We start from the raw sequence: 115,343 nt of genomic DNA, 5'->3' as shown, positions 1-115,343 counted from the left end.
GAAGCTCTGCTTTGTTACTTCCATAAGCTGTCTTGCTTCCGGTGAAACTTCACCTACCGCATAAGTACGTGCGGCATCTGAATGATAACCTTTGTAGATCAGTCCGGCATCGATCTTGACAAGATCGCCTTCCTGGATGATCTTATGTCTGGACGGAATCCCGTGTACTACTTCATCATTGAGGCTGATGCAGAATGATGCGGGAAAGCCCTCATAATTTAAAAAGTTTGGAGTGCAGCCCATAGAGCGGATCATATCCTCACCGATACGGTCCAGTTCTTTTGTGCTGATTCCCGGCCTGATATGAGAAGCCAGTTCATCATGAACCTTTTCCAGTAAATGACCGGCATGTCTCATAAGCTCGATTTCATGTTCTGACTTAATAGAAACTGACATTTTCTTATTCTCCCAAGATCTCGACGATTGCCTGGAACACTTCGTCCAGGGAACGAGTTCCGTCTACTGTCTTTAATACGCCCTGCTCTGTATAGTAGTCGATCAATGGCTGTGTCTGTTCGTGGTAAACCTTCAGACGCTTGGAAACTGTTTCCGGTTTGTCATCGTCACGCAGTACCAGTGTCTCACCACAGGTATCGCATACATTCTCTGTCTTCGGTGCTGCATACACGATATGATAAGTAGCTCCGCATTTCAGGCAGGCTCTTCTGCCTGACATACGATTAACGATGTTTTCATCCGGAACATCAACATCGATTGCATAATCAATGCCGCTTCCGAGTTTCTTAAGAGCTTCTGTCAGGCACTCTGCCTGAGGAATCGTTCTCGGGAAACCATCCAGTACATAACCATTTTTGGCATCATCCTGCTGGATTCTGTCTACTACGAGGTCGCAGGTTAATTCATCTGGTACCAAAAGCCCCTGATCCATATATGTTTTTGCTTTTTTGCCTAATTCAGTACCATTCTTGATGTTTGCACGGAAAATATCTCCTGTGGAAATGTGCGGAATCCCGTATTTCGCTGCAATTTTCTTTGCCTGAGTTCCTTTTCCGGCACCTGGTGCACCCAACATAATAATTCGCATAACAAATACCCTCCTTTTCTTTATGAAGCATATAGGGTCAGTCACCCTTTCGGTGCTGCCCGGACAGGAAAAACAAATGCCACTGTTACCGTAACAAATAAATTTCGCCTGTACCAAATCAAGGCTGTGACGCTTACGCACCACAACCTTCATTTTTAGTTGTTCAGGAAGCCTTTGTAATTGCGGACAAGTAACTGGGACTCAATCTGTTTCACAGTCTCAAGTACAACACCAACCACGATGATGATAGATGTTCCACCGAAGGAAACGTTTGCCCCGAAGACTCCGTTGAAGAAGAACGGAATAACTGCCACAATGATCAGACCTACCGCACCTATAAATATAATATAATTTAGCATTTTAGTCAAATAATCTGATGTAGGTTTTCCTGGACGGATGCCCGGGATAAATCCCCCCTGCTTTTTGATATTATCTGCAACTTCCAGTGGATTGAATGTAATGGAAGTGTAGAAATATGCAAAGAATACGCAGAGTACCACGTATACCAGCAGACCCCAGGTATATTTGATCTGGGATGGATTACACCAGTTACTTGAGGAAAGTCCTCTCAGAATCTCACTTCCAATGCCAGTTCCGTTTGTTTTACCGGCAAACTGCGCGATAACGCCCGGGAAGGACATAATGGAAGAAGCAAAGATGATCGGGATAACGCCGGCAGTGTTGACTTTCAGCGGAATATTGGTGGACTGACCACCCATCATTTTTCTTCCTACCATCTTTCTGGAATACTGAACAGGAATTCTTCTCTCTGCTCCATTAAGAATAAGGACAAATACTACTACAACAAGGATAATTGCGAAGATGATAACACCTGCAAGTGTTCCTTTTGCAATTGTTTTCCCCTTAATAAAATTCTCATAAAGAGTTGTCATATCACTCGGGATACGGGAAATGATGTTTACCGCAAGTACGATAGAAATACCATTTCCAACACCTTTTTCAGTGATACGTTCGCCGATCCACATTAACATTGCAGATCCTGCTGTCAGACTGGCGATCACGACGATTGCCTTAAGAATGTTCATATCCTGTACGATATTTCCGCGGGCAAATCCGATTGTCATTGCAATAGACTCAAACAGTGCGAGTCCAATTGTGACATAACGGGTAATCGCTGTCATCTTTTTTCTTCCCTCTTCACCATCTCTGTGCATTTCCTCCAGAGCAGGAATTGCAATTGTAAGAAGCTGAATGATAATGGAAGAAGTAATGTACGGTGTAATGTTCAATGCGAATACGGACATGCTCTCAAAAGAGCCACCGGTGAATGCATCAAAGAAATTGAATGCATCACCGGTATTACTCCGAAACCACTGTTTGAATACATCACTGTCCACACCCGGAATCGGGAGCTGTGAACCGATACGGATGACTAAGATCATCCATAAGACGTAGAGAAGTTTTCTCCGCATCTCTTTTACTCTAAAAACACTTTTAAGAGTTTCAAACATTAAATCACCTCTACTGTACCACCTGCAGCTTCGATTTTTGCTTTTGCGGTCTCGCTGACTGCATTAACTTTAACTGTAAGTTTTTTAGTCAGTTCACCGTTTCCAAGAATCTTAACTCCGTCTCCTGCTTTGGAGATTGCGCTGGTAGCAAGTAAAGATTCAACTGTAACTTCTGCTCCGTCCTCAAAACGATTCAGAACGTCAACATTGATTGCGATGATCTCTTTAGAATTTCTGTTCTTGAAGCCCCTCTTAGGAAGACGTCTGTATAAAGGCATCTGTCCACCTTCAAATCCCGGTTTCTTGTGTCCGGAACGAGCTAACTGTCCTTTATGTCCTTTTCCGGCTGTTTTACCGTTTCCAGAACCATGTCCACGGCCTCTTCTGAAGTTATCGCTGTGTTTAGAACCATCTGCTGGTCTTAAGTTTGATAATTCCATCTTTGGCACCTCCTTTTATTTTTTGAAAATACTCTCTGGATATCTTATGCTTCTTCTACCTTTACAAGATGCTGAACCTGCTGGATCATTCCTCTGGTTGCTGCATTGTCAGGCATTTCAACTGTTTTGTGCATTTTTGTAAGTCCCATAGCAACTACAGTCTTTTTGTGTTTCGGAACTGCACCGATTGGAGACTTAACAAGTGTAACCTTTAATGTGTTTGCCATTATTTTGTCCTCCTTATGCCAGAATCTCTTCTACAGATTTTCCGCGAAGTTTTGCAACTTCTTCCGGAGTTTTCAGTTTGCTTAATCCATCGATTGTAGCCAGAACTACGTTCTGTTTATTTCTGGATCCCATACATTTTGTACGGATGTTTTTGATTCCTGCAAGCTCGATGACTGCACGGGCTGGACCACCAGCGATAACTCCAGTACCTTCCGGAGCACGTTTCAGAAGCATCTCAGCACTTCCGAATTTACCTACATAGTCATGAGTGATGGAATTGTTCTCATCTCTTGCAACTGTAACCAGTTTTTTCATGGCATCTTCTTTTCCTTTGCGGATAGCTTCCGGAATTTCAGCTGCCTTTCCTAAACCTGCACCAACATGTCCGTTGCCGTCACCTACTACAACTAAAGCTGTGAAACGGAAGTTACGGCCACCTTTAACAACCTTGGTAACACGTTTGATTGACACTACTTTATCTTCTAATTCTAACTGACTAGCATCAATAAGATTATGTTTCATGTGTCTTGTTCCTCCCTTTTAGAATTTCAGCCCAGCTTCTCTTGCTGCGTCTGCCAGTGCCTTTACTTTACCGTGATAGATATAGCCTCCTCTGTCGAAGACAACGCTCTCGATACCTGCTTCAACTGCTTTCTTTCCGATTACAGTTCCAAGGTATGCTGCAGCTTTTACATCATCAGTATTTTCCAGTTCAGCTTTTACATCTTTCTGAAGAGTAGAAGCAGATACTAAAGTTTTTCCTACAGTGTCATCAATGATCTGTGCATACATATGCTTGTTGGAACGGAATACTGCCAGTCTAGGAGTAGTAGCTGTTCCATTGAGATGATGACGGATTCTTCTATGTTTTTTCTCGCGAATTTCCGCTCTGGATGCTTTATTAATCATATTCTCACTCTCCTTATTTATTTCTTACCAGTCTTACCGACTTTACGTCTGATAACTTCATCAGCATACTTGATACCTTTGCCCTTATATGGCTCCGGTCTTCTCTTATCTCTGATCTCTGCTGCGTACTGGCCAACTTTTTCTTTGCTGATACCGGAAACGATGATCTTGTTTCCATCAACTTTGGATTCCAGACCTTCTGGATCTTCCATCTCTACCGGGTGAGAATATCCCAGAGAAAGAACAAGTTTCTTGCCCTGTTTCTGTGCTCTATAACCTACACCGTTGACTTCAAGCTCTTTTGTGTAGCCTTCGCTTACACCAACAACCATGTTGTGGATAAGGCTTCTTGTCAGACCGTGTAATGCTTTCATTTTCTTAAGATCGTTCGGTCTTGTAACTACTACATGACCATCTTCTACTTTGATTTCCATTTCGGTTGGAAGTGCTCTTTCGAGTGTTCCTTTAGGACCTTTAACGGTTACTACGTTACCTGCAGCTACGCTTACTTCAACGCCTGCCGGAATAGCTACCGGAAGTCTTCCGATTCGTGACATAATATTGTCCTCCTTACTTAAATTGTCGGAGAGAAAAGTTTTCATTTCTCTCTGTTTTCAGTTTGTATCTATCCTTAAATTCGCCCGTGCGCTTACGCGCTGGGCTCATTAAGTTTCGTAGGTCAAATGCTTTCGGTCTGATTACCAAACGAAAGCAAGAACTTCTCCACCAACCTGAAGTTTACGAGCTTCTTTGTCAGTGATTACACCTTTGTTTGTGGAAAGGATTGCGATTCCAAGTCCGCCAAGTACTCTCGGGAGCTCATCTTTACCAGCGTAGATACGAAGACCTGGTTTGGAGATTCTCTTAAGTCCTGTGATGATCTTGTCATTCTTTGTCTCACCGTATTTCAGTGTGATATGGATGGTTTTGAATACGCCATCTTCGATCAGATCGTATTTTGCAATGTATCCTTCATCTACAAGGATGTTTGCGATTGCGATTTTCATTTTGGATGCCGGAACATCTACTGTATCATGTTTTGCAGTGTTAGCGTTACGGATTCTTGTAAGCATATCTGCGATTGGATCACTCATTGTCATGTTAGTTTCCTCCTAAATTTTCAGACTTTACATGTCGATTATAAATTTTATAGTTAATAAATTCTACCAAGAAGCTTTTTTAACACCCGGGATCTGACCTTTGTATGCCAGTTCACGGAAGCAGATACGGCAGATACCGTATTTTCTCAGGTATGCGTGTGGACGTCCACAGATTCTGCAGCGGCTGTATTCTCTTGTGGAGAATTTCTGTTTGCGCTGCTGTTTGATTTTCATTGCTGTTTTAGCCATTAGAATTCTCCTCCTTATTTAGCAAAAGGCATATTGAACTGAGTTAACAGCTCACGAGCCTCTTCGTCTGTCTTAGCAGTTGTAACGAAGATGATGTCCATACCTCTTACTTTGTCTACCTTATCGTACTCAACTTCTGGGAAGATAAGCTGTTCTTTGATTCCCAGTGCGTAGTTTCCTCTGCCATCGAAAGCGTTCGGGTTAACACCACGGAAGTCACGTACACGAGGAAGAGCAAGGTTGATAAGACGATCAGCGAATTCATACATCTTCTCGCCTCTTAAGGTAACCTTACAACCGATCGGCATACCCTCTCTGATTTTGAAGTTAGCTACTGATTTTTTAGCTTTTGTAGCGATTGCTTTCTGACCTGTGATCAGTTCCATATCAGCGATTGCTGCATCAAGAAGCTTAGCGTTTTCTTTAGCTTCACCAACACCCATGTTGATAACGATCTTATCGAGTTTTGGCACTTCCATAACGTTTTTATATCCAAATTTTTTGGTCATGGCATCCATGATCTCATTTTTGTAAAGTTCTTTTAATCTACTCACTTGTCATGCCTCCTCTCTTAATTAATCGATTACTTTACCTGTTGCTTTAGCAACACGTACTTTTTTGTCTCCATCCATCTGGAATCCAACTCTTGTTGCTTTTCCGTCTACAACGAGCATTACGTTGGAAACATGAAGAGCAGCTTCTTTTGTTGTGATTCCGCCAGCCTGGTTTGCTGCTGATGGTTTGTTGTGCTTTGTAACCATGTTGATACCTTCAACGATTACGGTGTTGTCTTTTACGTTAACGGCAAGAACTTTGCCTTCTTTGCCTTTATCTTTACCAGCGATTACTTTAACAGTGTCGCCTTTTTTAATTTTCATAGCTGACATTAGGCACCCTCCTATAATACTTCCGGAGCTAAGGAAACGATCTTCATGAATTTCTTCTCACGAAGCTCTCTGGCAACTGGTCCAAAGATACGTGTTCCTTTCGGAGTTAAATCGTCTTTAATGATTACGGCTGCGTTTTCATCGAAACGGATGTAAGATCCGTCTTTACGACGAGCGCCTTTTTTGGTACGAACAACAACAGCTTTAACTACGTCACCTTTTTTAACAACGCCGCCTGGTGTTGCATCTTTAACAGTAGCAACGATAGTATCACCGATGTTTGCATATCTTCTTGTAGAGCCACCCATAACACGGATACAAAGGATTTCTTTTGCACCAGTGTTGTCGGCAACTTTCAGTCTAGTTTCCTGCTGAATCATACTGGTTTCCTCCTTATTTCACTTTCTCTACGATCTCAACCAGTCTCCATCTCTTGTCTTTGGACAGCGGTCTGGTTTCCATTACTTTAACGGTATCACCGATATTGCACTCATTGTTCTCATCATGAGCTTTGAGCTTATATGTTCTCTTTACGATTTTTTTGTAAAGAGGATGTTTTACATGGTCTTCGATAGCAACAACAATGGTCTTGTCCATCTTATTGCTGACAACCTTACCCACACGGGTCTTTCTCAGATTTCTTTCCACGATTATTTCCTCCTACTATTCACTATTTAGCAGCGTTTGCCTGCTCAGTGATTACTGTCTGGATTCTGGCAATATTTTTGCGAACCTCTTTGATTCTGCTTGTATTGTCTAACTGATTGGTTGCATTCTGAAATCTCAGATTGAAAAGTTCTTTCTTAGCAGCTACTAATTCTTCATTTAATTCTGCAGCTGATTTTGCCTTTAAATCTTCTACGAATTTATTAATTTTCACTGTTATCACCGCCTTCTAAGTCTGCACGAGAAACGATTTTACATTTACATGGTAACTTGTGCATTGCAAGACGTAATGCTTCACGAGCGATCTCTTCAGAAACGCCTGCGATTTCGAACATTACACGTCCTGGCTTAACAACTGCTACCCAGTATTCAAGGGTACCTTTTCCGGAACCCATACGTGTTTCTGCTGGTTTCGCTGTTACTGGTTTATCCGGGAAAATCTTAATCCAAACCTGACCACCACGTTTGATGTAACGTGTCATGGCAACACGGGCTGCTTCGATCTGGTTAGATCTGATCCAGCAAGGTTCGGTAGCAACAAGTCCGAATTCACCATAGTTGATCTTATTACCTCTAAGGGCTTTACCTCTCATGGAGCCACGGAACTGTTTACGACGTTTTACTCTTTTTGGCATTAACATTATTTATCGCTCCCTTCCTTATTTCCTTTAGTAGGAAGTACTTCACCGTTGTATACCCAAGCTTTTACACCAACTTTTCCGTAAGTTGTGTCAGCTTCTGCAAATCCATAATCAATGTCAGCACGAAGTGTCTGAAGCGGGATTGTTCCCTCGCTGTAGAACTCTGTACGAGCCATATCAGCTCCACCAAGACGTCCGGATACGGATGTTTTGATTCCCTTTGCTCCTGCTTTCATTGTTCTCTGCATTGTAGACTTCATAGCACGTCTGAAGGAGATACGGTTCTCAAGCTGAAGTGCAATGTTCTCAGCAACAAGCTGTGCATCTCTGTCAGGTCTCTTAACTTCTTTGATGTCTACGATGAGTTTCTTATCTGTGTATTTCTGTAATTCAGCTTTAACTTTTTCGATCTCAGATCCGCCCTTACCGATTACGATACCCGGTTTAGCAGTGTAGATGATGATCTTAACTCTGTCAGATGCTCTCTCGATCTCAATCTTGGAAACACCTGCACTGTAAAGTTTTTTCTTTAAAAATGTTCTGATATTATAGTCTTCAACCAGGTAATCTGCAAAATCTGCTTCTGCATACCATCTGGAATCCCAATCCTTGATAACACCGACTCTAAGGCCATGTGGGTTAACTTTCTGTCCCATGCTTTTCCTCCTTATCTTTCATCCAGCACGATGGTGATATGGCTTGTTCTCTTTTCGATTCTGTAAGCTCTACCCTGTGCTCTTGGCTGAATACGTTTCATTGTAGGTCCTTTGTTTGCATAGCACGCTGCAACGTAGAGGTTATCTGCGCTCATTCCGTTATTGTTTTCTGCGTTTGCGACTGCTGACTCAAGCAGTTTCTTCAGAACGCTGGATGCGTATCTCGGATTATATGTGAGGATACCAAGTGCTGTCTGCACGTCTTTACCACGGATTGCATCTAATACATAGCAGGCTTTCTGAACAGAAATTCTTGCATAAGATAATTTTGCAGACGGTCTTGTCTCTCTATTACTCTCATTTCTGGCTCTCTTAATCTGGCTTCTATGTCCCTTTGCCATTTTAAAGTGCCTCCTTTCCAATTAATCGATATCTGGTAACACCGCCTTGCTGCCCCCTTGCGGGACAACAGGCAGATTATTTATTTTAAATTAATTCTAGCGAACGCCGGATTTCTTTTCGTCTTTTCCGTGTCCTCTGTAAGTTCTTGTAGCTACAAACTCACCAAGTTTGTGTCCTACCATATCTTCTGTTACATATACCGGAACGTGTTTTCTTCCGTCATGTACTGCAATTGTGTGTCCTACGAAGGACGGGAAGATAGTGGAACGACGTGACCATGTTTTGATCACAGATTTATCATTTGCAGCATTCAGAGCGTCAACCTTTTTAAGCAGGCTTGCGTCTGCGAAAGGTCCTTTTTTCAATGAACGAGACATTCTGTACCCTCCTTATTATTTTGATAAAGCTTTTCCATCGCGTCTTCTTACGATGAGCTTGTTGGACTGTTTGTTTTTCTTTCTGGTCTTCAGACCAAGAGCAGGTTTGCCCCATGGTGTGCACGGACCTGGACGACCGATTCCGGTCTTTCCTTCACCACCACCATGCGGATGGTCATTCGGGTTCATTACGGAACCACGAACTGTAGGTCTGATTCCCATGTGACGTTTACGTCCAGCTTTACCAACATTGATAAGGTTGTGGTCGCCGTTACCAACAACTCCGATAGAAGCGCGGCATACAAGCGGAACCATTCTCATTTCACCTGACGGTAATCTTAATGTTGCGTATTTGCCTTCTTTAGCCATAAGCTGAGCACCGTTTCCAGCGGAACGAACCATCTGTCCGCCCTTTCCAGGATGAAGCTCAATGTTATGAACCATAGTACCAACCGGGATAAGCTCCAGTGGCAGGCAGTTTCCTACACGGATTTCTGCTTCCGGACCATTCATAACTTTCTGTCCGACTTTCAGTCCTTCCGGTGCAAGGATATATGCTTTCTCGCCATCAGCGTAGCTGATCAGAGCGATGTTAGCTGTTCTGTTTGGATCGTACTCAATTGTTTTAACTGTAGCAGCAATACCATCTTTTCTTCTCTTGAAGTCGATGATTCTGTATTTTCTTCTGCTTCCGCCTCCGCGGTGTCTAACAGTGATTTTACCCTGGTTGTTACGACCAGCGTTTTTCTTCAGAGATACGACTAAGGATTTCTCAGGGGTGCTTGCTGTAATCTCAGAGAAATCAGATCCAGTCATATGTCTTCTGGAAGGTGTATATGGGTTATAGGTTTTGATTCCCATGATGTTTCTCCTTTCGAATTTCTTATCGTGCTTTCGTGCACATAGTCATTTGAGAAAGCTGGGATTAAAGTCCCTCGAAGATCTCGATATCTTTGCTTTCTTCTGTAAGAGCTACGATCGCTTTTTTGGTTTTAGCTGTTTTTCCAACAACTGCTCCACGGCGTTTTTTCTTACCATCCATATTCATGGTATTTACGCTCTTAACTTTTGTTCCTTCGAACATTTTCTCAACAGCCTCTTTGATCTGAGACTTGTTTGCTTCCGGATGTACCAGGAATGTGTATTTCTTTTCTCCCATGGCGTTCATGGATTTTTCTGTGATAACCGGTTTCAGGATCACATCATAATACTTAATATCTGCCATTATGCGTACACCTCCTCGATGGATGCTACTGCATCTTTGGTAACTACTACTGTATTGTGTTTCATAACATCATATACGTTCATAGTATTTACTGTTGCAGTCTGTACATCTGCGATGTTTCTTGCAGAGATTGCTACGTTCTGGTCATCAGCTGCTGTGATAACAAGAGCTTTGTCTGCTTTGAGGTTTGTAAGAACCTTCTGCATTTCTTTTGTCTTAGCTTCTACAAGTGTAAGGCTGTCTACAACAACCAGTTTATTGTCCTGAACTTTAGAAGTCAGAGCTGATTTCAGAGCTGCTCTTCTTTCTTTTTTGTTCATTTTTACTTCATAGTCTCTCGGTACCGGAGCGAATACTACACCGCCGCCAGTCCACTGTGGTGCACGGATGGAACCCTGTCTTGCATGACCTGTTCCTTTCTGTCTCCACGGTTTTCTTCCGCCGCCGCTTACTTCAGAACGTGTTTTAGCTTTCTGAGTACCCTGGCGTTTATTTGCAAGCTGACGAACAACTGCGAGATGAACAAGATGCTCGTTGATCTCAACACCGAACACTGCATCGTTCAGTTCCATTGTTCCAACTTCATTGCCTTCCATATTAAAAACTGTTACGTTTGCCATTCTGATGCTCCTCCTTTCTCAATTATAAAGACTTTACTGTCTCTTTGATGGTAACCATGGATTTCTTAGGTCCTGGAACAGCACCTTTCACTAACAGTAAGTTGTTTTCTGTATCTACACGAACGATTTCAAGGTTCTGAACAGTTACCTGTACATTTCCCATATGTCCTGGCATGTGTTTTCCTTTGAATACTTTGCTCGGATCAGAGCAAGCACCGTTGGAACCTGCATGACGATGATATTTGGAACCGTGAGCCATAGGTCCTCTGGACTGTCCATGTCTCTTGATAGCTCCCTGGAAGCCTTTACCTTTGGAGATTGCAGTAGCATCGATGTGATCTCCTGCTGCAAAGATGTCAGCTTTGATTTCCTGTCCTACTGTATATTCAGCAGCGTTTTCGAATCTGAATTCTTTAACGAATCTCTTAACAGCAACTCCAGCTTTGTCGAAGTGACCTTTTTCCGGTTTGTTCACCAGTTTTTCTCTGATGTCGCCGTATCCTACCTGAACTGATGCGTATCCGTCGTTTTCCTCTGTCTTAACCTGAGTTACAACGCATGGACCAGCCTGTAAAACGGTTACCGGAATTAACTGTCCGTCTTCATTGAAGATCTGAGTCATTCCGACTTTAGTAGCTAAAATAGCTTTCTTCATTTCTTTCTTCCTCCTTATAGCGGATTACCATAAAGGCAATCATATAGTTTTTTGAAATGCCCGATGGACATTTAAAAACGAGTTAAATTATTTGGTTTTCATCTTGATATCGATATGAACACCTGCAGGCATTTCCAGTCTGGAAAGTGCATCTACTGTTTTCTGGGTTGGTGTCATGATATCGATGAGTCTCTTATGAGTTCTCTGCTCGAACTGCTCTCTGGAATCTTTGTATTTGTGAACAGCTCTTAAGATTGTAACAACTTCCTTCTTTGTCGGAAGCGGAACCGGTCCGCTAACAGTTGCTCCATTCTTTTTAACAGTATCGATGATTTTTGCTGCGGATGCATCTACTAACTGATGATCGTAAGCTTTTAAAGTGATTCTCATTACCTGATTTGCCATAAAAAAAGTCTCCTCCTATTCGTACTCAATTATGCAGTACGACAAGCGGCGACTGTACACATCTCCGTGTGTGTCATGCGACATTTATCCACACGTCCATCCCGATGATGGTTTCTGAACTTGTACAGTGACTTGTCGTCAGTTTCCTAACTTGACATTCGCTCCACGGAAAACCTGCCGGTAACTGGCAGCAACCTCGCGCTTCATAGCTATCATGTCACAGCAGATATTAGTATATACGATGATTCCGAATTATGCAAGTCTTTTTTTTATTTTTTTGAAGAAATTTGTGCACAATAATTTATGGTACTTTCTTTTTATTATAGTGCAAAATGCAGTGAAAGGATTCTGTATCCCCTCACTGCATCTCATTTAACATTTTTCTTCCTATATATAATAGGATATTATTCAGTTATTCTTCGGATTCCTCATCACCACCGATGATATCGGAATAGTCAAACAAAGTGACCTTGGTAATGGAATCTCTTACGATATCCGGAGCATCGCCGGCCTTTCTTGCTTTGTCAGCGAGCTGGGAAGCAGAGTAACTCGGGATCGCCATTTTCCTGATCTCTACTGGTTTCTCTTCTTCCGGTTCTTCCTCAGGCTCCTGGATCTCCGGGAGATCCTCTGTATAGTTCCCTGTGGTCTCATATACATTCTGGTCATTATCGGAATCCTCTGCGGTAGCAGCAGCAATTTCCTTCTTCAGAAGTTCATGCGCCTCGCTTGTTGCCACCTGGACATTTCTTACCGGGCGCTGTGGTTTCTGTGTCGGTTCTTCCTCCAGGTCATCCTCATAGATTTCATCTACAAATCCGCCTGTGCGGATCTTTTTGCGTTTCTTTTCTTCTTTCTTGGCCTGCTTACGGCGGGCTTTCTCGCCATAAAGAAGTTCTCTGTCCTCTTCGTCCATACGTTTCGCACGGGCTTTTTCTTCCATACGAAGTTCCTTGGCAGTCTTAACATGTCTGCGTTCTCCGCCAAGATCTTCGTACTCGTCTTCCGGTTCTTTCTTGAGAAGTTCTGCCACAACATAGAGAATGATGAGGAAAAGGACTACCAGACCAAGAATGATCAGTCCTTCTGTGCTCTCTGTCGCAGTCAGGATATATCCCACGAAAGGAATTGTAACTACAACCTTCTGCACCCAATTCTTGACAGAAACTGTGATATTGCTCTGTGCAGACGCACTTGAATCAATCACTGTACCTGTGTTATTCTCTCTGTTTACATTTACAAGATTATAACGGTATGTCATGGAATCCTTCTTTACCAGAATCGGAGTCCCTGCTGTTACCTCTTCTGTCTTTACCGGTATCGCATACGTTATGGATCCCATCGGCAGATTAGTGGCCTTATCTGTGCTGTCTACAATCACCGTTGTAACTCCGAAAAATGGCGGCAGTGCCATACCGAGTATCAGGGCGATCGTACATATAATTACGAAATGTACAATAAACTTCAAAAATTTAGACATTGGTATCTCCCTCGCTTTTGGTTTACATTCATTAACATTTTAATATTATACCTTGTTTTTGTTTTATGGTCAATTATAATCTTGTATTTCCGGCAATGTCTGAAATATAAAAAAGCATTACACCGGACTGGTCTTCTTCCGGGCAATGCTTCTTATTATTCTGCTATGATTCTTTTATTACTGATTGTTGCTTAAATACTTCTCTATGCTTGTCATGGCTGCTTCTTCGTCATCGCCATTTGCAGAAAGTGTGATCTCTTCACCTGCGTCCAGCCCTAATGTCATCATTCCCATAATACTCTTGGCATTTACTTTCTTTCTTCCAATCTCAACATAGATCTCACTGTTAAACTGGCTTGCAACCTGTACCAGTTGTGCAACCGGACGTGCTTCAAGTCCTGTAGACAGTTGAATAGTGATTGGTTTTTTAATCATAATAACTCCTCCTCGTTCACCCGCAGTCCGTCAGCGATCTGGCTGAGCTTTCTTAAGCGGTGATTTACCCCCGACTTCCCAACCTGCGGATTTAACATCATACCTAATTCTTTTAGTGTAGCTTCCGGATACTGCAGTCTCAGCTCCGCGATCTCAGCAAGACCTTCGTTCAGATTGTGAAACCCCATCTTTTCCTGAATCAATCTGATGTCCTCTGTCTGCTTCACTGCTGCATTCACCGTTTTGTTGATATTCGCTGTTTCACAGTTTACTTTCCTGTTGACAGTATTTCGCATTTCCTTGACGATCCTGATATTCTCAAGGTTCATCAAAGCTACATTTGCCTCCATAACTGCCAGCATATCTACGATCTGCGCGCCCTCTTTCACATAGACCACATATGACTTCTTGCGCATGACAATTTTGGCATCGATCTCAAAGCTGCGGATAAGTTCCCGAAGCCGCTCTGCTTTCTGCTCGTCTGAACAGACGATTTCAAAATGATACCCTTTCTCCGGATCACTGATCGAACCGGATGCCAGAAACGCCCCGCGGATAAAAGCCCGCTTACAGCAGCTCTGCTGTATAACGAGCCCATTGCCTGCATATAACGTTTCTCCGCTACATTTATCTACAGAAAGTTTCGTTCCCTGAAGTACAGTCTCTATCTGTGCCGGGTCTGCAATTTCGACAAAATATACTTTTCCTTTTTTCATCTGACAGCTTTCCCGAATAGCTATTGCTGTATCTATATTAAAGGTTTTTGTCAACAATGTAAAGTACTTTCTTACAACAGCATAATTTTCAGTCTGAAAATGCAGGATCCCGTCTGCTGTCATTCTGCCACAGGCGCTCAAAAGTGCAGCTATTTCTGCGATCCTGCAGTGTCTTGCTGTGCTGACCTGCCTGGAAAGTTCTTCTTTCACCATCCCTGAAAAAGACAATTCCCGTTCTCTCCTGTTCTTATATTACTTATTTTTTGCGAAGCGCATCCTTACCGATGTCCCTGTGTTCCAGGCGGATCCCATATCCCCTTTCTGCATGAAGGCGGTCATAAAGGACACGCGCCAGTGTAACAGACCGATGCTTACCGCCTGTGCATCCGACTGCGATCACGAGATTGGTCTTGCCTTCCTTTGCATAATTCGGAATCAGAAATTTCATCATATCTTCCAGTTTGTCGGCAAAATCCTGTGCCACCTGGTTCTGCATCACATAATTGTAGACGCCATCATCCATCCCTGTCTGCGGCCGCAGTTCATCCACATAATAAGGATTTGGAAGGAATCGCACATCAAACACAAGATCCGCATCCTCCGGGATTCCATACTTGAATCCAAATGACAATACAGAGATCATCATATTGTCGAATTTGCCATTTTCTACAAAGATCTTGTCCAGTTCTTTTTTGAGTTCTCTGGTGAGAAGATGTGTCGTATCTATGATATAGTCGGCATGTTCTTTGAGAAAACTTAAACATTCCCGCTCCTTCTGTATTCCTTCATCCACGCGCCCTGTCATGGCAAGCGGATGTGTTCTCCTTGTTTCCTTGTATCGTTTGACCAGTGTGCGGTCATCTGCATCAAGAAAAAGGATCTCGAACTTATATCCCTCTGCTTTAAGCTGGTCAAGTACTTCTTCCAGCCCCTCCAGATATCTGCCGCTGCGGACATCCAGTCCAATTGCTGCATTCTGAACATCCTCTCCCTTGTTTGCCGACACCAGAGAGACAAATTTCCCCACCAGCTGGATCGGCAGATTATCCACACAGAAATACTGTGCGTCTTCCAGCATCTTCATCGCCGTAGATTTGCCCGCGCCGGACATTCCTGTAACAATTACCAGTCGCATCTCTTATCTCCCGTTTCTCAACTGCTTTGCAGTTTAGTTAAAATCCCCCAAAAATTTCACTTCTGGTTCCAGAGTCACTCCGTATTTCTCACGGACTACCTCTGTCACATGATCCATCAGTGCCACAACATCCTGCGCTGTTGCATCTCCTGCGTTGATTACAAAACCACAATGCTTGTCAGATACTCTCGCTCCTCCGATCTGATATCCGCGAAGACCGCTGTCCATGATCAGCTTGCCTGCAAAATATCCTTCCGGACGTTTGAATGTACTTCCTGCGCTTGGAAATTCAAGCGGCTGTTTCGAAGTACGCTTCTCACTGAGTTCTCTGGTAAGCGCTTTGATCTCTTCCAGATTACCTTCCTTAAGTGAGATCGTTGCGCCGAGCACAAGATAACCTGCTTTTTTGATGATGCTTGTTCTGTAGCCCATCTCAAGCTCTGATGCCGGGATCACACGAATTTCGCCGTCTCCTGTCATCACAGTGACTTCTTTGAGTACATCCTTCATTTCTCCGCCATATGCACCCGCATTCATCACAACAGCTCCTCCAAGTGTACCCGGGATCCCTCCTGCGAACTCAAAACCTGCAAGAGAAGCTCTTCTGGCCGCCACAGCGATGGAAGAAAGAAGCGCTCCCGCTGCTGCACGGATCTCTGTACCATCTACTGTGATCTCCTCCATATTGCGGTCCAGCTGGATAATCACGCCTCTGTACCCCTGGTCGCTGACCAGAAGATTGCTTCCGTTTCCAAGTATGAAATATGGCAGCTGTTCCTGTCTGCATATCTCAAGCGCCTTACTCACTTCTTCTATTGTTCTCGGCATCACAAAAACATCTGCCGGACCGCCGATACGAAAAGTTGTATGTTTCTTCATCGGCTCATCAAAGAGCACCTGCTCTGTTCCTAATTCCTGGCAAAATTTCTGTCTGATCTGCTCATTCACAAATGCTATCCTCTATCTTTCTATTTATTTTAAACCTCAGGCTTATTTTCCTGATCTTCATATTATTTTTTGTGTTTTTCTGACAAAATATCCCGTACTACTTCTCCTGCTGCCATAAGTCCTGCAACCCCCGGCACAAAAGAAATGCTTCCATGGATATTTCTCTCGATATTTTCTTTATTTCTTCTGAATTCAAAACCTCTGCGTGAATGTTCTCTGGAGCACAGTACCTTCAGCCTGCGTACTCCCTTCCTGCGAAGTTCCGCACGCATTTTCTTTACTGCCGGATCTGCCGCAACACGTGAGATATCCATGATCTCCAGGCTTGACGGATTCAGCTTATTCCCCATATCCAGGCATGAGATAACCGGAACCTGATATTTCTGAGCCTGCTCTATCAGAAGGATCTTGGATGAAACAGTATCCATTGCATCCACAATATAATCATAGGCTTTCAGATCGAATAACCCCATAGTGTCTTCATTATAATATGTTTCATAGGTGTGAACCAGAATATCCTCGTCTATATTATGGACCCGTTCTTTGGCTATCTGAACTTTCTTATGGCCGATCGTAGGCTGCAGCGCATAAAGCTGCCTGTTGATATCTGTGACCGTTATTGCCTCATGATCCACAAGTGTAAGACTGCCAACCCCGCATCGTGCCAGTGCTTCCACTGTATAGGAGCCTGCACCTCCCAGACCGAAAACAGCAATCTTAGCTGTACTCAGACGGTTAACTCCCTTCTGACCTAGCAGGATCTCCATTCGGGAATATGCGTCGTACATGCAAAACCTCCTCGTAACATCCTTATAAATAATATTGAAAATGCCGTGCATTCCTTTTAATTATACTATCCAATCAAATAAAAGTACAGGTTTTCATATTTTTTTAAGAATTAATGTATGATTCTCTCAGATTTTCACATACTACTCATCAAAATCAATAAAAAAGGAGTTCTTTTGTATGTGGCAGCAGATTTTTCTTGGCTTTGCAGGAATATGTTCAGGAGTTATCATTGCCGGCGGTGCTGTCGGACTGATGATCGGACTTTCCATTCTTCCAAGATATGCCGGGATCACACATACTGCAGATTCTATCCTGCTTTACGAGGATATGACCCTGCTTGGATTCGTACTCGGAAATCTTTTCTGGGTCTTTGAGATCTCTCTGCCGCTTGGAGTCCCGTTTCTGATACTGTATGGTGTCTTTTCCGGGATATTCCTCGGAAGCTGGATCCTCGCGCTGGCGGAAGTCGCTGACGTCTTCCCTGTTTTTTCCAGAAGAATCCGTCTGACGGAAGGTTTTCCTGCCATTATCATAGCGATCGCTGCCGGGAAATGTACCGGCACACTTCTTTTTTATTTCCTTGGCTGGCAATAAGCCTCATTATTATATGCATAAACCAGACAAAAGTCAAACAGAAAGGAGATTTCATGCCTTCAGAACAGCAAATAAAAAAGCAGAAAAAATATGAGCAGTATGTCAAATCCATCACCCCCTCTCACAGTCTCCCTGTAAATATGCTAAAAGCCTTTGTCACAGGAGGCCTGATCTGTCTTTTCGGACAGTGGATCTTAAACACCGCTCAGACCATGGGCGCAGACAGAGAGACTGCCGGAAACTGGTGCTCGCTTATTTTGATCTTTCTGAGTGTACTTCTTACCGGATTGAATCTGTATTCCAAGATTGGAAAGTTCGGAGGCGCCGGGGGACTTGTTCCGATCACCGGTTTTGCAAACTCGGTTGCCTCTTCCGCGATCGAATTCCAGGCAGAAGGACAGATCTTCGGCATCGGCTGCAAGATCTTTACAATCGCTGGTCCTGTGATCCTGTACGGGATCTTAAGTTCCTGGCTTCTTGGCATTGTCTATTATATTCTCAAACTTATGGAGGTGATCGGATGAAACCAGCAGCTCAGACCGGAAAAGTAAGCCTCGCTTTTCAGGAACCGGTCTATATTCAAAGTGCAGCTTCGATCGTCGGCAAAAAAGAAGGCGAAGGACCGCTCAGAGACTGTTTTGATATGGTGAGCGAAGATCCACGCTTCGGGACAGATACCTGGGAAAACGCAGAAAGCACTCTCCAGAAAGAAACTGCTGTACTTGCGATCGGAAAAGCCGGTCTTAAGCCTTCTGATATCCGAATGGCATTTGCCGGGGATCTTCTTGCACAGACGATCGCATCTTCTTTTGGCATTGCTGATATGGGGATTCCGTTTTATGGGCTGTATGGTGCCTGCTCCACGATCGGTGAGTCCCTTTCTCTCGGAGCCATGTCCGTCGCAGCCGGTTACGGTGCACATATCCTCTGCGCCACATCCAGTCATTTTGCTACTGCCGAAAAGGAATTTCGTTTTCCGCTCGGCTATGGAAGCCAGCGCCCGCTCTCTGCAACCTGGACAGTGACGGGAAGCGGAGCCTGTGTCCTTGGAAACAATCCGCCAGTTCCGGAAAACACAGAAAATGCCTCTCCCCTCCGGCACGAAAACGGCTGTGTGGCAGTCACTGCGCTTACTACCGGAACGGTTGTCGATTTTGGTTTTCGTGATTCCATGAATATGGGCGGCTGCATGGCTCCTGCTGCCTGCGATACGATCTGCCGCCATCTGACCGATTTTGACCGGAAGCCTTCCGATTACGATGCCATTATCACCGGAGATCTCGGCGTGGTCGGACAGAGGATCTTATTTGATCTGCTCCGGGAAAAGGGTCTTTCCATCAGTTCCATCCATCATGACTGCGGACTTCTGATCTTTGATAACAAATCACAGGATACGCATTCCGGCGGAAGCGGCTGCGGCTGCGCCGCCTCCGTGCTGGCTGCGTTTATCCTGCCGCGCATCGTTACCGGCCAGTGGAAACGTGTCCTGTTCGTGCCTACCGGGGCAATGCTCTCCAAAGTAAGCTTTAATGAAGGAGAATCCGTTCCGGGAATCGCCCACGGAATCGTTCTTGAACACATTCAATTATCCTGAAAGGAGTTTTTTATGGATTATTTTAATGCATTCTGGGTCGGCGGTGTGATCTGTGCCCTGGTCCAGATCCTTCTTGATAAGACCAAGCTGATGCCCGGGCGGGTCATGGTCATTCTGGTCTGCTCGGGTGCTCTTTTGAGCGCGATCGGAATCTATCAGCCATTTGCCGACTATGCAGGTGCCGGCGCTTCTGTTCCGCTTCTCGGCTTCGGGCAGGTTCTCTGGAAAGGTATGAAAAAAGCCATCGACCAGGACGGTTTCCTCGGACTTTTTACCGGGGGATTCACAGCCTGTGCGACTGGAGTTTCTGCTGCGCTGATTTTTTCCTATCTCGCCAGCCTGATCTTCAAACCCAAAATGAAAGACTGACCTGCGGTCTTTCAGAAGGAGATTTTTATGAGTGATACTTTATATTTGCAGCTTGACATGAACATACAGGTACAGCATCCCCATGTGTATCTCCAGGATATCGCACGGCTTTCCTGTACCAATCCCAAAATTTTGAACAGGCTCCGTGTCCTGCCTGTTGCGAACCTGGATTCAGAAAAGCCGGGAAGGTATGTCATGTCTGTCATGGATCTTGTCGACATGATCCAGAAAAAAGAACCGGAACTTACGATCACACCTGTCGGCGAACCTGACTTCATTCTTACCTATAAAAAAGAATCCACTCCCGGCACGCTTTTCCGCTGGCTCAAAGTGATCCTTGTCTGCCTTGCCACGTTTTTTGGCGCGGCATTTTCCATCATGACCTTTAATACGGATGTGGATGTCGGCACACTTTTCCAAAAGATCTATTTTCAGGTAACAGGAAAAATCTCCAGCGGTTTTACCATACTGGAGATTTCTTATTCCATTGGGCTCGCCATCGGAGTCCTGTTCTTCTTTAATCATTTCAGTCATCTGAAGTTTTCTGCTGACCCCACACCTATGCAGGTTCAGATGCGTAAATACGAAGATGATGTCAACACCACGATCCTGGAAGATCTTAACCGTAAAAAATAACTGTTTATGGCAAAAAACACAGGGCAGAGAACGCCATTCCGTCTCTGCCCTGTATTTGCCAAACACTTTACTTTCCCTGACTTAACGATCAGTCCTCGAAGCAACTGATCACATAGCCTTCATTTTCGATGACTACATCTGAAACATTGTCTCTGTCCCAGATTGCATCACTGATGATAGATCGTAAGCTCTCATCCATCTGAATATTAAACGTTTCCTCAATAACCTGAAACGGAACGTTTTCGTTCTCCTGTGCGTACTCCATGATGAAATCAAGAATCTTCTCTTCCATATCTGTAAATCTGCCTTTCTGTAATTACTGATATTGACATCAGCCTGTATCGTTACTGTTCACAGCAACCTTGTATCATCTTACCGCAACTTCCAAAATATGTCTACGAAAATTTATGATTTTGTTGCACTATAAGCATTTTTCGTTTATAATATGCTTTATTAGTGTTTTACCATATTAAAGAGGTAAAAGGAAAGGGAGTAAACAAATGAAAAAACTTTGGACCAAATGGACTGAGATCGCACTGGTCAAGCGAATCCTCGTAGGACTGATCCTGGGAGCCATCCTGGGAATCGCTGTACCGGGAGCTTCTGCAGTCTCTATTCTGGGTGACGTATTCGTCGGAGCCCTCAAAGCGATCGCACCGCTTCTTGTATTTTTCCTGGTTATCAGTTCTCTGTGCAATGCCGGAAAATCTCACGGCGGTGTTATCAAAACCGTAATCATACTTTACATGTTCAGTACCGTTCTTGCCGCTGTGATCGCAGTATTTGCAAGCATGATCTTCCCGGTTGAACTGACACTGACAACTGCTGCTACTGATACTGCTGCACCACAGGGTATCGCAGAAGTCCTCAACAACCTTCTGCTGAACGTCGTTGCAAACCCTGTTTCTTCTCTCGTAAATGCAAACTATGTTGGAATCCTGATGTGGGCTGTCCTGATTGGACTTGCTTTACGTGCTGCCAACAACATGACCAAGAACGTTCTTGCTGATGTTGCAAACGGACTTTCCACAGTTGTTACCTGGATCATCAACATGGCACCATTTGGTATCTTCGGTCTCGTGTTCAACACAGTATCTACAAACGGACTGGATATCTTTACTACTTACGGTAAACTGCTTCTTCTGCTGGTTGGCTGTATGCTGTTTATCTATTTTGTTACCAACCCGATGCTCGTTTACTGGTGCATCCGCAAGAATCCTTATCCGCTGATCTTCCAGTGCCTGAAGAGAAGCGCGCTGACTGCATTTTTCACCAGAAGTTCTGCCGCCAACATTCCTGTAAACATGAAAGTCTGCGAGGAAATGGGACTTGACAGAGATACTTACTCTGTAACTATCCCGCTCGGTGCAACGATCAATATGGATGGTGCAGCGATCACGATCACGGTTATGACAATGGCCACTGCCTTTACACTTGGTATCCATGTAGATATCCCGACTGCGATCATCCTGAGTCTCCTGGCTGCACTTTCAGCCTGCGGTGCTTCCGGTGTTGCCGGTGGATCTCTTCTTCTGATCCCGATGGCATGCTCTCTGTTTGGTATCTCTGATGATATCTCCATGCAGGTTGTTGCAGTTGGTTTCATCATCGGTGTTATCCAGGACTCCGTAGAGACAGCCCTGAACTCTTCTTCCGACCTTCTGCTCTCTGCTTCTGCTGAGTTCAGACAGTGGCGTCGGGAAGGAAAAGAAATTAAATTCTGATTTTAAAACTGATATTTTTATGTATCTGATATTTCTAAAGAATATCGCTTCTCTGATTGTATTTCAGGAATGCGGTATTCTTTTTTTCTTGCATTTCCTGTGTTGTTATGCTATACTCATTACCGCTATGAAGCCCGCAAAATCAGCGGATGCGCCGCTGGCGTTTCCCCGATATGCAATACACCAAGGTCTTACAGGGCTTCCCGCCGATTCCCGGCGTAAAATGAATCATGTGTTCGTGACCTTCCACATGTAAAACAAAACTAAAGGAGAACTGAATAATGAAAAGCAAAAACACAATGTTCCTTGTGCAGGCAGCCACTATCGGTGCTATCTACGTAGTTCTGACTCTGCTGTTTGCCCCATTAAGCTACGGCGAAGTACAGGTTCGCTTCTCTGAGGCACTGACGATCCTTCCATACTTCACACCTGCTGCAATTCCGGGATTATTTGTAGGATGTATCCTCTCCAACCTGCTTGGCGGTGCAATCCCTGTAGATATCATCTTCGGAAGTATCGCAACACTGATCGGTGCAGTCTTTACTTACAAACTGCGCGGTTCCAGCAAATGGCTTGCTCCATTGCCGCCGATCGTAGCTAATACGGTTATCGTACCTTTCGTTCTTTACTACGGATACGGTGTGAACCTTCCAATCCCGCTTATGATGTTGACCGTCGGTGCCGGCGAAGTCATCTCCTGCGGAATCTTCGGAATGATCGTCCTCACCGCACTTTCCAAGGTGAAAGGGTCTGTTTTTGGGAAAGCAAGTTATTCTAAATAAAAGTCAAAGCGGCTGCCGGGCGATTTCCTGGCAGCCGTTTTTTATATAAGACTTATTCCGTCTTTCCTCTCATTGACTTTCCTTCTGAAAATCTTTATAATAAACTCAGAAACAAAGAAACCAAGCGCAAAGAGAATATAATATTCTGTTTTTACATATAAATCGATGCTGGCGACTTAATGTAATCAGCATATCGGGCATCGAGAAATAAAGTAATCATCCATCTCGATACAAACTCCTCAGCTTCTTCAATATCCTCTTCTCCATCCGCGACACCTGCACCTGGGAAACGCCTAGCTGTTCTGCGATCTGGGTCTGGGTCTGGTCCTGGAAGTAACGCATGTAGAGAAGTTTGCGGTCGGAAGATTCCAGTTTTCCGAGGATTTCCTCGAGGAAGATCCGGTTCAGGAGATGCTCTTCGGCGTTTTCTTTTTCCGGGATCTTGTCTATGAGGGAGATGTCTGTTCCCTCGCTCTGATAGACGGTTCTGTACAGGGATTCTACTTCTGCCGCTGAGTCCATCGTCATCGCGACTTCTTCGGGCGGCATTTCGAGCATTTCTGCGATTTCTTTGAGGCTCGGTTCCCTGCCCAGTTCTTTCTCTATCTTTTCTCTCGCCAGATAGACTCTGTGCTGGTTTTCTTTGATGGACCGGCTCACCTTGATCATTCCATCATCCCTGAAAAAGCGTTTCAGTTCTCCTAAGATCATCGGGATAATGTATTATAGTGGAAATTTTGAAATTTCCTTTATCCAATAGGGTAATTATCTTGAATAAGATATATGAAATTTTACACGCAAGAAGATATATCCCCTTGCGATGTATTAACTATAGAAATGTAATTTACTGTAGTGTCAAAAGATCATTATACTCAATTTCAACATAATCATTCGATATTTTAATCTTTTTGATATATTCACGTACAGTCTTCTGTCTTTCATTGAAAGACATGAACTCCCAGCTGTCAGCAACACTTTTGAATGCTTTGGCTCTTGCTGTCATATCTTTAGCTCTGGTGTTCTTTAATGTGTACTGTTCTATCTGTGTATTCAGATTTTCCAGTTCTTTATTGATCTCACCAATTGTCTCCAACAGGACACTATTATTGGTATCGGATGCATATAAATTATACAGGGATTTCAGCTTACCTTCAAGAACTGATTTTCTCTGGTTCATAGCTTCAAATCCTTTTTGATTTTGCTGTTCTGATTTTTCCTCGATTACCTCATACTCCTTTGATAATTTCAGCATATCACTAACAACAACTTCTTCAACTTCAGCTGCATCCAATTTTCCGTTCTGGCAATTTGGATTCTTAACCAAGTGCGGTTTACTATGGTCTAATGAGTAACAGTAAATCATCACTCTTCCACCGCTCCATTTTTGATAACGCATCTTTGCCCCACATAATCCACAATATATTAACCCAGTAAGTAAATACTGTGATTTATGAGAAGTTGCTCTCGTTCTTGTTTTTCGCAATTCCTGAACTTCATCAAACAGTTTTTTATCAACTATCGGCTCGTGAAGACCATCAACGATTTCCTTATTATATTTGAGCTTTCCAATGTATGTCACTCTGGATAACATATCGGACACTTGTTTGTCTCCTTTTAAATCGAACATCTTTGCCAGTGCATACGTGGAATAGCCTTCCTTATATAATTCAAAAATCTTTCTGACTGTTTCAGCATCTTTATTTGGCACAAGAACGTCATCACCGTTATTATAGTCATAACCAAATGGTGGTTTCGTCCCTCTCCATTTTCCGGTTTTGATTCTCTCTGTAATTCCCATCTGTGTACGTTCACGAATATTTTCACGTTCATACTGAGCAAATACAGATAAGATACCTACCATTGCTTTTCCATATGGTGTTGTTGTATCAAAGTTCTCATTTAAAGAAATAAATCCAACATCATTTGCTTCAAACACATCTTCCAGAAGATAAATCGTATCTTTCTGACTTCTGGACAAACGATCAAGTTTAACAACTACAACTGATTCCACTTTGCCCTCTTGAATTTCTTTAATAAGACGTTTCATCTCCGGTCGATTCAGATTGCTTCCTGAATAGCCACCATCAATATACAGATCATAATTATCAATCTCCTGATAATTACAATACTTTTCAAGCTTCTCTGTCTGAGCACCTACTGAATATCCTTCTTCAAACTGAAAATTTGTAGAAACTCTGATATACAATCCTGTTTTTTTATTATTTGAGGTATTCTTTCCAATTCTTATGTTTCTCACCTCGCTCTTTCCTCCTCTCACGTATACTATACCATCCTTCCAGAAAAATTTCAACTTATTTTATTTCTCTAAGTATGTTATACGAAATTTCTTCTTTCAGCTGCATCGACTTTAATATTATCAACTGCTCCCATCTCTTTATTCATCTGATATAAGATCTGACGAACTACCGGGGAATCCAATTTGAATCTTTCTAAATCTTTATCTTCGATCACATTACCATTTGCATCATATCTTCTTACAATTTTTAATGCCATCGCAATCCCTCCCTTTATAAATCATATTCAATCGTCTCTAAAAAATCACCAGAACCGCTCGTCCTGTATTGTCATTCTTTTGTGTTATCTACATTTTATAACGTCGTTTTCTGTTGAATTGTCGAAAGCAGGAATATCATTGCTCGCTTTCGTTCATTCCCATTTGAATCCGTACCGCTTTCAGCACCCGATCCAGGCTCCACTTATTTACTCTTCCGCATTTCTCAATAATGCATTTTGTAGAAATGCTCATAACCTGTTCAGCCAATGCCAGGCTTCCTTTTCGGATCCCTGTCATATCGTATTTACTGATAAATACATGTGTTGGTAAATATCGCTTCTTATATATTCTTGATGTCAGCGGAACTACTGTAATGACTGAACTGTATGTATTAGCTTTGTTGTTACTTACTACGATCACCGGTCTTACTCCTCCCTGAACCGAGGTTGTCGGGAACATACCGAGATCCGCCCATAAGATATCTCCTCTTCGAATCGTCACTTATCATCTCTCCAATCTTTTTAATTTGTAAAGCATTCATAGCGCTATATTGGCTCCACAGGGATACGGCAGAGTTCCTTTCCAAGACGGAAAGCTCTGCCGCATAACCTCTATAGCCAATTTGATTATTAAACAGTGCTCGCTCGATTCTATTTATCCTCGATACCCCGAATCGTTACTCCTGCATCTGCAGGAAGGGAATAATAACCTGTCCGAATGCTACACTCCGGACCACAACCCAAAAACTCTCGTTTCCAGGCTCTGGCAGTTCATAGGTTTACCAGTTACAGACTTCTCAGGGTCTGCAAGTGTATCGCATCTCACACATGTCATCGCATCACCAGCCTGCCGACTGGCTTTGGTCAGTGCTTTTTCGCAGTATTATTAGCTCAAAAAAGTTTCTTACGTCTTATAATCCTATAGCGGCATCTTCCTCGTGCTCACTGTATGAAATGTCACGTCAGTTATTATTGGATATTCAGTTTTCATGGTGCATTTTAGGGAGTCCTTAAAGCTCCTCTAATTACTAAAGTCAAATGACTTCGGCAGATGCAAAAAAATTTCCGAATTTTTTTAAAAATTTTTTTTCATATACATTTCACGCATTTTATTAAGGATCGTTTTCAGCTTGTAAGCTAATACCTGTCTGGAAATCCCCATAATCTCTGCCATCTGTGTCTGTGTCTTGTTTTCAAAGAAAATGCCGTAAATAATCATGCGTTCCTCGGTATTCAGCTGATCGATCACTTTATGAATATCCTGCTGTTCCATTTTCGTCAGTACACTGTGCTCCACGTCGCAATTCAGATCTGGGAAATCCTCAATCATGAATCCTTCTCCATCAATGGACTGTCCACTGTAAGGTACCTCCCGCAGCATCTTATCCACGACTTTCCCCTGTTCGTTCTTAATCTCAACTTTTTTTGCCTTGCTGCTTCTGTAAAAATTGTTCATCACATACGCAACTTCTTTTGTAATCTCAATCATTTCTCCATCAATATTTGCGTAGTACTTTCCTTCATAAAAATATGGGTGTTCAATATACATATCCGTTCCTCCTGAATTTGAAATCTTGTTGCTTGTTTCAAATTCAGAAGGCGGACCTCTGTTTAAACTCATGCCTGCTCCGCCTTTATCCTGCCAGGACACACCCGCAGTTATTGGCTGAGAAATTAAGGCACGAAAAAAAGCCCCAGTAGTTTTTTCTTAACTACTGAGGCTTTCGTCTCTTTTTTGTATTCAGTTATCTATGCCTTCTTTCATCAGCATAATCATTGTATCAGGATAAAGTTCACAAAGTATCCACAATACGTTCCCATAAGTTCATGTCATTATTAGAATCGTACATATTTCAGTGCAAAAAGTTCACCGTGTTATTCTTCTACTTCTTTTCCATCTATATATAGTTGAAATTTATCAGGATTATTGACAACATCATAGTCCTTTCCATATTCTACAGGTCTGTATTCGGCTGTCATTACCGATTCACCATCTTCAATACCCTCTTTCCATAAATAGATGTTCATATCAAGGCTCGTCGCATATCCCCTGTCTGTGGAGAATTTCGTCGAATGAAAAGAATCATTCTTGTACATCTGCAAAAGTTCTCTTGCAAACGCTTCTCTATCCTCGATATTTTCTCGGTTAGCGACCACAGTTAAATTTTCATCCCGATTTATGGAAAACGTTCCTACTACATCCGGTTCACCTCTCTTATGACCGGATTCAGGTTTCCAATAAATACGTCCTGCAGCAATTATCAAGATCACTGCTCCTGTTATCACTGCAATTATCTTTTTCTTCATATTTTCATTAATTTCCTTTTAATTGTTTTACTGCGTAATTGATCACTTCTTCCGGTGTGGGTCTGTCTCCTTTAAGTGTCATTTTCTTCCATTCTTCCTGCACAGCCGGATTAGGATTATCAAAGCCTGCATCTATGGCTATCTGCATTTCTCTGCGTACTTCTTCTGGTGTTGTGTTGTACTTTTCTGCAATCTTCTCATAAATAGTTTTCTCTCTCATTCATTTTCCTCCAATGTATAAACGGAATTACGCTTTGTTCTACAGAACTAATTTAGCATATTTCTATTGTCATGAAAAGACACTTTCCAACTTAAAGCTGGATAAATAGGAAAAAAAAGAAGAGCTACTTGCTCTTCCCAGTTTGTCATATTACTCTTCCAATAATGTATGGATTACTTTGATGATTTTTTTCTGCTCTTTGATTGGAAGTTTTTCTATTTTCTCTGTTAGCTCATTGGTAACACCTGTAACTGAATGTGCCACAACATCAATTAAAAGAGTATCTGCTGAAACATCTAGTGCATTCGCAATTGCAACAAAGGTATCCAATTTTGTAACTTTCAAGCCTCTCTCAATTACACTCACATGCGTCGGACTTAAATTTACTAATGCAGCCAGTTCCTCTTGCGTGAGATTTTTTGCTTCTCGTGCTGATTTGATTCGCTGTCCTACTGCTTTCAAATCCATCGTAACACCTCCTCCGGAACGAATAATCGTTCTGAATTTAGTATACTTGTGGATATCTTAAATATACAGAATCGTAAAACCAAGTTCTAATTCTATAGAACTATATTTCAGAATTTTCTTTGCATATTCGTAAAAAAAGCGTTATGATGGAATCAGTTAAATCAAAGGAGGTATCAAATCATGAAATCGCATAAATACTGGTCCCTCGGAGCACTTTTCTGTATGTTGGGATGCATTTATTCTGGAATCAAAAAATCTATGACTGCACATAAATATTTTGCCTATTCTTCATTGCTTTGTATGGGCATGTCCATTTATTCCGGTCACAAACTGGTTTCTCCAAAGAAGAAAAAAATCACTGAATCAAATAATAGTGAGAATAGTTAAACAAAAAACTGACCTTTATTCATCAAAAACGAAGTTGCTGGAGAGTATTTTTTTCTCCAGCAACACTTTCTTCATCTTTAAGCCATTGAAACACAATACTGTCCAATCAGCTTCGTCCAACTATTATATTTATTCTTTTCACACACCTTTCGGCAAATTTCATTTTCCATCAGTACATAGAACATCTTATCATAATCAAATGCCCAAACATCACCATTCACATGGTTTTCCACTGCTTTCTGATCTATGTGCTTTAAGCGTGTGACCATTTTTTCAATTTCTCCATTTCTCAAGTTACCGATATTTTTGCAGATAGACCGAAAGAAATTCAACGTTGCATATTCGTCATGCCAATGGAACTCTTCTGGATTGTTTTTAATTTTACTGGCTCGCTGCTGCTCTTTGATTATCTGAGCAGCTACGCCTTTCATCGAATCTTCGTATCTCATATTATTCACCTACTCTTCCTCAACGCCCAGTGACGGTTTAAATCTTTTATCCTTTGCCTGCGGTACCACGATCTCATAAAAATAAAATCCTAAATATCCAAGTGCCTGCTTCTTCATTTTATAAAAAGAAGTCCTGCCTACTCCTAACTCCTGTTGTACTTCCACGTCTGTCTTATTATAATGACTGCAAAAACAGGAATGAAGAACCTCACTGAGCATCACACCATTCGGTGCATAGAACTTTACCAGTGTCATTCCACGATAGATCATATCTGACAAGCCGTAAATGATCATCAGGTTATTCATTTCCCGGTGCATCTTTGGCACATCCAGCTGATTGTTATAAATGCTCAGATAACTCAACGCATATGCCATATCTTCATTGATTTTCTCCTGGCACTCCATATCCAGTTCTTCTAATACAATCTGATTTTCCAAAATCAATTTCTGATAGCTTGTCATCAGTTCTTTGATATCTGTATAATGTCTCTCCATCGTTACTTCCAGATAATCCTGCGCATGGCTTGCCATCTGGAAGGTAATCTCTTTCATTGATTTAATTGCATAATCTCTGTCTGTCATCAGTTTCAAAATCTCCTTATCATCATCACACTAACTGGCGGTCTTTCAGACCAGTTCGCTTTCCCCATGATTTTGATGGGAAGCAATTACTTACTACAATTTACAGAAGCGGATATCCAAAAGGCATTGTGGGAGCTACCTTTGCTGACCGGAATCCATCTTCTTATGTAAAACCTGCAGGAATATAAAGGGAAAGTGACTATCCCTGCCGGTTAATAATCCAAATAATATCGTCTATACCAATCTCTCCTTATGCTGTTTTTCTCTCCATAAACCATTTATCCACTTCATAAAACAAATGGCTTTCCTGTCCCTGTATCATACAGGTATACATCATTCCTACACCGCCTGCCTTTCTGCTGGCACATCGCTCAATTTTCAAAATTCTGTCAATGTTATATTTTCTTCCATCTTCCCAGGTGAAAAATATAGGAACCAGTTTTCCGTCTTTCCGAAACTCTGCCACTACATCTACATACACTTTATTCATACCGACACCTCACTATAAGATCTCTATTGCTCTTGGCGATGCCGGGATTCTGCGGATATATCCATTTAACTCCAACTGCTTGATTCTGGAAAATGCTGATGATGTTGATTTCACCCCGATCAATTTTCCAAATTCCCGTACTGTCGGCGGATATCCATGCTCCTTCGTATAATCCAAAATACACTGATAACTTTCTTTCTGTTTTCTGGTTAATGCTTTTTTCAAATCTATCCCTCCAATTACCCATGAAAATAACTGTGTGGATGGATCGTGTGCGTACCAGCGTCTAAGTGGGATAAGACTTTATCCTGATACATTGCCGCTCGCTGTATACTGAAATAACCAAACCGTCGTCTGATCTCATCTACAGTACGATCCAGCTTCTCTAACTTTTCCTTTTTCTCCTGATTTCCAAATAAATCCAACTGCACGGGAATATCATCTAACACAAGATCCGCAGCTCGGATTCCCAGGCTTCTAATGGGATATTCCCATTTGTAATTATCTTTAAATAGCTGAAATGCTGCAGTTACAATCTCGTTTGTAATATTCGTTGGCTGTCGTAAATGTATCTGTCTGGAAAAACTATACAATCCATTATCTCGAACTGTAATTTCTACTGATTTGCATTTAAATCCATGTTTCCGCAATCGTGCAGCTACACTTTCTGCCAATGCTATTTGAATGATCCATACATCCAGATCATTTTCCAGATCTCTCGGTGTTGTAGTGCTATTACCTATCGACTTTACTGGTGCTTCATATCCTTCCTTGCAAACCGGATCTTCATCCCAGCCATTTGCGAAAGCCCATAATACATTTCCTATTTTTCCAAAATGACTCTCTAACAACTTTTCGTCCGATTCCGCAAGTTGCCCGATTGTCCGGATTCCAAGTTTTTGCAATTTCTTATTTGTCTGTCTTCCGACATAAAGCAAATCTGACGCTGGAAGCTGCCATATCCTGTCTTTATAATTTTCTCGATTAAACTCTGTGATTGCATCCGGCTTTTTATAATCTGAACCAAGTTTCGCATAAATCTTATTCCAGGAAATTCCAATACTTACCGTTACACCCAGTTCGTATTTAATCCGATGGCTGATTTCTCTTGCAATCGTTATTCCGCTTCCTTTCAGATTTCTACTGTCTGATACATCCAGCCAGGCTTCATCAATCCCATATGGCTCGATCTTGTCCGTATACTCCGAATAGATTTCTCTTGCCATCTGTGAAAATCTCAAATACAAGTCCATCCGTGGTGGCACAAAAATGATTTCCGGACAAATCTGTTTTGCCTGCCATAATGCCATTCCGGTCTTTACACCTTTTCGCTTTGCAATATAATTTGCTGTCAGCACAATTCCATGTCTGGCTTCCGGATCACCGCCAACTGCAAGAGGCATTCCAGCAAATTCCGGGTGATGCAGCATTTCCACACTTGCATAAAATGAATTCATGTCGCTATGAAGAATTGTCCTGTCTCCCATTAACTCCACCACCTTCTCTCTGTTTGGTTTATTGTCTTATCAATTTCTGTATGCTTAGTATATATCTCCGTATTGGAGATAGTCAAGCGACATCTTGGTCGTATTATCTCCTTTTCGGAGATTTTTCTTGATTTTTGATTTTATTCGGGTTATAATGCATATAGAAAAATCAAAAAGAAATGAGGCGAACATATGCGTGCTTTCGGAGAAGTATTAGTAGAAAACAGAAAAAGGAAAGGCTACTCCCAGGCGGATCTGGTGGACTTACTTGCTCAGGAAGGAATTGAAGTTACTACGAAAGCAGTCTCCAAATGGGAGAATCTAACAAGAGAACCCTCCTTACACACAATCCTGACAGTTTGTCAGATTTTAGATATTGAAGATATATACGAAGAATTTTTAGGTGAAAATCCATTTGATCATGTCATGGAAAATTTGAATGAAGACGGCAAAGCTAAGATTATTGAATTTGCCAATCTTCTGCGGGCGTCCAGAAAGTATCTTCCGCATAGAGCCGATATCATTCCATTTGAAAATTATCAGCCGATTGCAGTAGAGCCAGCTTCTGCCGGTACTGGAAATTATATTGAAGACAGTGTAAAAGAAAGTTACAATGTCGGTCATCTCGCACCTGAAAAGACGGATTTTGGAATCCGTATATCTGGTGACAGTATGGAACCAATGTATCATACCGGAGATGTTGCATGGGTTCATAAACAAGACAGTATCTCCAACGGTGAAATCGGTATCTTCTATCTCAATGGCAATACCTATATCAAAGAGCTACATGACGGTCCGGATGGAGTTTATCTGGTTTCATTGAATGAAAAGTATCATCCAATCCAGATTTATGAATCTGATTCTTTTAAAATCTTTGGGAAAGTAATCGGAAAATGCAAAGGAGCAGAAATCCCTGGTTTTCATTAAAAATCAACTGCAGACTTCTAGCTTGCTCTTGCTGAAAATAATAAAGGAAGTGATAAAATGGCAATTAACAACACACTTAAAGATATCCGTGAAGAACGAAATCTCGTTCAGGCAGATCTTGCAAAAGCTGTCGGTTCTTGCAGTGATACCATCGGACGCATTGAGCGTGGTGAGCGAAATGCCTCTCTCGAAATTGCAATCCGTCTGGCACATTATCTGAAAATGCCAGTAGAAGAGATTTTTCAAATTGAAGACTGAACCGCAAATATCAGAAAACCGAGGACCGTTCCCCGGTTTTTCTTTTTCGCTAAACTATTTAGAGTCCTTTTACAAACTCAACTGCATTTTTTATATCTTTTCCATCTGGATGTCCTTTTGCTATACCACCCACCAGTTTAAATGGGCCAAATGTGTCATAGCCCTTGCATCCGAATTTTCCGATTGCTGTAGAATGCTTCTTGCCCAAAATCTGCTCTATGGATTTATAATTCGCACTTCCACCATAAGTACAGATCAGAAATACCCCTTTGTCGTCCGGTAGATTCTTCTCTGCAAATCCCAATATCGACTGATGAAATTTTGAAAAATAGATTCCTGATGCAAACCCAATCGTATCATAACTGCTCAGATCTGCATCTGGCTGTTTTACAGCATCAATCAAATCAACCTGACACTCTTCTGCAATGCTCTTTACTAATTTCTCTGTGTTTCCATGATGCACAGATGAATATACGATTACCTTTCTCATCATTCTTCCTTTCCTCTATTCCCATCAATCATATCATAGCTCATATCCAAAAAATCTAATGTCTTTGCTTCACTTACTGAACCATCCAGTAAAATTGTGATCCAGTGCTGTTTGTTCATATGGTATCCTGGCAAAAATCCAAAGGTCTGAATAATCATACTTGTCATTTCCGGATCACATTTTACATCCATAATATCGACAAATTCATTTCCTTCTAATCCTAGTTTGCATTTTTCAACGCTCATGACCACAGCATACCATTTTCCATTCTTATGTCGCAACACAGCATTATCTGGTGATTGTGCCCATAAATACTCCGGCATCGTACCATACTGTTTCTTCACATATTCAAAAATTTCTTCTTTCTTCACAATCTATTCAACTCCTGATTCTCCTGATATCCTGCCCATAATCATACCATATTTTCACTTCCCGTGCTACCTGCCAAATTCTTTTGCATTTTCCCGGTTCTCCTGACTTTAACTAATAGAGGGGTAAAACAGCAAGGACAGGAAGTGAGGATACACTTCCGGGAAATCCCAATTTAGGGTACCCTGCCCTAAATTGAAAAACGTTGAAAGCAACGATACTACTGTCCTCTCAGAAAGGAGAACCCACCAATGGCTGAAAGAAAGAGAAACAAAGAAATCCATTTTTATGTCACCGAAGAAGAAAGGAAGCTTATACGCAGGAAGATGATAGAATCAAAAACCAAAAACATGGGAGCTTATCTGCGTAAGATGGCAATCGATGGTTACATCGTCAACACCGATACCACCCCACTGAAGAAACAGTATGAGGAAATGCACAAGATTGGTGTAAATATCAACCAGATTGCAAAAAAGGTAAATACCACCGGAGATCTATATCCAGAAGAAATGCAAGAATTGAAAGAGATGGTGAAAGAATTATGGCGTATCTTAAAATCTTCCCCATTAAGGTAACTGACAAGAAAGCTCTGGACTATATTACAAATCCAGATAAGACAGATGAAAAACTGTTAGTTTCCAGTTTTGGCTGTTCCCCGGAAACTGCAGATCTTGAATTTTCTATGACAAGAGAAATGGCAAAAAAGAATGGAATGGATAAAGGCGATAACCTGGCATTTCATCTGATCCAATCATTTAAACCTGGAGAAGTTGATGCCGAAAATGCCCATCGCTTAGGTCAACAATTTGCTGACGAAGTGCTGAAAGGAAAATATGAGTACGTGATCAGCACACACGTTGACAAAAATCATATTCACAATCATATCATCTTCAACGCTGCAAGCTTTGTTGATCATCACAAGTATGTTTCCAATAAGCGGAGCTACCATAAACTCTGCAGAATCAGTAATCGTATCTGCCATGAAAATGGACTTGCCACCAGCATGCCAACCGGAGAAAAAGGTAAAAGCTATAAAGAGAACATGGAATATCATCGTGGCACCAGTTGGAAAGCCAAGCTACGTGTCGCAGTTGATAAATCAATCTGGACTTCCATCAACTATGAGGAATTTCTGCAAAAGATGCAGTTAGCCGGATATGAAGTCCGGCAGGGAAAGCACCTGTCCTTCCGTGCACCGGAGCAGAAGAACTTCACTTATATGAAATCTCTCGGAAGCTATTATTCCGAAGAAAATGTTCGCATCCGTCTGGCTAAAAATCGTAGCAAAGCGAAAGCTCCAAAGCATCTGTCCAGGGAAGCTCGCCTGTATATCAATATTTCCACTTATGTTACGACCGGCAATCGAGAAGGATTTGAACGTTGGGCAAAACTCAATAATCTGAAAGAGGCAGCCCGCACCTTCAACTATCTTTCCGAAAATAATCTGCTGAATTATGAAGATTTCCAACAGCATCTTTCTGATGTCGATGCTTCTGTTAAAGCGGCTGAGCAGAGAATAACGCAAATCAACAATGAGCTGAGCATGCAGAAAGTCATTCAGAAACACTGCGATTCTTACCGGCTTTGTCGTAAAGTAATTGAAGATTGTAAATCTGCTAAAAATCCAAAAGCATACCGCACCAAACATCAGGCAGAATACCAGCTCCACGATTCACTAAAAAAAGAGCTTCAGGATCTCGGCGTTACCAAAATCCCAAGCTCTAATAAAGTTCAAAAGCTGATTGAAAATCTTGAATCTGAACAGGCTACTACTGTCCGGGAAAAGCAAGAATTACAGAAAAAACAAAAGACACTGGATATCATTCAGCAGAATTTTACTGCACTGCTCGATGCTCCTGAAATCAATTCAGACTTACTTCCGGCAAAACGGAAACCTGTTTCCGTCACAAGAGATAAATAAGATTGCACTGACGACTCAATTATTGTCTTCTAAATCTTCCCAGCTTCAGGACAATGGCAGCATTAAAAATGGGGAAGTATCGGCATCTACCATTAACCAACCAGTATATCAACCAGCTGGCAGTCCAGTTTAAAACATCCACAAACCCTGATATGCGCCGTTATGAAAGACCTCACGTCAATGAAGTCTGGTGCGGAGATTCCAGTGTGGGACCTTATTTAAAAACTGTCGATGGTAAGAAACACCAGGTATATATCATTACGCTGATTGATGATGCCAGCCGCTTCATTGTCGGCATTGATGTCTTTTTTCACGATAACTTTGTAAATCTTATGTCGGTCATTAAGTCTGCCGTTGCAAAATACGGCCGCCCACAACTTTTTAACTTTGATAATGGCAGAAGCTATAAAAACAAGCAGATGGAACTGCTTGCAGCCCGGATCGGTTCTGTCATCCATTATGATCAGCCATACTCCCCGACACAGAAGGCAAAAATTGAGCGCTGGTTCCGCACCATGAAAGATCAGTGGATGGCAGGGCTTGATATCAGATAGTTTCATTCACTGGATGAACTCAGAGGAAATCTGTTTTCTTATGTACAGACTTATAATCAATCTCCGCACTCCTCTCTGAAAGGGGGGTCCCAGCAGGACAGATATTTTTCCGAACCCAGCCTGTTCCATAGCATCTACGTCTTGTTTTCGGCATCAACAGCAAGAACTGCTCCATGACCTCTTCTAAAAGAAGATATCTTGGATTCAGGAGAATCATATCGTCCATGATTCCTATTACAAACCAGTAAAATTCCTCCACAAATCCTTCCACGTCCTGATCCGTATCTGAATACCATTGATTCAACTGGCATATCATTCTCACCTGTTCTTCATCCGTCAGTTCCATATCCATGAAGTAAAGTATCCGTCCTCCCGAATTACAAATCCGGAATTTTATTTCTTTCTCATTTTCATTCAGCATTCTTCCCTTTCCCATGTGTCCTCCATTGGTAATTTCTACAATTCATCATAAAAAAGTGTCTTCGACACTTCAGCTCTCCTGCCCCTCATTCATGAGGGGATAAGGGGTTTCTTTTTTATTTAAAATACTTCATAATGGTTCTATGAATATACTACAAAAAATTTTCAAAGAGCATTATGAAGAAATGATCTATCTCCAGCATCCTCGTGACTCCGTTATCGAAAATGTTGATAAAATGATCAATTGCGGGAATCCCTCTTTTGGTGGTGCTATGTACGGTTGTGGACACTGCGGTAATCTTAAATTTGTCCCCTTTCGCTGCAAAAGTCGTTTTTGCCCGACCTGCGGCAATAAATACTCCATTGACCGCACTACTTCTATGTCCTTTAAGATCATAAAAACTCCTCATAGACATTGTATTTTCACCATTGCCGAAGAACTCCGCCCTTTTTTCTTAAAAGACCGTTCCCTTTTAAACTGCCTTTTTTCAGCCGTCAACAGTGTAATCTCCCGTATGTTTTTCAAGATCAATAAATCTCAGCGTTTTACCCCTGGTTTTATCTGTGTCCTTCACACTTTTGGACGTGATCTTAAATGGAATCCCCACATTCACTGTCTTCTCTCTGAAGGCGGTGCTGGAACCTCTATACCCTGGCGCAAGGTCGACCATTTTAACTACCGGCTCCTTCGTGATTCTTTTCAGACCACTCTTTTAAGTGAACTTCTCTCCAGACTTGGAGACTCCTTTAAAAAAGTGAAATCCTCTATCTACGCCAATCATAAAAATGGTTTCTATGTCCGTGCACTTCCGAATAAATGTGAACCATCCAAAGTCATTAAATATATCGGTCGCTATCTTGGCCACCCTGTCATCTCAACTTCTCGTATTGATTCTTACGATGGCGACTTTGTTACTTTTCATTACAACCGTCATGAAGATGAAAAGCTGATTACCGAAACTGTTCCTGTACTTGACTTTATCTCTATGCTCACTCAGCATATCCCGGAAAAACATTTTAAAATGATTCGTTATTACGGACTCTATGCCAGACATCGTAAATCTGATCTGAAACTGCATCGGGCAATTTCAAACGAATACATTACAGAAGCCCAGCTTGCAAAGGAACTTAGAGAAAAATATATGAAAAATCCACCGGAAGGCATGACTTCTGCTGAAGTTCGCTCTATGAGCGACGATGAACTTCTGGATATGGATTACTTCTTTCACGAATTTGATGATATCAATGATGACGATTTTGGCGAAGAGGGTTTTTATATCTTTTAAACCACAACCGTCCTTTTAGTATGCCCGTCTACCGGCGGGCATCTTTCATTCAAGAGTGCTCCGTATGAGCAGTTTCCTATAAAGTAAAAAAAGACACCAAAAAACAATTCTTTGCTTTTTGATGTCATTTCTGTTTTTAGGCTGATGCCTGAACCAATATTCCAGAAGCCCAAACGGACTTCTCCGGTGTGCTTTGCACAATCTGCTTACTAATTCCGGACCGTTCCGGAATGAAATTTCTTATTCAGGGTATTCCCGAATGAAACTATTTACACATTTATCATAGCACTAGATTTTGTTTACGTCAATATTACAAGCACAATATATAGATGATGTTTGTTAGTACTTTATTGTTTAAATATATATTACAAAACCAGAATAATCTATTTGATGCTACTGCACCATTACTCTATTTTTTAACTGAAGCTTTCAATTTTTGAAAAGACTCTTCACTAATCGCATGTTCTATCCGACAGGCATCCTGCTCTGCAGTTTTCTGATCAACCCCGACAGCTACAAGCTGTTCCGTGAAAAACAGGTGGCGTTCATAGATTTTTTCAGCAACATCTTTTCCCATATTGGTCAAATGCAAGCAACCATCTGCATCAACTGTAAGCAATCCTTCTTTCTTTAATAGACCTACCGCATGGCTGATGCTTGGCTTGCTAAAACCCATATGCAGAGCAAGGTCAACAGAACGAACCCTACCTTTTTTCTTTTGCAAAACAAGTATAGCTTCTAAGTAATCTTCTCCAGACGCATGAATATTCATCATCAATTGCCCTCAAAATCAAAGAACCTTTGTAGTCGTTCCCTGCTTATTCTGTTCCAACCGTCACTCCATAGCACTTTTCCATTTTCAATAAATACAAAGTAGTTACAGCATTCCGCAATCAGTTCCGGATCATGAGTAACTATAAATAATGTTTTTCCTAATGCACTCAATTCCCGTAAATTTTTTGCTACTTTCTTCATGTGACGATAATCCAATCCGCTTGTAGGTTCATCAAAGACAATAATCTGTTTATCGGACGCAATCGCACTGGCAATGGCTACCCGCTGTTTCTGTCCTCCAGACAATGACATCGGATGTGCTTCCTTAAACTCTGAAATATGCAGATTTTCCATAATCTGTTCTGCTTCAAGCATTGCCTTTTCTTCATCTGTATTGTCCAGGCTAAGCAAAATTTCATCCATCACACTTTCTGTAAAGAGCTGATGGTTTACATCCTGCATAACCATATAGCAGACTTTAAGTCTCTGATTTGCCATATATGTTTTTCCATCCATGCTCATGCAGCCTTTCCCTGCCTGAAGTAGTCCGCACAGATTATTAGCAAAGGTAGTTTTTCCGGCTCCATTGTTGCCGATTACTCCTACCACCGAACCTTGCGGTATCATCAAATCCGATATATCCAATACCTTATGCTTTTTCTTCTTCCTCCCGGAAGAATCTTTATAAGAGGCTTCAAAGTCCCGAATATACAGTTGTTTTGTTGCACTGACTATACTTTGCGTTTTGCTAAAATCCTCTGATTGTAAAGTTCTAAGTCCCAAAGTATGTAATTCATCTGTAGATTTTTTTCTAAAATCCGAAACGGCATGGTTTTCTTTTATATGCCCATCTTCCATAAGTAAAACCCTATCTGCAATATCCATCAGATAATACAAGCGATGCTCAGCAATCACAATCGTTTTCCCCTGTGATTTCCATTTCCGTAGCACATTTTTTAATTCTCTAATTGACCGAATATCTAGATTTGAAGATGGCTCGTCCAATACAAAAATTGATGGTTCCATTGCCGATACAGATGCGCAGGCAATTTTCTGTTTTTCCCCGCCAGATAGTGCAAATAAGCTCCGATTCAACAAATCTTCAATTTTTAACGCATCTACCGTTTTTTCGATTCGTGAATTGATTTCTTCTGTGTCAATTCCCAAATTTTCACATCCAAACGCAATCTCACTTGTAGTATCTACCGTAAAAAACTGTGTCCTCGGATTCTGAAAGACAGAGCCAACTACACCCGACAGTTCATATAAGGATACATTCTTTACATCTATTCCTTCTACAATCATCTGTCCGGTAAGTGTCCCCTCATAATAATGCGGGATAAGCCCATTTATTAAACGTGTAAGAGTTGTCTTTCCACAACCTGACTCTCCGCAAATCAAAACAATCTCTCCGTCATGGATTGTCAAATTTATATTTTTGATTTTTCCTTTTGAACTACCTTGTTCATATTGAAAAGATACATCTTTAAACTCTATCATTTCAGCCCTCCCGAAAAAAGCAGAAACACCAACAGGGCAACCGTAACAATAAACATAATCACAAAGTCTTTCCAATGGAAACCGATTTTACAAATACTTGTTCGTTTTTTACCGTTTCCTAATCCCCTTGTTAACGCTGCCGCTGACAGGTCATTCCCTATTGTTACTACGGACATCATAAGAGGGACAATTCGATATTCTAATACTGCTTGTGGATTCTTAAAAAAATTTTTTTCCGTAATTCCTCTCATACGCATAGCGTTTCCAATAGATTCCGCTTCTTCGAAAATTGTAGGAAAGAACCGAAACATAACAGAAAACGGAATAATAAATGCTTCTGGTATGTGCATACGCTGCATGGCAAGGACAAATTCACTAACCTTTGTGGTCGAAAGAAGATAGTAGCCCATCATGGCGCTGGGAAACCATCTTGTTCCAAATTGAGCTAGCAGCGATATTATAATTGTCCCTATCAGTCCCATATACGGAACAAGAAACACGTTTACCGTCCATGAAACAATAAAAACAATCAAATAGATGATGGCAACCTTTTTCCTCCTGCCCGAAAGGAGGAGGAAAAAGGGCACTAATGCCAGAACCGGCTTTAACCAGAAACTAATACCGTCCGTTTTTCCGTCAATCATTACAATACTGAATATTACCAGCATATATAGCTTTGTTCTTGGGTCAAGCCAGAAACGCCGCTCCGAATCAACTGACAGTAATAATTCTGGTTTCATTAAACAATGCCCGCCTTTACAAAATGTTTCTTCAAAATTGCCTTGCCTAAATAAGCGCCGATCACTCCGCCGACGATGCCTAAAACAATAACTACCGGTAGCATCCAGTTAGCGGTAAGACCCATAACGGCATTGATGTATTCATCCGTACCTCCCTTGCTTCTATAAGCCTCAAAAAAGGTATCTCTCATAATCCACATAGGCAGCATGGAGCCGATTACCCATTCGGTAAACACGCAATATCCCAGCACAGTATGTTTCCAGCTTTTATATTCGCCAGCCTTAAAGATCAAATCAGCCAGGAAACCTAATACGATTCCAAACGGAATTGAAATCCAGCTTTGTCCCATCAGAAAGCAGAGGACACTGACCAACGTACCCATAATAGTAGCCGCGCCGAATTTCCCTGTCTTTGTCAGAAACAGCATGAACGGGATGCCGCCCAGTATTCCCAACACCAATGGAATGATAACTGCAAAGATAGGGATGTACCCCAGCATACCCGTGATAAAGAACATCACAAAGTAGATGACAGTAAAGATACCAATGTTGATAAAGTCTTTTGCGTTCAATTTTTTCTTGTCCATTGTAGGAACTCCTTTCTTTTATGCAAGGCTGTCTGCCTTGATTTTCCAACCGATAGCTTTTTCTCTCATGCCAACAAAATCCGCATAAATACCTGCTTGCTTGATAAGTTCATCATGCGTACCTTGCTGAGAGATTTTACCACGGTCGATAACGATGATTTGATCCGCATTTTTTACGGTTTTCAACCGATGGGCAATCATAATAATTGTTTTCCCCTGTGTCAGCGCTTCAATCGCTTTCTGAAGCTCTGCTTCATTTTCGGGATCGACATTTGCTGTGGCCTCGTCAAGAATAATGATGGGCGCATCTTTCATAATCGCTCTTGCAATAGAAATCCTCTGCTTTTCGCCGCCGGAAATGGTCGCACCGCTTTCTCCGATTACCGTCTGGTAGCCCTCCGGCAATGCTGAAATGAAGTCATGGCACCTTGCCGCCTTTGCTGCCTTCACCACATCTTCATGGGTAGCGTTAGGGGAACCAAATTTAATATTGTTCTCAATCGTGTCCGGGAACAGATACACATTCTGAAATACCATGCTGATATTTTTCATCAGGCTGTCCAGCTTGTAATCTTTAACATCAATGCCACCGATACGGACACTTCCGCTGTCAACATCCCAAAAGCGCGCGATTAGATTTACCAGTGTTGTTTTTCCAGAACCCGACGGGCCGACAATCGCCGTTGTGGTTCCTTGTGGAATTGTGAGCGATACATGGTCGATCACTTTTTTATCCCCGTAAGAAAAACTCACATCCTGCATTTCAATATCCAGCCGGTCTGGGGTCTGCTCTTTGCCGTCAATGTCAATCTGAGGACTTTGGTTGATTTCCTCCACACGATCAATAGAAGCATCGATCATTGAAAGCATAAAGAACATTTCTCCCGCGCTTTCCAACTGGCTATATACCATGAACGCCGATACTAAGATTATCAGACAATATGTTAATTTCAGCGTACCGTTTACAAAAAGTGCGATAGAGCAGAAAGCAGCGGCGGCACTGGCAATCCGAAGGACAACCTGCTCAGCGGCTATATAGGGAATCCGCTGCCTTTCAATAAGCTGGTTTTTCTTCTGCGTTTCGTCAATGGATTTTTCCAGCGTGGTATTTGACTGCTTTGCCATGTGGAACGCCCGCACAACACCCATTCCCTGTATGTATTCCAGTACGGCGTCCATGAACTCCGTCTGCGCCTCTAATCGTATGGGAGATAATCTCTTGGAGCAGCGCAGGAGCATTGTGTTGATTACCATGAACAAAATCACGCCAACCAAAAAGATCAAACTAATCTTCCAGCTAAAGTAGCACATGGCAATAGAAAAAATACTGGCGTGGATTACTCCCACCAAAGTCCGCACGATGATAGCAAAGGACATACTTTCAAGGTCACTCATGGTCGCTGTTGAAACGGATGTGAGATTGCCCAGACTATGGCTGTTGAAATAGCCCATCGGCATATATTTCATGCGGTTGCCAATTTGAATCCTCTTGTCCTCACACATTCGGTAGCTGCCTTCGCCTTCTTTGCCATGCGCCAAATACCAAAAAATAATGGTGCCGATCACACTGACTAGCATAATACCAAAGGCAAGCAGAGCGGTCTGTGTAGTAATATTGTCACGAACTAATCCATCCAAAACTACCAGAAGAGCAGCAAATTGCAGAGCTTCTAAAATACAGCGTATGATTTCATAAAAGAGTCCCAAATACCAATTCCGGCTCTGGTGGCCCGCAAATTCAAAGAATTTCCGAAATGAACGTATCATATAGTTTTCACCTCCTTTGCATCCATGTGCGCTGTCCACATCGTATGGTAAAGACTGCACTCTTTTAACAATTCCTCGTGCGTTCCCTTTGCCTGAATCGTTCCGTTTTTAACAACAACAATTTGGTCAGAATCTATTATCGTTGATAAACGATGAGCAATAACAATCAAGGTTTTACCCTTTGTCAGTCGGCTGATTGCCTCCTGTATAACTGCTTCATTTTCCGGATCGGTATATGATGTTGCTTCATCAAGAATCACTATAGGAGCATTTTTCAACATGGCTCTAGCAATCGCAATTCTCTGACGCTCTCCGCCGGATAAATGACCGCCAGCACCCCCGACTATAGTTTCGTATCCATGCTCAAGATTCACAATAAACTCGTGACAGCCGGATTTTTTTGCAATCTGTTCTACTTCGTCATCACTTGCCCCCGGTTTTCCCATACGGATATTATTACGCACTGTATCGTTAAACAGATAGTTGTCCTGCGATACATAAGAAATCAAATCGTTCAGTTGGTCAGTGGAAATTTCTTTGATACTTTTATCTCCAATCGTAATCAGTCCTCCGGTTACATCCCAAAAGGACGCAATCAATTTTGCAATCGTTGATTTTCCGCTGCCGGACGGTCCTACAAAGGCTGTAGTTTTCCCTTGTGGAATTATCAAATCAATTCCTTTTAAAACCTCTTTTTCATCATATGCAAAATGCACATTTTCCAGAGATATATCAAGATTTTGTAAATTACACGCTTCCTTTGGTCGAACAAGTTCTGGCTGATTCAATATACTGTCAATCTCTCCCATTACCGTACTTATTTTTGCAATATCATCGGTAAAAAACATAGCCGCAACAAGAGGTCCTGCAATTCCTAATGACAAAACTGTTACTGTAATAAAGGTTGCTGCTGACAGAGTGCCATTCATATAAAACAGACACCCCACCGGAAGTACACTAATCAGTGCAGCAGGCCATACGCTCATCATAATCGCCGAATATTTTTGTGTATCTTTCATCCAGTCTAAGATCAGATCTGCGTTTGCATGGACGGCATCTGTAAATTTCTGATAGGAATTATCTGCCTGATTAAATGCCTTAATGATTTCAATACCGCCGATGTATTCTACCGTTGTTGCGCTCATGTGATTTCCAGCTTTTACAACTTCCCCATACTTCTTGGGATATTCCTTCATCATTCCCATGTAGCACATCATTCCAACAGGAATAGTAATCAGCGATACTAACGCCATTCTCCAGTCCAAGATGAACAGATAAACGATGATTGCGATTGGTACAAGAAGATTTGAAGTCATTTCCGGGATTACATGAGCAAGGGGAACCTCTAACTGTTCAATTCGTTCCACCATGCCATTTTTTAGCTGCCCGGACGGAGTATTGAGAATATAGCCCATAGGCACTCTGGTAAGTTTTGAAGCAATTTTCCGCCTTGCCTCGGACAGCACTTCAAAGGTTGCTTCATGGGACGCCCTCGTGGAAATTCCCATCAATATTGCTTTTAGGACAAAGCAGCCGCCGGAAATCAGACACCATACCATGTAAAATGATAAATCTTGATTCCCGGAGAGTAACTCAATCGTCATTCTAGCTGTTGCAAAATAGGGGACGATACCAAAGGCAACTCCCAACACAGCAAGAACAACAGAAACGATGTAGCCAGTCTTATGCGGTCTGGCAAACTCTACAAGCCTGCCAAACGGATTTCCGCCCTGTGACTGATTCATATAAATCCCTCCTTTGGTTAGATTTCACTAACTCTTATTCAAAAGAATAAGCCGATAATCTGTCATGTAATTTTACACAAACAAATTATCGGCTCTGCGTCTTAGCGTCTGGCACTACTGATAATCGTATTTTCATGTTGTCAACATCTATCAAACATTCCTGTTTGCATTTGGGACAAAATATTGGAAAGTTTTTCAATGAAGTGTCTGCCCGTATCTTTGTCCGCGTTCTGCATTTACAAAAAGGGCAGTGTATCCATCCGCTTTCGTCCACACAAAATTCTTCTGTTTTCTGCATTTCCTTCGCACCTTCTTTCTATTTCCGGTAATATTCTTTCCAGCCATTCCCATAAAAAGCGCGTAACTCATTGATATAATTCTTTGCTTCTTCCATCGGCATATCATGAATCACCACTTCAAATATACCAGAATAAAAAGCACTGGAAACAACGTGCAGGAATCCATCTGTAACTCGCCCTTCCGTCAGAGTTTTACTTCCAACTTGAATCAAGAATTTCTTTGTGCAGTTCGTATCCAGTTCTACTAATCCTTCTAAAAATTCCTGATAGTAATTTCCCGGTGCTCCGGTAATCAGCAGCTTAAATTCAGAAAAATATTCATAGATATATGCAATCACAGCTTCAAAACCACGATCTGAGTATTCCATAAATTTTTCGTTCTGCTCGTGCCCCGTCAAAGAAGAAAAATCACTTAATGATTGCCGCAATAACTCTTTCAGACCTTTAGCTACCGGTTCCACAAGAAAGCGGAACAATCCCTCTTTATCTGAATACCGCGTATATATTGTACTGGTGCTGACACCGGCATTTTGAGCAATCGTCCGTATCGAAGCATCCGTATAGCCTTTTTCTAAAAATTCTTCTTTCGCGCAGGAAAGAATTTTCTCGTCAAATCCTTCAATCCTACTTGCCATCGCTCATCCACCTTTCTTATTAAAACGGTGTTTTCAAAACATCGTATTCAAAACACTGTTTTAATTATAGCAGGAAAATCTCCTTTGTCAAGGGGGATTGACATTTTAATTTTAATTTTTTTACTTAGCTAAAGTAAAAAATCAATTTTCATTGCTGCGGAGGTAAGTTGATTTTAGTTTTGCCCTCAAATTTCACTTGATATTTCTGGTTATTCTCAAAAACAGCAGTAGAAATTACTCTTACACTACAGAATCAATGATTTTCGGTGAGGTTCAAGAATATAAAAAATGCAACTAATTTTTTCTTGTTCATGCTTTTTAACTATCATGACTAAATTCTACCGAAAAATCAATTTTGAAAATGAAAATAATCTTTTTACTTCACCCAATTTTTCCTTATTTTCAGTAAAGCACTTTATTAAATTGTGATATCTCAAAATTTCTTACTTTATAAAAATCATTTATAAAGAATTATTTCTTTTTACATCCGAATAAGTCGATTAATCATTTTAATATTTGCCCGAAAGAAAACTATACTAAAATAAACCCCAGAATATCCTCCGCCACGATTTCCCACGCAGGATCTAACATCATATCATGGCAATGCTCCTGATAAATAATCAATTTTGCCTTGAAAATTTTAGCAGTATCCAGAAGCACTGATATGGGCATACAATTATCATTTAATGACCCCATAACTAATGTCTTATAATTCCACTCATAACCTACAGGTACTTTCTTGCGAATCATTAAAAGTTCAATTTGCCTTGACTCATCAGTAAACTTATCCAGATAAACGCTTTCCACACTTTCATCTAGGCGATTAGAAAAGTAGAAACAACTTTTACTCCTCATTATATTATGAAAATTAACAAGGAAGGCTTTTTGAAGTCTTTTTATTACTGGACTAGGAGCCAAAAAGACAACGGCATCTAATTTAGGCGAAAACTTAGTAATATATTTTTCCACTATTGCAGTTCCTAACGAATGTGAAATAAAATAAACTTTTCCACTAATTTCTCCCACCACTTCATTGAGATGTTCTATATAGTCATTTATTTTCACTTTTGGATTTGGATTACTAAAATTGACCACTATAACACTATATCCTCGTTTTACAAAGAACGGCTTAAAATTATCCTCCCAGCACCATGGACCATGATAAGCGCCATGAACTAACACTATTGTTCCTTTATTAAATTTACTAATTATTTTTTCTGATTCAAATTCCATCTTAATCTCCATTCCGCTGCCTTTCAGTCAACGGCACAAATAGTAACGAAAGATTCCCCCCCTTACTCTGTGCAATAATAGTTTCAAGAAGCTATACTACAAAGCACGGGAGGAGGAGTTGTAAATTCTTTCTCTTTTTAGACAGCTTATTTAAGTGCACTCATTTATATCTGTCCTCTACTTTCTTTCACACTAGTCACTCCTAAAAAATTCTCATGAGCTAGCACAATTAAAAAGATATATTAACGACTGCTCTCAGTAAAGGTTTGAGAGCAGCCATATCAATTGTTTCTTAATTGCAGGATATTATAAACAGCCTTTGTTCTATAAAATGCATATCAGGATATACTTCTACTTTTTCTATCCTATCATTGTTAAATATACGTTTCCATTCTTCAACACTTCTAAATGTCTCACTCTCTGTACTATTATCAATATCCTCCATCATAAATACCTGAGAAACCAGTATTTCTAAAGACTCTGCCACTTGCTCAATGATAAATATTTTTCCTCCAGGTCTTACCAAATTTATCATTTTTTCAAACGTACTATCTATGTGTTTTGCGTTATTCAGCACTCCGTTAGCAATTATTATATCCACCTTGGAATCAAAATTTAAGTCATCTATGTTTAATTGTGAATATAATATATTGTCTATATCTGCATATCTTCGCTGAGCCTCTTTTAAAAAGAATTGTGAAATATCGGTATAAAAATATGTTACCTTATTATTTTCTTTAATTAGCTCAAGTACGGCATCCGTCGTAGAACCTGTTCCTGCTCCTAATTCTAAAATATCTAACTTTCCATTCGATTGTTCAACCATTTTCAACGACTTTAGAACTAAATTATTTAAAAATTTGAACACAAACGTTTCTTTATATAATGCATTTGCATAGTCAAATTTCCCTTCTGGAAACAGTAAATGTGTTGGGTTCACATGTCCCGAAAATAGCTCTGAAAGTTTTTTAATATTGTTAAGTAAATATTCGTTTCCTAACTCACTACACAATTTTCCATTCCAAAGTGCTAACATTTTACTCCATGTTTCTTCAAATTGTTCCTCTGTTATATGTAAACATAACCTATACCGATTATTTGTAGCTTGAATAATTCCATATGCTTTCAAGTTTCTTAACCAACGCAACAATATTTTTTCATTTTTAGGAGCAATATTTAACTTTTCTTTCATTTCATCAAAAGTATACTCAGTATTATCGTCAGCAAAGATATCTTTGCTTTTCATAAAACAAATCATTGCATACAGAATACTTTCTTTCCTCTTATATAATGCAAATTGGATGAATAAATCATTTTCTATCAAAAATTTCTCTGTTATGGCTTCCTCTTTATAATCCGTAACCAGATCATTAACTTGCTCTATCTGTGATACTCCTAATTCATGCATTAAAAGTGTTGCTACTTTTTCAGCATTTTTTTCTGTAATACAATTATAATGATTTCCGTTTATCATTTCCTGTTTTATATTTCCTAATAAAATATCTTCCCATTTGATGGTAATCTCATCAAAACTTTCATAGGCTCCCTCCCTCTCCTTTACACTACAGTATGTTACATCCCCAAAATATATATCCGGAAGTGTTTGTAATGCTTCAAACGATTTTCTATATATACCAAAAAGAGCTTTCAAAGAGTTTTTACTATCGGAAAATTTTTGATACATTTCCCAACGTTCACTTTCTCCCCTTTTTATTAGTTCTACCATTTTCTCTTTATCTATATCATTTTGCAATATAGACAGCAATGTATTATCATCAACACTTGGGAGTCCTTGCTCCTTTACAGCCTCAAATACCGCTTTTAATATTCCTACTTGGCTAATCCCCAAGACAGTCTCTGAGATCCCCATACTATCCAAAAATAACAATTCTATAATAATAGAAGATTTAATATTAATGGGTATGCTCCCACCTTCAATGATTACCACATTATCGACATTTACATTTTGTTCCATTAGCATTCTTGCCATTTCAATTATAATACTTCCACTAAAACTATATCCAATTAACTGAATATTCTTCCATCCTTTTTCGTAAATATATTTTACATATTGACTTGCTAAAGTAGACAGAAGATTCTTTGTGTCAATTTGCATATATTTCGTATAATCGGCAATCCCAAATGCAACAACCCGTCCTATATTTTGTTTGGATAATGCATTTCCTAAATCTGAATAATTTTCAACAGTTCCTAATGCCCCATGTACTAAAATCCTTACTCTATCTACATTAGATGTCTCATTAAACTCTTTAACGAAAAATAACGGCAATTCTTCCTCTTTATCTTTAATATTATGCACTCTATGCTTACTTATATATTCAGCACAACCATGAACTGTAGGTGTATTAATCATCTCCCTCAATAAAGATTCAAATGGAATCTCTATTCTTAATTTTTCCCTAATTTTCGTTACCGCTTGAGCCATAATCAACGAGTCTGCGCCGTGATCATAAAAATTGTCCTCTGCTCCAAGCTGATCAATTTCCAAAATTTCTTTCCACACTTCTTGAATATTTTTTTCCAATTCACTTTGAATACCACTTTTATCGGAAATTCCAATTTTATCATTTACTATTTCTGGTACATATGTAAATAATTTTTTTGAATCGATTTTTCCATTTAGTGATAATGGAAAGTCATTTAAATAAATCATAGAGGATGGCATCATATATTCAGGTATATATCTTAAAATGTTATCCTTTATCTTCTCTCTGTTCACTAAGCATGTATTGGTCTTGAATTGTTTAATAAACAATACTGCCCCTAAATTATACAAAGACGACTCTTCCTCTGGAAATGTATTCGTAGAAGACGTTATATCACAAGTATCCAATACATCAATCCAGCCAGATGGTGGGATGAAAAAAGTGTCTTTCCTAATATCATCTTCCGGCTCCGTCATCATCAGTGCTTGTGAAGCCAATATCCAAGGCTCATTTCTAACTGGTTCAGAAAACAATAGATATCCTTGTGGTGCGACTAACTCCTTAATAATATTTATACTTTTTTTAATATCTTTTACATTTTCAAGTACATACGCACCAATAACTATATCAAAATAATTGGGTTGAAATCCTTGTTTTTTATAATCTTCATCAACATTAAATTGCCGCAAAACAACTCGATGGTTATCTTTAAAAAAATTCTTCGCTGCTGGGAAAAAATATTTTGTAATATCCGTAAAATAATACTCATAATCTGTATCTCCTAATGCTTGTATGATCGGTTTTGCTGTGGCCGCCGTTCCAGCTCCAATCTCTAATATTCTAATTTTTCTATCGGAATTATTTTTAATATATTCCAAAATAAAATGACAATAGTAATTATTAATAATCTTAGCAACAGAACTAGTCACATATAGTGCTTCCGTATATTTTGTTGAACCCTCTGGATATAAAACACCAACTGGATCTATATTTCCTTCCAATATTCCCTGCAATTGTACAGCATTGTCTTTAATATAACTCATCAAGTTGATATCACCATATTCTTCAACCCAGTTCTCAAATACATCATTCATAAGATAAGAATATTCTTCATCTGAATAACATTTCACTATAGAATATTTTTCATCTTCTGTTTTTAAAATATAGCCTTTTTCTTCTAATACTTTTACCCAACGTGACAATAACCAACGATATTTGGGGGCAACTTTTTCGCTATTTATAATCTCTTCTAATGTACATCCATTATAAAGACAACCTACTTTAATCAAGCCATGTAATACCGAAATTAATGCTATCTCATCTCTTTTAGCAAAATCATATTTATAATTAGTCCTGTCTAATATCTGTTCAAATTCAACATTGACACATTCAAGACTTTTTATTAACTTTCTACTCTGCGCCAAAATAGCATCCTTCTCTTGAGAGTTTATTTTAGCAATCTCCACTACTGCTTCAATTGGCAAGTCTTTTTTTTCAGTATTAATTCGTACTACTGCATTACTTATTTCAGGTTGCATTACCAAAGCATTCTCTATTTCCCCTAATTCTATTCGATATCCTCGAACTTTTACTTGAGTGTCCATTCTTCCTAAAAACTCAATTTCACCAGTATCCATATATCTTCCAAGATCCCCCGTTGCATAAACGCGGCAATGATGAACCTTACTATAGAAGAATTTTTTCTCTGTCAATTCTTCATCTCCCAAATATCCATCAGCCAAACCTTCTCCTGCAATATATAATTCTCCCGGACACCCCACTGGACAATCCTCCCCATTATCATCTACTACGAAAAGTTGCTGGTTGGCAAGCGGTTTCCCATATGGAATACTTTTCCATCCATCTTTTATCCCGTCATATTCGTGTGAAATAGACCATATCGCAGCTTCTGTTGCACCTCCTAAACATATGATTTTCTCATATTTGTTGTGCTTTTTAATTTCTTCTGGCATCCCAAGTGGTATCCAGTCTCCCGATAAAAGGCACAATCTTATATTTTCTTTATAGGTCTGATCGTCTTCTTTTAAATATGCTAAATAGAGTTGCTTTAGTGCCGGTACAGAATTCCATATTGTTACACCATGTTCAACAATTTTTTCATGCCAATATTTAGGGTTCATATAGTTTGAATCATTCACATAAACAATTGATCCTCCAACTGATAGCATGCCAAATATATCATATACAGATAGGTCAAAATTTAACTTAGATAAAGCTAATACACAATCAGTTTTTGTAACACCATAAGTCTTATTTATATCACAAATCGTATTCAATGCAGCGTGATGAGACACAATTACACCTTTAGGCACCCCTGTTGTTCCAGAAGTAAAAATGACATATGCCGGCTTTTTCGTATCATAAGTTTTTATGTCAACCTTTTTTTCTTTGTTATAGTCTATTTCATTAACATTAATTTTTTTTGCCAAGCCATCATATTCTACTTCTGTTACTTTTAAAACAACACTACTATTACACTGTGAAATAATATTTTCTGTTCTTTTAACTGGGGACGTAATATCAATAGGAACATACGCTCCACCTAAATATAATACAGCCAACACAGCACCTATCTGATACCTATTTTTAGGTATCATAACTACAACTTTATCATTTTCTTTTACTCCCTCTTCCTGTAATCTAGCCGCAATACTAGCAGATAATTTTAACAATTCACCATATGTGATAGTTCCCAAATCATCATATATTGCCGGATAATTCGGATATATATTTGCAATTTTCAAAAAATCTGTATACAGCAACTTATCATCAAATATATCTTTTTTACAATTAACTTGTTCCCGCTGTTTCCTTTGCGCTTCTGGCAGGGCAATTGATAATTTATTCTCCCACATATCTTGATCGGCAGCCAGCTGATTCAAAATCATTTCAAAAATCTGAAACATATCTCTAATAAGTTGATTTTCAAAAACTCCTTTTCTTACATCCCAATTTATTTGCAGACCAAAATCTCCATCCATTGCCTGGCAGTCAATAAATACCTGTGGTGTTTGAGAAATTCCAATACCCTCATATTTACCCTGTAAAGAATTTTTTATCAAACCAATAGCGCTTGTAAAAACATATGGCATACTTGCATATTCTCTACCTTTTGTTTTAGATATATCACGGATTACATCTACACCAGAATATCCACAATGGTCTAAACTTTCAAATAATGTAGCATTAATATCCTGCGCCATATCTGAAAAAGTATCATGCAGATTCCGTATTTCTAATAATAGGATTTTTGTAAAATCACCAACAACTTTATTAATATTTTTATCTGAAGTCTCTCGATTTAAAACTGTCAAATTAAGGCAAACGTCTTTGTTAAAACTCCATTTTTTCAAAACTGTTCCATAGACGGTTAGAACTGCTGCGGTTGGTGTGATATTATGACTTGCACAATTCTTTTTAAACTTTTTCCATTCTTCAATTCCCATCCGCAGAGAATAACGTTCGAATTCTACAGTCTTAGATTTTCTTGTATTCAAATTAGGTAATGATGGTGCCAAACAAAAATGTGGCAATTTTTTTTGCCAAAATGCTCTGTCCTCCTCATACTTTTGACATTGCTTTTTACGTTCTTCAAATAATACATAATCTCTAAATGTAATATCAGTAGATGATTCCATGATATTATGGAAATATATGTCCTCAAATTCTTCCAAAAGCATCCATATACTTGCCCAATCCGCAACCAAAAAATCCATTGAAAAATGTAATCGTGACTTATCCTCAAATTGTGATACTGCAATTTCAAACATAGGCCATTTTTCTAATGGAAACACTTTTCTCCCAAAATCATCTCTAATTCTCTCAAGTTCCTTTGAACCATCCTCCATATTTTTGTATTCATGCACTTCAAAATATGGCGTCGTTTCTAACACTTTCTGATAACCAGCTTTATAGATAACTGTCCTTAGTGCATCATGTTTCTGGATTAATTTGTTCCATGCCATCTCCACTTTAGCAACGTCCAAACGTTCATATACAAATTCCTGATAAACGTGACACGCAGTATTTCCGTAGTCGTAATAATCTTCTCTTCCTAAAAGATATGCCGACTGAACTTCAGTTAATGGAAAAGCCTCATATCTTTTTACATCATCATGGACAATAATCAAATCCTGATTCTCTTTTTCCAGATACTCTATAATCTGTTCCTTATATTTTTTTAATTCTCGAAGTATATCTTGTGATAAAGTATTTGTACTTGCTTTATACTTTAATTTCCCATTTTCAGTCCATAAATCAATTCCCATATCTGCACATTTCTTCAATACATTTTTATAATCGCTCATATAACTCTCCATTCTATGGCATTTTGCCATTGAAATTTTACTAGTAAGTTGTTCTTATTTTTTTAGTTGGAATATAAATATAGTCTATATCATCAATCAAATTCGCATAACCTGTTGCTCGATATAATTCGGTCCACAACTTAGATACCATTAAATCTTTTTGAGCTCTATTAGTGTCTAATCTGCTGTTCTCAATTTGATTTTTCATCTCCAACAACTGTAAGCCAATAGCCCCAGTCCATTCATTTCTAAATATCTCTTTTAGCTGCTTTTCTCTATATTCGTTTACCAAAGCAAAAGCAGGTTCATTTAGTTTTTCCTCATCCCTTTCTGCCACCCCATATTTTTCAACAAATATTCTTGGTCTCCATGATACCGGTCCAAAAGTATCTTCTAAAGTTAATATTCCACTTTGAAAAAAAACAGAAAATCTATGGAGTACATACATAAGATCATCGGGCATCTTTGGATTAATTTGGTTATTAAATTGAATGGTCATTGGAACTTTTCCAGCCATTCCTGTAATAATATCAAATGGTCCATTATTTTTTATAACAGATAATCCATTCCATTCATGAAATCCTGAAATAGCCTCTGCCAAAATCGCAATTGCTGGAAAAGCCACTTGAGTACAAAAGCATAAACTCATATACTGAACAGAGTTTAAATTATTCAACTTCTTTGAGACATTAATAAAATGTTGAACTTCTGGTAATTTTATATATAAATTTCCAATATTATAAATAACCCTATATTTCCTTGCCACTTTATAACACTCTACGACATTTTCCGGATATACCGGTTGTTCTTGTATAACGTGAATCCCACGCTCCATGAGTTGTATCGCCAATTTACAACCGTCTCCTCCCACACCTTCTGATCTTATCACTACACACGCTAGCGTAATTTCATTTGGAATTCCTTTAATGGATGTAAATAAGGGAATACCATATCTCTTAGCCAGTTCAATAGATCGCTCGCTCCCCCTCGCATAAAGTCCAGCAATTTCAAAGAATTCACTATATTTCATTAGTGCATCGATATAAAACTGTCCAAAAGTAGATCCACATACGATAGTTTTTATCTTTGATGTCATATCTCTCCCTCCTCAATATTAGATAAATCTTCTAGAGAACAATCATATATATTGGCTGATATTCGCGAATTATTTATTATCGCCTCTACTAAATTTCTATTCTGAATTTGGCATTCCCACATTGATAAAACATTATGAGAAAATGTGACTTTTCGTTTTATAAGCAAATCGGCCATCACTGCGATTGTAGTACCCGTCAATATCGCCGCCGTATCAGCTTTTAAAATCAAAGTACGCCATTCCCGCTTTCCATCCCTTTTACCATCAACACATATGGCAAAACCACAAAACGATTTTTTTTCGCTATCAATCACAGACGCATTACATAAATCTTCTATGATTTGTATAGAATTATTTCTATACTTTTCTCTAGCATTTTTTAATAACCGATATGTCAAATTATCCTCCATAGCAGTATAAAATTCAGCGCGTTTAGGCTTTAAAAAAATACATATTTCTTTTGCTTCCTGATCATAATAAGGCAACAGCATATATGTTTTATAAAATATTGGCAGGAATTCACATGTTTTATCAATATTAGGAATTAATTCCCCGTTTTCATAACATACCATCGAATAATTATTGCTATCCTCGATTCCGTTTAAATAATCTTCAGCTGCTCTATGAGTAAATTTTCCTTGCCCTACATAGTATATTTTTATTTTGTTAACTTCTTCAAAACGCTCCGACAAATAAATCGGTAATGCACCCGATAATCCGGGCATTGAGCCAACACCTTGAATAAAAGCAATATTTCTATCAGGTATAATATCCTTTAACAACCTATTAAATTGTGGTTCAATATAACTACATCCATGTTCTTTAATTTTCAATATCAGTACGCGAGTCATATTGCAGCTTAATCCCGAACAATTTATAATAATCTTGCATTTTTTCACAAAGTTTTCTATACCCACTTGTTTGTTTAAGTCTATATACTGATATTTTATTTCTGTCTGTGTATGAAACATATCGTTATTATGCCGCCCACCAACTAATAGGTTACGATACCCCATCATCCATAAACTTTTTACGACCTCACACCCAATATCACCAAAACCTCCGATAATTCCAATCATATTTCTCCCTCAACATACGCATTTTCAGCATCTATTTTCTTATCTAACATTGACGCCATTTGTTCCAAATACGGGTTCTCAAAAATATCTGTTAGAGCCACTTCCACATTATATTCTTTTCGTAATTCCATCATTAATTTAGTTGAAAGCAAACTATCACCACCAGCCTCAAAAAAACTGATCGATTTAGATATATTTTTAGCACCTAAAATATCTTTCCATATCTTTGCAAGCCTGCTTTCTGAATCAGTCAACGCCACATCATTCTGGAAATAATCTTCCTGCATTTCAATACTTCTTAGTATTTTATTTCTATCGATTTTCCCATTTGTACTAAGCGGCAAGTTGACAAAATAATAAAATTCTTCTGGTATCATATATTTAGGCAAATTCTCCTCAAGAATTTTAAAAATACCTTTTTCACAGTCATGAAGAAAGTCATTTCTAGAAAAAGCTTCTATATATTCAATGTTATCAACTTCTGACATTTCAGCCTTAACCATTTCAAATCCTGCATCGCCCAATAATTTGCCCCAGTCTTTTAGTTGTAAATAAAACTTATTTGTTTCTACTTTCTCCGCTTCCAAGACATAAGATGTAATCAACGCCATTGCATCTTCATCTGCACATTCGATCATCATAAGTTTTCCATTAGGTTTTAACAACATATTTGCCAGCTTAAGCCCCTCATTTTTATTTTCAAACTGGTGCATCGTATTGACAGCAACAACAAAATCACAATAACCAACATATTTTCGTTCAATCCCTCCTTGGCGTACCATCGAATACAAACAATTATTTATTTGAGCGTTCTGACCTTGTGCAATATCAAGCATACCTGCTGAACTATCAAATAAAATATACTCCTGTCCTTCAGTTTGCCTAGACAAAACAGTAGCCACTTTTCCCGTTCTCGCCTGTATTATTCCAATCCTGTTATTTTTGCCGGTAGCCTTAATTGTATCTACAATCTTATTTAAAAATAAATTAACCGCAGGACTTTTAAATGTTAAATATTCCGGATTAAACTCAGGGTATTTCAACAATTCATTTGGTTCCGCTTTGCCAGATAAAATATCTAAATACAACGGCAACATATTCTTTAACACTTTCCATAAACATGTATCTACGACCTGCTTTTGAACAGATACTTCCTGCTTTTGTATCAGCCTTTTTTTCCATAGTTCATATAATATCTGCATTTTTCTACAAATTGTAATACTATCATTTTCAACTTGTTTCAAAACTTCTTGAAGAAATAAATTTACCGTAGTTTCCCTTATTCTTGAAGTTTCGTCATCAAATGTCCCATTATCCTCTATACTACAACTCTGCATTTTTATAGCTGGTATATATGGTTTTATAGCACCAACCAATCTGGGATACCCATTCTTCTTAATTATCAAAGCAATGTTCTTATCAACATATTTACTCTGATTTATGTTCTTCTCTATTTCTTTTAACTCAATTCTATAACCATTTAACTTTATCTGGTGATCAATTCTTCCCAAGAATTCTAAATGTCCATCCTTTGTAAATGAAACTAAATCACCAGTGCGATACCAACGTTTTCCGTTATAAAAAACAAACTTCTCTTCTGTTAAATCCGGTTCATTTATGTATCCTTTTGCAACTCCCATGCCTCCAATCCATAATTCGCCTGGTACATCATCAGGACACTCTTGATTTTGAGTATTCATTATTATTACCTTTTGATTAGCCAAAGGATAACCATATGGCACAGAATTCCAATCACTTCTCACTTCATTGACAACATAATACACAGACCAAATAGCTGCTTCGGTTGCGCCTCCTAAAGAAATAAACTCACAATTACTTGTTATTTTTTTATTCCTATCATACAATGTAGGTTGAACCCAATCACCTGATAACAAAACCTTTTTCAAAGGTACAGTTTTAGTGCTATTCTCTGCTACCATTAAGAACATATCGTAGATTGCCGGAACTGAGTTCCATATTGTAATCTGTTCATTTATAACGATATCAAACCATCTATCGGCCATTTTCCGTTCCTTTGGTCTCGGCAATACAATTGTTCCACCTTCCGCTAACATACCAAAAATATCATATACCGATAGATCAAAACTTAGTTCCGATATAGCAAAACATTTATCTTTACTGCTAATTCCAAATCTGTAATTAATATCTTTAATTGTGTTATCAGCCGATTTATGTGAAATCTCTACTCCTTTTGGTTCACCAGTTGTACCCGAAGTAAAGATTACATACGCACTTCTTTCATCCTCATATCGCATAAAATCCTTTATTTTTTCAAAATGCTCCGATTCGTCTGCATATATAATGTCAATTCCTTCTATTACTTCAGGAGAATAAGTAGTGATAGTAATAAAATTTTTTATGTTTGCCTTTTTGCATATTTTCTTTTTTCTTTCTTCCGGCCATTCTATATCTATAGGTACATAAGTACACCCCACCGACAACACCGCTAATACTGATATGATCTGCCATGGTCCTTTCGGTATAGAGACTGCTATATATTCGTTTTCGCTAATTCCATGAATGGTTAACATGTTAGCCATTCTAAGAACTTTATCCGCCAACTGTGCATATGTAATATTTTCACGCATTTCATCATACCAAATAATTGCAGTTTTTTCCGGATAACATTCTGCCGTCTCAAAGAACTCTTCATGTAACCCCTTGTAATGATATTCTTTGCATGTATCATTTAACTTGCAACGCCTATTTTTTTGTTCCTCCGTTAGAAAAGAAATATTTATATCCTCTAAATCCATCTGTGCCATTTGAGTAATTATCTTTGAAATACAATGACCTATATCACCACTCAAATTTGCTTTTCCATTAGTTTCTATTAATATATACGGTTCTGCTTTTTCTTCATCCATTACTTCAATTGAAATCGAACTACTTACTGCTAAACTATCCTTATTGGATATATAGTCAAAAATCTGTTGCCACTCCATGGTGAAAAAACTTTTATATTCATCAGTTCCCCATATATATTTTATTTTCATGAAAACCGCTTTCAACAGTTCACTCCCTTTGAGAGAGTGTTTTTTTGCCTGTTCACATATCTTATTCCAGTTCTCGGTTGATATTGAAATTTTATTAAACACAATTCTACTCCTTTTTCTTAAATCACAATACAATCCCACTCTATCTGTGTCATTGCACTTTTAACACGCTTTACATAAGCCAACAAAATTTTCTCCACATCTTCTTCCCGAAACAAATCCGTTACATAATCGAACGATAATTTTAAGCTCCCCAAATCATCTCTTACATGATGATCCAACATAACCTGAGGAGTTTTGCTTAAAGCATAAACCTCTTTAAATAATGGTTGTTCCGAGCAACTGCATCCATCCAACATACAAGTATATACAATGGGCAATACTGCTTTCCCCACTTTACCTTTTGCCAGATTTTTTAATAGTTTTGTTCCATCATACTCCCTATACTGAACCAGTTTCCAAAATTGACGCTGTATTTTTATAACTTCATCTAAAAAACAGATATTATCTGATTTTTGAAAAGTTACCAAACCCACATTTGTAAATTCGCCAAGAATTTTATCCACTTCCGCATTTAAAGGAAGCCGATTAAAAAGAGTTATATCCAATGTCATACTCTGATTTCCATACTCTTCACAAAGGGTTTTCAAAAATAAAGTACATATAGTTGCTGCAGGAGTCAATTTGTAATACTTAGCCCTTTCATAAAGACACTTCGTTTCCTCAAAAGTAAATATATATTCTACTCTTCCAAATTGGGGGCTAGTCACTTCGTGAATCGGAATTTCTGTTTTAATCGAAGGAATTGAAACTTTTTCAAGTTCTTGTTTCCAATAATCCTCTGCTTTCTTTTCTGTTTTACTCTCATAAATAGCAGCCTTTTCCATATATTCCTTAAAAGAAAACTGTGGAATATCTACTTTTTGTCCATTATATAGTTGAAACAACTCATCAATCAGTTTTTTGGCGCTCCAAGCATCTAAAATCAAACAATCAAAACTAATATGTAGTACATCATTCCTAACATCCGATTTCCCAACTTCAAAATGGAACATAGGCCAATTTTCAATTTTATAAACATGATTTTTCCATATATTTCTTACACGCTTTCTTGATGTACAATCTATATATTGATAAGTTGAGAGAGTATATAAAGGTAAATTATTTAATATATAATTTTCCCCTTCTTTTAGAACAATCATGCGTAATACATCATGTTTGAATATTAACTCATTAATTACTGTTTGCATTTTTTCTACATCTATATCAGAAATTTCGTATTCAATATAATAATGTGCATTAGTATTTCCTAATTCACAATTATTTGCTTCTCCTACCAAGTAAGCTGATTGCAAGGGGGACATCGGAAATTTATTATTCTCACAATCTTGAAGAAAACTTATAATAGCCAACTTCATATCCTTCAATTGCATTAGTATATCTTTCGAAATTTTCCCTTCCTTAGATTTATACTTTAACTTTCCCTGTTCCTGCCAAATGAAAATATCATTTTCATACAAAGTACCTAATAGTTTTAAAATGTCTGTATCAAAAACATCATTCATTATTTTCCTTCCCCTCACAGCTATGTTTTAGTTCTTCAACTGATATGTTAGTCATATATTGTTCTGGTATTATTTGAGAATAGCCAAAATCTTTTGTTATCTGATTCCATTGCTTTGAGCATAATATTTCCCGTTGATTTGTTTGCATATCAACAATACCTTTCTCAATTTGAGCATACACATGATACAAATCCTGCAGTATGGCCTCCGGCCATACTGCAGTCAGAATATGCTCAAAAGTCTTATTCTGATTTCTGTTTGACAAAATATATCCTGTATTTTGATATACATTATCAGGAAACCTAATATTTAGCGTACCAGCAAGTGCTGTTTGAATTGGTATGAACATTCGCGGATGCCAAATCACAGGACCAAATGTGTCCTCTAATGTAAGATGTCCTCCAGTATAGAAAAAAGTTATTTTGTGTAATAGATGCATGTAATTATTAGCATCCCTCGGAACTACTTCATTGTTCATCTGCATACAAATCGGTATACCTCCCAATCTTCCATTCATAACTTGGAAGACTTTACCACCTTCCACATGCTTTTGCGGTTCCCAGCCTTGAATACTAGGCATCGCTAATTGCAAAATTTTAATCAATGGATATGACACTTGAGAAGAAAAGACCGTATCCACATACAAAAGCCTGTCCTCATTATTGAGATATTTTGCACATTTTATAAATCTTTGCACATCACCTAAATGCGGATATAAATTGCCTATATGATAAACTAGTCTTTTTTTTCTAGCGACCCTATAACACATTTCCATATCTTTCGGGTGTGAAGGATGTTCCTGTATGACATTAATTCCTTTTTCTAATAATTGTAAAGCTATTTCCGTACCATTCCCTCCAAATGCAGCGGTTCTAACTGCCACGCAAGCCAAATCAATATCATCAGGCACCTCGTCTATACTTTTATATACTTTGATATTATATTCTTCAGCGCAACGAAGAGTCCTGTCACTTCCCGTTCCTAATATCCCTATCAACTGAAATTTCTCTGGCGAAGATCTTAAAGCCTTTAAATAAAGTTGACCAAATGTACTACCACAAACAATTACTTTTAATTTTTTCATTTTATTCCTTTTTCTCCAATCAATTCAGACATTCTTCTTACAGTAGAATTTTCAAACAACTCACCAATTCCAACTTCCAAATCAAACTTTTCTGATATAAGATTTGTCAATCGTACAGCTTGTAAAGAATTTCCTCCCATATCAAAGAAATCACTATCTAAATTAACTTCTTGTTCTAAAATATCCGTCCAAATATGTAATAGCTTCTCCTGCAATTCATTTTCTGCACGACAAACTGATGTTTCCTTTTTTAATTCACACTCCGCTAAATTAATAAGAATCTTTTTTCGATCAATCTTGCCATTGCTTCCTAATGGAAATCTTTCTATTTCCTGAAAAATAGAAGGAATCATATACTGCGGTAGAACTTTAGATAAATTGCTTTTAATATTGTCATAGCCACTATTTTCATTAACATTGTCACTGTCAGCTATAAAAACAGCAGCCAATACATTCTTATTGCCAACTTTTTTTTCTACAACAACAGCTGCCCTTATTGTGGGAATATTTCTCAAGGCCGCCTCTATCTCTCCTAATTCCACCCTATATCCATCAATCTTAACCTGATTATCCATTCTACCTAAAAATTCTATATTTCCATCTGACCAATACTTTCCCATATCCCCTGTACAATACAACCGTTCTCCAGTTCTATCTAAGACAACAAATTTTTCCTCTGTTTTTTCTTTATCGTTTAAATATCCCTGTGCAATGCCATCTCCGGCAATATAAAGTGTTCCCGGTACCCAGTCAGGGCAATCTTCCATATTCTGATCCAGAACATAATACTTCTGGTTTGCAAGCGGTTTCCCATACGGAATACTCTTCCAATCCTCCGGCACAACCTCTGGAATCTCGAAATGATTTGACCAGATACTACCTTCTGTCGCTCCTCCAAGTGCAACAATCTCAACATTCTGGAACAGATTACGGATTCTCCCCGGAAGTGAAACAGGAACCCAGTCACCGCTCATCATTACTAACCGCAGCGATTGTGAAGTTACCTGCCTTTGATATTCCTCATATTCTGCCAGCATTTCTACAAAAGCTGGCACGCTGTTCCATACGGTAATATTCTCCTGATTCAACCATTGAATCCAATGCGCCGGATCTTTTCCATATTCCGGATCCGAAAGAACCAGTTTCCCACCTGCGCCTAAAATGCCAAAAACATCATAAACAGACAGGTCAAAATGAAGATTGGAGATTCCAAACGCCGTATCCTGTTCTGTAATCTGATAGCGTACATTGATATCCAGTATCGTATTAACTGCATTATGGTGGGTAATCATTACTCCTTTCGGCATCCCGGTTGTTCCCGACGTATAGATCACATACGCAAGGTCTCCCGCCTTATTCTCCTGTGCTTTGTATTCAGAATCGGTTTTTAATCCAGACACAGAAATACAATCCCACTCGTGCAGCCATTCGGTATCCTGCTCATCCGCCTGTTTCTGTACAAGTATAATTCTTGTCCCGCTGTCACGGAGAATCTTTTCTACCCGTTCCTTTGGATTATGGATATCTATCGGAAGATATGCGGCTCCGGCAAACAGGATTCCATAAACAGCAACTACCTGCTCCCAACCTTTTTCCATAAATACAGCTACCGTTTCTTCTTTTTTTATTCCCATGCTCTGTAACTGCCCGGAAATGTAAAACGCTTCTTCTTTTATTTCCCGATATGTCATCCGCCTGCTGCACGTTACCAGCGCCTCCTTATCCGGGAATTTGTCTGCCGCCTCCAAGAATAATCCATCCAACGTTTTCTCTTCAAATTCAGCCGCCGTTTCATTCGCCTGACGCCGTTTTTCTGAAATTTCCGCTGTTACCAGACTTGCCGTTTTTTCCTGCATGATCTCCGGATGAACTGCCAGCGTATGAAGCAGGCCGGTATATGCCCGGAACATCTCATCCAGCATTCCCAGATAAAATAATTCGTCCACGGAATCCCAAAACAGGCATAAACAGCCATCCATTTCAACCACCTGATGATCCAGCCACACCTGCGGCGTCTGTGAAATGTTATAGTTCAGTTTTCCAAGCCACTTTCCTTCATTCCACTGCTCCACGCCAAGGCCACTGGTAAACACTACCGGCATAATAGCGCCCCGCATATTTCCAGTCTTTTTCTTTAATTCGCGCTCCAGTTCAACTGCGCCATAAGCTGTATGCTCCAGATCTTCTGTCAGCTGCTTCTGAATTGCCTTTGTCCTTTCCGCAAAACTATTTCCTGTATTTTTTATCTCCAACAGCGTCAGTGTTGTAAAGTCTCCAACCAGATCGTTCACTTCCGGATGCAATTGTTTCCGGTCAAACTGCGTCAGATTAAGCGTAAAATCCTTATTGCTGCTCCATCGGCGGAGAGTCTCAGCATAAGCGCTCATCAAAAGAACAGAAGGCGTTACCTCCAGTCTTCCCGCCGCGTCTTTTACAGACTGCCATTCTTTCTGTGACAGTTTTGCGCTCCGGCGACAGAAACGCTGCTCTGTAATCTGGCTTTCGTTCTTTGCAAGCGGCAGATCCGGTGCGTCCGCAAAAGTCTCCACCCGGTCTTCCCAATATTTTTTATCTTTCTCATAAGCAGAGGTAGACTTTATCTGCTTCAGTCCCAGCACGTAATCCCGGAAAGACAAAGTAATCGGCATTTCCGCTTTTCCATTTCGATATACTTCTGCCCACTCATCTAAGAGATGGAACATACTCCAGCCATCAAAGATAATATTGTCAAAACTGATATGGATTCTATGCTTCTGGTCCTCTATTTTAGTGATTCGCACATCAAACAGAGGCCATTCATCTGTCTGAATTACCTGATGAGACATCTCTGCCCGTTTTTCATCCAATGCCTTTTCTTTTTCTGTCACTTCCAATTGTCGGATATCCGTCACGTCAATATGATACTGGGGAGTATTCTCCAGTATGCGCTGCATACCATCCGGCTGGATAATAACACGCATCATCCCATGCCTCTGTATCAACAGATTCCATGCCGTCTCTGCGCACTCAGTATCAAGGCCGTCTGCATCCAGTTCAAAATAACAGTGCGTTGCAACATTCCCCAATTCATACAATCCGCTTCTGCCAAGCCAGTAAGCATACTGCACATCGGTTAATGGGAACGGATGATATGCTTCCTCCAGATTCGGTTTGATCTGCAGTGTATCTTCTTCTTTCTGTTCGGACTGTTCAATAGCTTTTGCCAGAGATTTTACGGTCAGATTTTCAAAAATCGTGCTGATCGTTATTTTGCAGCCGAAGGTTTTCTGTACTTCCGAGATCAACCTTGTGGCAATCAGCGAGTCTCCCCCAAGGCTAAAATAATTATCTTCAATTCCGATATTTTCATATCCAAATAATTGTTTCCAGATATCTAAAAGCTTTTCTTCTGTTTCTGTCGTTGCCTTTGAAAATCGGATAACCGCAGTTTCTTCTTTAAAATCTTCCCGCAATTGCTTCCTGTTAATCTTCCCATTGGACAATGTTGGGAGCTGCTCCATGAAATGATAATTCTGTGGAACCATATACTCCGGCAGTTTTTCTGACAGATATTCCCTTAGTGCTCCATTATGATAGGACAGGACAGACGCCTGCTGTCTGCTGCAGCATATACATCTTCCATATCTCTCTGTCACAGCACAGTCTTCGCCCAATCCTGCCTCTGATAAACATTCTCTCCACAGCAGGCAATCCGGGGTAACCAGCCCTGCTTCTTTTCTCTTGTCCCGAATATCCGCAAAACCATTTTCCAAAAAAGCCGCTGTAAGTTCCTGAAGGTATGTCCTGACCACAAGGTCAGTCATCAGCAATATTCCGTTTGGCTTCAGTAATTCCGCTACTTTCTTTACCGCATCCGCAGCATCAATATTTCTATGTAAAGCATTTACCGATATCACAATGTCATAACTATGCAAGGACATCTGCTGCTTATCCATGCCTTCTTCCAGATTCAGCATCTCAAACTCGACTCTCTCATATCCCGCAAGTTCTTTCTCTGCTTCCTGCAGAAAATATTTTGAAGAATCCGCATAAGTATAAGCCACGCTTACATCTTCCAGTGCATTCAAAAACTGTCTTGTAATTGCAGTGTCCCTTGTACCAATTTCTATAATCTGGAGTGGCTCTTTTCTGCGTTCTTCTGCCAGAAGCCTTAATCCCTGCACCAGTCTTTCCACTGTTTCCTCGCAGCCCGGAATCCTCCGAAGCAGCATATTCGGAGCCAAAGCCGGCTCTTTCTGGTAGAATACGTCCAGCGGAACTTCATTCCCAGTAACCATATGCTTCAGATACGGCTTCAGTTTCTTAAAATACGTTTCCGCATCTCCAGCTTTTTCCGGTACAGCCACTTCCTTCCCGGTACGCGATAGTCTGCCGTCCTCTTCTCTCAGGATTCCTTCCTTCTTTAAAATTTCCAACCATCTTGCCACAGTATTCTTCTGTGTTTCCGTAATGCTCCCTTTTTCAAAAATTTCCTTTTGCGAAAGAACTTCCTTCTCTGATACAAAAATGCCTAACTCTATGAGTGTCTCCAGCATAAGCTGTACACATCTCTGGTCTGCATAGGCAAGGAAATTTTTGTATGCTGTCTTCCGTTCCTGCTGCATCTGCCAATTGCTGACATCATCCTTCAGTTCTTTCCAGCCTCCGCCAAAGATATCTGTGCCGTACAAATACGTTGTAACTTTAGAATCTTCCTGTATCGGCGCTCCGATATAAGCAGCCAGCGTTTTATTGCCATGACCATCACTAACTGTATCAACAACTGCATGAGCCACACCCGGAAACTCCTGAATCGCATGTTCAATTTCTCCCAATTCAATCCTGTGTCCACGGATCTTTACCTGATGATCTTTTCTTCCCAAAAATTCAATTATCTCATCATCCCAGATTCTTCCGAGATCACCGGTCCGATACCATCTTCCATACTGATCTGTGATAAATTTCTGCCCCGTAAGCGCAGAATCTCCCCTATATCCTTTTGCTACACCAAAACCGCCAATCCAGAGTTCGCCTTCTGCCCAGTAAGGGCAATCCCTTCCATACTCATCCACAACACGATATGCCTGATATCTGAGTGGCTTTCCATAGGGAATAGATTTCCAGTTTTTCGGCATCGGCAGGGTAACATTCTGATAATTGGACCAGATACTTGCCTCTGTAGCTCCTCCCATAGCGACAAACTGGCAATCCTCTGTCCATGCCGCAACCCTCTGCGGGAGATCCATCCCAATCCAATCTCCGGAAAGCATAACCGCCCTGATCGGCAGTTTCTGTTTCATGGATTCCGCCCGTATCAAAAGCATATCCAGAAGCACCGGCACTGAATTCCAAACGGTAATCTGATATTTCAACACTTGTTCCAGCCAGTAATCCGCATTCCTTCTCTCCTGCTCTGGAAGCAATACCAATGTTCCTCCTGCGCCTAAAATTCCAAAAACATCATATACCGACAGGTCAAAATCCATAGCTGATACAGCCAGCGCCCGATCTGCACTTGTCACATGGTACTTTTCATTAATATCCTGAACCGTATTCCATGCGCTTTCATGCGCAATCTCTACACCCTTCGGAACACCTGTAGAGCCTGACGTCATGATGATATAGGCGCTGTCCTTCGGCGACACCTCTGGCATTCTCACATTTTCCTGTCCCTCTTCCATACCTTCCATCACAAGGATTTCCGTACCTTCCGGCCAGTCCAGTTTTTCGGATAATTCCCGATTCGTGACCACATAGCGGACTCCCGTCTTCTCATGGATTAACGCTCTCCGATCTTTAGGCTGGCTTAAGCTGACCGGAAGGTATGAATTTCCGGAAAGCAAAATTCCTAATGCCGACTCGATCTGTTCTATCCCGCGCGGCAGGGTAAGTGCAACCGGGACGCCCTTAATATCCTTTTCTGAAATTCCTGCCGCCACTGCTGTTGCCCGTGCTTTTAATTCCCCATAGGATACCGTTCTTCCGCTTCCCGCATCAATAAGCGCAATATCTTCCGGGCAAACTTCCGCATGGTTCATAACAGCCCAATGCAGGCATTCCACACGCTCCGGCACTCCTGTACGCGCTGTATCTTCAATTTCTCTTTTTCTTTTTTCAGGAAGCACATCAAATCTCTGATTCCAGTCCTTCTTTCCCAATTCATGCAGAAGAATCTCAAAACTCTCCAACATATCCGGGATCATATTCTCCGGGAATAACTCATCCACGCTGTCCCATGTAAGCTGTACGCCATTTTCATCTTCATAACTCTGAAAATCATTCCACACCTGCGGCGTCTGGGAAATCATATAGGAAAACTGCCCCAGTTCATTCCGGAACGTATCATTTACCAACGGCGTTCCCAGATTGCAGGCAAAAACAACCGGCGCCACTGCCGATGCGTCCCCACACATCTGCGCAATGTCTCTCTGTACTTGCACGCCGGAATATGCCGTATACTTCATATCCTCATGAAGCTGCTTCTGAATCCTGTCCAACAATTCCGCAAAAGTCGGATTTTCTTCGCAGTTAATCTCCAGCAATAACAGAGTAGTAAAATCTGCTATTACTTCCTCTAACCCCTGCTGCTCTGTTTTCCGGTTAAAAAACGGAATGTTAATAAGGAAACAATGATTCCTGCTCCATCGTTCCAGAACCACCGCATATGCAGTAAGAAGAACCATTGCCGGAGTTGTCTGGTATTTTTTTGCCCGCATTTGCAAATGATCCCATTCTTCCTTTTCGATTCTCACAATCCTGCGGTTGAACACCGTTTTTTCCACTTCTTGCGGACGTTTTGCCAATGGAAGGTCAGGGCCTTTTGGCAAATGCTCTAAACGATTCTTCCAGTATTTTTCTGCGTTTTTCCGTTCCTCCCCTTCTTCCTGTTTCTGCCGTTCTAGATAGGAAGCAAAATTCCACCCTTTTGATTCTTTCGGCAGGTTTTCCCCTCGGTAAGCAGATGCCAAATCCCTCAATAATATCTGCAGACTCTGTACATCAGCAACCAAAAGTGCCATGTCCACATGAAGGCGTGCCTTATTTTCAGGAAAAAGCGTAAGCTCTATTCCTGCTACTTCGCCTTCCTCAATCTTTAACTTCCGATGGGATAAACGTTCTCTGACAGATACTGCCATTGCCTCTGCTTCCTCAGATGACATCCGGGAAAAATCATGAACCTTTATTTTTTCACAATACGGCTTATCCAGGATTTTCTGTGTTCCATCATCCAAAAAGCAGGCGCGCAGCATAGGATGATGATACTGCAGTACATTCCATGCTTTTTCCAGACGCTCCGGATCTATATTTCCCCCATCAAACTCTAAATACGCATGACAGTCTATTCCTCCAAGAGCCTGTTCTTCATCCCTGCCAACCCAATATGCATACTGTACGTCTGTTAAAGGAAACGGCTGTTTCATATCCTTTTCCGGCGTTATCTTAGATTCTTGCGCCCGTTTTTTGCTCGCTTTTTTCTTCATGCTGCGCTGGATCAGCGCCCACCAGCCTTCAAGGGTAGGATTTTCCATCAATGAACCGAATGAAACCTTAACCCCCTGTTTTCTCCACTGGTTTACCAGACGCATGATTGTCAGGGATGAAAGCCCAAGCTCCAGCAGATTTTCGGAATCCCCCAAATCTCTGGCTACCGGCAGCTTTTGTTTGATCTGTTCCTTTATCTCTATATATTCCATGATTCTGTCTCCTTCTATTTTTCCTGCGCCATACGTTCTAATGCTTTCTTATCTATTTTTCCTACGCTGGTCAGCGGCCATGTCTCTACCCGTTCTATCTGATCCGGCATTTTATACGCCGCAACGCCTATTTCCCGCAGGAACCTGTGTATTTCCTGCAAATCGATCCCGGCTTCATCATCGGTCACAAGGAATGCACATATCCGGTTTCCAAGGGTTTCATCCGTAACGCCGACAACGGCTGCCTCTTTGATTTTCGAATGCCTGCAAAGATAAGCTTCAATCTCTGAAGGCATGATCTTTTCTCCGGCGCGGTTAATCTGCTCTTTGATCCTCCCGCCCAAACGTAACCTTCCGTCTTTCGTCCACATAGCTTTATCGCCCGTCCGGTAAAATCCGTCCGACGTAAAGCTCTTTTTATTCGCTTCCTCCGCCATATAATAACCATCAATCGTATACGGGCCTCTGGATAATAATTCCCCAAAAACTCCTTCCGGTACGGCCTTATCTTCTTCATCCACAATCTTCACTTCATCCGCAGGAGACACCGGAGTTCCCTGGCATCTTGCGATCAGGGAACCTTCATCCTCCGGGCTAGTAAAGGACAGTAGCCCCTCCGCCGTACCAAATACCTGCATCAGTTTACACGGCCATTCTTCAATGATCTTATCCGCAAGGGAATCTTCCAGCATTGCGCCGCCCACCTGCAAAATCCGCAGGCTGGATATATCATAATCTTCATCCCATTCCAGCATTTCCATGCACACAGTAACCATAGCAGGAACCAATGCCGTTATCGTGACACCTTCCTCTGTAATTGCGTCAAGGATATCATCCGGGCTGGTCGCAGACGCAAGCACAACTTTTCCTCCCACGTCCAGCGTGCCTAAAAGCCCCGGGCAGCATAACGGGAAATTATGAGCTACCGGAAGAGACGCCAGATAAACGTCACTGCTATCCAGACGGCATCTCTTCGCGGACATGCGGGCATTATACATATAATCCGTATGGGTGCGCGGAATCAGTTTCGGAACCCCTGTCGTCCCGCCGGACAGCAAAAGCACCGCCGTTTCATACCCATCCACAGCCGGAAATGCTCCATTTTCTCCATACGTTTCCGCAATCATTCCACTGATATCCCCGGATTCGCTATCTACAAATATATGCCGGATACATGAATATTTCTCTTTCATCGCATTTGCCATCGGCACATATGAAAATCCCAGATATTTCTCCACCACAATATAAGCGGCCGGCTTTGCCAGTTCAATAATTCCTTCCAGTTCCGCCTCCCTGTGGGCCGGCAGCATCATGATTGGCACCGCCCCAATCTTGGAAAGCGCAAAAAACACGATCACAAAAGAAATCCTGTTCGGAAGCTGCACAAGCACTTTGTCTCCCTTTAAAATCCCTTTACGCAGAAAAGCTGCCGCAAGACAATCTGCTTTTTGCTTTAATTCCATATAACTGATCTCGTCTTCACTGTCCGTGACCGCAATTCTTTCTCCATATTTTTCCGCCCACCTATCAAGCTGTTCTCCAAATCCACATCTCTCCCAGCCTTCCAGATTCTCATATTTGCTCATATCTTTCTTATAACCCATTTTATCTGTCTCCTTTCTCATGCGCCGCCACATACGCAGCATATCCTTTGATCCTGACCGGATACAGAAACCAGTCCTGATCTTTCTTATCTTTTTCTGCAATTTTCTCGTTTCTGACAGAGAAGAAATCCATTCCTCTTCCTAATCCAATTCCAAGCGCCTTTACATATGCCTCTTTCGCCGCCCAGTACTGGAAAAACAGATCCGGTCCTTCATTTTTTACATCTTCCGCTTCTTCTGCAGTATAAAAATTTTCCGCTATCTCCCTATAGTCCGGGCACTCTGCCATCTCCTGCACATCTACTCCGATATCCATTCCGACAGCGAATACCGCCAGTATGAATTCACCCGAGTGCGAAATGTTAAAATCCACTGTCCGCTTTCCCGCAATCTTTTTATGATAAGGCTTACCCAGTTCATCGACGGAAAAATCAATTGTTTCCATATCTAAGTATCTTTTTAAGAGGATCCGCACGACAACCTTCCCGGCTATATAACGCATCCTGTCTTCAGGAAAACGGAATCTTCCGGCTTGCTCCAATTCCTGCCCACTCAGGATATATTCATGGTTCTTCCAGAAATCTGTCATTTCAGGCCAGCGGATACACCATATATGTATCTCATTTTCACGGATATAAAGTTTGTCTGCTGACAGAAATTCCTTTTCTCCGTATCGTTTAATCTCCATTTTTCATTCTCTAAAGCAGTCTCATGACCTCACTTATTACTTCGTCTTCACAATCCCTCAGATAAAAATGTCCTCCCGGAAATATCCGGTAGTTAAAATCATTGTCCGTATACTTTCCCCATTCCAAGATCGCACTCTCATCCGCTTCGTCGTCCTTTTCTCCGCCAAATGCAGAGATAGGTGTATGCAGCACTACTCCCGCTTTATCATAATACGTTTCATCCATGGTAAAATCCGCCCGCAGCATAGGCAGAAAGAAATCCAACAATTCCTGATTCTCTAGTATCTCTTTTGGCGTCCCTTCAAATCTTCCCAGTTCCCTCTTAAACGCTTCATCCGGAAGATGATAGATTGGATTTGGCTCCGGAATACTAGGAACCCGGCTGCCGGAAATAAACAGACATTTTGCAGTATATCCCGCTGCCTCCAACCGTTTTTCCAGCTCATAAGAGATCTTCCCACCCATACTGTGTCCCCATAAGGCATACGGTCCGTACACAACCTTTCTTACAGCCTCTTCCAGGTCATCTAACATAACCGACATATCTATATACGGTTTCTCCATGATCTGTTCTTCCCTTCCCGGAAGCTGAACTGGACATACCGTTACTTTCCCCTGCATCTTTTTCGCCCACTGGTTATAAGCAGAAGCACCGCCTCCCGCAAATGGCAGACAAAACAAGGTTATTTTCTCTTTACTAATATTTTCCGTATTTTTTATCAATTTCATATTCACTTTTATATTCCTCTGGCATAATATTCTTTTTCTCTCTGTTTACCATCATTTTGTAATATGTTTTTCTCAATCACTTCTTATTTCTACCTGTAATTAGTTACATCTAACTCTTTGTCAAAAAAATTTTTGATCCATCCCAATATCAAACCGGACACCAAAACAATATGCGCTACCATAATCCCGTTTACGATCAGGGAATATCCAATCACAGAAAAAACACCTGCTATCGCGCATTCAATAACTAAAATTACCCTCGCGCGCATCCCATAAACTTTTTTCTCTTTCGCATCCAACTTCTTGCTGCTGGCATCTACCGGCGCCATGATAAATATAACGCCAACCGCGACAAACCATATGATCCGCATTTGCCATATTACAGCCGGAGCAGACGCCAGATACAGACTGCATAGAAGGACAAGGATACCGGAAACAGCCATGCAGCCCCCTGCCTTTTCCAAATGAATCCCTCCGGCATACTGCCTTAAAACAGTAAAGGGCAATAAAAAGACTATCATCTCCATCCAATTCCCCGTTATGATGCCAAGTATGACGATGATAAGGTATATTACCACCCTGCCCAGCAGTACGCCGTAAGCATATTCATACAGCCTGCGGTCTTTCTCTTCAAGAATCCCATTCCTGCTTTGTAGTTCAAAAAGCCGACCAGCCATTTTTTTCCACACTAGAATTTCCTCATTTTCTTAACTTCTTCCGGCTCATCTTCCTGATAGTACAGCCAGTTGCACGCCAGATTTGCCGTATACGCCGTCAAGCAGAGTGCAAGACAGTTTACAGCTCCAAGCAGTTTGATTCCCAGGTTTTTTCTGATTATTTTTTTCATAGTTACAAAGCCTCCTTTTTTCCGAAAGTTTACACAAAAATCGCCCTCTTTTCAATTACCGTGGCAAAAACGGTAACTTTTTGGGCGATTTTTGCACGTCCTTATTTGATTGTAAAGATCAGCTTAACAGAGAACTCCCGTTCTCCTGCCTCCACTCGCATAATTCCCGCATACTTTTTAACCAGTTTTCCAACCGTGTGCAGTCCGATCCCGTGACTGTCCGCGTCTCTTTTGGTGCTTATGTACCTGTCCTTGTCCTTTAACAGAGGGACGACATACCCATTGCAAAATTCCATGACAAGGAAATGCCCCGCATTTCCCATATACATCCTGCATTCCACATATCTGCCATCTTCTGTCTTTTCTGCCGCTTCCAGTGCGTTATCCAAAAGATTCCCTACGATCGAGATCAAATCCAACTCTTCCAGAAAATCCAGTCTGAGATCATTACCCAGAGTAATCCTATAGGATATATCCTTAGATTCTGCAAGAAATTTTCTTTCACATAGGATGCTGTTCAAGATCGGATGCTCACAATATACACTTTTTTGAAGATTCTGAATCCGGACGCCTAAATGTTCCATGATGTCCTTAACCTCTTGATTCTCTCCTTCTTCTATCAAGCCGGCTACTGTACAGATAAATTTATTTATATCGTGTAAGAATGCTCTGTTATCCTCATTAACCTTATTCATATACTGCAGATTGGCAATCTCCGCCCTGCTTTTCTGGTATAGCCGGTCCATCTTCTTCACTTCTTCTGATTTTTCTACAAACCTGTCAAATACTGTGAAAATGAAGATATTCGTCATTAACAGAAGCGAAGCTCCTACCGGAACCATAACCCTGTTCATTCCTTCAAAAGAAATATTTGAATAAAACACACATCCTAATATAATGATCGTAGCGGTTGGCAGCATGAGCAGCACAGTAAAAGTTTTATTCTCAATCGTCAGATAATCCCTTTTCCTTGTTACCTGATTAATGCATTTAATAAACAGAAATGTCATGGTACTCATCAGCAGGAGTGCTAATGTCTTTTCTGTTTCAGTCCTGAAGCCCTCGGACGCACCAGTCACGCCATATGCATTCGTAAGTGCCGCAAAGAGAAATTCGGGAATAATTGCCAGCACATAATAGCAGCATACCGTAACCAGCTTCTTCCATATATTTCCCCGGAACACAACCATAGACGCAATCATATAGATTACCGGAATCATTACCATATTAAGTATTGAGGATTCCAGGCGGTTGGTTCCGAACATTGCCAGTGCTGCGATACAATATACGAGAAATTTTTCCCAGAATCTTTCTCTTCTGTATGGGAGTATGTTCTTTTCCAAGTCCTCCAACAGATACATCTGAAGAAGACAAATCAAATAATCTCTTATTATCATACCATGCCGTTCCTTTCCTCAAGAAATGTTATCAGTGCGTCGGCAAACTGTCCTTTTCTCGACCTCGAAACATTCAACTGGATTCCAAACGGCAGCAACGCAACGTTCTTTTCCAATCCTTCCACTTTTGCCAAATTCACAATATAGCTGTTGTGTGCATACTCAAATCCCCTTCCGGCCAGACACTCATACAGATCACTTAAAGATTCCTTGCAATGCATCTCTTCTATCTTTCCCTGTCTGGCAATGTATATCGTACAGCCCCTTTTCGCCAGACAGATATATAAAATGTCTTCCGTATGGATGCGCATTATCCTTCCCGCCGATGTAACTGTCACGGAAGAATCTCCACAGCACAATTTCACTTTTAATAAAATCATAGGTATTTCCTTTTTCAGACTTCTGTCATGCAGATCCTTCATGATGTACCGGAACGGTTGTCCAACATTAATGCTGTCAGGAGTCGGTTCAAAACAGCCGGAGCAGAACACCAATATCGCTGCTTCATTATATTCCCTCAGCTTCAGTACTGTTTTATTTCCATCCAATCCAGGCATACGCATATCCATAAAAATCAGATCATGCAAAATATCCGCATCTTCCAATAATTCTTTTCCTGATTCATATTCATAAAACCGTATCTCATTCGAAGACAGAATCCCTTCCGTTTCTATGACCGTCTTTATTTTCTCCCTGTATTCTTTATCATCGTCGCAAATTGCTATTTTACACATATTCATCCTCCAGTGTTAGTTTCTTCTAACCCTTTCCCATAAAAAAACCATCTTGCAGAATCTGAATCCTAAGATTATTTGCCTGTTCCTATAACTCCGGTTCCAAATCTGCAAAGATGGGATCTTCAAAAAATTCCTGTATTGTAATATCCAATCCATCGCATATCTTTTTAATTGTAACTACGCCAGCATTCCTGCTTTGTCCATACAAAATATTTTTCAGTGTTGAAGGCGGGACGCCTGAGCGCACCGCCGCTTCATTCACTGTGATATCTTTCTGCTTAATCAGATCGTTTAACCGATATATGACCGCTGTTTTTATATCCACGGTATCGACCACCTTTTTTTCTTCTATTTTATATAAATCGGCTTTAAAAGGTCGCCCATATATAGTCTTTTTGATCTATGCACGATATTTTTTTAACAGTTTTTCTTATTCTAGCAGAAATCCGCTAAATTTCTATATTTTATTAGATACATGAAACCCTGTGAGAACATTTCTGATCCTACGCAGGGTTTTCCACTTTGTTATAAAATTTTTATATTTTGCAGTATGCTGGATCGGAGTTATCATTCAACTTTCCTTCTGCTGCCGATTGTAAAAACATATTTTTACGAATAAATATTCAGCAGTTCTTCCGGAGAAAGCAGTGTAATCCAAAAGGAAAGAAAATCCTTTTTATTCCTTGTCACAATCGCATCACACTGATTCTCCTTCGTACAAGTTGCAAGTAGGCAGTCTTCAAAATCAGATACTCTCTGCAAATAAGCAGGCAGCACATCTTCGTTCGTCACTGTCAGCACTTTTGCTATGTCCAAAACGGAGCCAAGTGCCTTTCTATAAATTTATACCGTTCTTACATCCCGATCAGCTCCTCTCTCCAGCTCATCTTTTCCCTGCTTTTCTTGGATTTTTCTCTTATTGATTTCCAGTCGTTCATGAATAGATGGCTTCTTTGCCTTCGTAGTTGCTTTATTCTTTTCTGTTTGCATACTCGAAACTACCTTTTTCACAGCTTTGTCATTATCCCCTTTTGTCACATTCGCTGCTCTTGACGCTTCTACTCTGCTGTCCTGCTTTTCTGCAACCTGCCGTTCCTGCTTTTCCTGCACACTTTTTTCTTCCAGACTGCAAAAGCTCTGCAAATATGGCAGCACATGGTTCTGCATATCGGTCAGATCTTCCATACACTTCTGAAACTCTTCATTTCCCTTGTTTTTCAGATAACCAATCCAGCTTTCATCCGTAAGTTTCAGTTCATTTTGGAGTTTCAGCTGACTTAAAATACCGCCATTTCCTGTTCCAATATCTATTTTCCCTTTGAAATGTTGCATCATTTTATCGCCTTTTTCCGCATAATATATAGTAAAAAACATCTGGGCTGTTACCATCGGCTCATCCGTCCTCGGATTACGGTCTGCGTACCATTCCTTATCCTTCTGTGCAGTACGGGAATCCAGATCTGAGAGCTTCTGACAGCGTGGTTCCATCAGCTCTCGCTTTTCACAGTAATTCACATACACCATCGGCTCTGTTTCTTTGGATATATCTGGTTCGTAGGATTTCAGCCGTTCCAGCAAAACACCTGCCCACACGGACTGCTCACAGTCTTCTTCAATCACATCCTTCAGAAAGGAAATATAAGAACCAACATTTCCACTTTGCAGATCCAGCATGACTTCCTGTATGGTATCCTGCCCTGGCTCTACATGGTCCCGATAGTCATACGGATCGAAGTCTTCCGCAATCTCATCCAATGCTGCTGCCAGTTCTTCTGTTGTCATTTTTTTCGGATACATTGCCTCACGCACATCCTGAATCGGGATATATTTATAATCAGGCAATGCTTTATGAATCTTCTCCAAACCTTCACGCACCACCGGCTGATCTTTTAAAAACCGCACATTATCCAAGAAGTCGCCGTGTATCGTTGTTCCCATTACAATTAACAGTTCTGTTTCATCAAACAAGCTATCCTCCGGATCACGATAAATAATCCCCATTCCACTGCCTTTATAAGCGTTTTCCGGATCTTCTCTGTACTTCTCATAGATTGCTGCGATTTCTTTCACATCTGTGCTTTTCTCATAAGCTCCCATATCATGAATTTCATCACATTCTGCAGCATAATATTCCAGATAAGCTTCTTTCTTAGGCGGCATATTATTGAGTACATTATCAATCATGTTATAATTGGCCTCTTCCAGTTCCTCCACCTTTGCCAATGGCTTATATTCGCCCTGGCTTTTCTGAATCTCTGCCATTACAACTTCATCCATTTCTTCTACTTTCTCCATCAACCGATCATAATCTCCACGGATGCGTTCTCCAGTCCAGCCTTCGTCTTCCAAAAGTTCCTCCGCCGCTTCTTCAATAGAAATTTCATCATTCTCATAAACGCCACCATCCATCAAGCGGAAATCTTCATCGTAAAAGGAATAATCATATCCTTCTTCTGTTCTCTGAATAGCAAAGTAACGTTCTCCTACCTCATATGCCAGTTCACTAAGGACCTGTTCTTCCAGATTCAGGAAAGAATCTAGCTGTTCAAAACTGATACTGTCTACAAAATGAGCAGTTACTTTTTCCCCGTCATTCAGAACTACGATATCACTGACAGACAGGGAATGCCCACGGAAATCTTCCGGTCTATCAATGTTGAACCTTTCAAAAATATCATCCAGTGACATATTTCCTGATAATTCACCAACATAGACCAGCTTGTAATCTTCTTTTTTTATCTTCATACCATGACTTTCAATAAAACTCATATTCATAAAAGCATAGTTTTCGCCCGGTGAATCATCCCGGATCTGATAAATACCAAATACCCTTCTTGTTCCTAACAACAGGTTTGCTTCTTTCAATGACTGAATCTGTGGATATTTCTGCATTTCCCATTCCAGGTTACGGAAACGCTCCAGTTCTGTCATAGACATCTGATAATGCTCTGGTCCTCGTTCAATTTCCATACGTTCTGTGACATACATCGGTGATGAAAAATTAGTGATCAGATAGATATCTGCTCCTGCATCGTATAATTTCAGTGCTTCTTCCTGCTCAATGACACTCATAGGCTCCTGAAATGCTCCTAAATTTTCTTCTGCATAATCTAGGTTGTTATCCTTTATCCGTTCCCACATCTGCAATTCCATTCCAAACAAACCGTCGTGTGCCTGTATCATTTCTTTACTCGCATATTCACCTTTACTGCCATCACTTCCAAGGCAATAAATCTTAGAACCCATTCTGTGATAATCCAAGGCTGCTTCTTTTCTAAGTGGCACCATATCTTCTGCTGTATATCCATAGTCACGTAATTCCAGCTTACCTATGGTTGGATCCAGCAGTTCTTGAATATCCATTCTTGCGTCATCCAGCAAATCCTCTACACCTTCTTGATCTGCCTGACTCACTGCATCTGCCAGATTTCTTACCAAATTCCTAACTTTCTCTTCCTCGCCGATCAGATTCGCATATTCAAAAATCTGTTCTTTTACATCTGTTGAAAATTCTATATCTCTACGCTCTGCCTGAGCAATCCGTTCCTGCGTATATTCCTGCATTTTCTGCGTTTCTTTTCCTGTTATCATACTTCTCGCCATTCAAATTCCTCCTGTGTTCTAAAAAATGGCATAACAGGCAGAACCTTCTTCTACCAAATTATGCCATCTTTCCTGTTTATTTATTCCAGACCGAAGTCCCGTTTTCTGTTTTCCTTGCCAGTTTCACTTTCCCGCTGACTCTTTTCTTTATAAATCTGCAGTTTTTCATGGATAGAACCACGTGTCGGTCTTTCTTCTTTCTCATCTGATTCAGACACCTCTGTTTCTGCATCTTCCCGTTCATCCATATTGAGCAATGCATTTAATTCTGACAGTCGCTCCAGTTTCTGGTTCAACTCCTCTTCTTTTGGAAATGGCTTTCCAACCTCTTCTTTTGCATTTGCAAGCTGTTCATATACTGTTTCCAGTCTTTGTTGTGCTTCTGAAAGCTTCTCTGGATAACTGTCCAACAGATTGTTGATACGAGTAATATTTCCAAGTGCATCTGCTCCAAGATGAACTTTCGAGACAGCCTCATGTTTGACAGATAGAATAAATTCTTTACTCCATCCATCAAACTGAATCCTCATATTGAATCCCTGATAGTTTCCGATATCCATCGCAGCATCTACAGCTTTAATATCTTTACATACCGCCAGAAGTGCTGCTCCTGCCTCTTTCTTTTCTGTGAACTCTTTGCCGCCAATCTCCATAGTAAACTGCTCTGGATCTGTGATTTTATGCTCTGAGTAATGAGCGATGTCTGCCTTGTAGCTGTCAATGATTTCTGTCAGTTTTGCAATCTGTTGTGGAAAATTCCTTGCAATATCATCTTCCAGGCGGTACTGGTTATTCATGTGGTTGGCTTTTAAAAGTTTTAATTTTGCCACATCAACATCCAATGCCATCTTCTCTTTTACTGCTGGATTTCCGGTTGCAAGAGCTTTGACCTCTGCATAGGAAAGTGCCGCTTCGTCCACATCTTCACAGCTTCGCACAGGTGCTTTGCTGGTCATAATCTGAGAAATGAATTTCTGCTTGTTCTCAACCAACTGCCACATGTAGCTGTCAAATGTGGATTCAGTTACATACCGGAAGATATGAACCTTTTTATTATGATTTCCCTGACGGATAATACGCCCTTCCCTCTGTTCCAAATCAGATGGTTTCCAGCCAATATCCAGATGGTGCAACGCAATCAGACGGTCCTGCACGTTGGTCCCGGCACCCATCTTTGCTGTTGAGCCAATCAAAAAACGAACCTGCCCGGATTTCACTTTTCCAAACAGCTCCGTCTTCTTTGCTTCTGTATTTGCATCATGAATAAAAGCAATCTCTTTTTCCGGTACACCTTTCGCTATCAGTTTCTGCTTCAAGTCATCATAAACATTGAAACTGCCATCACCTTTCGGTGTGCTCAAGTCACAGAAAATCAATTGTGCAGATTTCTGTGCTGCCGTGTCTTTCCAGATCTCATAACTTTTCTCTGCACAGACTGATATTTTGCTTTCTGGATTATCTGGCAATAATTCGTTCACCAAACGCTGATCCAATGCCAATTTTCTTCCATCATTGGTAATTTTCAGCATATTATCAACCGAAGCATCTACCCCTCCGTTTCTGACAACTTCTGCACGTTCCCCCAGACTTTCTACGATTTCTTTCTGCTGTTCCGTTGGTTTCAGCACCACTGTTTCATATTCCGCCTCTGGCACAGGAAGCTTTAACTGATCGGAAGTCTTGATATCTGCAATCTCCTTAAACATATTCATCAGTTCCGGAATATTATAAAATCTTGCAAATCTTGACTTTGCACGGTAGCCTGTTCCTTCTGGTGCAAGCTCAATGCTCGTGACTACCTCGCCAAAGGTGGAGGCCCAGGAATCAAACAGTCCAAGTCCCATATTTTGTAATTTGCTGTTCTGCAGATACCTCTGCATAACATATAATTCCGTCATGCTGTTGCTAATCGGTGTGCCCGTAGCAAAGGTAATGCCTTTTCCTCCGGTAATCTCATCCAGATACTGACATTTATTAAACATATCCGCCGACTTCTGTGCTTCATTCTGTGCAATCCCGGCTACATTTCTCATTTTTGTATAAAGAAATGCGTTTTTATAACTGTGTGCTTCATCTACATATAAATGATCCACTCCCAGTTCTTCAAACGTAACTACCTGATCTTTTTTCTCTTTCTGATTCAGTTTCTCCAGCCTTGTCTGCAATGTTTTTCTTGTCTTTTCAATCTGTTTGACGGTATAACGTCCACCATCCTGTTCATACCTTGCACTCTGGATTGCCATTTCCAGATCATCAATCTGCCTCTGAAGCATGGCTTCCTGTTTCTCATCAGAGATTGGAATACGCTCAAACTGGGAATGACCAATAATAACAGCATCGTAATTTCCCATAGCGATTCTGGCACAGAACTTCTTTCGGTTTGCCGGTTCAAAGTCTTTCTTGGTTGCTACCAAAATATTTGCTCCTGGATATAACTGCAGGAACTCCGCTCCCCACTGCTCTGTCAAATGGTTTGGCACAACAAAGAGATTCTTTTGTGATAATCCCAGACGTTTGCTCTCCATTGCCGCCGCTACCATTTCGTAAGTCTTCCCAGCTCCTACTACATGTGCCAGAAGCACATTATCACCGTATAACTGATGTGCGACTGCATTTTTCTGATGCGGACGAAGCTCTATTTCCGGATTCATTCCTGGAAAACTCAAGTGACTACCATCATATTCACGGGGACGGATACTATTGAAACGCTCATTGTACACGCTTACCAGCCTTTCTCTCCTCTGCTGATCCTTAAAAATCCAATCTTGGAATGCAGCCTTCAAGGCATCCTGCTTTTGTGATGCCAACATAGTTTCTTTTTTATTCAAAACTCGCACTTCATCCCCATTGTCATTTACGACTTTATCATAGATTCTAACATCTTTTAGATTCAAGGTATCTTCCAGAATCCGGTAGGCATTTGCTCTCTCCGTTCCATACGTTGCATAAGCAAACGCATTTCTTGGACTGTCGGCGTTCTTTCCTGTAATCCTCCACTCACCATTTACCTCAGAGAATTTTACCTGTATTTCCTTCTGTGCAGGATACCTCGGCGTATGAAGCAGTTCCACCATAAAATCCTGATAATCCGAAGGTTCAATCCAGGTGGCTCCAATACGCACTTCAATCTCCGACGCTTCCAGATCTCTTGGCTGAACTGCCTCCAATGCACGCACATTCGGTGTGAATTCCGGATGATTCTCTGCAAAAGTTCTCGCTGTATTTAATTTATCTCTGACGTTTCCAGACAGATATTCATCTCCGCTTTCCCACTGGTCTGTCAGTGGATTTTTGAAGATAACTCCAACCAGCTCTTCTGTGATTTTCTCTTCGGTCTTTCCGGTCAACTGTGCCATATATGGAAGATCTACTTTAGCCTTTTCATTTAGGGACAGAGCAAGTGCTTCTGTGGCTGTCTCCACACTTGTCACAGCGACCGCCTTTTTAATGGTTCGTTTGGTGAACATGTCCGCTTTCCGCTTCAATGTTCCATCTTCATTCAAGTCTTCCAGGGAACACAGCAGACAATAAGAAGAGTCATCAGAAAATGCACGTTTGTTAGCATTACTTCCAATAACTCCATACTTTGCTGTGTAGGTATCATACACCTGATTCAGTTTTTTCTGCTGTTTCTGAATTTCTTCGTCTGTGACAAATTCTTCCATCTGCATGGCGATCAGTTCACGAACGGTATCACGGATTGCAACCATGCCTTTTACACGTTCTGCAGTGACTGCAGGCATTTTCACCTGATTCATCAAAGAATTGACACGGTAATATACCTGATCATCTACCACCGTATAGCTGTAATTTCGGACATTCGGATCTGCCGGAATACTCTCTGGCATCTCATCCAGTTCTGCCTCTATATCTACTGCCGCTACCATGCTTCCTCTGATGTGTTTTACAGCTTCTTGTAACTGTAATTCCAGATCAGCTCCTTCCATTGGAGCACAGGTTGTTTCCATACCATACGGACCGGACACTTCTTTCATCTCACCAAGAATCAATCCCGGATGCTGAACAAAATACTTGTTAATGGTAATCCCATTTGCATCACTCTCCAAATTCACCCAGTCTGGCATCTCTTTTGTGAAACTCTCACGCTTCTGGAAAAACAAAATATCAGCACTGACTTCTGTTCCTGCATTTGCCTTAAAAGCTGTGTTCGGCAGTCGGATAGCCCCCAGCAGGTCTGCACGCTCTGCCAAATATTTCCGGACTTCCGGTGATTCCTTGTCCATAGTTCCCTTTGTTGTGATCAACGTAGCTACACCACCTGGACGTAACTGATCTATAGTCTTGGCAAGAAAGTAATCATGAATCATAAAATTGTAGCGGTCATATTGACGGTCATTGACCTTATATGCACCGAATGGCACATTTCCGATTGCCACGTCAAAGAAATCATTGGGATAATCCGTCTTCTCAAAGCCTTTGATCTGGATATTGGCATCTGGATAGAGAAGTTTAGCAATTCTGCCACTGATGCTGTCCAGTTCCACTCCATAGAGTTTGGACTGGTTTAGATTCTCTGGAAGCTTTCCAAAGAAGTTCCCGACTCCCATAGATGGCTCCAGGATATTTCCCTTTGTAAATCCCAGATTCTCCAACACCTGATACATACTTTCAATCACAATCGGCTGTGTATAATGAGCATTTAATGTGGAAGCTCTGGCTGCAGCATATTCTTCCGGTGTAAGGACGGTCTTTAATTCCAAATATTCTGTCTCCCATGCAGATTTTGTCTCATCAAATGCATCTGCAAGACCTCCCCAGCCGACGTACCTGGATAAGATTTCCTGTTCCTCTGGTGTCGCATTGCGGTTCTCATCCTCACATTTTTTTAACAGCTGAATAGCCATAATATTGGCTCGGAATTTCTCCTTCGGTGTTCCCTGTCCAAGTTCATCATCTGTGATATGGAAGTTCGTTGCTGGAATCAGTTCTGCTATTCCGTTAATCTCTTCCAATGATTCTTTTTCTTCCAATACCTCAACTTCTCCCGACAGTTCTTTTTCTTTTTTATCATAATCTGTCCACACACGTTTAGAAATAGCAGTAAAATAGGAAGACTCTTCCTCCATGATTTCTTCCTTGATTTCCCGTAATTTATCTAAGGTATCCGCATTTACTGTTTTATTGTGATAATGATAATAAAGTACTTCTTGTCCAAGTTTTACATCCAGACGTTCCAATTCTTGTGTTGACATTCGCTCCCAAATATCATCTTTTTCCGTATGAATCGTGAAACCTTCTCCATCATCATGATATTCTAATGTGTATTGAAGTCGATTCTCTTCTCCCTTAACTTTGCAAGCAAAATCATAGATTTTTGTTCTGGTACCGGACATATATTCTGAGTCAACTAGTCGCAGATCCGTTATATCTTCCGCTGTAAAAGTATCCTGTTCCAGCTGTTCTCCTAACATCTGCTGTGCTTCTTCCAGGTCTGCCAGTCTTTGTGCTTCCTGTCGTTCTTCGTACTTTTCCATTTCTTCCGGTGACAAATAATCATCTGTGCGGATTAACTGGCGAACACGTTCTGCAACCTTGTTCCACTTTAATAAAACTTCTACCTCTGGACTGCCAATTTTCCCTTTTGCAAGTTTTAATCCTTTTGCATCATGGGATGCGTCGGAAGCATCTACTCCTGGTATTCCGGGTGAGGAACCACCTGTTCCATACTCATTTTTCAGGAACTCAGCTGCATCTTTCATATCATGATGTTCCATGAAATACTCATAGATTCGGTTACGTCCTCCTGCAGTAATGCCGCCTCTTCTTAACACTGCGTCAATTTCATCCTGTGTGATAAAGGATAGTGCCGGACGTTCGACCGTAAATTTCTGGTCTACCCAGGAACGCTCCCTCTGAAGATCCTGAAAGCGTTGGAAATATTCCGGATTATGCTGAATCTCCCAGCGGTGATAATCTCCCGGATTCTCATCCATATATTTCTGCAGCCATTCAAAACGATAGACAATCGCATCTGCTTCCTCTTGATCTGTCCATGCTCCACTCACTACATCCTGCCAGTCTGAATATGATTGTTTCTTTTCCCAGTTTCTGCAAGTATCCCGAAAATGAAGTGCAAGAAGATTGGTCATTTCTTCCTGCTCCTGTTCAATGGCATTATTGGAAATCAAATTATCCACGTAATTTCCATCCTCATACATATCCCGAATTCTGTTCGCTGCTTCTTCCCACGTAACCATGCGGTCAAAGTTTCTTCTGGCAGAGTCCCCTCGCCGGATACGGATACCATCATTGTCATACCAGATACTGATTTTCTGACCATCTATGGTAAATCCTTTGCCACCAGTTCCATATTCATCTTTCAGAAAACTCCGCATTTCTTCATTATCCAGACCTTCAATCAGTCTTGCTGTAATATGAAACAGTGTATTTTTCTGTCCGCTTCCCGTGCGGAGAATATCATTTACCACTTCATCGGAAATAAGAAAAGCGGCTGGCTGTTCCAATGCAGCTGCCGCTTTCCTTATTTCTCCTAACTGTTCCTCTTCTGTTGGGAACAGACTTAACTGTAAATAATCTCCTGAATCACCAGCTCCTCTGCCTGTGCCTTGATCTGGTTCATGTGTCTGGTCCATGCCATCCCGTCTGCCATTTTGTCCGGTGCCGGATCTTTCTCCAGAAGTTCGTTCATCAGGTCGTCTACTCTCTGTCTTGCCTGGCTGTCGATCTCCATCAGATGACTGTCCAGACGGTTCTGCAGTGTCAGAATGTTGAACCTGGCTACCTTGTGATTTCTCAGATACTCTTTCCGCATCATTCCGTACTTGCCGATGGTTCCTCTCGTCTCTTCCAGGCTGATATCTGGAATCTGATACTCTCCGTTCTGGCTGTAACTGATCTCTCTCATAGTCTGTTTCCTCCTTTTTTTCTTCTCTATCTTCTGTGTTATCTGTATTACTTTCACGCATTAACGTGTTAAATTCATTATAGACTACTTCTTTTTCTTTTGCAACCGTTTTCAGGTCATTTTCCAGATTATTCAGCACATATCGTCCAATCTGCATCAGGACTGGTCTGCTGATCTCATTGACTGCACTTCCCAGATGTCCTAATACTATCAGCTGATTAAAGTCCGTAATATGCCGAAAATCCTCTGCATCCAGATATTCCTGTGCATCCAGTCCACACCGGTTTAGTAATACATACCAGACACTATTGGTCATCAGTTCCCGAAATTCGACTTCCTGATTCTGTTCGTCCAGTTCTTCCAGAAATGTCCCTGTTACGTCCAGTCTCAGTTCTTCCAATGCATCTGGAAGCCATTCTTGCATACTCTCCTTCGCTGCCTGATGCAGACTTTCAGCAAGTCCTCCTTCTGTATCTTCCAGTGATAACTGCTCCTGCAGATAATCTGCCACCAGCTGTTCTCCTTCCACCGGAAGATTCCATAACTGAGGATCCTTTCCAAGATTCCGCACTTTATAAGTGTCCTGCACATCAAATACATACCGAAGTTTCGTTTTCGGTCCGGAAGTATTGTCAATCAAGGCAATCCCTTTGGATCCCTTTTTGATCCAGCGGTACATCTTCTGATTCCAGATTTCCATGGATGCTACGGCAGTTGCTTCCGGTCGCTGTGCATAAATTAAAAGCTGTTCTGGAAAAGTGTATTTGTACAGTCTGGATGCAGTGTTTAGGAACCGCATCCATTCCTGCGGACTGGCAGCTACATCTTTTGCCACCTCTTCCGTCAGCTGTTCCATTGCATATAATTTATTTGCCATGCGCTACTCCTTTTCATAAAATCAGGGACTGCTTAGCACAGTCCCCTTAAAATCATCGTTGTTACTCTTTATAATGCTGTGGCAAGCTCTTTTGACTTATTCTTTGGCACTTTGTCTCCCTCTTTTGCCTTGATTTCTGCCTTAGCTTTCTCCAGTCTTCCATGGATTCCACCTTTTACTTCCGCTTTTTCGGCTGCTTTTTCTTTCTCCAAACGAGCTTCCCTACGCTCAGCATTTTCCATAACTGCCGTTTTCCCATCACAAAACTGAACTTTATCGGAAAGCTGCTCCTGTCTCTCCACCTTTGTCTCATTGACTTCCTGTACCATCGCATTTAATTCCGGAACCTGAAAAATGCCGTTATCAGGAAGAATCAGCACTTCATGAATGGAAGATGGGATGACAAAGTAATCACTTCCCAGGCATTCCCCAATCTGTTTACGAATATCTTCCTGCAGTAACAGGGAAGCTCCATTCATCTTAGCTTTGTTTGTCAGACAGAACATTGGGTTTTCCATGGCTTCCATATCCATTTTTTCATTCAGCAGGTTTTCTGGTTCTTCACCAAAAATCATAGATTTGATAATCTCATTCATATCCATAAGTGTGACACCACGTTTTCGGTCTGCCACCATCGCATCCGCTTGAATCTGTTCGGCAGATACTCCCCACTCGTTCATCAGAGAAACAGTTACCGGAATACTGCTAATCCCTTCTCCATTTTCCTCCAGATTTACTGCATAATAAGCTGCAAAATCTCCGTGTTCTGTGACTACTTTATCTGCAAGAAGATCGGTATTCCATTCCTTATCACAAATTCTCATCTGTAATTTGTCCTTCATCTTTTCATAATCCAGAATATCCGTAACTCCCATATCAAAAAATTCTGCTTTTCCCTGTGCCTCAATACGCATATCAGCCACATCGCCAACACAAGAGTCTACATCTTTTCCATGGATATATTCCTGGTAGAGGGAATCCAGATAGACTGTCGGTACGATTCTCTGATCTCCGTTTGGAATCGTAATACCTGTCAACTTCAACCCGTTGTTTTTTTCTACTTCCTGCAGTTTAATTTCTGCGTCCTTGTAAGACTCTGGCAGATACTCCTTTACATTGTCTTTGACATATTCATAAAATTCTTTTCTGTTCATCATACGCTTTTACCCCTTTCTGATCATGTGATGGTTCATTCTTTTTCTGCTGATCATCTGCTCGGCTTTCTTCTGATAAGCCATCATTCTCTTTAAAGTTTTCTCCTGGTTTTTTCGTGCTTCCTGTCTTTTTTCCATTGCTTTCATCATAGTTTTCTATTCCTTTCTGTGATTTTTTTGTATGAAAAAGGGAGCCTCACATAGAAGCTCCCAATCATAACCATTGATTTTGGTTTCCTTATTTGCTTTTCCTTTTTCTGCTGATATAAAGTCCTGCCATACCTCCTGTGGAAGTTACAAGAAGTAGGATCGGCAGCCAGATATTCGTGCTGTCACCTGTTTTCGGTGCATTTGATATCTTTGTCTCTTCATGGGACTGTGGTGTATCCGGTGTGTTCGGTGTTTCTGGAACTTCCGGTTTCTCGTTTGTCAGATTGAAAGTGACTTCCACGACCGGTGTACTGTCATCTGCATAGGCAAACGTCACTTCATGCTTGCTCTGATCCAGTGTGTATCCGTCCAGTGTCTTTGTTTCCACCAGATAATACTTGATCGCCGCATCATATTTGCCGTTCTTAAATGTGGCAATCTCATACAGCTTACTTTCCGCATGACCTGCAGCATCTGTCTTTAAGGTTTCCAGAACTTTTCCCTTACTGTCACGGAGTTCAAATTCTACCCCTTTCAGTGGTTCTCCTGACGATTTATCTGTCTTATTGAGAATCACTTTTCCCTTGGCAGTATCATCTTTCATAGCCACTTTCTGGATTTCTCCGGTGTCTTTCACCTCAAACGTCACATCGGCTGTCAGAAGATATCCTTTCGGTGCCTGCTCTTCACGTAAGGTATATTTACCGATTGGCAGTTTTTCGATATAGTGTGCTTCCTCTGTGGAAGTCCAGCTCTCTACTACCTGATCATCCTTATCGAGAATCGTCAGTTTCGCACCCGGAATCTCAGTTTCTCCTGTGATATCCGTCTTACTGATCTCTACTTTTGTCACATCATCTTTCATATCATGCTTCTGAACCTCTGCTGTATTCTCTACTGTAAAGGTAATACTTTCTGCAGTAACATATCCATCTGCCGGTTTTGTCTCTGTCATGGTGTATTTCTTACCAACAACCAGTTCTTTGATCACATGGGATTCTTCCGTAGAAGTCCATTCATCTACTGTATTGCCATCTGAATCCGTTACTTTCAGGTGTGCACCTGGAAGTTCTTTACCTGTTGTCAGGTCTGTTTTGGACAACTCCACTGTGGTTGGCTGATTTTCAAAAGTAAAGTCGTAGCTTACTTCTGCCTGGTCTTCTCCGGCATATTCAAAGGTAAACTCCTGTACTTCATCTGTTGTAACAAATCCGTCCGGTGCAAAGATCTCTTTCACATAGTATTTTCCGTCTATCGGAAGATCTGCCGTAAAAGTAATCTGTCCTTTTTCATCCGTTACTCGCTGCTCGATCAGACTTTCCTTCTCAAGGAGTACCTCACCCTTTGCATTTTTGATATCTTCACTGGTATAAAGACCGAAGACACCACCTGCAAGAACACGTTCTGTATCTTTTTCTTTCTTCAGAACCGTAACCTTTACTTTCTGACGGGCATTCTGCCATTTCTCATCATAAGTGATAACTGGTGTGTCCTGATCACGGTAGGAAAGATCAACATATCTCGGCTCTTTGTCCAGCACATAACCATGGGCTGTTTTTACTTCCTTCACATAGTACTTGCCAGCCGGGAGATCTCCCATCTGTGCAATACCATTAGAATCTGTGGTAATGGTTCCCACTTTTTCATCTGCTTTAAAATAATCTTCGCTGACACCATCTGCCGCTTTGATATCTTCCGCAGCAAATACATCGAAAGTTACATCTGTAAGACTTCCAGTTACATATTCAAAGAGATGCTCCACAGTACCTTTTACATTGTCCAGAAGTGTCACTTTATCCAAAAACTCTCCATTTTTGTTGATGATCAGAAGTCCTGTCGGTACTTCATCTTTCATCTCTACTTTCTGAATCTCTTCGGTATCTTCCAGCGTGAACTTCACATCCATTGCTTTCAGATAACCATAAGGTGCCATTTCCTCACGAAGAGTGTATTCCTCACCAACTGTCAGTCGTTTGATCACATGTGGCTGATCTTTTACAGAAGTCCACTGATCCACAACATTTCCTTCTTTATCAAGAACGGTGAGTTTTGCCCCATCCAGTTCCACACCTGTTGTTACATCAGATTTCGTAATTTCTACTGTTGTTGGCTGGTTCTTTTTCACTGTTTTCAGTTTTACTGTCTTCACATCCTGTCCCTGGTAAGAAGCATTCAGATTCAGAACTTCATCAGAGGACACAAATCCAGCCGGTGCTTTTAACTCTTTCACATAATACTGTCCAAGTGGCAGATCCAGCGTACATACTGCAAGACCATTATTATCAGAGGTCATTTCCTGTAAGAGTGTGTCTACTTTCACGATTACTTTTCCATCTGCCTTGATATCCGCTTTGTTATAGATACCAAAGACAGCTCCTGCTACGGTTGCACCATTTTCTGCATCCTGTTTTTCTACCTGAATCGCAACTTTCTGTCGGTCATCGCCAACAGTCACTTCTTGTTCAATCACCGGTGTATCCTGATTGGCATAGACAAATGCGACTTCTGATCTGTCATGGTTCAGGACAAATCCTTCCGGTGCAGTCTCTTCTACCACATAGTAAGAACCAAGCGGCAGGTTATCAGCAACTGCTTTTCCGTCTTCCCCAGTCGTTACCGTTGTTACCAGTGCATCTTTTGCATAGATCAGCTGTCTGTTTCTGTTTTCATCTTTCTGGTAATCCGGTGTATAAATATTTTCAGCTGCATAGACATTAAATTCTGCACCCTTCAGGTATCTTTCTTCATAAACAAAATCCTTCTTGAATCCGGTCAGCATCTCACCTTTTTTATAGATCGTCAGCTTTCCTTTTACCGGATGGTTCTCGTAATCTACCGTAATAATGGCATCTCCGCTTTCAGAATCCATCTGGTATGCTGTGTTTGCATCCACTGCAATCTCTACATAATTCTTGTTGATTGTGTACCCTTCCGGTGCGTTGACTTCCTCAATCCGGTAATGTCCGATCTTCAGATTCTTCGGCATGATCAGATACCCCTGACTGTCCGTAAAATAGGACTTATGGGTTGTTGTCACTGGGTAAGTTGTTACCTGTTCCACATACTTTTTATTATCTAGGTCATATACCTTAAATTCTGTTCCTGCAATCAGGACGGATTTCTTTGTTTCATCGTCTTTTTTCACGATTTTCAGTTTTGCCTTAAACTCTTCATCCAGAAGCACTCGCCAGATCTGTGGCTCATTTGGATGATGCTCTGTGATATTCACTTCAAAATCATCAACTGGCTTGTAATTGTGCGGTGTTGTTGTCTCACGCACGATATAGCTTCCAAATGATAATGGAATACTGCAGGCATAACCTTTTTCATCTGTGAAAATCTCAGTTGCTCCATTTTCTCCACTCACTACAGGTTTTGCAGAATCAAAGTCGTAGCTTCCATCTGCTTTCTTTGTAAGGGAAGATTTCAGATAAACTGTGAATCCCGCTCCGGATAACAGATCTGCATCGGTCTTTCCATTGTTGGCTGCTTTGATGATCTGAAATGGCTGCTTGATGACCTGCTCACTGGAAGTGCACTCTCTTTTTACTTCTGCTGTCATATCTCCTTCATAACTACACGTAAGATCATGCTCTTCTGTATCTGCCAGGTATCCGGTCGGCGGTGTAATCTCTTTGATATAATATTTGCCAAGATACAAGCCATTTACAGAAGCCTGTCCTTTGTCATCTGTTGTAAGAGAAGCTACCTGTTCTCCTGCTTTATAAATAGTTCCGGTTGCTCCGTCCGGATGCACGATATCTTCACGGGCATACAGTCCATAAACTGCACTTTTCAATGTGGCATCTCCCTGCGGTACTGCTTTTCCTGTCTCTTTATCCACTTTATAAAGATTGATCTTTGCTGTCACACGGTCATTGCTGAAAGTATGGGCAAAAGATACGGTTGCTTCTTTATCATTAGTGTAAGAAAACTTGAACGTATACACATCTTCTGTATTTCTTACATAGCCTTCCGGTGCCTGATCTTCTTTTACAGAATAGGAGTATCCAATCGGCAGGTCTGCTGTGAATTTGGCAGTTCCGTCTGCACCAGTAGTTGCTTTCTCAATCAGCGTTCCTTTTTTCACAACAACGGTTCCGTCTGCATTTCTGATATCATCGGATGCATACAGAGCAAAAATACCGCCTTTCAGTGGTTTCTTGGTGTCTTTATCCTGTTTTACTACGGAAACATCTGCTTTCTGTCTCTCGTTGTTAAAAGTCACATCTGCAAATACAACTTCTTTATTCTGACCAGCATAAGTTAGAGTCACTGACTTTTCTTCACTGCCGTTATAGAAATTGTCCGGCGCTTTTTCTTCTTTCACCACATAGTTTCCAAGATGCAGGTTCTTCAGTGTGACAGAACCATTCTCACCTGTTGTCAGATTTTCTTTTACAAGATCACCTTTGCTGTACACTTTTGTGCCATAAGCAGTTACAATATCAGCTCCGGCATACACGTTATATACTGCATTTTTCTGTCTGCGGTTTTCATACTGAAATACCGTTCCATTTTCACTGACATCTGCTCCGGTAAGAACCTGTCCTTCTTTATAAATGGTAAGCTCTGCCAGCTGCTCCTTATTTTCCACGGTTACCGATGAAGTCTTACTTGCTACCAGTTTTACATTTGTTGCCGTTGCATTTACTACATACCCCTGTGGTGCTGTGATTTCTTTCAGATAAACGGTATCCCGTGTCTTGATAATCGTAACAGAGGATTTTCCATTCTTATCTGTTGCCGGCATCTGAGTGAGCAGCTTTGTACAAGCCTCATCGCTGTATACACCGAATACTGCACCTGCAAGATTGACATCCGCTGTATCGTCTTTCTTTACGATTTCGATCGTAGCCTGTTCAATCCAGGACACCTTTAAGCTTACATATTTTTCATCAGCGACACCTTCTCCAAACACAAATGCCAGGTCCTGAACACTTGCATTCGTAGTCAGTTTATATGCTGAATAATCTTTTGTAATACTTCCCTTCATCTTTGCAGAAAAAGTAGCACTTACATCTTTTGTCTGTGTCAGAGGCGCTGAAAGATAAAACGTGGTTCCTCCTCCAATTGTTACGCTTGCACCTGCCGCACTTACATTTCCAGTAGATACATTATGGAGCTTTACTCCTTTTGGTAAGTCCATTGTGATTTTCTGCTGGGAAGATGCGTTGAACTGAATGTTCTCCGTTCTCTGAACATTTCCATCTACATAAGCTTTTACATCCGGCTTTGAAAATGACATCGCTACATCTGGTATTTCCGGCTTATTCACACAATAATTATAGAGTTCTTTTGCCAAAGCCTCACCTGTAGCATTTGTTCCGTAAAATGCATCACTACTTCCGTTGGCATATGATGCAGCCATGTGAATAATGATGAATCTTTTTCCTTCTGAAAAATCCGTGTGTTTATTCGCAAAAAAGCTTTCACTTCCTGCGGCGTCTGTACCGTAATAACACACTTTTGCTAACGCCTGATTGTCTCCAATCTTTGTGATTGTATAATTTCCAGATCCTGGTCCTGGTTTTGCCGGCTGTACACAATACGCAGTTGCTCTGACGCTTCCGTAGCTGATATAGTACGGCTCTGTCAGATAGGTTCCAAGATTATAATCTGCATATCTATACAGAGGTCCTTTTTCGATTGTTACCTGCTGTGTGCTTCTTGCTGAATAAGCCGAAACTGCTTCAAATGTTGCAATCTCTCCCTCTTCCATAGCATCAAGATCCACACCTTCGTCTCCTGCCTGTTCCAAAACATCATGAAGCTCTAACCCTGATTCTTCATCATAGGTATCCTGATTCTGTGCCTGCTCTACCAAATCATCAAATTCATCAGCGTCAATATCGGTAATCTCCGATTCTGCTTCTGAATCCTCCGCTTCTTCTGTCTGCTGTTCACTGCCAGCTGTTTCGGATTCAGTCACTGCTTCACTCCCTGCCGCCTCTGTCTGTACTTCTGTTTCTTTCTCACGCACAATCAGTTTTCGGCTGATCTGGTACTTCGGATGCTCCTGATTTACCGGTTCCACATAATAGACCGCTTTGTAAGTGTCCGCATGATCTGTCGTAAAATCCTCATTCTTTTTGTTCTTTGCTTCCTCAAATGTGACTTTGACCTTGTTATCATCCTTGATTTCCAGTCCTGTGTAGTCTGATTTCACATCAAATACACTGCCTGTTTCGATTTCATAATCTTTGGCAGTCACCACCTCATCTTCATCCAGAAGGTCTTTCACTTCCTCATAAAGTGGAGGTTTTTTCTCTGGCTGAATCTCCGCTGCATATGCAGTCATCGGAGATAACACTGTACTAAGCATTGTCATGCCTGCCAGCAATCCAGATACTACTTTCCTAAAATTACCTTTTTTCTTCATGCTAAGGTCCTCTCTTTCATAATATTTGTATGAAAACAGACAGTCCTTAGACTGCCTGCAATACACTACTTATCGTTGTGGGAAAATCAGATTGAACTGCACATTCCCCTCGCCAGGATCAACCATTTCCACAGTTGCTTCATACTGTCGCCCTGTTTTTTTGGATACCAGATCCTTATAATGGATTTTTCCTTTAGCCAGGAACTTCTTTGCTGCCGCCTTATCCATCTTTTTCCCCTGGCTTGCAAGGAATTTATCATTCTTCCACAAGGTAAAAGCACAGTTCCGGTCAGAACAGTAAAAGTTTACTTTTCCTTCCCTGACATCTGCTCCACAGCGGGGACATTTGCCAATGACTTCTCCTTTTGCTTTTCCCTGAAACTGCCCTTTCTTTTCTTCTGAAATACCCTGATATCTGGCAACCAGTTCCTGCATCAGCTCTGTAATCCCATTTAGAAATTCATCTGCGGTCTCTGTATTCTGGGCAATGTGATTCAATGCCATTTCCCACTCTGCTGTCATCTTCGGAGATTTAATCTCATCCGGCAGAACCGTAATCAGTACATTGCCATCATCTGTCGGTACCAGATTTTTCTTTTCCCTTTTCACAAAGCCAGACTGAATCAGTTTTTCAATGATTGCTGCCCTTGTTGCCGGTGTGCCAAGTCCTTTCTTTTCTGTATCTCCGGTCAGTTCTTCATTCCCTGCACGTTCCATTGCAGAAAGCAGGGTATCTTCTGTGTATTGTTTCGGTGGCTGTGTAAAATGCTCCGATACAAAAGAATCACAAGGGCCGTAATGCTTGCCTGCCCAGATATCCAGCTCCGGCTCTTCTTTCTCAATCTTTACGCCAAAGAACTGTTTCCATTTATTTTCGATCGCCTTGAATCCTTCCTGCTTTGTTTTCTTTGCCGTGAGATAAAACGTATGATAATTACAGGTAATCTGACATTTATGGCTCTCATAAATATAAGGATCTGCGGTTGCCGTCAGTACCCTGGCACTGATCAGATACAAAATCTTACGGTTTCGTTCTTTCAGTTCACCAATATCTGCTTTGGCTACTTCCATAGTCGGGATAATCGCATGGTGATCAGATACTTTCTTTGAATTTAATACCTTACTCACGTCTGGCTGATATTCCAGACCTTCAACATAAGGCATTTTCCCAAGTAACATCTGAATCAGAGTTTCTGTGCTTTCTTCCATCTCATCTGTCAGATACTGGCTGTCTGTTCTCGGATAAGTGACAAGCTTCTGCTCATACATCTCCTGCACGGCATCCAATGTCTGCTGTGCGGTATAGCCAAACATTCTGTTTGCTTCCCTCTGAAGAGTGGTCAGATCATAGAGTTTTGGAGGGCGTACCGTCTTCTCTTTCACATCATCCTTTTCCACTTCGCACATCCGCTCCAGGCAGTCCGCAGCCACTTTATCTGCATCCTCTTTTTTCTGAAAATGCTCTGTAACCGCATCCATATCATCAAACTTGATATGAGCCATATAATATTTTTCTTTGGTAAATTCCTTGATCTTCTGATTTCGATCCACGATCATGGCAAGTGTTGGTGTCTGCACTCTTCCGACTTTCAGATTCTGGTTATACAGAACGGAAAAAAGACGGCTCGCATTGATTCCCACCAGCCAGTCTGCCTTTGCCCTGCAAAGTGCTGACTGATAGAGACTGTCATAACACGAACCGTCTTTTAATGACGCAAATCCATCTTTAATTGCCTGTTCTTCCATGGAAGAAATCCAGAGCCGCTTCATCGGCTTTTTGCATCCTGCCTGCTCATACACCAGGCGAAAGATTAACTCTCCTTCACGTCCTGCATCAGTAGCACAGATCACTTCATCTACATTGGAATCTCTCATCAGTTTTTTCAAGATTCCGTACTGCTTCTTTGTTCCATCCAAAACCTTGTGTCTCCAGCATTCCGGCACAATCGGCAGATCTTCATATCTCCATTTTTTATATTTTTCATCGTATTCCGATGCATCGCATAATCCAACTAGATGTCCTATGCACCAGGAAACGATATAACCGTTTCCCTCCACGTAGCCATCTTTTCTTGTTCTGGCTCCCAGTACCGAAGCCAGTGCCATCGCAACCGATGGCTTTTCTGCAATCACTAATTTCATTTACTCCTACTCCTCTTCTTCATCTTCCAGTACATCATCATTGAAATCTTCATCTCTCAGGATTTCCGGTTCTGCACTTTCTTCCTGCTCATCTGCATCGTCTACTTCCCGTTTTTCTGACTCTGAATCTTCGGATTCATCTTCATCCTCTTCCATCTCATCCTCGTCATCATATTCATGCTTTGGTTTATAGACTTTGAAGTAATATCCTCCTGCCGCAGCTCCGACTGCAACCAGTACGATCAAAAGATACGTTCCAAATGAACTTTTATCTTCCGGCATCTGGATGTCATCCTCTACCTTATCTTTCTCGGATGACTCTGTCGTTTCCGGTTTTTCTTCCTCTGCTTTTTTCTCTGGTTCTGCATAAACAGTATCTACTTCCGGAAGTGTCACTGAATTAGAAAGTGTGAAGTTCATCAGATCTTTCTCACTGACTTCGGTAAGGAAATACACATTATCCTGAGATTTTGAATTATCAATAATCAGATAGAAAATCTTACCACTCTTTGTTGAAATGGTATAAAACTCTTTTGTTCCTTCCGTAGCTGTTTTTGTAACGGATTCTGCCGTCTCGCCTTCTTTATTAAGCTGTTTCTCAATACCTGTTACTGTCCGATCATCCACGGTCCCTTTTGCATCTGTCGGCTCAGAAGCCTGTGCATCCTGCGGAAGCGGAGAAGTCGTTGTTTTCTCAGTTCCCGTTGCATCTGCACTGGTCGTAGTTGCCATTGCACCATTGCTGTCACTGGAAGTTTTCTGTTTCTCTGCCTGCTTCTTTGCCCATTCATAGTAAGGATTCTGCAACACATACTTTTCAGAAGTATTTCCAGCACCGTCTGTTACCGTAATCTCAATCTGTTTTGTAGTAAAATCTTTCTGTGTCAGTTGCACTCTCAGCATTCCATCCTTCAAGTCTGTATAAGTGGTGCCATTGACTGTTACCGCAGTAATCCCGGATACTGTATCATTCCCCTGAATCGTCAGCACACCATCTGTCAGAGAAGCAGAAAGTGTCGGCTTTTCCGTGTCATAACACTTAATAGAGCGATTCTGCTCATAGACCTTTCCCTCACCATCTGTCACACGCACATACACTGTCTGATTTCCAGTGATCGTGATACTTCCGCTTCCGGTTACATCCTGCCAGCTTCCATCTTTTCCTGCTTTTGCTTCCATCTTTGCTATTGAGAAACCTTCCGGCATATGGCTGGCATCTACCGTAACAGCAATGGTTGTTTCTCCCTGTTTCCAGCCATCCGGTTTCTCAATCGTAATCGCAGGTGTGGTATTCTCAGCTGCATAAGCAGTCTGTGTCTGGAGCAAAGGTGTTGTCAGGCAAAGAAATGTCGTTGCTGCAAGCAAGCCCTTTTTTACCCTGCTTTTAGTAATTGTTCTCTTCTTCTGTTTCATTTTTTCCAGATTCATCATCGGCTTTTGTTTCCTCCTTCTGTATTTCCACCCTGCCGGGCAGTTCATTTTTCATTCTCTTTTTGAAAGCTTCCAATTCCGGAATACTCATATCCATTGCACGGATAATTCTTACAATTTCCAGATTTTCCGCTTCTGTTTTTGCAATCTCCGCAGCCTTGAACCGCTTTAAGTCTGCTTCATATCTGGCTTTGGATGCTTCCATTTTTTCCTTGGCTTTCTCATAATCCGCCGTTGCTTTTTCAAGACTTTTCATCGCTTCTCCTTTCCGGACGGCTGATGCAGCCGCCCTTTTTTCTTACCATCGTCCAAATCCATAGAAATGGCTCTGCCAGTATGGTGAATTGATGGACGTGTACTGCACCGGATGACCGCAATGGATCATCTGACCATTGCCTACATAGATTCCAATGTGCGTTACCGGAACTCCTGCATCATAAGTGCCTGTAAAAAAGATCAGATCTCCCGGCTGTGCTTCTGACTGAGATACCGGCGTGCAGATGTCATACAGTCCCTGTGCAGTCAATCTTCCTGTATTCCTTACACCAGAGTTTGTCAGGCAGTAACTTACAAATCCAGAACAGTCAAATCCACTTGGAGAATATCCACCCCACACATACGGTGTTCCTAGATATCTCGCTGCTTCGTTCAACAAACGCTGTGCCGCTTCACTGGTGTATTCATTGCCGCCAAAGCCTGCCCCTTCTCCAGTTTCCAGATAAAAGATCGGGTTTAAGCGCTCTCCATTTTTCAGAAGTTCAATATGAAGATGGCTTCCTGTAGAATTTCCAGTATTTCCTACAAGACCAATCTCATCACCTTTCGTGACGGATACACCTGCAGATACACTCCGGCTGCTTAAATGTGCATACCGCAGTTCATAGCCTTTACTGTCCTTGATCACAACATAATTGCCATAGCTGTCGTTATAAGCAGAAGTTGTAACCGTTCCGGTCAGCCCTGCCATTACTTTTGTTCCCTCCGGCGCTCCGATATCCATACCATTATGAAGCTGATTTGCTCCTGAAATTGGATGAATCCGATATCCATAATAACTTGTCACACTGGAATACCAGTTAAAATCAACCGGTGTCGCAAACATCTGTAAATTACCTTTCGTATCGTTATAGGCACTGAACAGTTCTTTCTGGAAAAATCCCAGCCTGTCCTGACAGATCGACATCAGATTTCCGCTGTTTAAGGTGACATTCAGCACATCTACATCTCTTGTCCTGGTCACTTCCACTTCCTGGCTTCCATTATCATCTGCCAGATAGCATTCCCAGGTCTTATGACCATGTGCGGATGCTGCCGCATGACTGTCATAATAGACATCAAACTGTACACCGTATCTTGCGAAAGCTCCGGTATCTTCTACCGTATATTCGACACCATTCATGACCACCTTTGTTCCCATTGGAACAAACGGATTGGAAGCATCTACTGCTAAGGTATGATTGGCTGTTGGATATGCTCCACTGGCAGTCGGTCCTCCACTCCAAATACCACAACAGATTGGACAGTTACAATATCCGCTTGTTACAACCTGTCCCAACGATTCTCCAACTCTTACTGTTGCTGTCTCTGTCACAGTTTCATTGACTGCTTCAGTAGTCAGATGATATTGCTCTGCAAACAATGCATCCAGTTCAGGCTTGACCTGTTCAAAAGTAAACTCCTCATACTTTGCTGACAGATAACTGATTAGGATAAACGGATCATGCTCAATAGGTCCGATGTTATATCGGTATTCCTCATGTCCCGGTTCTTCAGACTCCATGTTGTTAATCCGCTCCTGCAGATTAGCTTCCAGCTGTGTATAATACAGTTCCGCTTCCCGGATTGCTTGATCCGATGACAGATAACTGGTTCCCGTGTAAGTGATCACATTTTGTAAAAACACTGCAGAGCATGACGTGACATTCGTTATAATCAGAAACATCAATCCGATCAGAACTGCCACACTGATATACACCTTCCGGTTTTCTTTAAAGAAGTTGGTGACTTTGCCGCCAATCTTCTTGATATAATCAATCGTACCTTTTGTAGCTGTACCTACGGTCTGTTCACTTCGCTTTGCTTTGGCATAATCCCGTTTGATCTGTTGCTTCTGAATCTGTTTTTTTAGCTTCTTCTGCTCCTGACGGGCTGCCGCCTGTGTCTGTTTCTCTGCCTGTCTCTCCAGTCTGCTTCTCTTTCTGGAAGCCCTCTGTTTCCTTCGTCTGGCACTTCTCTGTTCCAGCCGGTAAATACCTTCGCAGCCTTCTTCCAACTTATGGGCACCTTCTACTGCCGCATTATCGTCTTCATTTTTACTGATCTCACGGTGCAATGCTGCGGAAGTTGCACTTCCTGCTTTCTTAACAACAAAAGCTTTTTCTGTTTTCACAGATTCCCCTTCGCCAAACTTCAGGCGGGATTTCTTCTTTCCAGAACCCTCTCCTTCATTTGCCTGATAAACCTGTGCCTTCTTGGAATGCTGCTTTGCTTCCTTTTTCTTTCTTGCTTCCTCATAAGAAAACTTTTTGGCTTTTTCCTTCTGTTTCTGATGACGGAAATTGACTCCATCCGTATCCATCTGGTTCAATTTCTCCATATCTTTGTCATTTTTCACAGAAGCACCAGTCTCTTCATAAGCAAATTTCAGACGCTGTTTCTGCTTTGGTTTCTTACTTCCACCATTCTTCTTACTCCGGCTGTCTCCTCTGTTTTCTGAAAGATCCGCACGTTTTTCTTTCAGTCTCCCTGACTGGCTGGCTTCGGATTTTTCCGCAAATCTTGATTCTTTTCTGTTCTCAGCACGGATTCTTTTCCGGTTTTGTTGCTTTCTATTTTGTCCAAAATCCTCACTTTGGTTCTCCGTTCGCATCAGTTCCGGTGCATCCCTGGATTTTTGCACAGAGGGACGGATATTTTTCCCACTCCGCTTAGACTGGCGGGGAGACTTATCCACAAGGTTTTCTGCTTTTTCCCCCTGTTTTATTCCCATCTGCACATCACTGGCACGGTTACTGACACGAACAGAAGATTTATCCGTCAGGTTTTCTTCCACCAGACCATCTTTGGTCATCTTCTGGACCTTCTTATCCCTGACTTTCATTCTCTGTTCTGCCACTGATTACTCCTCCTTCTTCGGATACCCTTTCCCTGCCTGTAATAAACAGAGAAAAGCGATGCCAAATACAGCACCGCCACTAAAAGTTAATACATATGAAATTGCTCGTAACATTGTCTTCTCCTTTGATTTAACCTGCTTCGGAAGTTTCCTCCAAGCGGGTTGTCATGATTTTATAGAGGGAATTCTTCGGGAATCTGTCTACGAATGGAATAATGACATTTCCATAGAACAGAAGTCCTTCCCCCTCATTACTGTTGGTTACATAGGACAGCTGGGTTGGTGAGATATTCAGCTGTTTTGCAAGAATCTGCCGGTCACCGGAAGCCTGGTTGAGCATATAAATAAAATCTGAATTTTCAAATATATTCTCTATCTCCCTGGAAGACAACAAATCCTTAATATTCTGGGTGATACCAGTTGGAATACCACCCCATTTACGAAATCTCTTCCAGATTTCCACACTATAAGCTGCAGTCTGCTCTTCCTTCAAAAGAAGATGGAACTCATCCACATAGTATCTGGTGGACTTATGGGCAGAACGGTTCATCGTTACCCTGTTCCAGACCTGATCCTGGATTACGAGCATCCCAATCTTTTTCAGCTGTTTGCCAAGTTCTTTGATGTCAAAGCAGACAATACGGTTATTGATATCCACGTTCGTCTGATGGTTAAATACATTCAAAGAACCTGTAACATAGATCTCCAATGAAGTGGCCAGTCGCTGTGCTTCTGGCTCTTCCTGTTTTCTCAGAAGGTTGTATAAGTCCTCCAGGATTGGCATCTTCTCCGGTATTGGATCGGCAAGGTATTCCTGATATACTAACCGAACACAACGGTCAATAATCGTTTTTTCTACTGGCTCCAGTCCATTCTTTCCACCAACAATCAACTCACACAGAGATAAAATAAAATCTGCTTTTAATGACAGCGGATTATCTTCCTCGGAATAATTCAGGTTCAGATCCATCGGATTGATATACTGGTCAGATACCGGAGAAACCCGTACCACCTGTCCGTGCAGTGCCTGCACAAGTGCCGAATATTCGGCTTCTGGATCGCAGACGATGATATCATCTTCTGTGATCAGGAAGCAGTTTGTAATTTCTCTCTTTGCTGAGAAGGACTTACCGGAACCTGGTGTACCAAGAATCAGTCCATTCGGGTTCTTCAGACGTTTCCGATCAACCATAATCATGTTGTTGGATAATGCATTCAGTCCATAATAAAGAGCCTCCCCTTCCTGAAACAGTTCCTGTGTCGTAAACGGCACGAAGATCGCTGTTGAAGATGTGGTAAGCCCTCTTTGAATTTCAATCCGATTGACTCCCAGCGGAATACAGGACATGAGTGCTGCTTCCTGCTGATAATCCAGCTGTTTTAAGGAACAGTTATATTTCTGTGCGATTCCCTGCACCTGGAAAATATTGTTATCCAGCTTCTGACGCTTCTTTGCGGTATTCATTACCAGAACCGTCACGAGGAACATTCTCTCATTTCTGGACTGCAGATCTTCCAGCAGGTTTTTCGCCTCTTCTCCATAAGTCACAAGGTCCGACGGAAGCACGTCCATATCATAACCGGAACGTACTGCTCGCTTCTGCTCTTCAATCTTCATCTTATCCAAATCTGAAATCTTACTCTTGATCATCTTGATCGCAGAACTCTGGTCAATGGACTGGATATGAATATTGACATTGATGCTGTCATCCACATCCAGGAAGTCTGCAAGCATCCGGTCTGTAAGCTCTGGTGCCAAAATCTGCAGATAACTCACACTTCCCATCGTTCTTCCCATCAAAAATGTCTGATTCTTGGAAAAGTTAAAGGAAGTCGGTGCAATAAAATCTTTGGTCTTTAATCCTGTTTCTGGAAGCATCTTATACTGGAACTTAAATGGTTCAATCCGATCCTGGTTGAACACATGATACATAATCTCCAGCCTTTCCAAACCATTCAAGGAATGTGCCTGTGCTCCCAGGACCTTAAAGTTATTTAAGATATCTGTTTCGATTCTTTCAAGCCTTGGCCTTGCCGCCTTCAGGCTTTCTGCTTCGATTCCAAAAGTAATATACTTTGTCTTCACCAGACCATTATTTCCTTTGGAAAGCTGATTTTTCAGCATAGTACGATACTCTTCACGAATGGCATTGAAGTCATCGTTCTGATCCGGAATATCAATACTTTTTTCAAATTCTGCCACATCCACCTGCTGATTGATAAAGGACAGCTGCACACTGATGGAAGAATCAAAGTAATTTAAGAAATCACAGTAATTTTCAAATATCGTGGTCTTATCCTCATTTAAAGCAAGCTGATAGTTGATGTCATAAAACTGAATTGTCTTAGAGAAAAAGGTCTTTGTCACCTGGCAGATACCATCCTGCAGCATCCGAATATACGGAATACTCTGCTGTGCAGTTGTAGGAATGTTTTTCTGTTTCCTACGATCCCGTTCCTGCTTCTTCCTACGCTTTTCCTGTTCTCTTTCTTTTCTGCTTTTTTTGTTTCTTCTTTCCTGACGGTTTCTTTTTTCCGCCAGGGACAGACGCTCCTGCTGAGCCTCCTGCTTTGTCTTTTTTGCCATCCGGCACACCCTCCTTTTTTACAAGGGTGGAAATCTCCTGATAAAAATTTTCTGTCTTATATGGTCTTACCGCCGGACAGATAAACTTCTGTCGAATGATATTTGCCACCACTTTTTCAAATGGAAGCCCGTCTTTTTCATACATTGCCATGAAGAAAAATGGAAGCATGATCGTTACCATCAGGATGGCTGCGATACTGGAACCAATTGGTTTTCTCATGAACAGATAAAACGGAATTCCCACAACTGCGGCAAGTGAAAAGAAAATCAGCTGCCGCTTTGTCAGATTTAACGCTACTTTTGTTTTGACCTTGGTAAGGTCTTTTGGTACTGGTACATACGCCATGGTATGCGCTCCTTTCCTGCCCGTTAGTGGGCATTAAATATCGATTTGCTAAGGCTTCCGGTCTTGAATAATGAAAATGCAAGAATCACGGTATAAGCCGCTACTGAAAACATTGCTGCATGAAGGTCACTGGATATGGTCATTGCATTTACTAAAACTGCATAAATTCCCACACAAACCATCATGAAGAATCCCTGAAATGCCAGTGCGAACAAGCCTTTTAAATAGTTGTTTCCGATATTACCCCATTCCTTATTGGTCATGGTGGCAAACGGAATTGGTGCTATGGAAGTATAAAGGTAAATTTCTATCATTCTTCCGTACAAGATTACCGTAATGATAATTGACAGAATGTGCATGGTAACACTGATTAACATCGTTTCCATGGATAGCAGGAACAAATCCCCTAACTCCATATCCTCCAGGGCATCCACAATCCGTGAAATTGCTTCTGTTGCATCCACCGCAGTGTTTCCTGATATCACCCCGGCGGCATTGTTGACCACATGCTGGCCAACATCAAAGACCGCCATCGTGATATTGAACGTATTTGTCACCAGATAAATGGCTACATACGCTTTGAAGATCCAGAGGAAAATGTTATAAGTCTCAAATTCATGGAAATTGTTTTTTTGTGTTACCATCGTGATCAATTCATAGCACAGGACAAAGGTGATGATCAGTCCCGCAATGGGGACAATCACCGTTTGGGATATATTCTGAATCAGATTAAAAATCCCTGCATTCCATCCCTGCGGTGTCTGCCCCACCTGCCCGGCTATGGTTCCCACCTGCTCATTGACAGACGTGAACATGTTATCCAAACTTGACTTGATAAGCCCGATCAGGATATCCTTTATCGCTTCCGTAATTCTCTCAATGATGGTGTTCATCTACCACTCCTCTTAAGAGAACAATGTTGCCAGCTGTGGAATCAGGGTAGTTCCCAGCAGCATGATTCCGGCACCAGCCATCAGCTGTTTGATGCCCTGGCTCTTAGCGCCGGGATTGTCATTTCCATATCCTTCCAGAAGGTTTACGACACCCCACACGCCAAGACCTGCGCCGATTGCGACTACAAGAGTTTTTAAAGTTGTAATTGCACTGCTAAAAAATGCCATATACATTCACCAAAACTGACCTCTTTCAGGTGTTTACGGGAATGAAAAAACACCGACTAAAAAGCCGGCGCACCTAATGTCAGTTATTCCTTTCCTCATTATTTTTCGTTCATTCCCATGGTTACTCCGACAGCTCCACCTGAATTACCTCCACCTCTTCTTCGGGTTTCGGTGTGTACTGCGGGTTTAACTCTTTTTCTACTTTGTATCGGTTTTTCTCATTTTCATCTGCAAGAAACCGATAATTTTTGTGTTTCGTGATATCATATTTGTCTGAGAAAAATGGTCTGGCACCACGAATCTGCAGGATACATTTTCCTCCATCCATGACTGCAATCTCATCTTCTGTCATCAGCTGTTTGCCTGTTTTCTGGTAATTCAATCCAAAGGACTTCTGATTGCTCCTCGTTTCCGAAGTGTTATACAGATCAATGGTTTCCTTACCCAGAAGTTCACTCATTTCCTTTAAGGTAGTTTTCTCTTTTCCACCAAGAAATAGTGTAGTATCACAGTTACCCAGAATGGTATCTGCACTATCCTTATACATTGCCTTTAGCTGACTCTGTGACTGCAAAATAATAGAAGCAGAGATTTCCCTGCTTCGGATAGTTGCAATCAGCTTGTCAAACTGAGGAATTTGCCCGATGTTAGCAAACTCATCCGCGATGACACGCACATGCACCGGAAGTCTTCCTCCATATACATCGTCTGCCTTATCACAAAGCAGATTGAAAAGCTGTGACTGCAGCATCGCAATCACAAAGTTGAAGGTTGTATCTGTATCGGACATAATCAGAAACAAGGCTGTTTTCCTGTCACCGATCTTATCCAGTTCCATTTCATCATAAGACATGATCTCACGAAGCTCTGCGATGTCAAATGGGGCAAGTCTGGCTCCACAGGAAATCAAAATACTTTTCGCTGTCTTTCCAGCCGCCATTTTATATTTTTTATACTGTCTGACCGCAAAGTGCTGCGGATCTCTTTCTTCCAGTTCCTGGAACATCATATCCACCGGATTCTGATAAGTTTCATCCTCTTCACGGGTTTCGCTTTCGTTCAAAAGATCCAGAAGGGTATTCAGATTCTTTTCCTCTTCATCCCCTTCATACCAGATAAAAGCAATCAGTGCTGTGTACAGCAATTTCTCTGCTTTCACCCAAAAATCTTCGGAAGCTTTTTCCCCTTCGCCTTTGGTATTCACAATGATTGTTGTCACCAGCTTCAGGATATCTTTTTCAGACCGTATATAAGCAAATGGATTGTAATGAAGCGATTTGGAAAAATTGATGGTATTCAGAACCTTAATCACATATGGCTCATGAACTACTTTTCCGGATTTATCTTTCATGATATTTCCATTCTTATCTTTCTTAGGCGGTCCCTTTGCTAACATCTTCCCGCACTCCTCAATGAGAGTGCCCTTTGGATCTGTAATGACCATGGAACAGTTCATCTGCATGACCGACGGCTTTACAAAAAATCGTGTCTTTCCAGAACCACTGCCACCGATGACCACGATATTTTTATTTCTCGCATACTTCGGCTGCTTTGGTCTGCTCTCCATGGTCAGTGCTTCTGTTGCTGTCAACGGAATATTCATCCAGGGATCCTCTGACATATAAGGCTTGATATCCTCTGCAGTTCCCCATCTGGCTGAACCATACTCGATTCCCTTCCGAAGTTTCTTTGCATCTGACTGTTTCTGCCAAACCAATAGTTTCAAAATAACTGCGACAGTAACTCCAACCAATAGATCTCTCAGGTCAAAGCTCAACAGAATCCCTGTAAAGATCCGATCTGCATGTTCCATCGCATATAACAGTTTGTTCCCTATATCTTCTCCAGGACTGCTCCTGTATAAGCAGGATGCCCGGTCCGCATAAAAAGCGGTCAGAACATAGGGAAGATTTGTAAGAACCAGTTTCTTTTTATCCAGGGCGGACAGCCTGACCCCAGCTTTATTCTTCCACTTCTGCATCAGATTATTGCCGTTTTGTTTCTTCATCGGCTCTGTTCCTGATGTCGGTTCTTTACTTTGTCCTTCGTCTTCTTTGGCATCATTGCCCGGTAAGCTGCAAGACGCTTATGAATGGAAGGTTTATTCGCTTTTTGAATCTGTTTCTGGGAAAACTCACGGAAAGCAGCATTGAGGGCATCCTGATCACGTCCCTTGAAAAATACCAGATAAACCGGCGGCTCTTTGCTCTTGTCTTTTTTCAGAGCATAATTGATCCCATATTTTCTGGCATACCGTTCAAAGGACTTGATATTTTTGTCCGTGATCTCGATATTGACCATCCCGGCATTCTGTTTTGCCAGCTCTTTTACCGTGACCTTTCCCTGTTTCGGCTGATTTTTCTGTGCTTTCTTCTCTACTGATTTCTGCTTCTGATGACGCAGATACGCAACAAGAACCTTTTTCAACAGGTCTGCCGTAATCTTAGTAGCCCGAATACAGAACGTGACCGTTTTCTGAGTTACCTCTTCCTGCATGACTTTTCCCTCCTTTCAGCGATTCAACTGCTGTCCAAATCTGTAATCATGGCAATCACCCCCTTTAATGAAAAAAGACAGATTAACCGGTAATCAGGTTCTGCACCTGTACGAGTTTTTCTGTCCCTTCTTCTTTTCTCTTATCTTCTCCACCACAATAGATGGGAACACACATTTCAAGTATTCTACTGTAAATACGCTGATGGGCAGTATCCAAATCTGTGGACTTCATTTCATTCAGTCCCAGATTCGTTGTTATGATCAGCGGAAGCATTTTACAATAGCGGCTGTCTATCACATTATAGACCTGCTCCAAAGCAAACTCGGAATTTCGTTCTATTCCCAAGTCATCAATAATCAGCAGCGGATAATCCACAAGATTTTGTATAATCTGGTTCTTATCTGCCTGATAGCTGGTCATTTCATTTAAAATCCTGGAAAAGTTTGTCATCATGACACGTTCTCCCTGTTCCAAAAGTGCATTTGCAATACAGCCTGCAAAAAAGCTCTTCCCGGTTCCAACCGGTCCCATCAAAAGCAATCCTACATTTTTTCTCTTCATATCTGTCCAGTTTTCTACATACTGCCTGGCGATTAGTATCTTCTGGTTGCTTCCATTGTCATTTTCAAATTTCCATTCCCAGAATCTTCTTTCCCGAAGTCCGACGGATTTTCTCTGATAAAGCTGCCGCTGTTCTTCTTCCCGCTGCATCTTCTCATCCAGTTCCTGCCTGGCTTTTACCTCGCATTCGCACAAACAGGACACTACATGCTCAAAACCCATCAGACTGACTTTCATCTGTTTTCTTTTTCCACAGGTGCCACAATGAAGACATCCCTCTTCGTCCAGATAATCTGCTGTTACTTTGTTTTCCATCACAGGCTTTCTCCTTCCTGAAATTCATATTTATCCATTCCTATCCTGGTTCCATCCCTTTCTGCCCAAAGACAGATTGTTGCAAAATGGTTTTGATACTCTTTTCCACTGGATTTCATATAAACAGAAAGATGATCAATCCGTTTCTGGTAATCCCATGGAAATAGCGTCATCAACTCCTGCAGTTCAGCTTCCGACAGAACAACATTTTTAAATCTACCATATTGACTGAATTTTTCTTCCAAAGCGGGTGTATTGCCCTTACTCTTATCAGTATGATTCTTTTCAGTCTTATTTATCTTAGTATTACTTCCATCCAGATTCTTGCAGTCCGGACTTCTATTTTTTTGCGTTCCGGACTTCCAGTTTCTTGCAATCCGGATTTCCAATTCTTTGCAGTCTGGATTTCCAGTTTCTGGCATTCCAGAAACAAAGTATCTTACTGGCTTTCCTCTACTCCGTTTTACAAAATTTTTCACATATATGACAGAGGGACGATTATTCCCCTGCCGATACCGCTCGATCAATCCAATCCCATGCACACTATCCAGCTCATATAGAAGCTTTGTCACTGTCGTATGCGACATTCGCAACAGCTCCTGCAATTCTGCGATCGTGTAAATGATATAGACATAACCCTCACTGTCAATCCAGCCATTTTTCTTGGACAGGCTGATTCGATCAAGCAGAATTCCATAAAGGAGCTTTGCGTCTGTGGACAGGCTTGCAAACTCTTTTTCTGTGAACAGAGCTTTTGGTATCCGAAAAAAAGAAAACTGGTCAGATTCTTCTGCTCTGAAATATTCAAAATCTGCCATAATATTTTCCTACTCTTCTACATCAAAATCACAATTTGCTGCACTGCCTGTACCATGGCACATCTCATCAAATACAAAATTGAATGATTGAATCATTTCGTCCAAATAATAATTTCTGGCCTTCTTGTTACAAGCATACATATCACCAATAAAGCCTTCATCATTCCCCATCGCATGAACAAGGGTTTCCAGGACCTTCATAAACTTCTTTTTTGAACAGCTTTCATACTGTCTGTTCACATATTTCTGGATATCTAACACACGAGCAGGATTATTTTCATTTTCCTCCAGAATTCCAAATGCAAGATCCATACCAAACTCATATCCATCAGCCTGAATTTGATCAATATCCATCTCTCCAAGCTCATCCTGGTATCCTCGCTTTTCCATTGCAGTTAAAGACGTTTCATATTGATCAATATATCCCATATCCGCAATAGTTTCAAAAATATCTCTGGATGCTTTCACCATCTTATCCATAATAATTTCTCTTTCAGCCAGCGGCATATTTGCCATGATAGTATCTAATGTCATCATTGATTCTTCCTCCATCTCATTTTCATAAATACCATTGATATAAAAGTGGTTCGCCTTTCCATTGTTTGGAATGATACGCACCAGTTTACCAACCTGAACCAGTTCCTGTACTGCCTGATCTACTCCATATCGAGTCGTATTCAGGTCTTTCTTTATTTCACTTTTGGGATAGATAACAAACAGATTCCCGTTATGATCTACCCAGCCATTTTGCACCGCAAATTTCAAACGATCCAGAAATAAGCTGTATAGAATCTTTGCTGTATTTGACAGATTTTTGTATTTTTCCATCTGAAACAGCACCTTTGGCACCTGCAGACAATCTACCGGCATATACTCCATCTTACTCATTGATTGTTTCCTCCTTCTGTTTGTACAGCACTTCGGCTGAATTAATATTGATTTCCAACATCCCTACAAATACCTGATAGTACAGAAGGCATATCTGTTCATCCTCTCTTGCCAGATACAATCCTTCCAGTTCATTGGACGGATGTTTCATTCCGTATACTGCCTGACAGATATCATGGATTTTCTCACATTCCACACTTCTAAGATGCATCTCCAAGGTGTGATTAAATCTCTGCCAGTCCTCCAGTTTCTGATTTACTGCCATCATGCACTGGAACAGTTCCGCTGCTTCACATGCTGCTGACAGCACTACATTTTTGTTGTTGATACTTCCATCGGCATTTTTCATATGCCCTACCATATACGCCTGATCTACTGAAACCATCTTTTATCCTCCTCTATCTAAACGGCATTTCTTCTTCCATACCCTCTGGGATCTCTAAGAACCCTTCCGCATCTTCTGGAAACGGTGGTCTGTCAACCATTTTTGCACCTGCGAATTCAATCCGGTTTGCATACACTTCGGTGGTATAGATCTTTTTCCCGGTATCCTTATCTTCATAATTACCTGTGACAATCTCGCCTTCCACCATGACCTTCGTTCCCTGCATCAGATAATCTCTGGCAAATTCTGCTTTCTTTGCAAAAGCCTTTACCGGAATGAAACTGACTTCATCGGAATAATTTCTTCTGACTGCCAGAACGAACTTGGCAATCTTATGAAGTCCTTTTTCATTCTCCACTTCGTTGTATCCAGGATTTCTTACTAATCGCCCGGAAATAACTGTTGTATTCATTGGCTTACCCCTCCTATGCTTTCATTGATTTGTAACAGATACCGATACATGGTCCACATTTTCCATAGGCACATCCGTAACATTCATCTTTTTCCAACTCTTCTTGCTTCATTTCATCGGCAAACATTCCTAACAGTGTTGTGTAAATCTTTTTCATTGCCAGGAATTTTTCTTCTGCTTTTTCCATCTTCTCTTTGTAAAATGGGATCAGTTCACGAAGAACTGGATGGAAACGTTCATTTTCATCATCCCAGGCACAGGTTTTCATCATACAGCGTGGCTGTTTCTCATAATTGCCCAGATAATATGGGCAGAACGTACAGCCTCTTTCTTTAACAATTGCCACCGGAATCACTGGCATCTGACTTTTGATTTCCTTTGTTACATGCTTACTTTCAATTCGCTCTCTCATCTTAAAAATCCTCCAAGAATATATATATTTGCAAAAGGGAATTCCCCTGAATTGCCTGTTTTTAAGCACAAAAAAAGAGGCAGACTTACGATTTTTATTTTCGCAAGCCTGCCTCTTATCAATCTAATATTCTATTTTCCAATGACATACCGTATAAACACGTATATCGCTCTGATCACATACACTGGAATCATGATGCTTCCAATCAATGCTCCAATAATGACACTTAATGCAGCCATCCCAAGTGTTGCTGTGGTATCCATTCCTCTCGGAATTAGAATCAACCGCATTTTATGTATTCCAAATGGAAGTCCGGCAATAAATACCCACCAGAACCAATCCGTCTGCCCACTGACCTTCATAATTGTTTTTGTCATCCAAAACCAGAATACCATAAATGCCAGTGGCAGAATTGATTTTTTAATTACATCTCCAATCGTCATTTCTTTCGTCCTCTTATCTAATCTTTTTATCTTCTGTACTTTAGAAAGATATGCCTGATATCTTTGCATCTGTCTATCATTATATCTTATTTGCTTTTCATATTCCACTTTATCATCCCCTTTGCTCTGTTTGTGCTTTCCACGAATCTAATAACTGGAAAATTATTTTTTCGATTTGCTCTTTCTTGTAATCTGGTGGAAAATATTTTTGCAGTTGCTTTTCTGAAAAACTGATTTTCTGATAATTCACTTTTGCTTCTCCTCTAAGAATTTTCTCTATATCTTCTCCAGTCAATTCTTTTTGCTGGCTAAGGTCTTTCAGTTTTTTTGCCTGAGATCCATTTGGCATTTTCTTTGTTGTTCCTATAAACGCCAGTAACAATGACTGCTCATTACTTTTCAAATAAGATAAATCAACTGCAACAGTAAATGGCAATTCATTTTTATCTACAAACTCCAGCAAGTAATTCGACAAGTAGGTCAAGCGTATATATCGTTTGATCGTACTCATTGTCTCTCCGACTTCTGTGCCAACCATCTCAGCTGCCCATCTTTTTTTCAACTTTGGTTCAACTTGGACCAAAGTTAAATCAGTCCGTCTACCCTGACGTTTCAATGCTTCATACTTCATGCGGTATGCAAATGCCTTCTCACTATATAGCAGATTTTCTCTTTGAATGTTGGAATCGACCATAACCACAGTTGCTTCATCATCAGACATATCTCTGATAATGACCGGCATTGTTTTCAGTCCTAATTCCCTGCAAGCATATTTTCTTCTGTGTCCCACAACTAATTCATAATCCTTTTCCCCTGAATTTGAAGGTCTTGCAATTCCTGGCACAAGAACTCCATATTCTGAAATACTTTCAATCATTTCCTCCATTTTATCATCCCTAAACACTTTAAACGGATGATTCTTGAATGTATCCAACTCGTCCAGCGGAATTTCTCGCACACACTCCTGCTCCTCTGACAATCCGAATAATGCATCTACCCCTTTGAATTTTATCTTTGAAGCACTACTTTCTTTCACTGCCATCACCAATCACCTCCTCTACCAATTTTTTATAAGCTTCGGCAACACGACCTTTCGGATCGTGTTTATAAATACTTACTCCCTCAGCACTCGTCTCTGCTGCCCTTATCGAAAACGGGATTGCAGTCTTGAAAATATTGATATATTCGCCATAATTATCATGAAGCAACTCTATAATCTCTTTTGAAAAATTCGTTCTTCGATCTACCATGGTAAGTAAGATTCCGTCAATCTGAAGCTTTCGATTTATCTGCTTTCTAACTTTATATATGGTCTGCATCAACTGTTCCAATCCTTTAACAGGAAGATAATGTGCCATAACCGGAATGATAACCGAATCAGCTGCTGCAAGAGCATTTACAGTAAGCATTCCTAGCGATGGCATATTATCAATCAGGATATAATCATATTCTGGCGAAATTGTCTTGATAAACTGTTTTAACACATATTCTCTGCTCATAACATTTACCAGACTAACTTCTACCCCAGACAGTTCAATATTTGCCGGAAGAATGTCTATTCCCTCTTCATGGTGAAGAATTCCATATCCTTCTGGTAATTCAAGACCATTCATTTCACAATGAAGAATTGTCGCTACTGTTATTTCTAATTCATCTGGATTCTGATATCCAAGACTTTCTGTTAAACTTCCCTGTGGATCAAAATCTATTGCCAGAACTTTATATCCTTTTTTTACCAATCCGATTCCTAAATTCACACAGGAAGTTGACTTTGCGACACCACCTTTTTGATTGACTATTGCTATAACTTTTGCCATCTCTATTTCCTCCCGATTCGTAATGTATGTTTTGAAACTGCTTTTTCTGCCTTTTTCTGATTTTCAGCCTGCAATGTTAAATCATGCGTCTTTATCAGCAATGCCTCAAATCTTTCTTTTTCTTCCTGCTGTTCGTGTGCTGTCAAATCCGTTTCCAAATTCGTTTTTTGTGAAACGCTCAACTTATTTCTAATATTATATGTGTCATATCTTCTTCTAATGCAATTCGCTTCTACACCGGACAGTGTAACCAACTCTGACCAGGAAGACACTTTACATCTTCTTGCAATCGTTCCCCATGATGGTGTTTCTGGATTTCTACAAGCATCATATATTTTTGACGTTGCCGGTTGTATCCGTTCAAATTCGTTTTTAAATATTTCCAAAAAATCATATTGATCATCCACACACCTTGTTCCATGACGTCCAATCCTTACGTATTCCATCTCACCATAATAATCATTTAGAAATTCTCTGGCTGTTTTTCCAAAAAGCTTTTCAAAGACCATATGGCTTGGTAGCTCTTTATGGCTGTCACACTCTTTTATTCTCGGTGGTATACCATTATGAGATTCTGTCCATTCATCTAATGCTTCATATACACTGGCTGCATCCCATCTATCCAATGGCGTGGAAGAATATTTTTTTAGTGCCTGTATCACTTCCACAACTTCCTCCGTCTGTGGCAGACATTGCAGTAATTCGATTGCCTTGGGTATGGCTTTTCTTCTTGTCATAATTCTTGCCATAAAAAAACCTCCTTTGAATGGTCATCATCTCATTCAAGAAGGTTCCTATCAGAAACAATTCCGAATTATTTTCAATATCTTATCTATACTGTTATTTCAACATAAGATATCGAAATGTACATCTGACAGCACTGTTTTTTTATCCAATGCCTTTATCAGAAATCCCTTATTTTAAGGCTTTTCCGGTCATTTCCTTTATCGTACTCTATTGGGATGGCATATGTGGAAAATTTCACCTCAAATGCCGGGTCAAATTTATCCACCGCCTTGAGAAGCCCGATGCTCCCTATCTGAAAAAGATCTTCCATCTCCACGCCTCGCCCAAGGAAACGCCGTGCCACGCTGTAAATAAGTCCTGTATTCTCTTCAAAT

The 115,343-nt window shown here is 40.9% G+C and carries 110 protein-coding genes and 2 pseudogenes (2 of these 112 only partly in view); 14 read left to right on the top strand and 98 right to left on the bottom strand.

Going from position 1 to position 115,343, the window contains the following annotated elements; genetic code table 11:
* The 30 genes from map to DXC01_RS01635 form a co-directional block, all read right to left on the bottom strand.
* A protein-coding gene (gene map, locus DXC01_RS01780) for a type I methionyl aminopeptidase (protein ID WP_022214198.1) crosses the window boundary here: on the bottom strand, nt 1-396 show its 5' portion. 360 nt of this gene lie to the left of the window's left edge; only the first 396 of its 756 coding nucleotides appear in the window; it begins with the start codon at nt 394-396; its stop codon lies off the left edge, out of view.
* Nucleotides 397-400: 4 nt separating this feature from the next.
* Complete coding sequence (locus tag DXC01_RS01775) at nt 401-1,045, bottom strand: adenylate kinase (RefSeq protein ID WP_022214199.1); 645 nt, start codon at nt 1,043-1,045, stop codon at nt 401-403.
* A gap of 155 nt (nt 1,046-1,200) precedes the next feature.
* Nucleotides 1,201-2,517, bottom strand: a complete 1,317-nt coding sequence (gene secY / locus DXC01_RS01770; protein ID WP_022214200.1) for a preprotein translocase subunit SecY — start codon at nt 2,515-2,517, stop codon at nt 1,201-1,203.
* Nucleotides 2,517-2,957: a 50S ribosomal protein L15 gene (gene rplO / locus DXC01_RS01765; RefSeq protein WP_118698077.1), complete on the bottom strand. Its 441-nt coding sequence runs from the start codon at nt 2,955-2,957 to the stop codon at nt 2,517-2,519. Before rplO ends, secY begins: the two co-directional genes overlap by 1 nt.
* Nucleotides 2,958-3,001: 44 nt before the next feature.
* Nucleotides 3,002-3,184: a 50S ribosomal protein L30 gene (gene rpmD / locus DXC01_RS01760; RefSeq protein ID WP_118252532.1), complete on the bottom strand. Its 183-nt coding sequence runs from the start codon at nt 3,182-3,184 to the stop codon at nt 3,002-3,004.
* Nucleotides 3,185-3,197: 13 nt separating this feature from the next.
* A complete protein-coding gene (gene rpsE / locus DXC01_RS01755; protein WP_118252533.1) occupies nt 3,198-3,707 on the bottom strand; it encodes a 30S ribosomal protein S5 in 510 nt (169 codons plus the stop codon).
* Nucleotides 3,708-3,725: 18 nt separating this feature from the next.
* Nucleotides 3,726-4,094: a 50S ribosomal protein L18 gene (gene rplR / locus DXC01_RS01750; RefSeq protein WP_015542258.1), complete on the bottom strand. Its 369-nt coding sequence runs from the start codon at nt 4,092-4,094 to the stop codon at nt 3,726-3,728.
* Nucleotides 4,095-4,111: 17 nt separating this feature from the next.
* Nucleotides 4,112-4,651 carry a 50S ribosomal protein L6 gene (gene rplF, locus DXC01_RS01745; RefSeq protein ID WP_015542257.1) on the bottom strand — a complete coding sequence of 180 codons (540 nt, stop codon included), beginning with the start codon at nt 4,649-4,651 and terminating at the stop codon, nt 4,112-4,114.
* Between the two features lie 141 nt (nt 4,652-4,792).
* On the bottom strand, nt 4,793-5,194 hold the full coding sequence (rpsH, locus tag DXC01_RS01740; RefSeq protein WP_005424990.1) for a 30S ribosomal protein S8: 402 nt from the start codon (nt 5,192-5,194) through the stop codon (nt 4,793-4,795).
* Between the two features lie 63 nt (nt 5,195-5,257).
* Nucleotides 5,258-5,443 carry a type Z 30S ribosomal protein S14 gene (locus DXC01_RS01735; protein ID WP_005424988.1) on the bottom strand — a complete coding sequence of 62 codons (186 nt, stop codon included), beginning with the start codon at nt 5,441-5,443 and terminating at the stop codon, nt 5,258-5,260.
* Nucleotides 5,444-5,457: 14 nt separating this feature from the next.
* Nucleotides 5,458-5,997, bottom strand: a complete 540-nt coding sequence (gene rplE, locus DXC01_RS01730; protein ID WP_044925691.1) for a 50S ribosomal protein L5 — start codon at nt 5,995-5,997, stop codon at nt 5,458-5,460.
* Between the two features lie 21 nt (nt 5,998-6,018).
* The gene (rplX, locus tag DXC01_RS01725) at nt 6,019-6,330 is read right to left on the bottom strand and encodes a 50S ribosomal protein L24 (RefSeq protein ID WP_118698076.1); all 312 of its coding nucleotides are present in this window, start codon (nt 6,328-6,330) and stop codon (nt 6,019-6,021) included.
* An 11-nt stretch (nt 6,331-6,341) separates the two neighbouring features.
* Entirely contained in the window at nt 6,342-6,710 is a 369-nt protein-coding gene (gene rplN, locus DXC01_RS01720) for a 50S ribosomal protein L14 (protein ID WP_005424985.1), read from the bottom strand.
* Between the two features lie 13 nt (nt 6,711-6,723).
* Complete coding sequence (gene rpsQ / locus DXC01_RS01715) at nt 6,724-6,978, bottom strand: 30S ribosomal protein S17 (protein ID WP_008707264.1); 255 nt, start codon at nt 6,976-6,978, stop codon at nt 6,724-6,726.
* Nucleotides 6,979-7,000: 22 nt separating this feature from the next.
* A complete protein-coding gene (gene rpmC, locus DXC01_RS01710; RefSeq protein ID WP_022067328.1) occupies nt 7,001-7,210 on the bottom strand; it encodes a 50S ribosomal protein L29 in 210 nt (69 codons plus the stop codon).
* Nucleotides 7,200-7,637 carry a 50S ribosomal protein L16 gene (gene rplP / locus DXC01_RS01705; protein ID WP_019162497.1) on the bottom strand — a complete coding sequence of 146 codons (438 nt, stop codon included), beginning with the start codon at nt 7,635-7,637 and terminating at the stop codon, nt 7,200-7,202. The genes rpmC and rplP overlap by 11 nt, the downstream gene beginning before the upstream one ends.
* A complete protein-coding gene (gene rpsC, locus DXC01_RS01700) occupies nt 7,637-8,293 on the bottom strand; it encodes a 30S ribosomal protein S3 (RefSeq protein ID WP_005424980.1) in 657 nt (218 codons plus the stop codon). Before rpsC ends, rplP begins: the two co-directional genes overlap by 1 nt.
* A gap of 11 nt (nt 8,294-8,304) precedes the next feature.
* Nucleotides 8,305-8,694 carry a 50S ribosomal protein L22 gene (gene rplV / locus DXC01_RS01695; protein ID WP_118252536.1) on the bottom strand — a complete coding sequence of 130 codons (390 nt, stop codon included), beginning with the start codon at nt 8,692-8,694 and terminating at the stop codon, nt 8,305-8,307.
* 96 nt (nt 8,695-8,790) lie between these two features.
* Nucleotides 8,791-9,072, bottom strand: coding sequence for a 30S ribosomal protein S19 (gene rpsS / locus DXC01_RS01690; RefSeq protein WP_008707255.1), 282 nt, complete (start codon nt 9,070-9,072; stop codon nt 8,791-8,793).
* A gap of 15 nt (nt 9,073-9,087) precedes the next feature.
* Nucleotides 9,088-9,933, bottom strand: a complete 846-nt coding sequence (gene rplB, locus DXC01_RS01685; protein ID WP_118252537.1) for a 50S ribosomal protein L2 — start codon at nt 9,931-9,933, stop codon at nt 9,088-9,090.
* Nucleotides 9,934-9,997: 64 nt separating this feature from the next.
* Nucleotides 9,998-10,297 carry a 50S ribosomal protein L23 gene (gene rplW / locus DXC01_RS01680; RefSeq protein WP_118252538.1) on the bottom strand — a complete coding sequence of 100 codons (300 nt, stop codon included), beginning with the start codon at nt 10,295-10,297 and terminating at the stop codon, nt 9,998-10,000.
* A complete protein-coding gene (rplD, locus tag DXC01_RS01675; RefSeq protein ID WP_118698075.1) occupies nt 10,297-10,917 on the bottom strand; it encodes a 50S ribosomal protein L4 in 621 nt (206 codons plus the stop codon). The genes rplW and rplD overlap by 1 nt, the downstream gene beginning before the upstream one ends.
* A 22-nt stretch (nt 10,918-10,939) precedes the next feature.
* Complete coding sequence (gene rplC, locus DXC01_RS01670) at nt 10,940-11,572, bottom strand: 50S ribosomal protein L3 (RefSeq protein ID WP_118252540.1); 633 nt, start codon at nt 11,570-11,572, stop codon at nt 10,940-10,942.
* An 87-nt stretch (nt 11,573-11,659) separates the two neighbouring features.
* Nucleotides 11,660-11,977, bottom strand: a complete 318-nt coding sequence (gene rpsJ, locus DXC01_RS01665) for a 30S ribosomal protein S10 (protein WP_118252541.1) — start codon at nt 11,975-11,977, stop codon at nt 11,660-11,662.
* 412 nt (nt 11,978-12,389) lie between these two features.
* Nucleotides 12,390-13,457 carry a hypothetical protein gene (locus DXC01_RS01660; protein ID WP_118698074.1) on the bottom strand — a complete coding sequence of 356 codons (1,068 nt, stop codon included), beginning with the start codon at nt 13,455-13,457 and terminating at the stop codon, nt 12,390-12,392.
* A 177-nt stretch (nt 13,458-13,634) separates the two neighbouring features.
* A complete protein-coding gene (locus DXC01_RS01655; RefSeq protein ID WP_022214142.1) occupies nt 13,635-13,892 on the bottom strand; it encodes an HPr family phosphocarrier protein in 258 nt (85 codons plus the stop codon).
* Nucleotides 13,889-14,836 (bottom strand): DNA-binding protein WhiA, encoded by a 948-nt coding sequence (whiA, locus tag DXC01_RS01650; RefSeq protein WP_118698073.1) that lies wholly within the window; start codon nt 14,834-14,836, stop codon nt 13,889-13,891. The genes DXC01_RS01655 and whiA overlap by 4 nt, the downstream gene beginning before the upstream one ends.
* A gap of 28 nt (nt 14,837-14,864) precedes the next feature.
* Nucleotides 14,865-15,743, bottom strand: a complete 879-nt coding sequence (gene rapZ, locus DXC01_RS01645) for an RNase adapter RapZ (protein ID WP_022214144.1) — start codon at nt 15,741-15,743, stop codon at nt 14,865-14,867.
* Nucleotides 15,744-15,776: 33 nt separating this feature from the next.
* Nucleotides 15,777-16,691 (bottom strand): UDP-N-acetylmuramate dehydrogenase, encoded by a 915-nt coding sequence (gene murB, locus DXC01_RS01640; RefSeq protein WP_118698072.1) that lies wholly within the window; start codon nt 16,689-16,691, stop codon nt 15,777-15,779.
* A gap of 62 nt (nt 16,692-16,753) precedes the next feature.
* Complete coding sequence (locus DXC01_RS01635) at nt 16,754-17,479, bottom strand: tRNA threonylcarbamoyladenosine dehydratase (RefSeq protein ID WP_118698071.1); 726 nt, start codon at nt 17,477-17,479, stop codon at nt 16,754-16,756.
* A 178-nt stretch (nt 17,480-17,657) separates the two neighbouring features.
* Between DXC01_RS01635 and DXC01_RS01630 the strand changes: the two genes are divergently transcribed.
* The 5 genes from DXC01_RS01630 to DXC01_RS01610 are packed head-to-tail and all read left to right on the top strand — an operon-like array spanning nt 17,658 to nt 20,673.
* Nucleotides 17,658-18,074: a stage V sporulation protein AB gene (locus DXC01_RS01630; RefSeq protein WP_118698070.1), complete on the top strand. Its 417-nt coding sequence runs from the start codon at nt 17,658-17,660 to the stop codon at nt 18,072-18,074.
* Nucleotides 18,075-18,127: 53 nt separating this feature from the next.
* The gene (locus DXC01_RS01625) at nt 18,128-18,598 is read left to right on the top strand and encodes a SpoVA/SpoVAEb family sporulation membrane protein (protein WP_118698069.1); all 471 of its coding nucleotides are present in this window, start codon (nt 18,128-18,130) and stop codon (nt 18,596-18,598) included.
* Complete coding sequence (locus DXC01_RS01620) at nt 18,595-19,668, top strand: stage V sporulation protein AD (protein WP_118698068.1); 1,074 nt, start codon at nt 18,595-18,597, stop codon at nt 19,666-19,668. Before DXC01_RS01625 ends, DXC01_RS01620 begins: the two co-directional genes overlap by 4 nt.
* 12 nt (nt 19,669-19,680) lie before the next feature.
* Entirely contained in the window at nt 19,681-20,037 is a 357-nt protein-coding gene (gene spoVAE / locus DXC01_RS01615; protein WP_022214150.1) for a stage V sporulation protein AE, read from the top strand.
* A gap of 27 nt (nt 20,038-20,064) precedes the next feature.
* Nucleotides 20,065-20,673 carry a stage V sporulation protein AA gene (locus DXC01_RS01610; RefSeq protein ID WP_022214151.1) on the top strand — a complete coding sequence of 203 codons (609 nt, stop codon included), beginning with the start codon at nt 20,065-20,067 and terminating at the stop codon, nt 20,671-20,673.
* Nucleotides 20,674-20,761: 88 nt separating this feature from the next.
* Here DXC01_RS01610 and DXC01_RS01605 read toward each other — a convergent pair whose 3' ends face one another.
* The gene (locus DXC01_RS01605) at nt 20,762-20,965 is read right to left on the bottom strand and encodes a hypothetical protein (protein WP_022214152.1); all 204 of its coding nucleotides are present in this window, start codon (nt 20,963-20,965) and stop codon (nt 20,762-20,764) included.
* 208 nt (nt 20,966-21,173) lie between these two features.
* Here DXC01_RS01605 and sstT point away from each other — a divergent pair, with 208 nt between their 5' ends.
* Both sstT and DXC01_RS01595 read left to right on the top strand, forming a co-directional pair.
* Nucleotides 21,174-22,397, top strand: a complete 1,224-nt coding sequence (gene sstT, locus DXC01_RS01600) for a serine/threonine transporter SstT (RefSeq protein WP_118698067.1) — start codon at nt 21,174-21,176, stop codon at nt 22,395-22,397.
* A 281-nt stretch (nt 22,398-22,678) separates the two neighbouring features.
* Nucleotides 22,679-23,179, top strand: a complete 501-nt coding sequence (locus tag DXC01_RS01595) for a QueT transporter family protein (RefSeq protein WP_022214154.1) — start codon at nt 22,679-22,681, stop codon at nt 23,177-23,179.
* Nucleotides 23,180-23,395: 216 nt separating this feature from the next.
* On the opposite strand, the gene DXC01_RS01590 is transcribed toward DXC01_RS01595, so the two are convergent.
* From DXC01_RS01590 to DXC01_RS01550, 8 genes are all read right to left on the bottom strand, one after another.
* Nucleotides 23,396-23,890: a sigma-70 family RNA polymerase sigma factor gene (locus tag DXC01_RS01590; RefSeq protein WP_118698066.1), complete on the bottom strand. Its 495-nt coding sequence runs from the start codon at nt 23,888-23,890 to the stop codon at nt 23,396-23,398.
* Nucleotides 23,891-24,023: 133 nt separating this feature from the next.
* The gene (locus DXC01_RS01585; protein ID WP_243111526.1) at nt 24,024-25,457 is read right to left on the bottom strand and encodes a recombinase family protein; all 1,434 of its coding nucleotides are present in this window, start codon (nt 25,455-25,457) and stop codon (nt 24,024-24,026) included.
* Nucleotides 25,458-25,513: 56 nt separating this feature from the next.
* The gene (locus tag DXC01_RS01580; protein ID WP_117942937.1) at nt 25,514-25,693 is read right to left on the bottom strand and encodes a hypothetical protein; all 180 of its coding nucleotides are present in this window, start codon (nt 25,691-25,693) and stop codon (nt 25,514-25,516) included.
* 136 nt (nt 25,694-25,829) lie between these two features.
* Nucleotides 25,830-26,195, bottom strand: coding sequence for a type II toxin-antitoxin system PemK/MazF family toxin (locus DXC01_RS01575; protein WP_117457283.1), 366 nt, complete (start codon nt 26,193-26,195; stop codon nt 25,830-25,832).
* A 573-nt stretch (nt 26,196-26,768) separates the two neighbouring features.
* Nucleotides 26,769-27,242, bottom strand: coding sequence for a sigma factor-like helix-turn-helix DNA-binding protein (locus DXC01_RS01565; RefSeq protein ID WP_199704952.1), 474 nt, complete (start codon nt 27,240-27,242; stop codon nt 26,769-26,771).
* Between the two features lie 326 nt (nt 27,243-27,568).
* Complete coding sequence (locus tag DXC01_RS01560; RefSeq protein ID WP_117484521.1) at nt 27,569-28,000, bottom strand: hypothetical protein; 432 nt, start codon at nt 27,998-28,000, stop codon at nt 27,569-27,571.
* Between the two features lie 7 nt (nt 28,001-28,007).
* Entirely contained in the window at nt 28,008-28,220 is a 213-nt protein-coding gene (locus DXC01_RS01555; RefSeq protein WP_117484520.1) for a sporulation initiation factor Spo0A C-terminal domain-containing protein, read from the bottom strand.
* 150 nt (nt 28,221-28,370) lie between these two features.
* Nucleotides 28,371-28,688, bottom strand: a complete 318-nt coding sequence (locus tag DXC01_RS01550) for a helix-turn-helix domain-containing protein (protein WP_008688152.1) — start codon at nt 28,686-28,688, stop codon at nt 28,371-28,373.
* A 180-nt stretch (nt 28,689-28,868) separates the two neighbouring features.
* On the opposite strand from DXC01_RS01550, the gene DXC01_RS01545 reads away from it, so the two are divergent.
* Nucleotides 28,869-29,075: a DUF6219 family protein gene (locus DXC01_RS01545; RefSeq protein ID WP_008688150.1), complete on the top strand. Its 207-nt coding sequence runs from the start codon at nt 28,869-28,871 to the stop codon at nt 29,073-29,075.
* Nucleotides 29,076-29,152: 77 nt separating this feature from the next.
* On the opposite strand, the gene DXC01_RS01540 is transcribed toward DXC01_RS01545, so the two are convergent.
* The 5 genes from DXC01_RS01540 to dinB form a co-directional block, all read right to left on the bottom strand.
* Nucleotides 29,153-29,524 carry a hypothetical protein gene (locus DXC01_RS01540; protein ID WP_118364734.1) on the bottom strand — a complete coding sequence of 124 codons (372 nt, stop codon included), beginning with the start codon at nt 29,522-29,524 and terminating at the stop codon, nt 29,153-29,155.
* Nucleotides 29,525-29,533: 9 nt separating this feature from the next.
* Complete coding sequence (locus tag DXC01_RS01535; protein WP_055222049.1) at nt 29,534-30,106, bottom strand: hypothetical protein; 573 nt, start codon at nt 30,104-30,106, stop codon at nt 29,534-29,536.
* Between the two features lie 250 nt (nt 30,107-30,356).
* Nucleotides 30,357-30,596: a hypothetical protein gene (locus tag DXC01_RS01530; RefSeq protein WP_054335621.1), complete on the bottom strand. Its 240-nt coding sequence runs from the start codon at nt 30,594-30,596 to the stop codon at nt 30,357-30,359.
* Nucleotides 30,597-30,608: 12 nt separating this feature from the next.
* Nucleotides 30,609-30,821, bottom strand: coding sequence for a DNA-binding protein (locus DXC01_RS01525; protein WP_005344268.1), 213 nt, complete (start codon nt 30,819-30,821; stop codon nt 30,609-30,611).
* A gap of 14 nt (nt 30,822-30,835) precedes the next feature.
* Nucleotides 30,836-32,083, bottom strand: coding sequence for a DNA polymerase IV (gene dinB / locus DXC01_RS01520; protein WP_118698064.1), 1,248 nt, complete (start codon nt 32,081-32,083; stop codon nt 30,836-30,838).
* A gap of 192 nt (nt 32,084-32,275) precedes the next feature.
* Here dinB and DXC01_RS01515 point away from each other — a divergent pair, with 192 nt between their 5' ends.
* Complete coding sequence (locus tag DXC01_RS01515) at nt 32,276-33,010, top strand: XRE family transcriptional regulator (RefSeq protein ID WP_117457278.1); 735 nt, start codon at nt 32,276-32,278, stop codon at nt 33,008-33,010.
* Nucleotides 33,011-33,067: 57 nt separating this feature from the next.
* Nucleotides 33,068-33,268: a helix-turn-helix transcriptional regulator gene (locus tag DXC01_RS01510; RefSeq protein ID WP_054335619.1), complete on the top strand. Its 201-nt coding sequence runs from the start codon at nt 33,068-33,070 to the stop codon at nt 33,266-33,268.
* A 58-nt stretch (nt 33,269-33,326) separates the two neighbouring features.
* On the opposite strand, the gene DXC01_RS01505 is transcribed toward DXC01_RS01510, so the two are convergent.
* Nucleotides 33,327-33,758, bottom strand: a complete 432-nt coding sequence (locus DXC01_RS01505; RefSeq protein WP_054335660.1) for a flavodoxin family protein — start codon at nt 33,756-33,758, stop codon at nt 33,327-33,329.
* Nucleotides 33,758-34,129: an MmcQ/YjbR family DNA-binding protein gene (locus tag DXC01_RS01500; protein WP_054335618.1), complete on the bottom strand. Its 372-nt coding sequence runs from the start codon at nt 34,127-34,129 to the stop codon at nt 33,758-33,760. The genes DXC01_RS01505 and DXC01_RS01500 overlap by 1 nt, the downstream gene beginning before the upstream one ends.
* Nucleotides 34,130-34,378: 249 nt before the next feature.
* On the opposite strand from DXC01_RS01500, the gene DXC01_RS01495 reads away from it, so the two are divergent.
* The 3 genes and pseudogenes from DXC01_RS01495 to DXC01_RS01485 all read left to right on the top strand — a co-directional run.
* Entirely contained in the window at nt 34,379-34,702 is a 324-nt protein-coding gene (locus tag DXC01_RS01495) for a MobC family plasmid mobilization relaxosome protein (RefSeq protein WP_015528451.1), read from the top strand.
* The gene (locus tag DXC01_RS01490; RefSeq protein ID WP_054337251.1) at nt 34,669-36,048 is read left to right on the top strand and encodes a relaxase/mobilization nuclease domain-containing protein; all 1,380 of its coding nucleotides are present in this window, start codon (nt 34,669-34,671) and stop codon (nt 36,046-36,048) included. Before DXC01_RS01495 ends, DXC01_RS01490 begins: the two co-directional genes overlap by 34 nt.
* 40 nt (nt 36,049-36,088) lie before the next feature.
* Nucleotides 36,089-36,719, top strand: a pseudogene (locus DXC01_RS01485) (transposase); the annotation flags it as partial.
* Here the strand turns inward: DXC01_RS01485 and DXC01_RS20960 are convergent.
* Nucleotides 36,622-37,038 (bottom strand): hypothetical protein, encoded by a 417-nt coding sequence (locus DXC01_RS20960; protein WP_330427618.1) that lies wholly within the window; start codon nt 37,036-37,038, stop codon nt 36,622-36,624. The pseudogene DXC01_RS01485 and the gene DXC01_RS20960 sit on opposite strands and share 98 nt — an antisense overlap.
* A gap of 127 nt (nt 37,039-37,165) precedes the next feature.
* Between DXC01_RS20960 and DXC01_RS01480 the strand changes: the two genes are divergently transcribed.
* Nucleotides 37,166-38,308: an IS91 family transposase gene (locus DXC01_RS01480; RefSeq protein ID WP_199704950.1), complete on the top strand. Its 1,143-nt coding sequence runs from the start codon at nt 37,166-37,168 to the stop codon at nt 38,306-38,308.
* 409 nt (nt 38,309-38,717) lie between these two features.
* Here DXC01_RS01480 and DXC01_RS01475 read toward each other — a convergent pair whose 3' ends face one another.
* The 51 genes and pseudogenes from DXC01_RS01475 to DXC01_RS01225 form a co-directional block, all read right to left on the bottom strand.
* Entirely contained in the window at nt 38,718-39,080 is a 363-nt protein-coding gene (locus tag DXC01_RS01475) for a metal-dependent transcriptional regulator (RefSeq protein WP_118698170.1), read from the bottom strand.
* 2 nt (nt 39,081-39,082) lie between these two features.
* The gene (locus DXC01_RS01470) at nt 39,083-40,582 is read right to left on the bottom strand and encodes an ABC transporter ATP-binding protein (RefSeq protein ID WP_055059660.1); all 1,500 of its coding nucleotides are present in this window, start codon (nt 40,580-40,582) and stop codon (nt 39,083-39,085) included.
* Entirely contained in the window at nt 40,579-41,322 is a 744-nt protein-coding gene (locus DXC01_RS01465) for an energy-coupling factor transporter transmembrane component T (protein WP_055059661.1), read from the bottom strand. Before DXC01_RS01465 ends, DXC01_RS01470 begins: the two co-directional genes overlap by 4 nt.
* Nucleotides 41,322-41,909, bottom strand: a complete 588-nt coding sequence (locus tag DXC01_RS01460) for an MptD family putative ECF transporter S component (RefSeq protein WP_055059662.1) — start codon at nt 41,907-41,909, stop codon at nt 41,322-41,324. The genes DXC01_RS01465 and DXC01_RS01460 overlap by 1 nt, the downstream gene beginning before the upstream one ends.
* A gap of 18 nt (nt 41,910-41,927) precedes the next feature.
* Nucleotides 41,928-43,676 (bottom strand): ABC transporter ATP-binding protein, encoded by a 1,749-nt coding sequence (locus tag DXC01_RS01455; RefSeq protein ID WP_055059663.1) that lies wholly within the window; start codon nt 43,674-43,676, stop codon nt 41,928-41,930.
* A complete protein-coding gene (locus DXC01_RS01450; RefSeq protein WP_055059664.1) occupies nt 43,673-45,421 on the bottom strand; it encodes an ABC transporter ATP-binding protein in 1,749 nt (582 codons plus the stop codon). Before DXC01_RS01450 ends, DXC01_RS01455 begins: the two co-directional genes overlap by 4 nt.
* Nucleotides 45,422-45,506: 85 nt before the next feature.
* Nucleotides 45,507-45,719: a cysteine-rich KTR domain-containing protein gene (locus DXC01_RS01445; protein ID WP_118092818.1), complete on the bottom strand. Its 213-nt coding sequence runs from the start codon at nt 45,717-45,719 to the stop codon at nt 45,507-45,509.
* A gap of 18 nt (nt 45,720-45,737) precedes the next feature.
* A complete protein-coding gene (locus DXC01_RS01440) occupies nt 45,738-46,355 on the bottom strand; it encodes a TetR/AcrR family transcriptional regulator (RefSeq protein WP_118698063.1) in 618 nt (205 codons plus the stop codon).
* A gap of 531 nt (nt 46,356-46,886) precedes the next feature.
* On the bottom strand, nt 46,887-47,588 hold the full coding sequence (locus DXC01_RS01435; RefSeq protein WP_158583607.1) for an alpha/beta hydrolase: 702 nt from the start codon (nt 47,586-47,588) through the stop codon (nt 46,887-46,889).
* Between the two features lie 292 nt (nt 47,589-47,880).
* Nucleotides 47,881-54,363: a non-ribosomal peptide synthetase gene (locus tag DXC01_RS01430; protein ID WP_158583606.1), complete on the bottom strand. Its 6,483-nt coding sequence runs from the start codon at nt 54,361-54,363 to the stop codon at nt 47,881-47,883.
* A gap of 40 nt (nt 54,364-54,403) precedes the next feature.
* Entirely contained in the window at nt 54,404-55,459 is a 1,056-nt protein-coding gene (locus tag DXC01_RS01425) for a Gfo/Idh/MocA family oxidoreductase (RefSeq protein ID WP_055059667.1), read from the bottom strand.
* Nucleotides 55,456-56,538 carry a hypothetical protein gene (locus DXC01_RS01420; protein ID WP_055059668.1) on the bottom strand — a complete coding sequence of 361 codons (1,083 nt, stop codon included), beginning with the start codon at nt 56,536-56,538 and terminating at the stop codon, nt 55,456-55,458. The genes DXC01_RS01425 and DXC01_RS01420 overlap by 4 nt, the downstream gene beginning before the upstream one ends.
* Complete coding sequence (locus DXC01_RS01415; RefSeq protein ID WP_118698060.1) at nt 56,535-59,657, bottom strand: amino acid adenylation domain-containing protein; 3,123 nt, start codon at nt 59,655-59,657, stop codon at nt 56,535-56,537. Before DXC01_RS01415 ends, DXC01_RS01420 begins: the two co-directional genes overlap by 4 nt.
* 17 nt (nt 59,658-59,674) lie before the next feature.
* On the bottom strand, nt 59,675-61,120 hold the full coding sequence (locus DXC01_RS01410) for a condensation domain-containing protein (RefSeq protein WP_055059670.1): 1,446 nt from the start codon (nt 61,118-61,120) through the stop codon (nt 59,675-59,677).
* A complete protein-coding gene (locus tag DXC01_RS01405) occupies nt 61,113-62,204 on the bottom strand; it encodes a Gfo/Idh/MocA family oxidoreductase (RefSeq protein WP_054337270.1) in 1,092 nt (363 codons plus the stop codon). Before DXC01_RS01405 ends, DXC01_RS01410 begins: the two co-directional genes overlap by 8 nt.
* The gene (locus DXC01_RS01400; protein ID WP_118698059.1) at nt 62,201-69,877 is read right to left on the bottom strand and encodes a non-ribosomal peptide synthetase; all 7,677 of its coding nucleotides are present in this window, start codon (nt 69,875-69,877) and stop codon (nt 62,201-62,203) included. The genes DXC01_RS01405 and DXC01_RS01400 overlap by 4 nt, the downstream gene beginning before the upstream one ends.
* A gap of 14 nt (nt 69,878-69,891) precedes the next feature.
* Nucleotides 69,892-71,481, bottom strand: coding sequence for a (2,3-dihydroxybenzoyl)adenylate synthase (locus DXC01_RS01395; protein WP_117576640.1), 1,590 nt, complete (start codon nt 71,479-71,481; stop codon nt 69,892-69,894).
* Nucleotide 71,482: 1 nt separating this feature from the next.
* The gene (locus DXC01_RS01390; protein ID WP_118698058.1) at nt 71,483-72,169 is read right to left on the bottom strand and encodes a 4'-phosphopantetheinyl transferase family protein; all 687 of its coding nucleotides are present in this window, start codon (nt 72,167-72,169) and stop codon (nt 71,483-71,485) included.
* A gap of 10 nt (nt 72,170-72,179) precedes the next feature.
* The gene (locus DXC01_RS01385; RefSeq protein ID WP_179961961.1) at nt 72,180-72,899 is read right to left on the bottom strand and encodes a thioesterase II family protein; all 720 of its coding nucleotides are present in this window, start codon (nt 72,897-72,899) and stop codon (nt 72,180-72,182) included.
* 89 nt (nt 72,900-72,988) lie between these two features.
* Nucleotides 72,989-73,588 (bottom strand): accessory gene regulator ArgB-like protein, encoded by a 600-nt coding sequence (locus DXC01_RS01380; protein ID WP_118698057.1) that lies wholly within the window; start codon nt 73,586-73,588, stop codon nt 72,989-72,991.
* Nucleotides 73,588-73,746: a cyclic lactone autoinducer peptide gene (locus DXC01_RS01375; RefSeq protein ID WP_005344225.1), complete on the bottom strand. Its 159-nt coding sequence runs from the start codon at nt 73,744-73,746 to the stop codon at nt 73,588-73,590. The genes DXC01_RS01380 and DXC01_RS01375 overlap by 1 nt, the downstream gene beginning before the upstream one ends.
* A gap of 101 nt (nt 73,747-73,847) precedes the next feature.
* A complete protein-coding gene (locus DXC01_RS01370; RefSeq protein ID WP_243111525.1) occupies nt 73,848-75,089 on the bottom strand; it encodes a sensor histidine kinase in 1,242 nt (413 codons plus the stop codon).
* A 50-nt stretch (nt 75,090-75,139) separates the two neighbouring features.
* Nucleotides 75,140-75,877 carry a LytR/AlgR family response regulator transcription factor gene (locus tag DXC01_RS01365; protein WP_118698056.1) on the bottom strand — a complete coding sequence of 246 codons (738 nt, stop codon included), beginning with the start codon at nt 75,875-75,877 and terminating at the stop codon, nt 75,140-75,142.
* A gap of 88 nt (nt 75,878-75,965) precedes the next feature.
* Nucleotides 75,966-76,205, bottom strand: coding sequence for a helix-turn-helix domain-containing protein (locus DXC01_RS01360; protein WP_008688092.1), 240 nt, complete (start codon nt 76,203-76,205; stop codon nt 75,966-75,968).
* Nucleotides 76,206-76,489: 284 nt separating this feature from the next.
* The gene (locus DXC01_RS21405) at nt 76,490-76,696 is read right to left on the bottom strand and encodes a PIN domain-containing protein (protein ID WP_024728263.1); all 207 of its coding nucleotides are present in this window, start codon (nt 76,694-76,696) and stop codon (nt 76,490-76,492) included.
* A gap of 27 nt (nt 76,697-76,723) precedes the next feature.
* Nucleotides 76,724-79,483: a YodL domain-containing protein gene (locus DXC01_RS01350; RefSeq protein WP_055057313.1), complete on the bottom strand. Its 2,760-nt coding sequence runs from the start codon at nt 79,481-79,483 to the stop codon at nt 76,724-76,726.
* Between the two features lie 80 nt (nt 79,484-79,563).
* Complete coding sequence (locus tag DXC01_RS01345) at nt 79,564-87,246, bottom strand: DEAD/DEAH box helicase family protein (RefSeq protein ID WP_118698055.1); 7,683 nt, start codon at nt 87,244-87,246, stop codon at nt 79,564-79,566.
* Nucleotides 87,247-87,314: 68 nt separating this feature from the next.
* On the bottom strand, nt 87,315-88,403 hold the full coding sequence (locus tag DXC01_RS01340) for a DUF5688 family protein (protein WP_118018855.1): 1,089 nt from the start codon (nt 88,401-88,403) through the stop codon (nt 87,315-87,317).
* Nucleotides 88,404-88,409: 6 nt separating this feature from the next.
* Nucleotides 88,410-88,550: a hypothetical protein gene (locus DXC01_RS20245; protein WP_166460071.1), complete on the bottom strand. Its 141-nt coding sequence runs from the start codon at nt 88,548-88,550 to the stop codon at nt 88,410-88,412.
* An 88-nt stretch (nt 88,551-88,638) separates the two neighbouring features.
* Nucleotides 88,639-94,932: a SpaA isopeptide-forming pilin-related protein gene (locus tag DXC01_RS01335; protein ID WP_118698054.1), complete on the bottom strand. Its 6,294-nt coding sequence runs from the start codon at nt 94,930-94,932 to the stop codon at nt 88,639-88,641.
* Nucleotides 94,933-95,001: 69 nt separating this feature from the next.
* Nucleotides 95,002-97,074 carry a DNA topoisomerase 3 gene (locus DXC01_RS01330; protein WP_055057309.1) on the bottom strand — a complete coding sequence of 691 codons (2,073 nt, stop codon included), beginning with the start codon at nt 97,072-97,074 and terminating at the stop codon, nt 95,002-95,004.
* Between the two features lie 6 nt (nt 97,075-97,080).
* Nucleotides 97,081-98,505, bottom strand: coding sequence for a CD1107 family mobile element protein (locus DXC01_RS01325; protein ID WP_330427617.1), 1,425 nt, complete (start codon nt 98,503-98,505; stop codon nt 97,081-97,083).
* The gene (locus DXC01_RS01320) at nt 98,459-98,761 is read right to left on the bottom strand and encodes a DUF4315 family protein (protein WP_008688068.1); all 303 of its coding nucleotides are present in this window, start codon (nt 98,759-98,761) and stop codon (nt 98,459-98,461) included. Before DXC01_RS01320 ends, DXC01_RS01325 begins: the two co-directional genes overlap by 47 nt.
* A 42-nt stretch (nt 98,762-98,803) precedes the next feature.
* Nucleotides 98,804-101,605 carry a CD1108 family mobile element protein gene (locus DXC01_RS01315; RefSeq protein WP_117910154.1) on the bottom strand — a complete coding sequence of 934 codons (2,802 nt, stop codon included), beginning with the start codon at nt 101,603-101,605 and terminating at the stop codon, nt 98,804-98,806.
* 145 nt (nt 101,606-101,750) lie between these two features.
* Nucleotides 101,751-104,207, bottom strand: a complete 2,457-nt coding sequence (locus tag DXC01_RS01305) for a VirB4-like conjugal transfer ATPase, CD1110 family (protein WP_181979982.1) — start codon at nt 104,205-104,207, stop codon at nt 101,751-101,753.
* The gene (locus DXC01_RS01300; protein ID WP_012744297.1) at nt 104,089-104,553 is read right to left on the bottom strand and encodes a PrgI family protein; all 465 of its coding nucleotides are present in this window, start codon (nt 104,551-104,553) and stop codon (nt 104,089-104,091) included. The genes DXC01_RS01305 and DXC01_RS01300 overlap by 119 nt, the downstream gene beginning before the upstream one ends.
* Nucleotides 104,554-104,576: 23 nt before the next feature.
* A complete protein-coding gene (locus DXC01_RS01295; RefSeq protein WP_015524554.1) occupies nt 104,577-105,446 on the bottom strand; it encodes a VirB6/TrbL-like conjugal transfer protein, CD1112 family in 870 nt (289 codons plus the stop codon).
* Between the two features lie 12 nt (nt 105,447-105,458).
* Nucleotides 105,459-105,674 (bottom strand): Maff2 family mobile element protein, encoded by a 216-nt coding sequence (locus tag DXC01_RS01290; protein WP_017144663.1) that lies wholly within the window; start codon nt 105,672-105,674, stop codon nt 105,459-105,461.
* A 121-nt stretch (nt 105,675-105,795) separates the two neighbouring features.
* Complete coding sequence (locus tag DXC01_RS01285) at nt 105,796-107,682, bottom strand: VirD4-like conjugal transfer protein, CD1115 family (RefSeq protein ID WP_118698053.1); 1,887 nt, start codon at nt 107,680-107,682, stop codon at nt 105,796-105,798.
* Complete coding sequence (locus tag DXC01_RS01280; protein WP_054752943.1) at nt 107,679-108,170, bottom strand: PcfB family protein; 492 nt, start codon at nt 108,168-108,170, stop codon at nt 107,679-107,681. The genes DXC01_RS01285 and DXC01_RS01280 overlap by 4 nt, the downstream gene beginning before the upstream one ends.
* 82 nt (nt 108,171-108,252) lie before the next feature.
* Nucleotides 108,253-109,047: an ATP-binding protein gene (locus tag DXC01_RS01275; RefSeq protein WP_024720794.1), complete on the bottom strand. Its 795-nt coding sequence runs from the start codon at nt 109,045-109,047 to the stop codon at nt 108,253-108,255.
* Complete coding sequence (locus DXC01_RS01270; protein WP_024720795.1) at nt 109,047-109,865, bottom strand: replication initiator protein A; 819 nt, start codon at nt 109,863-109,865, stop codon at nt 109,047-109,049. The genes DXC01_RS01275 and DXC01_RS01270 overlap by 1 nt, the downstream gene beginning before the upstream one ends.
* A gap of 9 nt (nt 109,866-109,874) precedes the next feature.
* A complete protein-coding gene (locus DXC01_RS01265) occupies nt 109,875-110,753 on the bottom strand; it encodes a replication initiator protein A (protein WP_008688050.1) in 879 nt (292 codons plus the stop codon).
* Nucleotides 110,746-111,138: a hypothetical protein gene (locus DXC01_RS01260; protein ID WP_008688048.1), complete on the bottom strand. Its 393-nt coding sequence runs from the start codon at nt 111,136-111,138 to the stop codon at nt 110,746-110,748. Before DXC01_RS01260 ends, DXC01_RS01265 begins: the two co-directional genes overlap by 8 nt.
* Before the next feature lie 13 nt (nt 111,139-111,151).
* On the bottom strand, nt 111,152-111,550 hold the full coding sequence (locus DXC01_RS01255) for a single-stranded DNA-binding protein (RefSeq protein ID WP_005344165.1): 399 nt from the start codon (nt 111,548-111,550) through the stop codon (nt 111,152-111,154).
* A 13-nt stretch (nt 111,551-111,563) separates the two neighbouring features.
* Complete coding sequence (locus tag DXC01_RS01250; RefSeq protein WP_008688044.1) at nt 111,564-111,962, bottom strand: hypothetical protein; 399 nt, start codon at nt 111,960-111,962, stop codon at nt 111,564-111,566.
* 131 nt (nt 111,963-112,093) lie between these two features.
* Nucleotides 112,094-112,513 (bottom strand): DUF6050 family protein, encoded by a 420-nt coding sequence (locus DXC01_RS01245; RefSeq protein WP_243111524.1) that lies wholly within the window; start codon nt 112,511-112,513, stop codon nt 112,094-112,096.
* A gap of 4 nt (nt 112,514-112,517) precedes the next feature.
* Complete coding sequence (locus DXC01_RS01240) at nt 112,518-113,447, bottom strand: ParB/RepB/Spo0J family partition protein (RefSeq protein ID WP_117577932.1); 930 nt, start codon at nt 113,445-113,447, stop codon at nt 112,518-112,520.
* A complete protein-coding gene (locus DXC01_RS01235; protein WP_117577930.1) occupies nt 113,428-114,222 on the bottom strand; it encodes a ParA family protein in 795 nt (264 codons plus the stop codon). Before DXC01_RS01235 ends, DXC01_RS01240 begins: the two co-directional genes overlap by 20 nt.
* A gap of 2 nt (nt 114,223-114,224) precedes the next feature.
* Nucleotides 114,225-114,971 carry a hypothetical protein gene (locus DXC01_RS01230; RefSeq protein ID WP_008688040.1) on the bottom strand — a complete coding sequence of 249 codons (747 nt, stop codon included), beginning with the start codon at nt 114,969-114,971 and terminating at the stop codon, nt 114,225-114,227.
* 206 nt (nt 114,972-115,177) lie between these two features.
* Nucleotides 115,178-115,343, bottom strand: a pseudogene (locus DXC01_RS01225) (sigma-70 family RNA polymerase sigma factor) (its annotated part continues 65 nt past the right edge of the window); the annotation flags it as partial.

It is taken from the genome of Blautia sp. OM07-19, from assembly GCF_003481595.1.
Lineage (GTDB): Bacteria > Bacillota > Clostridia > Lachnospirales > Lachnospiraceae > Blautia_A > Blautia_A intestinihominis.
Note: the sequence above shows the minus strand (reverse complement) of the source record. Positions and strands in the feature narration are given on the sequence as shown.

Coding starts and splice junctions, on each gene's coding strand:
- DXC01_RS01635 (WP_118698071.1), bottom strand. CDS start 17,479: ATGTACGACGCATATTCCCGAATGGAGATCCTGCTAGGTCAGAAGGGA.
- rpsS (WP_008707255.1), bottom strand. CDS start 9,072: ATGTCTCGTTCATTGAAAAAAGGACCTTTCGCAGACGCAAGCCTGCTT.
- rplB (WP_118252537.1), bottom strand. CDS start 9,933: ATGGGAATCAAAACCTATAACCCATATACACCTTCCAGAAGACATATG.
- DXC01_RS01565 (WP_199704952.1), bottom strand. CDS start 27,242: ATGTATATTGAACACCCATATTTTTATGAAGGAAAGTACTACGCAAAT.
- secY (WP_022214200.1), bottom strand. CDS start 2,517: ATGTTTGAAACTCTTAAAAGTGTTTTTAGAGTAAAAGAGATGCGGAGA.
- rplO (WP_118698077.1), bottom strand. CDS start 2,957: ATGGAATTATCAAACTTAAGACCAGCAGATGGTTCTAAACACAGCGAT.
- DXC01_RS01330 (WP_055057309.1), bottom strand. CDS start 97,074: ATGAAATTAGTGATTGCAGAAAAGCCATCGGTTGCGATGGCACTGGCT.
- rpsE (WP_118252533.1), bottom strand. CDS start 3,707: ATGAAACATAATCTTATTGATGCTAGTCAGTTAGAATTAGAAGATAAA.
- DXC01_RS01495 (WP_015528451.1), top strand. CDS start 34,379: ATGGCTGAAAGAAAGAGAAACAAAGAAATCCATTTTTATGTCACCGAA.
- DXC01_RS01410 (WP_055059670.1), bottom strand. CDS start 61,120: ATGAATGATGTTTTTGATACAGACATTTTAAAACTATTAGGTACTTTG.
- DXC01_RS01465 (WP_055059661.1), bottom strand. CDS start 41,322: ATGAAACCAGAATTATTACTGTCAGTTGATTCGGAGCGGCGTTTCTGG.
- DXC01_RS01350 (WP_055057313.1), bottom strand. CDS start 79,483: ATGGCGAGAAGTATGATAACAGGAAAAGAAACGCAGAAAATGCAGGAA.
- DXC01_RS01345 (WP_118698055.1), bottom strand. CDS start 87,246: ATGGCAAATAAATTATATGCAATGGAACAGCTGACGGAAGAGGTGGCA.
- rplR (WP_015542258.1), bottom strand. CDS start 4,094: ATGATTAATAAAGCATCCAGAGCGGAAATTCGCGAGAAAAAACATAGA.
- DXC01_RS01385 (WP_179961961.1), bottom strand. CDS start 72,899: ATGAAATTGATAAAAAATACGGAAAATATTAGTAAAGAGAAAATAACC.
- DXC01_RS01595 (WP_022214154.1), top strand. CDS start 22,679: ATGAAAAGCAAAAACACAATGTTCCTTGTGCAGGCAGCCACTATCGGT.
- DXC01_RS01545 (WP_008688150.1), top strand. CDS start 28,869: ATGAAATCGCATAAATACTGGTCCCTCGGAGCACTTTTCTGTATGTTG.
- DXC01_RS01480 (WP_199704950.1), top strand. CDS start 37,166: ATGAATATACTACAAAAAATTTTCAAAGAGCATTATGAAGAAATGATC.
- DXC01_RS01735 (WP_005424988.1), bottom strand. CDS start 5,443: ATGGCTAAAACAGCAATGAAAATCAAACAGCAGCGCAAACAGAAATTC.
- rpsJ (WP_118252541.1), bottom strand. CDS start 11,977: ATGGCAAATCAGGTAATGAGAATCACTTTAAAAGCTTACGATCATCAG.
- rpsH (WP_005424990.1), bottom strand. CDS start 5,194: ATGACAATGAGTGATCCAATCGCAGATATGCTTACAAGAATCCGTAAC.
- rpsC (WP_005424980.1), bottom strand. CDS start 8,293: ATGGGACAGAAAGTTAACCCACATGGCCTTAGAGTCGGTGTTATCAAG.
- DXC01_RS01250 (WP_008688044.1), bottom strand. CDS start 111,962: ATGAGAGAGCGAATTGAAAGTAAGCATGTAACAAAGGAAATCAAAAGT.
- rplX (WP_118698076.1), bottom strand. CDS start 6,330: ATGTCAGCTATGAAAATTAAAAAAGGCGACACTGTTAAAGTAATCGCT.
- DXC01_RS01535 (WP_055222049.1), bottom strand. CDS start 30,106: ATGACAGACAGAGATTATGCAATTAAATCAATGAAAGAGATTACCTTC.
- DXC01_RS01395 (WP_117576640.1), bottom strand. CDS start 71,481: ATGGGTTATAAGAAAGATATGAGCAAATATGAGAATCTGGAAGGCTGG.
- DXC01_RS01580 (WP_117942937.1), bottom strand. CDS start 25,693: ATGGCATTAAAAATTGTAAGAAGATATGATGCAAATGGTAATGTGATC.
- DXC01_RS01540 (WP_118364734.1), bottom strand. CDS start 29,524: ATGAGATACGAAGATTCGATGAAAGGCGTAGCTGCTCAGATAATCAAA.
- DXC01_RS01560 (WP_117484521.1), bottom strand. CDS start 28,000: ATGAAGAAAAAGATAATTGCAGTGATAACAGGAGCAGTGATCTTGATA.
- DXC01_RS01505 (WP_054335660.1), bottom strand. CDS start 33,758: ATGAGAAAGGTAATCGTATATTCATCTGTGCATCATGGAAACACAGAG.
- DXC01_RS01445 (WP_118092818.1), bottom strand. CDS start 45,719: ATGCAGAAAACAGAAGAATTTTGTGTGGACGAAAGCGGATGGATACAC.
- DXC01_RS01230 (WP_008688040.1), bottom strand. CDS start 114,971: ATGGCAAGAATTATGACAAGAAGAAAAGCCATACCCAAGGCAATCGAA.
- DXC01_RS01235 (WP_117577930.1), bottom strand. CDS start 114,222: ATGGCAAAAGTTATAGCAATAGTCAATCAAAAAGGTGGTGTCGCAAAG.
- DXC01_RS01260 (WP_008688048.1), bottom strand. CDS start 111,138: ATGGTTTCAGTAGATCAGGCGTATATGGTAGGGCATATGAAAAATGCC.
- DXC01_RS01285 (WP_118698053.1), bottom strand. CDS start 107,682: ATGAAGAAACAAAACGGCAATAATCTGATGCAGAAGTGGAAGAATAAA.
- DXC01_RS01460 (WP_055059662.1), bottom strand. CDS start 41,909: ATGGACAAGAAAAAATTGAACGCAAAAGACTTTATCAACATTGGTATC.
- rplC (WP_118252540.1), bottom strand. CDS start 11,572: ATGAAGAAAGCTATTTTAGCTACTAAAGTCGGAATGACTCAGATCTTC.
- DXC01_RS01390 (WP_118698058.1), bottom strand. CDS start 72,169: ATGGAGATTAAACGATACGGAGAAAAGGAATTTCTGTCAGCAGACAAA.
- DXC01_RS01610 (WP_022214151.1), top strand. CDS start 20,065: ATGAGTGATACTTTATATTTGCAGCTTGACATGAACATACAGGTACAG.
- DXC01_RS01255 (WP_005344165.1), bottom strand. CDS start 111,550: ATGAATACAACAGTTATTTCCGGGCGATTAGTAAGAAATCCTGGATAC.
- DXC01_RS01325 (WP_330427617.1), bottom strand. CDS start 98,505: ATGATGAATCTGGAAAAAATGAAACAGAAGAAGAGAACAATTACTAAA.
- sstT (WP_118698067.1), top strand. CDS start 21,174: ATGAAAAAACTTTGGACCAAATGGACTGAGATCGCACTGGTCAAGCGA.
- DXC01_RS01365 (WP_118698056.1), bottom strand. CDS start 75,877: ATGTGTAAAATAGCAATTTGCGACGATGATAAAGAATACAGGGAGAAA.
- DXC01_RS01280 (WP_054752943.1), bottom strand. CDS start 108,170: ATGCAGGAAGAGGTAACTCAGAAAACGGTCACGTTCTGTATTCGGGCT.
- rplP (WP_019162497.1), bottom strand. CDS start 7,637: ATGTTAATGCCAAAAAGAGTAAAACGTCGTAAACAGTTCCGTGGCTCC.
- DXC01_RS01590 (WP_118698066.1), bottom strand. CDS start 23,890: ATGATCTTAGGAGAACTGAAACGCTTTTTCAGGGATGATGGAATGATC.
- DXC01_RS01290 (WP_017144663.1), bottom strand. CDS start 105,674: ATGGCATTTTTTAGCAGTGCAATTACAACTTTAAAAACTCTTGTAGTC.
- DXC01_RS01620 (WP_118698068.1), top strand. CDS start 18,595: ATGAAACCAGCAGCTCAGACCGGAAAAGTAAGCCTCGCTTTTCAGGAA.
- DXC01_RS01320 (WP_008688068.1), bottom strand. CDS start 98,761: ATGAAAAGTCTTGAAAAAGCAACGGCGGATTATGAGAAAGCCAAGGAA.
- dinB (WP_118698064.1), bottom strand. CDS start 32,083: ATGGGAGACAGGACAATTCTTCATAGCGACATGAATTCATTTTATGCA.
- DXC01_RS01775 (WP_022214199.1), bottom strand. CDS start 1,045: ATGCGAATTATTATGTTGGGTGCACCAGGTGCCGGAAAAGGAACTCAG.
- rapZ (WP_022214144.1), bottom strand. CDS start 15,743: ATGCGACTGGTAATTGTTACAGGAATGTCCGGCGCGGGCAAATCTACG.
- DXC01_RS01440 (WP_118698063.1), bottom strand. CDS start 46,355: ATGGCAAGTAGGATTGAAGGATTTGACGAGAAAATTCTTTCCTGCGCG.
- DXC01_RS01420 (WP_055059668.1), bottom strand. CDS start 56,538: ATGATTGGAATTATCGGAGGTTTTGGTGATATTGGGTGTGAGGTCGTA.
- DXC01_RS01240 (WP_117577932.1), bottom strand. CDS start 113,447: ATGGCAGTGAAAGAAAGTAGTGCTTCAAAGATAAAATTCAAAGGGGTA.
- DXC01_RS20245 (WP_166460071.1), bottom strand. CDS start 88,550: ATGATGAAAGCAATGGAAAAAAGACAGGAAGCACGAAAAAACCAGGAG.
- DXC01_RS01605 (WP_022214152.1), bottom strand. CDS start 20,965: ATGGAAGAGAAGATTCTTGATTTCATCATGGAGTACGCACAGGAGAAC.
- rplN (WP_005424985.1), bottom strand. CDS start 6,710: ATGATTCAGCAGGAAACTAGACTGAAAGTTGCCGACAACACTGGTGCA.
- DXC01_RS20960 (WP_330427618.1), bottom strand. CDS start 37,038: ATGGGAAAGGGAAGAATGCTGAATGAAAATGAGAAAGAAATAAAATTC.
- DXC01_RS01530 (WP_054335621.1), bottom strand. CDS start 30,596: ATGAATAAAGTGTATGTAGATGTAGTGGCAGAGTTTCGGAAAGACGGA.
- rplW (WP_118252538.1), bottom strand. CDS start 10,297: ATGGCAGATATTAAGTATTATGATGTGATCCTGAAACCGGTTATCACA.
- DXC01_RS01655 (WP_022214142.1), bottom strand. CDS start 13,892: ATGATTAAAAAACCAATCACTATTCAACTGTCTACAGGACTTGAAGCA.
- rplV (WP_118252536.1), bottom strand. CDS start 8,694: ATGGCAAAGGGACATAGAAGCCAGATTAAGAGAGCCAGAAATGAGAGT.
- DXC01_RS01265 (WP_008688050.1), bottom strand. CDS start 110,753: ATGAGTAAGATGGAGTATATGCCGGTAGATTGTCTGCAGGTGCCAAAG.
- DXC01_RS01400 (WP_118698059.1), bottom strand. CDS start 69,877: ATGGAATATATAGAGATAAAGGAACAGATCAAACAAAAGCTGCCGGTA.
- DXC01_RS01455 (WP_055059663.1), bottom strand. CDS start 43,676: ATGATACGTTCATTTCGGAAATTCTTTGAATTTGCGGGCCACCAGAGC.
- DXC01_RS01375 (WP_005344225.1), bottom strand. CDS start 73,746: ATGAAAAAAATAATCAGAAAAAACCTGGGAATCAAACTGCTTGGAGCT.
- rpmD (WP_118252532.1), bottom strand. CDS start 3,184: ATGGCAAACACATTAAAGGTTACACTTGTTAAGTCTCCAATCGGTGCA.
- DXC01_RS01430 (WP_158583606.1), bottom strand. CDS start 54,363: ATGAGCGATTATAAAAATGTATTGAAGAAATGTGCAGATATGGGAATT.
- DXC01_RS01630 (WP_118698070.1), top strand. CDS start 17,658: ATGTGGCAGCAGATTTTTCTTGGCTTTGCAGGAATATGTTCAGGAGTT.
- DXC01_RS01450 (WP_055059664.1), bottom strand. CDS start 45,421: ATGAATCAGTCACAGGGCGGAAATCCGTTTGGCAGGCTTGTAGAGTTT.
- spoVAE (WP_022214150.1), top strand. CDS start 19,681: ATGGATTATTTTAATGCATTCTGGGTCGGCGGTGTGATCTGTGCCCTG.
- DXC01_RS01335 (WP_118698054.1), bottom strand. CDS start 94,932: ATGAAGAAAAAAGGTAATTTTAGGAAAGTAGTATCTGGATTGCTGGCA.
- DXC01_RS01405 (WP_054337270.1), bottom strand. CDS start 62,204: ATGAAAAAATTAAAAGTAATTGTTTGTGGTAGTACATTTGGTCAACTT.
- DXC01_RS01275 (WP_024720794.1), bottom strand. CDS start 109,047: ATGGAAAACAAAGTAACAGCAGATTATCTGGACGAAGAGGGATGTCTT.
- DXC01_RS01295 (WP_015524554.1), bottom strand. CDS start 105,446: ATGAACACCATCATTGAGAGAATTACGGAAGCGATAAAGGATATCCTG.
- DXC01_RS01555 (WP_117484520.1), bottom strand. CDS start 28,220: ATGAGAGAGAAAACTATTTATGAGAAGATTGCAGAAAAGTACAACACA.
- DXC01_RS01490 (WP_054337251.1), top strand. CDS start 34,669: ATGGCGTATCTTAAAATCTTCCCCATTAAGGTAACTGACAAGAAAGCT.
- rplD (WP_118698075.1), bottom strand. CDS start 10,917: ATGGCAAACGTAACAGTTTTTAATATGGAAGGCAATGAAGTTGGAACA.
- rplF (WP_015542257.1), bottom strand. CDS start 4,651: ATGTCACGAATCGGAAGACTTCCGGTAGCTATTCCGGCAGGCGTTGAA.
- DXC01_RS01425 (WP_055059667.1), bottom strand. CDS start 55,459: ATGACATCAAAGATAAAAACTATCGTATGTGGATCTACTTTTGGACAG.
- DXC01_RS01470 (WP_055059660.1), bottom strand. CDS start 40,582: ATGATAGAGTTTAAAGATGTATCTTTTCAATATGAACAAGGTAGTTCA.
- DXC01_RS01475 (WP_118698170.1), bottom strand. CDS start 39,080: ATGAATATTCATGCGTCTGGAGAAGATTACTTAGAAGCTATACTTGTT.
- DXC01_RS01510 (WP_054335619.1), top strand. CDS start 33,068: ATGGCAATTAACAACACACTTAAAGATATCCGTGAAGAACGAAATCTC.
- DXC01_RS01340 (WP_118018855.1), bottom strand. CDS start 88,403: ATGATGAACAGAAAAGAATTTTATGAATATGTCAAAGACAATGTAAAG.
- DXC01_RS01435 (WP_158583607.1), bottom strand. CDS start 47,588: ATGGAATTTGAATCAGAAAAAATAATTAGTAAATTTAATAAAGGAACA.
- DXC01_RS01305 (WP_181979982.1), bottom strand. CDS start 104,207: ATGGCAAAAAAGACAAAGCAGGAGGCTCAGCAGGAGCGTCTGTCCCTG.
- DXC01_RS01625 (WP_118698069.1), top strand. CDS start 18,128: ATGCCTTCAGAACAGCAAATAAAAAAGCAGAAAAAATATGAGCAGTAT.
- DXC01_RS01315 (WP_117910154.1), bottom strand. CDS start 101,605: ATGAAAGTCAGGGATAAGAAGGTCCAGAAGATGACCAAAGATGGTCTG.
- DXC01_RS01660 (WP_118698074.1), bottom strand. CDS start 13,457: ATGTCTAAATTTTTGAAGTTTATTGTACATTTCGTAATTATATGTACG.
- DXC01_RS01550 (WP_008688152.1), bottom strand. CDS start 28,688: ATGGATTTGAAAGCAGTAGGACAGCGAATCAAATCAGCACGAGAAGCA.
- DXC01_RS01515 (WP_117457278.1), top strand. CDS start 32,276: ATGCGTGCTTTCGGAGAAGTATTAGTAGAAAACAGAAAAAGGAAAGGC.
- DXC01_RS01300 (WP_012744297.1), bottom strand. CDS start 104,553: ATGGCGTATGTACCAGTACCAAAAGACCTTACCAAGGTCAAAACAAAA.
- DXC01_RS01270 (WP_024720795.1), bottom strand. CDS start 109,865: ATGGCAGATTTTGAATATTTCAGAGCAGAAGAATCTGACCAGTTTTCT.